General features: G+C 69.2%; 90 protein-coding genes, 1 tRNA gene and 2 pseudogenes (2 of these 93 only partly in view). 43 read left to right on the forward strand and 50 right to left on the reverse strand.

Features of this window, described 5'->3' with window-relative positions:
• Positions 1 to 94, forward strand: partial view of a cupin domain-containing protein gene (locus tag K8640_RS01130; protein ID WP_223745387.1) — the end only. Its footprint begins 275 nt before the window's first position; 94 of the gene's 369 nt are visible here — the last part of the coding sequence; its start codon lies off the left edge, out of view; it ends in the stop codon at positions 92 to 94.
• A gap of 14 nt (positions 95 to 108) precedes the next feature.
• Here K8640_RS01130 and K8640_RS01135 read toward each other — a convergent pair whose 3' ends face one another.
• Positions 109 to 537: a hypothetical protein gene (locus tag K8640_RS01135; RefSeq protein ID WP_223745388.1), complete on the reverse strand. Its 429-nt coding sequence runs from the start codon at positions 535 to 537 to the stop codon at positions 109 to 111.
• 166 nt (positions 538 to 703) lie between these two features.
• Here K8640_RS01135 and K8640_RS01140 point away from each other — a divergent pair, with 166 nt between their 5' ends.
• A complete protein-coding gene (locus K8640_RS01140) occupies positions 704 to 1,837 on the forward strand; it encodes a hypothetical protein (protein WP_223745389.1) in 1,134 nt (377 codons plus the stop codon).
• A gap of 21 nt (positions 1,838 to 1,858) precedes the next feature.
• Here K8640_RS01140 and K8640_RS01145 read toward each other — a convergent pair whose 3' ends face one another.
• Both K8640_RS01145 and K8640_RS01150 read right to left on the reverse strand, forming a co-directional pair.
• A complete protein-coding gene (locus K8640_RS01145; protein ID WP_223745390.1) occupies positions 1,859 to 4,093 on the reverse strand; it encodes a hypothetical protein in 2,235 nt (744 codons plus the stop codon).
• Complete coding sequence (locus K8640_RS01150; protein WP_223745391.1) at positions 4,090 to 4,830, reverse strand: hypothetical protein; 741 nt, start codon at positions 4,828 to 4,830, stop codon at positions 4,090 to 4,092. The genes K8640_RS01145 and K8640_RS01150 overlap by 4 nt, the downstream gene beginning before the upstream one ends.
• A 149-nt stretch (positions 4,831 to 4,979) precedes the next feature.
• Between K8640_RS01150 and K8640_RS01155 the strand changes: the two genes are divergently transcribed.
• Positions 4,980 to 5,888, forward strand: coding sequence for a hypothetical protein (locus K8640_RS01155; RefSeq protein ID WP_223745392.1), 909 nt, complete (start codon positions 4,980 to 4,982; stop codon positions 5,886 to 5,888).
• A 267-nt stretch (positions 5,889 to 6,155) separates the two neighbouring features.
• Positions 6,156 to 6,512, forward strand: a complete 357-nt coding sequence (locus tag K8640_RS43015; RefSeq protein ID WP_223745393.1) for a putative metal-binding motif-containing protein — start codon at positions 6,156 to 6,158, stop codon at positions 6,510 to 6,512.
• Positions 6,513 to 6,574: 62 nt separating this feature from the next.
• On the opposite strand, the gene K8640_RS01165 is transcribed toward K8640_RS43015, so the two are convergent.
• Together K8640_RS01165 and K8640_RS01170 are read right to left on the reverse strand one after the other, a co-directional pair.
• Entirely contained in the window at positions 6,575 to 11,680 is a 5,106-nt protein-coding gene (locus tag K8640_RS01165) for a CARDB domain-containing protein (protein ID WP_223745394.1), read from the reverse strand.
• A 127-nt stretch (positions 11,681 to 11,807) separates the two neighbouring features.
• Positions 11,808 to 13,349, reverse strand: a complete 1,542-nt coding sequence (locus K8640_RS01170) for a gliding motility protein (RefSeq protein ID WP_223745395.1) — start codon at positions 13,347 to 13,349, stop codon at positions 11,808 to 11,810.
• 183 nt (positions 13,350 to 13,532) lie between these two features.
• Here K8640_RS01170 and K8640_RS01175 point away from each other — a divergent pair, with 183 nt between their 5' ends.
• From K8640_RS01175 to K8640_RS01185, 3 genes are all read left to right on the forward strand, one after another.
• Positions 13,533 to 13,814, forward strand: coding sequence for a hypothetical protein (locus tag K8640_RS01175; protein ID WP_223745396.1), 282 nt, complete (start codon positions 13,533 to 13,535; stop codon positions 13,812 to 13,814).
• Between the two features lie 211 nt (positions 13,815 to 14,025).
• A complete protein-coding gene (locus K8640_RS01180) occupies positions 14,026 to 14,373 on the forward strand; it encodes a hypothetical protein (protein WP_223745397.1) in 348 nt (115 codons plus the stop codon).
• A gap of 129 nt (positions 14,374 to 14,502) precedes the next feature.
• On the forward strand, positions 14,503 to 14,835 hold the full coding sequence (locus K8640_RS01185) for a hypothetical protein (protein WP_223745398.1): 333 nt from the start codon (positions 14,503 to 14,505) through the stop codon (positions 14,833 to 14,835).
• A gap of 17 nt (positions 14,836 to 14,852) precedes the next feature.
• On the opposite strand, the gene K8640_RS01190 is transcribed toward K8640_RS01185, so the two are convergent.
• A complete protein-coding gene (locus K8640_RS01190) occupies positions 14,853 to 15,650 on the reverse strand; it encodes a LuxR C-terminal-related transcriptional regulator (protein WP_223745399.1) in 798 nt (265 codons plus the stop codon).
• A gap of 235 nt (positions 15,651 to 15,885) precedes the next feature.
• Between K8640_RS01190 and K8640_RS01195 the strand changes: the two genes are divergently transcribed.
• The 6 genes from K8640_RS01195 (at position 15,886) to K8640_RS01220 (ending at position 23,668) form a co-directional block, all read left to right on the forward strand.
• Positions 15,886 to 16,602 carry a hypothetical protein gene (locus K8640_RS01195; RefSeq protein WP_223745400.1) on the forward strand — a complete coding sequence of 239 codons (717 nt, stop codon included), beginning with the start codon at positions 15,886 to 15,888 and terminating at the stop codon, positions 16,600 to 16,602.
• Between the two features lie 156 nt (positions 16,603 to 16,758).
• Positions 16,759 to 17,250 carry a hypothetical protein gene (locus K8640_RS01200; RefSeq protein WP_223745401.1) on the forward strand — a complete coding sequence of 164 codons (492 nt, stop codon included), beginning with the start codon at positions 16,759 to 16,761 and terminating at the stop codon, positions 17,248 to 17,250.
• Between the two features lie 87 nt (positions 17,251 to 17,337).
• On the forward strand, positions 17,338 to 18,969 hold the full coding sequence (locus tag K8640_RS01205; RefSeq protein ID WP_223745402.1) for an LVIVD repeat-containing protein: 1,632 nt from the start codon (positions 17,338 to 17,340) through the stop codon (positions 18,967 to 18,969).
• Positions 18,970 to 19,196: 227 nt separating this feature from the next.
• Entirely contained in the window at positions 19,197 to 21,035 is a 1,839-nt protein-coding gene (locus K8640_RS01210; protein WP_223745403.1) for a DUF1549 domain-containing protein, read from the forward strand.
• A complete protein-coding gene (locus tag K8640_RS01215) occupies positions 21,035 to 22,078 on the forward strand; it encodes a hypothetical protein (protein ID WP_223745404.1) in 1,044 nt (347 codons plus the stop codon). Before K8640_RS01210 ends, K8640_RS01215 begins: the two co-directional genes overlap by 1 nt.
• Before the next feature lie 12 nt (positions 22,079 to 22,090).
• Complete coding sequence (locus tag K8640_RS01220) at positions 22,091 to 23,668, forward strand: DUF1501 domain-containing protein (protein WP_223745405.1); 1,578 nt, start codon at positions 22,091 to 22,093, stop codon at positions 23,666 to 23,668.
• Between the two features lie 252 nt (positions 23,669 to 23,920).
• On the opposite strand, the gene K8640_RS01225 is transcribed toward K8640_RS01220, so the two are convergent.
• The 4 genes from K8640_RS01225 to K8640_RS01240 form a co-directional block, all read right to left on the reverse strand.
• Positions 23,921 to 25,045 (reverse strand): hypothetical protein, encoded by a 1,125-nt coding sequence (locus K8640_RS01225; protein WP_223745406.1) that lies wholly within the window; start codon positions 25,043 to 25,045, stop codon positions 23,921 to 23,923.
• A 100-nt stretch (positions 25,046 to 25,145) separates the two neighbouring features.
• Positions 25,146 to 26,969 (reverse strand): bifunctional UDP-sugar hydrolase/5'-nucleotidase, encoded by a 1,824-nt coding sequence (locus K8640_RS01230; protein ID WP_223745407.1) that lies wholly within the window; start codon positions 26,967 to 26,969, stop codon positions 25,146 to 25,148.
• An 88-nt stretch (positions 26,970 to 27,057) separates the two neighbouring features.
• Positions 27,058 to 29,862 (reverse strand): TonB-dependent receptor, encoded by a 2,805-nt coding sequence (locus tag K8640_RS01235; RefSeq protein WP_223745408.1) that lies wholly within the window; start codon positions 29,860 to 29,862, stop codon positions 27,058 to 27,060.
• Positions 29,863 to 29,891: 29 nt separating this feature from the next.
• On the reverse strand, positions 29,892 to 30,833 hold the full coding sequence (locus K8640_RS01240; RefSeq protein WP_223745409.1) for a hypothetical protein: 942 nt from the start codon (positions 30,831 to 30,833) through the stop codon (positions 29,892 to 29,894).
• A gap of 199 nt (positions 30,834 to 31,032) precedes the next feature.
• On the opposite strand from K8640_RS01240, the gene K8640_RS01245 reads away from it, so the two are divergent.
• Entirely contained in the window at positions 31,033 to 31,767 is a 735-nt protein-coding gene (locus K8640_RS01245) for a PaxA (protein WP_223745410.1), read from the forward strand.
• A gap of 25 nt (positions 31,768 to 31,792) precedes the next feature.
• Here K8640_RS01245 and K8640_RS01250 read toward each other — a convergent pair whose 3' ends face one another.
• A complete protein-coding gene (locus K8640_RS01250) occupies positions 31,793 to 33,544 on the reverse strand; it encodes an NBR1-Ig-like domain-containing protein (protein WP_223745411.1) in 1,752 nt (583 codons plus the stop codon).
• 212 nt (positions 33,545 to 33,756) lie between these two features.
• On the opposite strand from K8640_RS01250, the gene K8640_RS01255 reads away from it, so the two are divergent.
• Complete coding sequence (locus K8640_RS01255; RefSeq protein ID WP_223745852.1) at positions 33,757 to 34,803, forward strand: type IV pilus twitching motility protein PilT; 1,047 nt, start codon at positions 33,757 to 33,759, stop codon at positions 34,801 to 34,803.
• 54 nt (positions 34,804 to 34,857) lie between these two features.
• On the opposite strand, the gene K8640_RS01260 is transcribed toward K8640_RS01255, so the two are convergent.
• On the reverse strand, positions 34,858 to 35,361 hold the full coding sequence (locus tag K8640_RS01260; RefSeq protein WP_223745412.1) for a hypothetical protein: 504 nt from the start codon (positions 35,359 to 35,361) through the stop codon (positions 34,858 to 34,860).
• A 394-nt stretch (positions 35,362 to 35,755) separates the two neighbouring features.
• On the opposite strand from K8640_RS01260, the gene K8640_RS42790 reads away from it, so the two are divergent.
• Positions 35,756 to 37,858, forward strand: a complete 2,103-nt coding sequence (locus K8640_RS42790; RefSeq protein WP_370640296.1) for a S8 family serine peptidase — start codon at positions 35,756 to 35,758, stop codon at positions 37,856 to 37,858.
• Between the two features lie 58 nt (positions 37,859 to 37,916).
• On the opposite strand, the gene K8640_RS01270 is transcribed toward K8640_RS42790, so the two are convergent.
• The 7 genes from K8640_RS01270 to K8640_RS01310 all read right to left on the reverse strand — a co-directional run bounded on the left by K8640_RS01270 (position 37,917) and on the right by K8640_RS01310 (position 50,045).
• Complete coding sequence (locus tag K8640_RS01270; RefSeq protein ID WP_223745413.1) at positions 37,917 to 39,500, reverse strand: hypothetical protein; 1,584 nt, start codon at positions 39,498 to 39,500, stop codon at positions 37,917 to 37,919.
• A 100-nt stretch (positions 39,501 to 39,600) separates the two neighbouring features.
• Complete coding sequence (locus K8640_RS01275) at positions 39,601 to 40,731, reverse strand: cysteine desulfurase family protein (RefSeq protein WP_223745414.1); 1,131 nt, start codon at positions 40,729 to 40,731, stop codon at positions 39,601 to 39,603.
• Between the two features lie 28 nt (positions 40,732 to 40,759).
• Positions 40,760 to 42,655, reverse strand: a complete 1,896-nt coding sequence (locus tag K8640_RS01280) for a hypothetical protein (protein ID WP_223745415.1) — start codon at positions 42,653 to 42,655, stop codon at positions 40,760 to 40,762.
• A gap of 64 nt (positions 42,656 to 42,719) precedes the next feature.
• Positions 42,720 to 43,961, reverse strand: a complete 1,242-nt coding sequence (locus K8640_RS42795; RefSeq protein WP_305070633.1) for an RHS repeat domain-containing protein — start codon at positions 43,959 to 43,961, stop codon at positions 42,720 to 42,722.
• A gap of 876 nt (positions 43,962 to 44,837) precedes the next feature.
• Positions 44,838 to 46,061: a DUF6531 domain-containing protein gene (locus K8640_RS01300; protein WP_255652570.1), complete on the reverse strand. Its 1,224-nt coding sequence runs from the start codon at positions 46,059 to 46,061 to the stop codon at positions 44,838 to 44,840.
• Positions 46,062 to 46,231: 170 nt separating this feature from the next.
• The gene (locus K8640_RS01305; RefSeq protein ID WP_223745416.1) at positions 46,232 to 47,689 is read right to left on the reverse strand and encodes a VCBS repeat-containing protein; all 1,458 of its coding nucleotides are present in this window, start codon (positions 47,687 to 47,689) and stop codon (positions 46,232 to 46,234) included.
• A 232-nt stretch (positions 47,690 to 47,921) separates the two neighbouring features.
• A complete protein-coding gene (locus K8640_RS01310; protein WP_223745417.1) occupies positions 47,922 to 50,045 on the reverse strand; it encodes a VCBS repeat-containing protein in 2,124 nt (707 codons plus the stop codon).
• Between the two features lie 507 nt (positions 50,046 to 50,552).
• Between K8640_RS01310 and K8640_RS01315 the strand changes: the two genes are divergently transcribed.
• Positions 50,553 to 51,671, forward strand: a complete 1,119-nt coding sequence (locus tag K8640_RS01315; protein ID WP_223745418.1) for a serine hydrolase — start codon at positions 50,553 to 50,555, stop codon at positions 51,669 to 51,671.
• Between the two features lie 4 nt (positions 51,672 to 51,675).
• Here the strand turns inward: K8640_RS01315 and K8640_RS01320 are convergent, their stop codons facing one another.
• The 4 genes from K8640_RS01320 to K8640_RS01335 form a co-directional block, all read right to left on the reverse strand.
• Positions 51,676 to 52,335 (reverse strand): pentapeptide repeat-containing protein, encoded by a 660-nt coding sequence (locus K8640_RS01320; protein WP_223745419.1) that lies wholly within the window; start codon positions 52,333 to 52,335, stop codon positions 51,676 to 51,678.
• A 386-nt stretch (positions 52,336 to 52,721) separates the two neighbouring features.
• Positions 52,722 to 56,594 carry a G8 domain-containing protein gene (locus K8640_RS01325; protein WP_223745420.1) on the reverse strand — a complete coding sequence of 1,291 codons (3,873 nt, stop codon included), beginning with the start codon at positions 56,592 to 56,594 and terminating at the stop codon, positions 52,722 to 52,724.
• Positions 56,595 to 56,698: 104 nt separating this feature from the next.
• Positions 56,699 to 58,210 carry an ankyrin repeat domain-containing protein gene (locus K8640_RS01330; protein WP_223745421.1) on the reverse strand — a complete coding sequence of 504 codons (1,512 nt, stop codon included), beginning with the start codon at positions 58,208 to 58,210 and terminating at the stop codon, positions 56,699 to 56,701.
• The gene (locus K8640_RS01335; protein ID WP_223745422.1) at positions 58,207 to 58,821 is read right to left on the reverse strand and encodes a hypothetical protein; all 615 of its coding nucleotides are present in this window, start codon (positions 58,819 to 58,821) and stop codon (positions 58,207 to 58,209) included. Before K8640_RS01335 ends, K8640_RS01330 begins: the two co-directional genes overlap by 4 nt.
• A 139-nt stretch (positions 58,822 to 58,960) precedes the next feature.
• Here K8640_RS01335 and K8640_RS01340 point away from each other — a divergent pair, with 139 nt between their 5' ends.
• Entirely contained in the window at positions 58,961 to 59,512 is a 552-nt protein-coding gene (locus K8640_RS01340; RefSeq protein WP_223745423.1) for a hypothetical protein, read from the forward strand.
• A gap of 215 nt (positions 59,513 to 59,727) precedes the next feature.
• On the opposite strand, the gene K8640_RS01345 is transcribed toward K8640_RS01340, so the two are convergent.
• Positions 59,728 to 61,602 carry a bacterial transcriptional activator domain-containing protein gene (locus K8640_RS01345; RefSeq protein ID WP_223745424.1) on the reverse strand — a complete coding sequence of 625 codons (1,875 nt, stop codon included), beginning with the start codon at positions 61,600 to 61,602 and terminating at the stop codon, positions 59,728 to 59,730.
• A 244-nt stretch (positions 61,603 to 61,846) separates the two neighbouring features.
• Between K8640_RS01345 and K8640_RS01350 the strand changes: the two genes are divergently transcribed.
• Positions 61,847 to 62,809: a class I SAM-dependent methyltransferase gene (locus tag K8640_RS01350; RefSeq protein WP_223745425.1), complete on the forward strand. Its 963-nt coding sequence runs from the start codon at positions 61,847 to 61,849 to the stop codon at positions 62,807 to 62,809.
• Positions 62,810 to 62,817: 8 nt separating this feature from the next.
• Here the strand turns inward: K8640_RS01350 and K8640_RS01355 are convergent, their stop codons facing one another.
• Together K8640_RS01355 and K8640_RS01360 are read right to left on the reverse strand one after the other, a co-directional pair.
• Positions 62,818 to 65,466: a glycosyltransferase gene (locus K8640_RS01355; RefSeq protein ID WP_223745426.1), complete on the reverse strand. Its 2,649-nt coding sequence runs from the start codon at positions 65,464 to 65,466 to the stop codon at positions 62,818 to 62,820.
• A 374-nt stretch (positions 65,467 to 65,840) separates the two neighbouring features.
• Positions 65,841 to 66,113 carry an SDR family NAD(P)-dependent oxidoreductase gene (locus K8640_RS01360; RefSeq protein ID WP_223745427.1) on the reverse strand — a complete coding sequence of 91 codons (273 nt, stop codon included), beginning with the start codon at positions 66,111 to 66,113 and terminating at the stop codon, positions 65,841 to 65,843.
• A 288-nt stretch (positions 66,114 to 66,401) separates the two neighbouring features.
• On the opposite strand from K8640_RS01360, the pseudogene K8640_RS43025 reads away from it, so the two are divergent.
• The 4 genes and pseudogenes from K8640_RS43025 to K8640_RS01370 all read left to right on the forward strand — a co-directional run.
• Positions 66,402 to 66,446: pseudogene (locus K8640_RS43025) on the forward strand (hypothetical protein); the annotation flags it as partial.
• Positions 66,447 to 66,541: 95 nt separating this feature from the next.
• Positions 66,542 to 66,727: pseudogene (locus K8640_RS43030) on the forward strand (cupin domain-containing protein); the annotation flags it as partial.
• Positions 66,728 to 66,801: 74 nt separating this feature from the next.
• A complete protein-coding gene (locus K8640_RS42800) occupies positions 66,802 to 67,134 on the forward strand; it encodes a helix-turn-helix domain-containing protein (RefSeq protein ID WP_305070634.1) in 333 nt (110 codons plus the stop codon).
• Between the two features lie 248 nt (positions 67,135 to 67,382).
• Positions 67,383 to 68,585 (forward strand): M57 family metalloprotease, encoded by a 1,203-nt coding sequence (locus tag K8640_RS01370; RefSeq protein WP_223745428.1) that lies wholly within the window; start codon positions 67,383 to 67,385, stop codon positions 68,583 to 68,585.
• A gap of 35 nt (positions 68,586 to 68,620) precedes the next feature.
• Here the strand turns inward: K8640_RS01370 and K8640_RS01375 are convergent, their stop codons facing one another.
• Together K8640_RS01375 and K8640_RS01380 are read right to left on the reverse strand one after the other, a co-directional pair.
• A complete protein-coding gene (locus K8640_RS01375) occupies positions 68,621 to 68,923 on the reverse strand; it encodes a hypothetical protein (protein ID WP_223745429.1) in 303 nt (100 codons plus the stop codon).
• 58 nt (positions 68,924 to 68,981) lie between these two features.
• Positions 68,982 to 69,914, reverse strand: coding sequence for an AraC family transcriptional regulator (locus K8640_RS01380; protein WP_223745430.1), 933 nt, complete (start codon positions 69,912 to 69,914; stop codon positions 68,982 to 68,984).
• Between the two features lie 145 nt (positions 69,915 to 70,059).
• Here K8640_RS01380 and K8640_RS01385 point away from each other — a divergent pair, with 145 nt between their 5' ends.
• Positions 70,060 to 70,476: a DUF4267 domain-containing protein gene (locus K8640_RS01385; RefSeq protein ID WP_223745431.1), complete on the forward strand. Its 417-nt coding sequence runs from the start codon at positions 70,060 to 70,062 to the stop codon at positions 70,474 to 70,476.
• A 25-nt stretch (positions 70,477 to 70,501) separates the two neighbouring features.
• Here the strand turns inward: K8640_RS01385 and K8640_RS01390 are convergent, their stop codons facing one another.
• Complete coding sequence (locus tag K8640_RS01390; protein WP_223745432.1) at positions 70,502 to 73,408, reverse strand: PQQ-dependent sugar dehydrogenase; 2,907 nt, start codon at positions 73,406 to 73,408, stop codon at positions 70,502 to 70,504.
• Between the two features lie 396 nt (positions 73,409 to 73,804).
• On the opposite strand from K8640_RS01390, the gene K8640_RS01395 reads away from it, so the two are divergent.
• Entirely contained in the window at positions 73,805 to 74,584 is a 780-nt protein-coding gene (locus K8640_RS01395) for a DNA/RNA non-specific endonuclease (RefSeq protein ID WP_223745433.1), read from the forward strand.
• Positions 74,585 to 74,611: 27 nt separating this feature from the next.
• Here K8640_RS01395 and K8640_RS01400 read toward each other — a convergent pair whose 3' ends face one another.
• Positions 74,612 to 75,202: a hypothetical protein gene (locus tag K8640_RS01400; RefSeq protein ID WP_223745434.1), complete on the reverse strand. Its 591-nt coding sequence runs from the start codon at positions 75,200 to 75,202 to the stop codon at positions 74,612 to 74,614.
• 125 nt (positions 75,203 to 75,327) lie between these two features.
• Complete coding sequence (locus K8640_RS01405) at positions 75,328 to 77,019, reverse strand: hypothetical protein (protein WP_223745435.1); 1,692 nt, start codon at positions 77,017 to 77,019, stop codon at positions 75,328 to 75,330.
• A 574-nt stretch (positions 77,020 to 77,593) separates the two neighbouring features.
• On the opposite strand from K8640_RS01405, the gene K8640_RS01410 reads away from it, so the two are divergent.
• From K8640_RS01410 to K8640_RS01435, 6 genes are all read left to right on the forward strand, one after another.
• On the forward strand, positions 77,594 to 79,354 hold the full coding sequence (locus K8640_RS01410; protein ID WP_370640297.1) for a chemotaxis protein CheA: 1,761 nt from the start codon (positions 77,594 to 77,596) through the stop codon (positions 79,352 to 79,354).
• 2 nt (positions 79,355 to 79,356) lie between these two features.
• The gene (locus tag K8640_RS01415) at positions 79,357 to 81,018 is read left to right on the forward strand and encodes a methyl-accepting chemotaxis protein (RefSeq protein ID WP_223745436.1); all 1,662 of its coding nucleotides are present in this window, start codon (positions 79,357 to 79,359) and stop codon (positions 81,016 to 81,018) included.
• Positions 81,019 to 81,033: 15 nt separating this feature from the next.
• On the forward strand, positions 81,034 to 81,609 hold the full coding sequence (locus tag K8640_RS01420; protein ID WP_223745437.1) for a chemotaxis protein CheW: 576 nt from the start codon (positions 81,034 to 81,036) through the stop codon (positions 81,607 to 81,609).
• A gap of 4 nt (positions 81,610 to 81,613) precedes the next feature.
• On the forward strand, positions 81,614 to 82,498 hold the full coding sequence (locus K8640_RS01425; protein ID WP_223745438.1) for a protein-glutamate O-methyltransferase CheR: 885 nt from the start codon (positions 81,614 to 81,616) through the stop codon (positions 82,496 to 82,498).
• Positions 82,499 to 82,589: 91 nt separating this feature from the next.
• Positions 82,590 to 83,711 (forward strand): hypothetical protein, encoded by a 1,122-nt coding sequence (locus K8640_RS01430; protein ID WP_223745439.1) that lies wholly within the window; start codon positions 82,590 to 82,592, stop codon positions 83,709 to 83,711.
• 44 nt (positions 83,712 to 83,755) lie between these two features.
• Entirely contained in the window at positions 83,756 to 84,430 is a 675-nt protein-coding gene (locus K8640_RS01435; protein ID WP_223745440.1) for a DUF2306 domain-containing protein, read from the forward strand.
• Positions 84,431 to 84,457: 27 nt separating this feature from the next.
• On the opposite strand, the gene K8640_RS01440 is transcribed toward K8640_RS01435, so the two are convergent.
• Positions 84,458 to 84,661, reverse strand: coding sequence for a YjzC family protein (locus K8640_RS01440; RefSeq protein WP_223745441.1), 204 nt, complete (start codon positions 84,659 to 84,661; stop codon positions 84,458 to 84,460).
• A 162-nt stretch (positions 84,662 to 84,823) separates the two neighbouring features.
• Positions 84,824 to 86,131, reverse strand: a complete 1,308-nt coding sequence (locus K8640_RS01445; RefSeq protein ID WP_223745442.1) for a hypothetical protein — start codon at positions 86,129 to 86,131, stop codon at positions 84,824 to 84,826.
• Between the two features lie 189 nt (positions 86,132 to 86,320).
• Between K8640_RS01445 and K8640_RS01450 the strand changes: the two genes are divergently transcribed.
• Positions 86,321 to 86,806 carry a carboxymuconolactone decarboxylase family protein gene (locus tag K8640_RS01450; protein ID WP_223745443.1) on the forward strand — a complete coding sequence of 162 codons (486 nt, stop codon included), beginning with the start codon at positions 86,321 to 86,323 and terminating at the stop codon, positions 86,804 to 86,806.
• On the opposite strand, the gene sigJ is transcribed toward K8640_RS01450, so the two are convergent.
• Together sigJ and K8640_RS01460 are read right to left on the reverse strand one after the other, a co-directional pair.
• Complete coding sequence (gene sigJ, locus K8640_RS01455; RefSeq protein ID WP_223745444.1) at positions 86,794 to 87,684, reverse strand: RNA polymerase sigma factor SigJ; 891 nt, start codon at positions 87,682 to 87,684, stop codon at positions 86,794 to 86,796. The two genes, K8640_RS01450 and sigJ, sit on opposite strands and share 13 nt — an antisense overlap.
• Before the next feature lie 110 nt (positions 87,685 to 87,794).
• On the reverse strand, positions 87,795 to 88,787 hold the full coding sequence (locus tag K8640_RS01460; RefSeq protein WP_223745445.1) for a hypothetical protein: 993 nt from the start codon (positions 88,785 to 88,787) through the stop codon (positions 87,795 to 87,797).
• 264 nt (positions 88,788 to 89,051) lie between these two features.
• On the opposite strand from K8640_RS01460, the gene K8640_RS01465 reads away from it, so the two are divergent.
• Entirely contained in the window at positions 89,052 to 89,189 is a 138-nt protein-coding gene (locus tag K8640_RS01465; protein ID WP_223745446.1) for a hypothetical protein, read from the forward strand.
• A 47-nt stretch (positions 89,190 to 89,236) separates the two neighbouring features.
• Here the strand turns inward: K8640_RS01465 and K8640_RS01470 are convergent, their stop codons facing one another.
• Positions 89,237 to 91,342: a M3 family metallopeptidase gene (locus K8640_RS01470; RefSeq protein WP_223745447.1), complete on the reverse strand. Its 2,106-nt coding sequence runs from the start codon at positions 91,340 to 91,342 to the stop codon at positions 89,237 to 89,239.
• Between the two features lie 64 nt (positions 91,343 to 91,406).
• Here K8640_RS01470 and K8640_RS01475 point away from each other — a divergent pair, with 64 nt between their 5' ends.
• Together K8640_RS01475 and K8640_RS43035 are read left to right on the forward strand one after the other, a co-directional pair.
• Positions 91,407 to 91,895, forward strand: a complete 489-nt coding sequence (locus tag K8640_RS01475; RefSeq protein ID WP_223745448.1) for an Lrp/AsnC family transcriptional regulator — start codon at positions 91,407 to 91,409, stop codon at positions 91,893 to 91,895.
• An 82-nt stretch (positions 91,896 to 91,977) separates the two neighbouring features.
• The gene (locus tag K8640_RS43035; RefSeq protein WP_223745855.1) at positions 91,978 to 92,097 is read left to right on the forward strand and encodes a transposase; all 120 of its coding nucleotides are present in this window, start codon (positions 91,978 to 91,980) and stop codon (positions 92,095 to 92,097) included.
• A 133-nt stretch (positions 92,098 to 92,230) separates the two neighbouring features.
• On the opposite strand, the gene K8640_RS01485 is transcribed toward K8640_RS43035, so the two are convergent.
• The 8 genes from K8640_RS01485 to rpsU form a co-directional block, all read right to left on the reverse strand.
• Positions 92,231 to 93,715: a hypothetical protein gene (locus tag K8640_RS01485; protein ID WP_223745449.1), complete on the reverse strand. Its 1,485-nt coding sequence runs from the start codon at positions 93,713 to 93,715 to the stop codon at positions 92,231 to 92,233.
• A gap of 911 nt (positions 93,716 to 94,626) precedes the next feature.
• A complete protein-coding gene (locus K8640_RS01490) occupies positions 94,627 to 95,046 on the reverse strand; it encodes a hypothetical protein (protein WP_223745450.1) in 420 nt (139 codons plus the stop codon).
• A gap of 360 nt (positions 95,047 to 95,406) precedes the next feature.
• A tRNA-Ile gene (locus K8640_RS01495) sits at positions 95,407 to 95,479 on the reverse strand.
• 71 nt (positions 95,480 to 95,550) lie between these two features.
• Entirely contained in the window at positions 95,551 to 95,976 is a 426-nt protein-coding gene (locus K8640_RS01500) for an MGMT family protein (protein WP_223745451.1), read from the reverse strand.
• Between the two features lie 91 nt (positions 95,977 to 96,067).
• Positions 96,068 to 98,194 carry an RNA polymerase sigma factor RpoD gene (gene rpoD / locus K8640_RS01505; protein ID WP_141325686.1) on the reverse strand — a complete coding sequence of 709 codons (2,127 nt, stop codon included), beginning with the start codon at positions 98,192 to 98,194 and terminating at the stop codon, positions 96,068 to 96,070.
• Between the two features lie 92 nt (positions 98,195 to 98,286).
• The gene (gene dnaG, locus K8640_RS01510; RefSeq protein ID WP_223745452.1) at positions 98,287 to 100,098 is read right to left on the reverse strand and encodes a DNA primase; all 1,812 of its coding nucleotides are present in this window, start codon (positions 100,096 to 100,098) and stop codon (positions 98,287 to 98,289) included.
• A gap of 333 nt (positions 100,099 to 100,431) precedes the next feature.
• Positions 100,432 to 100,890 (reverse strand): GatB/YqeY domain-containing protein, encoded by a 459-nt coding sequence (locus tag K8640_RS01515; protein ID WP_223745453.1) that lies wholly within the window; start codon positions 100,888 to 100,890, stop codon positions 100,432 to 100,434.
• Between the two features lie 97 nt (positions 100,891 to 100,987).
• Positions 100,988 to 101,182: a 30S ribosomal protein S21 gene (gene rpsU / locus K8640_RS01520; protein ID WP_002614080.1), complete on the reverse strand. Its 195-nt coding sequence runs from the start codon at positions 101,180 to 101,182 to the stop codon at positions 100,988 to 100,990.
• Positions 101,183 to 101,313: 131 nt separating this feature from the next.
• On the opposite strand from rpsU, the gene K8640_RS01525 reads away from it, so the two are divergent.
• Positions 101,314 to 102,903 carry a HEAT repeat domain-containing protein gene (locus K8640_RS01525; protein ID WP_223745454.1) on the forward strand — a complete coding sequence of 530 codons (1,590 nt, stop codon included), beginning with the start codon at positions 101,314 to 101,316 and terminating at the stop codon, positions 102,901 to 102,903.
• A gap of 134 nt (positions 102,904 to 103,037) precedes the next feature.
• Here the strand turns inward: K8640_RS01525 and K8640_RS01530 are convergent, their stop codons facing one another.
• Positions 103,038 to 103,949: a GGDEF domain-containing protein gene (locus tag K8640_RS01530; RefSeq protein ID WP_046715247.1), complete on the reverse strand. Its 912-nt coding sequence runs from the start codon at positions 103,947 to 103,949 to the stop codon at positions 103,038 to 103,040.
• A gap of 72 nt (positions 103,950 to 104,021) precedes the next feature.
• Positions 104,022 to 105,083 (reverse strand): asparaginase, encoded by a 1,062-nt coding sequence (locus K8640_RS01535; protein WP_223745455.1) that lies wholly within the window; start codon positions 105,081 to 105,083, stop codon positions 104,022 to 104,024.
• A 53-nt stretch (positions 105,084 to 105,136) separates the two neighbouring features.
• On the opposite strand from K8640_RS01535, the gene K8640_RS42805 reads away from it, so the two are divergent.
• Genes K8640_RS42805 through truD form a run of 3 tightly spaced genes read left to right on the forward strand, consistent with a single transcriptional unit; the run spans position 105,137 to position 108,518 of the window.
• On the forward strand, positions 105,137 to 106,144 hold the full coding sequence (locus K8640_RS42805; RefSeq protein WP_370640298.1) for a DsbA family protein: 1,008 nt from the start codon (positions 105,137 to 105,139) through the stop codon (positions 106,142 to 106,144).
• A gap of 8 nt (positions 106,145 to 106,152) precedes the next feature.
• Complete coding sequence (locus K8640_RS01545; RefSeq protein WP_223745456.1) at positions 106,153 to 107,496, forward strand: DUF4388 domain-containing protein; 1,344 nt, start codon at positions 106,153 to 106,155, stop codon at positions 107,494 to 107,496.
• On the forward strand, positions 107,493 to 108,518 hold the full coding sequence (gene truD / locus K8640_RS01550; RefSeq protein WP_141333014.1) for a tRNA pseudouridine(13) synthase TruD: 1,026 nt from the start codon (positions 107,493 to 107,495) through the stop codon (positions 108,516 to 108,518). The genes K8640_RS01545 and truD overlap by 4 nt, the downstream gene beginning before the upstream one ends.
• Before the next feature lie 436 nt (positions 108,519 to 108,954).
• Here truD and K8640_RS01555 read toward each other — a convergent pair whose 3' ends face one another.
• Together K8640_RS01555 and K8640_RS01560 are read right to left on the reverse strand one after the other, a co-directional pair.
• A complete protein-coding gene (locus K8640_RS01555; RefSeq protein ID WP_223745457.1) occupies positions 108,955 to 110,370 on the reverse strand; it encodes an OmpA family protein in 1,416 nt (471 codons plus the stop codon).
• Positions 110,371 to 110,387: 17 nt separating this feature from the next.
• Entirely contained in the window at positions 110,388 to 110,705 is a 318-nt protein-coding gene (locus K8640_RS01560) for a DUF4398 domain-containing protein (RefSeq protein ID WP_223745458.1), read from the reverse strand.
• 126 nt (positions 110,706 to 110,831) lie between these two features.
• Between K8640_RS01560 and K8640_RS01565 the strand changes: the two genes are divergently transcribed.
• Positions 110,832 to 111,848, forward strand: coding sequence for a HEAT repeat domain-containing protein (locus tag K8640_RS01565; protein WP_223745459.1), 1,017 nt, complete (start codon positions 110,832 to 110,834; stop codon positions 111,846 to 111,848).
• Positions 111,845 to 112,798 (forward strand): N-acetylmuramoyl-L-alanine amidase-like domain-containing protein, encoded by a 954-nt coding sequence (locus K8640_RS01570; protein WP_223745460.1) that lies wholly within the window; start codon positions 111,845 to 111,847, stop codon positions 112,796 to 112,798. The genes K8640_RS01565 and K8640_RS01570 overlap by 4 nt, the downstream gene beginning before the upstream one ends.
• A gap of 6 nt (positions 112,799 to 112,804) precedes the next feature.
• Here K8640_RS01570 and K8640_RS01575 read toward each other — a convergent pair whose 3' ends face one another.
• Both K8640_RS01575 and K8640_RS01580 read right to left on the reverse strand, forming a co-directional pair.
• Entirely contained in the window at positions 112,805 to 113,251 is a 447-nt protein-coding gene (locus K8640_RS01575; RefSeq protein ID WP_223745461.1) for a DUF2007 domain-containing protein, read from the reverse strand.
• A gap of 84 nt (positions 113,252 to 113,335) precedes the next feature.
• Positions 113,336 to 113,722, reverse strand: a complete 387-nt coding sequence (locus K8640_RS01580) for a response regulator (RefSeq protein WP_223745462.1) — start codon at positions 113,720 to 113,722, stop codon at positions 113,336 to 113,338.
• Between the two features lie 165 nt (positions 113,723 to 113,887).
• On the opposite strand from K8640_RS01580, the gene hpf reads away from it, so the two are divergent.
• Positions 113,888 to 114,247 (forward strand): ribosome hibernation-promoting factor, HPF/YfiA family, encoded by a 360-nt coding sequence (gene hpf, locus K8640_RS01585; RefSeq protein ID WP_223745463.1) that lies wholly within the window; start codon positions 113,888 to 113,890, stop codon positions 114,245 to 114,247.
• Between the two features lie 145 nt (positions 114,248 to 114,392).
• Positions 114,393 to 115,343: the beginning of an MXAN_5187 family protein gene (locus tag K8640_RS01590; protein ID WP_223745464.1), read on the forward strand. The gene runs 1,128 nt beyond the window's last position; the window shows 951 of its 2,079 coding nt (coding positions 1–951); it begins with the start codon at positions 114,393 to 114,395; its stop codon lies beyond the right edge, outside the window.

The raw sequence follows: 115,343 nt of genomic DNA on the forward strand, positions 1-115,343 counted from the left end.
GGAGACCTTCTCCGCGGTGGAGGCCACCAGCCCTCCGGCCGCCGTGCACGGCCGCGACGAGGGCGCGCGCGAGCAGAAGCCCGCGAAGGCGTGACGGAGCGGCGGGGCTCAGGGCTTGGGCGGGGCCTCCTCGAGAGGCACCGCCGCCTCCAGCGCGACGTCCGAGCTCGCCCGCGCGGCGTCGCGGCACTGGATGGTGCCCTTCACCCAGTGCCGCCGGTTCACGGGAGAATCCGTGACGATGATGGACGTACTGGAGCTCTTCCCGACGAAAAGGAGCGGCCCGCCCTGGCTCCCCGTGTCGAAGGACCAGTCGTACTCGCGCCCCCCACAGAGCTCCGCGGCCCGCCGGTGGAAGTAGCCTTGCAGCGTGCCCAGGTGTGTCTGCGGATTGCCGCGCACCTCAATCTGGATGACGCCCGGGGCCACCTCCATGTCGTGATAGCCGCCCGAGCCCGTCATCGGCTGGTAGGGTGTGACGCAGCCCGCGCAGAGCAGCGGCACGCAGGCGGTGAGGACTCGGCGCGAGAGGGTCATCCCCTGTCTATTCGGAAGCAGCCTCGCTTCCTGGTCGTGCACCGCTTCTTCGGAGGTGCTGCTCCAGGAGGGAGAGGATGCGCGTGAAGGTCCTCGCGCCGTAGCGGTTCCAAGGATTGTATCCTCGCGCCGAGGCGGGGTCCCCCAACCGCCACCTGGAGACCCCATGCATCCGAAGAGGCGTCATCGATGGTCTGCTCGCTGCGCGGTGCTCGGCTTGGGCGTCGCGCTCATCGTCGCGCCGGGCTGCTCGAGCGACGACTCGCCCGGCGTGGATGTCCCAAACCCGCTGACCAATCCCAAGGACGGTCCGCCGGCCGGCAACCCGAACGCGGAGGCCACCTGCGGCGTGCCCGCGGAGGCGGGGCTCGCGGATGTCTCCAGGCCCACCACCGTCGTCGGCACGGGCACGCCCGCGAGCTGCACGAGCGCCGCGTTCATCGACGCCGTGGCCAAGGGCGGCGTCATCACCTTCGACTGTGGGCCGGAGCCGGTGACGCTCACGCTCGACCGGACGGCGAAGGTCTTCAACGACAAGGGGCCGGACATCGTCATCGACGGAAAGGGATTGGTGACGCTCAGCGGCGCGGGCCGGCACCGCATCCTGTACATGAACACCTGTGACAGGAATCAGGTCTGGACCACCGCGCACTGCGACAACCAGGACCACCCCCGGCTGACGCTCCAGAACCTCACCTTCATCGACGCCAGCTCCAAGAGCGAGACGGAGTTCGACGGCGGCGGCGCGGTCTGGGTTCGCGGTGGCCGCGTGAAGGTCATCAACTCCCGCTTCTTCAACAACGCATGCGCGGATGTCGGCCCCGACGTGGGCGGCGCCGCGCTGCGGGTGTTCGACCAGTACAATGACTTGCCCGTGTACGTGGTGAACACGACCTTCGGAGGCAAGGCGGGCTATGGCGGGGCCTGCTCGAACGGCGGCGGCATCAGCAGCATCGGCGTGTCATGGACCGTCATCAACAGCCTGTTCTCCCACAACCGGGCCATCGGCAACGGCGCCAATCCCTCGCGTCCGGGGACGCCGGGTGGCGGCAGCGGCGGCGCCATCTACAACGACGGCAACAGGATGACGCTGTCCCTGTGCGGCACGCGAATCGAGCACAACGAGGTCAACGCGCACGGCAGCGCCATCTTCTTCGTCAGCAATGACCACTCGGGGGACATCCGCATCGACCGCTCGGTCATCCAGAACAACCTGGGCGGCTCCTGGTACGTGACGCACCCCCAGATTTCGAATCACTCGGACACGCCCATCACCGTCACCAACTCCACGATTCAGTGACGGACCGGCCGTGACGGGGCGCTAATAGACATAGGGCACCTGCTGGGCCCAGGTGCTCTTGCCGTAGTGCCGGTGCAGATGGCGGAAGGCGGCCATGGCCTCGGGGGTGTTCTGGTTGCAGACCCGCTTGCTGGCGCGCACGGCGCGGTACAGGGCGATGGGCGAGCGAGGGTCCTTCGGATGCTCCTTGGCCCAGGCGAGCGCGACCTTCGAGAAGTACACCACGGCGCTCCCCGCCTCGACAATCCGTTGCCATTCCGAGACCGCCGTCACGCGCTCCTCCTCACTCACGAAGGAGAACGGTGTCGCCTGCACCGGGTACAGTGTGCACCACCAGTTGTCCTTCCCGGAGGTGAAGGTGGTGAGGCCGGGGTGCCAGATGCGCCTCGGGTCGGTCACCTGGGTGACCGAGAGCACGGGCAGCCCCATCACGAGCAGCCGCGCCTCGAACATCCGCTCCTCGACGGTCGTCCTGCCGAGCATCGCGCGCAGCTCGCTCCGGGCGGCGGCCTCCGACTCGGCCAGCATTGTCGCCAGGGCCTGGAGGGTCTCATCATCGCCCAGGATGGCGGCGCGCACGAAGGCGGTCCATCGCAGTTGCTGGCGATGGGCCGGGGGGACCTGCTCGTCGCCGCTCAGCGCGACCAGGCGACGCGCGGTGATGGGCGTGTTGAGGAGGGAGAGCGCCGCGTAGCTGAAGGCCGCGGGCTGCTCCATGCGACCGTCGGCCAGGGTGGGGCGGGTCCACGGTGCTTCCTCGGCGACGCGCTCCAGGGCGATGCCCAGGAAGGCCTCCCAGCTCGTGGCGAGCAGGAGCCGCTCAGCGTGGACGAACTTGTTGCTCGTGGGGCGTGCCCGCACCTGCTCGAGTGGCACGGCGGCCAGGCGCTCGCGTGCCGCGTCCAGCAATCGCTGCTCCCGCAGCAGCCTCACGGTGTGCAGCGCGAGGGTCAGCCCTTGGGGGGCGGAGAGGGGCACCCGGGCCGCCGCGACGAGCAGCGCGCCCACCTCCGGAGAGTCTCCCCGCGCCTTGAGCATCGCGGCGACGAGCCAGGGGGCGAGGTGGGTCTGCTTCCATCTCGCGAGCGCCACGACATAGGCCTCCCGCTTCTGCTGCTCCTGCTCCGGGGTCCAGGTCTCGGCGGCCTGCTGCATGACGTGAATCCACTGGAGCAGCTCCTGGGTGGGCGCGGGGCTCGACGGACACTTGCGACCCGGCTCGAACGACAGGTCGAAGTCGCCCAGCTCCGCCGCGAGCGCGGACCCCGTGCCGGGCTGGAGCACGAGCGTCGGCAGCGTGCAGGCCCACGCCTCGCGTTGCGTGCGGGAGCGGACGAGGCTGCGCAGGCGCCGGGTCTGCGCATGGACGGCGCGCAGTCGAGGCCTCGCGAGGATGCGGGTGATGGTCGCATCCGCCTCGTCGAGGCGAGCCATGAAGCGGGCTTGCTCCTCGGGCCGTCCGCTGCCCCAGGGGCTGTGCTCCTTGAGGGCCCGGCGCACCTGCGTGCGGGCCACGAGATACGCGGCGCGGGTCCGGTAGGGGGTGTCGCGGTGTCCCTCGATGGCCTGGAACGCGGCGAGGGCCTCGTCGAAGCGGCTGCAATACAGGTGCGAGGCGGCGACCTGGTAGTCGCGCTCGGCCTGCCGGCGGGCCTGCACCGACGCGGAGGGTTTAACGGGGCGCCCGACGTCATCGAGGTCCCCGGCGCTCAGCGCGGGCAAGGGCTGGCAGGAGCCCGCGAAGATTGCGTTCTGGGCGTCGACCCACTCGAGCAGCAGCGCCGGGTGCTTTCGCCACAGCCGGGACAAGGTCCCCACGGTCTCCGCGGCGCGCTCGAACGCGTCGCCGTGGATGTGACGTTCCTCCTCCGGGATGTCGGAGCGGGGGGATGTGAGTCTCGCGGAGTCCAGGCCGAGGGAGTGCAGGGCCAGCGACCTGGCCTCGTTCCAGACACCCTGCTCCTTCGAGGTGTCACCGCGCTCCAGCTCGCCTTCCATGCGCTTCCAGGTGTCCACCACCGCGCGCTGTTCCTCGGGTGTGGTGGGCACCCCCATCATCCAACGCCACGCATAGGCGAGGTGCATGGGGTGGTGTGTGCCCGCGAGCATCTCCAGGTGCCCCGCGGCGAAGCGCTCGAAGGGGGCGTCGGGATGCGAGTACATGCTGGCCTGATCACCCCCGGGACCACATGCCTCGGCCGGAGCGGCGGGCCACGACAGGAGGAGCCACAGGCAGAGCGCGAGGAGGGGCTTCATGGCGTCAGGTCCTTCAGGGCCTGGGCGAGCGACTCCGACGTCCAGGGGCGGGGGTTGAAGAGGTAGAGCGTGTCCACGCCGGAGGGCGCGCGGTGTCGCTCGTCGAGCGCGAGGCCCACGCTTCGGCCACACGGCGCCGCGCCGCCGCGCGCGAACCGGGCGCGCCACGTGGGCCCCTCCGGGCCCATGCGGAACAGCTGGGGGACGACCTCGTCCACGGGGGCCTGCTCCAACCAGCTCCCCTGCGTGCACCACGAGGCGAGCCCGGTGATGGACAAGGGACGCGAGGCGCCCAGCAGCTCGCGCGTCTGGCGCAGCAACGCCAGATACGCCGCCTGCTCCGACTCGCGGGCGTCGAAGTCGATCTGGAGCATGGACACGTCCCGGTCGCGGGCCAGGTCGACCAGGCGCTGGGCCACCCCGCGCAGCTGGGCGGGCGAGTAGTGCGCCAGTGAGGCGCCGTCGCGCATCTCCAGGCGGATGGTGCCGCGAGGGCGCTTTCCGGCCGGAAGCCGGATGGGCTGTTGGCGCGAGTGGGTGCGCCATCGCGACGCGCGCAGCTCCAGCGTCGCCAGGAGGACGGACACCTCGACGGAGGGATTCTCGAGGAAGCTCAAGTCCTCGGGGCGCTCCCACGCCCACAGGACGACGCGGGGGGCGAGTGGGGGCGCCGGCTGGAGCGGACACGACACGGCCAGGCCCAGGAGCAGGGTGGCGAGACTGCCACGGCGTGGCATTGCGGCCTCATGCGGGTTGGGGGAATGACGGGCGAGCGTGGCCACGGGACCGCGCCCCTCACGATAGAGCAATGCCAGTGCCAGACGGCGGCGAGGCTCGTGGCGGGCGGGGCTATCGAAAACACCCGCGCACGCTTGATGATGGTGTCATGCCCAGGTCTCTGGAATGCCGCGTCACGTTGCTGGTCGCCCTGTCCATGCTGGTGCCAGGGTGGGCCGTCGCGGCGTCCCCGACCGTGGGGAGCGCGCCGGTGACGCTCCGCTGGAAGGTGCCGCCGTCCTCGCTCGGCTATTCGTACACGATGGACACGATGTCCCCGAAGTCGAGCACCATGAAGGTGGACATCTCCGGCGTCCGGCTGCGGGGCGAGCCCGCCGGCAAGCGCAAGAAGCTGTTCGAGATGGCGCAGCCGACCCAGTCCGCCATGGCGCTCGTGCTGTCCCCGAAGCCCTCGGGTGACGTGGCCGCGCGGGTGGTGGTGACGAAGATGGAGATTCCCAAGACGAAGCGCGCGTCGAAGGAGGCCAAGGAGCTGGCCCGGCAGCTGAAGGCCATGGAGGGCGGCGTGCAGATTCGGGCCACCCTCACGCCCTCGGGGCTGGTCACCAGCGACTTGAAGCGCGAGCACCGCAACCTGGTGGCCTTCATGGTGGAGCTGCCGTCGCGCCCGGTGTCCGTGGGCGACGTGTGGACCCACAGCGCCGACCTGGTCGACATGGGGAAGAACTGGAACGGCGAGAGCGACGCCATCAACCGCGTGGAGCTGGTGTCCCTGGAGCGCGAGGCCGAGGGCACCACGGTGGCCGTCATCGACTTCACCGTCGCGGAGCGCCACGCCGGCCGCTACGAGAACCCCGCGCTGGCCAAACCCATCCCCGCCACCATGGAGATGTCCTATGTGGGGCGCGGCGAGTTCCTCGTCGAGGAGGGCCGCTGGCGCCGCGTCGCGGGGGAGATGGCCACCCTTGCCAAGGGCGTGGTCTCCGTGGACTCCGCGCAGCGCTTCGTCATGGTGCCGCTGGAGCCCATCCCTCCGGAAGTCCTCTCGGCCCAGTAGCGCGCCTCGGCGCTCCTTCCACACCGGGTCATTCGGAACTGGGGGACTGACACCTGGCTCGGGTGTCACGGCTCACCCGTGTTTCATTGTCGATGCTTGGGTTACGGTCACCGGCCCTCCCATGTCTTGATTCCCCCACGGATACCCCGGTCTCGGGAGGAAGGCCGAGGTGTGTCAGGAGTGGCGCTCTTGAAAGGCAGACAGTGGCAGCAGGACCCCCAGGGTTCCGCTGGTGTCGGGCGGCCTTGTTGGCATTGGGGATGGGTTGTGGCGAGACGCTGCCCATCGACGCGTCGGAGTCGGAGTCGCGGACCCAGCGCGGTTCGCTCGCGGGCGGGCAGTCGGTGGCGCGGGTCGCGGCGGGGGCGTACCACTCGCTACCAGGACGGGGACGGCTACGGGCACGGCGGCCATTGGCAGTACGCGTGCAACCGTCCGAGGGGCTACACGAACAACGGCATCGACTGCCACGACAGCAATGCGTCCATCAACCCGGGACAGGCGGAGTCCTGCTGGGACACCATCGACAACAACTGCGATGGGTACATCGCCCCGTACTGCGGCGGGCCGACGAACCCCAATCCCAACCCGTGCAATGGCGACCCCTTGTGCCATGAGCCCTGAGTGAGACCCTCCGCCGGGCATCCCGTGTCGTGGGATGCCCGGCGGTGCTTCAGTGTCGCGCGCTACGGGGTGACGATGAGCCCGGTGACGCGGGTGTTGTTGTCCTCACGCAGCTCGTGCAGTGACTCGGTGGCATCCACGAATGCGCCCAGGTGGTAGGCGCCGGCCAGTCCCATCGCGCCGGGCGGGAGGTTGGCCGACACGGTCAGCGGCTGGGTGCTGCAGCTGTTCGGGTTCAGCGAGTTGAGGCTCGCGACCCCGAGGAGGGCCTGGTCCGGCGCGGGCTGCACCGAGTCCGGGGTGAGCACCGTGCCGAGCGAGGTGTAGAGGTGCACGCTGCTCGGGTCGCTGGGCTGGGTGCCCTGGTTGCAGACCGTCACCGTGGCGGTGAAGGAGTTCCCCATCCGGACGAAGGAGGGACCCGTCAGCGCGGTGACCACCAGGTCCGCCTTGTTGCCGACGCCCACGAGCCCCTTGATGAAGATGTTGTTGTCCTCGCGCAGCTCCTGGACGTTCGCGTCCTCGTCGACGATGGCGCCCACGTAGTAGGCGCCCTCGGTGTTGTAGGCGTCCGGAGGCAGATGGGGCGTGAGCTGGGTGGACACCGTGGTGCAGTTCCCAGGGAGGAGCGAGGGCACGGGGACGTAGCCCAGCGGCGACTGGTCCATCGGCGGATAGGGCGGCGAGTTGGCGCCCATCGCCGTCAGCGCGTCGTCCATGGACAGGTACAGCTGCACGTGGCTCGGCGTGCTGCCCTCCGTGCCCTGGTTGCACACCGTCACGGTGCCCGTCACGGTCTGCGAAGGGAACCCGTCCAACTGGAAGCTCGGCGGCACGCTCATGCCGGTGATGACGAGGTCCGCCTTGCTGCCGATGCCGACGAGGCCATGGATGAACGTGTTGTTGTCCTCGCGCAGCTCCTGGACGTTCTCGTACTCGTCGACGATGGCGCCGATGAAGTACGCGCCGTCATGGCCCTGCGCGTCCGGAGGCCGGTTGGGCCAGATGTCCGTGGTGATGGTGGTGCAGTGGCCGGAGGCCAGGTTCGGCACCCAGGCGCTGCCCGCGTACATCTGGTCGGTGACGGGGTAGGGCGGCATGCTGGGGCCCATGGAGGTCAGCTGGTCGTCCATGGAGATGTAGAACCGGACCTCCGTGGAGTCGCTCAGGGAGGTACCCTGGTTGCAGACCGTCACCGAGGCCGTCGGGGTCGGCGAGGAGGGGCCGCTGGTGCGCAGGCTGGGCGGCACCACCATGCCGGTGATGACCAGGTCGGCCCTGTGGCCGACACCGACGAGGCCGTGGATGAACGCGTTGTTGTCCTCGCGCAGCTCCTGCTCGTCGTCCTGCTCATCGACGATGCCGCCGACGTAGTACGCGCCCTCGAGGCCCTGCGCCGCCGGAGGCATCACGGAGGAGAGCGGGACGCTCACGGTGGCGCAGCGTCCGGCGAAGAGCGAAGGCACCGGGGCCATTCCGAGCGGCGCCTGGTCCATGACGGGGTAGGGCGGCGTGTTGGGTCCCATGGCGGTCAGCGTGTCATCCATGGAGAGGTAGAGCCGGACCTGCGTCGACCCGCTGTCCTGCGTGCCCTGGTTGCACACCGTCACCGAGGCCGACACGGAAGAAGCAGGACCGTTCCGGAGGCTCGGCGGCACCACCATGCCGGTGATGACCAGGTCGGACCCGTTGCCGACGCCGACGAGGCCATGGATGAACGCGTTGTTGTCCTCGCGCAGCTCCTGGACGTTCGCGTCCTCGTCGACGATGGCGCCCACGTAGTACGCGCCGTTGTTGCCCTGCGCGTCCGGAGGCGGCTGGGGCGTGAGCTGGGTGGACACCGTGGCGCAGTGTCCGGGGAAGAGCGAGGGCACGGGGACGAAGCCCAGCGGTGACTGGTCCATGGGCGGATAGGGCGGCGCGTTGGGACCCATCGCCGTCAGCACGTCATCCATGGACAGGTACAGCCGCACCTGCGTCGACGTGCTGTCCTGCGTGCCCTGGTTGCAGACCGTCACCGTGCCCGTCACGGGCTGCGACGAAGGAGACCAGCCGGTGCGGAGGCTGGGCGGCACCTTCATGGCGGTGACGACGAGGTCCGCCTTGTCGCCGATGCCGACGAGGCCGTGGATGAACGCGTTGTTGTCCTCGCGCAGCTCCTGGACGTTCTCGTACTCGTCGACGATGGCGCCGATGAAGAACGCGCCGTCACGGCCCTGCGCATCCGGGGGGCGGTTGGGCCAGATGTCGGCGGAGGCGGTGACGCACTGGGTGGGGTAGAGGTTCGGCACCCAGGCGCTGCCCGCGTACACCTGGTCGGTGACGGGGTAGGGCGGCATGCCGGGGCCCATGGAGGTCAGCTGGTCATCCATGGAGATGTAGAGCCGGACCTCCGTGGAGTCGCTGTGGGAGGTGCCCTGGTTGCAGACGGTGACCTTTGCCTTCGGGGGCTGCGAGGAGGGGTAGCCGCTGGTGTTCAGGCTGGGCGGCACCACCATGCCGGTGATGACCAGGTCGGACTTGTTCCCGAAGCCGACGAGGCCGTGGATGAACGCGTTGTTGTCCTCGCGCAGCTCCTGCTCGTCGTCCTGCTCATCGACGATGCCGCCGACGTAGTACGCGCCCTCGAGGCCCTGCGCCGCCGGAGGCAGCGAGGCCGCGAGCGGGGTGGACAGGGTGGCGCAGCGTCCGGGGTAGAGCGAGGGCACGGTGGCGAAGCCCAGCGTGGACTGGTCCATCGGCGGATAGGGCGGCGGATTGGGCCCCATGGCCGTCAGCGTGTCATCGACGGACAGGTACAGCCGCACCTGCGTCGACCCGCTGTCCTGCGTGCCCTGGTTGCACACCGTCACCGAGCCTGTCTGGGGTTGCGAGGACGGGTAGCTCTGGGAGCGGAGGCTCGGCGGCACCACCATGCCGGTGATGACCAGGTCGGACCCGTTGCCGACGCCGACGAGGCCATGGATGAACGCGTTGTTGTCCTCGCGCAGCTCCTGGACGTTCGCGTCCTCGTCGACGATGGCGCCCACGTAGAAGGTGCTGTCCGTGTAGGAGGCATCCGGAGGCAGATGGGGCGTGAGCTGGGTGGACACCGTGGCGCAGCGCCCGGGGAAGAGCGAGGGCACGGGGACGAAGCCCAGCGGCGACTGGTCCATCGGCGGGTAGGGCGGCATGTTGGCGCCCATCGCCGTCAGCGCGTCGTCCATGGACAGGTACAGCCGCACCTGCGTCGACGTGCTGTCCTGCGTGCCCTGGTTGCAGACCGTCACCGTGCCCGTCACGGGCTGCGACGAAGGAGACCAGCCGGTGCGGAGGCTGGGCGGCACCTTCATGGCGGTGACGACGAGGTCCGCCTTGTCGCCGATGCCGACGAGGCCGTGGATGAACGCGTTGTTGTCCTCGCGCAGCTCCTGGACGTTCTCGTACTCGTCGACGATGGCGCCGATGAAGAACGCGCCGTCACGGCCCTGCGCATCCGGGGGGCGGTTGGGCCAGATGTCGGCGGAGGCGGTGACGCACTGGGTGGGGTAGAGGTTCGGCACCCAGGCGCTGCCCGCGTACACCTGGTCGGTGACGGGATAGGGCGGCATGCCGGAGCCCATGGAGGTCAGCTGGTCGTCCATGGAGATGTAGAGCCGGACCTCCGTGGAGTCGCTGTGGGAGGTGCCCTGGTTGCAGACGGTGACCTTCGCCTTCGGGGCCGGCGAGGAGGGGTAGCTGCTGCCGCGCAGGCTGGGCGGCACCTCCATGCGGGTGATGACCAGGTCCGCCTGGACTCCGAAGCCGACGAGGCCGTGGATGAACGCGTTGTTGTCCTCGCGCAGCTCCTGCTCGTCGTCCTGCTCATCGACGATGCCGCCGACGTAGTACGCGCCCTCGAGGCCCTGGGCCGCCGGAGGCAGCGCGGGCGAGAGGTTCGTGGAGACGGTGGTGCACTGTGAAGAGAAGAGCGAGGGCACCGGAGCATGTCCGAGCGGCGCCTGGTCCGTGACGGGCTGCGGCGGCGCGTTGGGGCCCATGGCGGTCAGCACGTCGTCCATGGAGAGATAGAGCCGGACCTGCGTCGGCCCGCTGGGCTGCGTGCCCTGGTTGCACACCGTCACGGAGCCCTTGGGCTGCTGCGACGAAGGGTATCCGCTGTTGTGCAGACTGGGCGGCACCACCATGGCGGTGATGACCAGGTCGGACCCGTTGCCGGCGCCGACGAGGCCGTGGATGAACGTGTTGTTGTCCTCGCGCAGCTCCTGGACGTTCGCGTCCTCATCGACGATGGCGCCCACGTAGTACGCGCCGTTGTTGCCCTGCGCGTCCGGAGGCAGCTGGGGCGTGAGCTGGGTGGACACCGTGGCGCAGCGCCCGGCGAACAGCGAGGGCACGGGGACGAAGCCCAGCAGCGACTGGTCCATGGGCGGATTGGGCGGCGCGTTGGGGCCCATCGCCGTCAGCACGTCATCCATGGACAGGTACAGCCGCACCTGCGTCGACCCGCTGTCCTGCGTGCCCTGGTTGCAGACCGTCACCGTGCCCGTCACGGGCTGCGACGAAGGATGCCAGCCGATGTGGAGGCTGGGCGGCACCTTCATGGCGGTGATGACGAGGTCCGCCTTGTCGCCGAAGCCGACCAGGCCGTGGATGAACGCGTTGTTGTCCTCGCGCGTCTCCGCCACGTTCTCGAACTCATCGACGAGGGCGCCGAAGTAGTAGGCCCCCTGGAGGCCATTGGCGTCCGGCGGCAGGTGGGGCCAGAGGTCCGCGGTGAGCGTGGCGCACTGACTGGGATACAGGTCCGGCACCCAGGCGTTGCCCACCTGCGCCTGGTCCGTGACGGGGACAGGCGGCGCGCTGGGCCCCCGGGACGTCAGCACGTCGTCCATGGAGATGTAGAAGCCCACCTCCGTGGAGTCGCTGTGGGAGGTGCCCTGGTTGCAGACGGTGACCTTCGCCTTCGGCGCCTGCGAGTAGGGATAGTTGCTGGCGCGGAAGCTCGGCGGCACCACCATGTCGGTGATGACCAGGTCCGGTCCATTCACCAGGGAACCCGTGCTGGCGCCCAGGTGGGTCGCTGGTGACGCCCCATCACCGCCGGAACAGCCGGTGCTCCCTGTGACCATCAAACCCAGCATCAGCAGACCGCTGCTGGCGGTCGTTCTCCATGCTGCCCTCTTCATGTCGTCTCCCTTTGCCGCGACGGATGGGGTGCCCCGAGGCCTTCCAGGGCGTGTCTCCCATTACGTGCGCGGCGTCTAAGGTGAAAAGACAGAAAACCATGGAGAACAGGGCGGGTGCCAGGACCCGCTAGAAGTCGCGAACCGAGTCCATCACCGCCACGAGCGCGTCGCGGTCCAGGGGGACGACGGACGCGTCACCGGCGGCCCTCAGCTTCCCATCCACGGCGTCGAGGATGCCCATCAGCGCGTCGTGGATGTGCTCTCGCTCCACGGTGAAGATGAAGGCGTGGCGCGCATCCAGCTTGTTGAAGCCCTCGGTGTAGTCCTTGACGATGGGGGTGAGCGCGGAGACGAGCGCGGACGGTGAGCCGCCGTGCTGGGGCGTGGCCGCGAGCGCGGCCGAGCGCGCCTGGCGATACAGCGCCGCCGCCTTCTTCGCCTTGGCCGGGGGGATGTTGTCCTCGCCGTCCCAGTGGCGGAAGGGATTGTCCAGGTTCTCCGCCAGCCACTCGGGCTTGCGCGGCTGTCGCACCGACACATCCACGCCCCGCTGCGCGGCGGCCTTGTAGGCCTTCTTCACGCTGGCGGCGACGTCGGCGGGGAGGCTGGTGAGCCACAGCCGCCCCAGGTCGGGGAAGTGCTCCGGCCCGGGGAACTCCTCGGGGGACATCCCGAACACCTCGTTGAACATGAGCACGCGAAGCCCGGTGAGCGCGCCCAGCTCCGCCGTGTCGCGCAGGTTTCCCGGCGCGCCCGTGGCCCGCAGCTCCGTGAGCTTGGGGAAGCGGCGGACGATGCTCCCGGCATCCAGCTCCCGGAAGGAATGCACGTGCAGCTCGTCCAGGGCATCCAGCCCGGACCAGACCCAGGAGGTGTCCTTCGTGTGCAGGTGCAGCCAGCGCCCGTCCGCCTCGGCGTGGATCCTCAGCCCGGGCGAGGCCTCTCCGAGCAGCGACAGCGTCTCCAGCTCGTCGTTGAGATACACCTCCTGGACCCCCGTGACGTCCAGCACGAATCGGCTCAGCCGCGCCCCGCGCACGTCCACCACGCGCTGGCCGTGGTTCGTCACCTGGGACTCGTAGACGAAGGGCCTGCGCCGGATGAAGTCGAACAATCCTGTGACAGGTGCATCCGCGTTGACCGACGTCAGGATGGGCAGCGCCTCGAACACCGCCAGGTCGGAGACGGCGCGGAGCCGGTCCGTGTCGAGCCGCTGCGTCGTGCGGCGCAGCTCCAGGCCGCCCAGCGTCACCAGCTCGCTGCGGTCCTCCTTGGCGATGGTCTGCTTGAAGAGGTCCCGGGTGGCCTGGGGAATGGTCTCCCAACGATGCTGGCTGAAGATGTGGCGGCCCGTGGGCCAGTGGCTGTAGCTGACGCTCTTCTCCGTGAGCAGCGGCGGCCGGTTGCCCACGTGGACGAAGCCATGCGGCACGTCGATGGGCGCCCAGACGTGGACGTGGTGCTCCTTCCAGAAGAAGAAGTTGACGACGATGGGCTTCATCGCCGCCACCGCCGCCGCGTCCGGGAGCTCGGGCCCCACCCAATCCAGGGACAGCACACAGGCCAGCTCGTCCTTCCCCTCCTGCTTCAAAGCCGTGACCTGCACCGCGGTGTAGGCCGCGAGCCGAGGGGTGTAGACGACGAAGATGTCACCGACGGTGGGCTTCATGTGCGAGCGAATCCGAGGGCAGGGTGGAGTGGCCCCAGTGTAGGTCGCGCCCTCGCTTGAAACAGTCCGCTCGGCCACGGTTCACCCGTGTTTCACGGCCCTCTCCGGGTAGACGGGGCGGACCCGGACTCGATATCGTTGTTACTGCAACTTCGACACAGTTCTCACGACAAGGGGCCCCGGATGACGCTGTCTCGTTGGGTGATTGGATTCTCCGCGTTGCTGCTCGGCGCTTGTGGTGGACCGGCCGAGATGGAGGAGGGTGTTGCTCCGGAGACCACGGCCTCGGTGGCGCAGCGCTCCGAGCCGCCGGGAGGGGGGCGCCAGGGCTTCCACCGGACGTACTACCACGACGCCGCGAAGACGCGGTGGGCGGGGGCGTTGCATGGGGACTGCTTGGGTTACATCACCCAGTCCGGCGTGGTGACGTCGTACTACGACGAGTACGCCTTCCTCTGTGAATGAGCGGTCGCGGCTGCGCCCTCGGGGCCGCAGGGCTCCGGGGGCGGGTCCTCGACGTCGTGGTGCCTCGGAAAACTGAGAGGGGCGGGCGGGGGCCGTGGATTTCCACGTGGCCGGACGCGAGGCCACGTGACGTTCGTGGTGCGCTCCGGACGAGGGCAGCGGCCTCCGGCCGGAGTTCGTTGCTGGCGTCTGTCTTGCTTTCGCGACGCGCATGACGTCGAGCAAGGGTCTCTCGAGGGTGCCGGGCAGGTCTGTTCCGGGATGGACGTGGCTCGTGGCGGTGGTGTTCCTGGCCGGCTGTCGTGGCCCCGAAGGCGAGCCGCCCCCGTCCTCCCACTCCCCCTTGTCGTTGAAGGGTGACCAGGTCCTGGGGCCGGAGTGCGAGGGCGTCGAGCTCACCTGTCCGGAGGGCTATGCCTGTGCCTGGTTCGACCTGGGGGCGGGCCGTGACATCCGCTGCGTCCAGTCCCCGGCCATCTGCGACCTGTTCACGTGCAGCTCCGGCGAGTGCATGGTGCTGGAGAGCCATCCGCTCCAGATCCGCTGCAGCGGCTCCTGACGGCGCGTCCCCGGCTCCAGGTGGGTCGAGCGCAGCTTCCTCGAAGTCCCGTCCGTCGCCAGCCCTCCGGTGCTCGACACCACGCGTCCACCAGCCCCGGTCTACAGTGCGCGGGTGACAGGAGCGGACATGCTGGAGCTGCAGGAGCGGTTCATCGAAGCACTGTTGGAGTCCGTCCCCGAGCCCTGGGAGCGCGTCGAGGTGCACTACGAGCGCTACGCGTGGGGCGGGGACACCTCTGAAATCTACGTGGCCAATGGCTTCCTTCACGAACAGCGCTCCGACGTGGACCTGACGCTGGAGGCGTTGGAGGCGCTGCGCACCTTGCAGGAGCACACCCCCGCGCGGCAGCGCGAGGCGTGGACCTGGCTGCTCTTCCGCCTCGACGCGGAGGGCAGGTACCACTTCGACTATCGCTATGGCGTGCCGCCCCTGGTGGCCCAGGAGATGGCGGCGCAGTGAGGAAGGCCCGCCCTCGCTCATCGCGGGGCGGGAAGGTCCTCCTCCTGGAGCAACAGGCGGGGCGCTCGGGGCAGGGCGCGGGCCTTCGCGAGCAGCTCGGTGCGGCTGCGCGCATCCAGCCGCTTGTGGAGGGCCTTGCTGTAGTCATGCACCGTCGCGGGGCTGAGCCCCAGCCGCTCGGCCACCTCCTTCTCGCCGAGGCCCGCCTGGAACAGCGCCAGGACCTGTTGGAGCCGCCGGGGGAGTCGCAGGGCCTGGGCGCTGCGCCACAGGAGCCCCAGCTCGCCGTGGAGCAGGTGGATGAGCTGGCGCTCCCGCGCGTCGAACGGACCCGAGGAGGACTCCCTGAAGAGGAAGACGAAGTGCATGGCCCGGTGCTCGGGGACGTGGAGCGCCGACAGCAGATAGTGATTGAGCCGGGCGGGGCGGTAGTGCTCGTTGAAGATGGTGGACGCATACCAGCTCCGGTCGCTCGCGAGCTCCTGCCTCGGCGCCGTGAAGGTGTCCTCGCCGAGCTGCGCGATTCTGGCGTCGGAAGGGTCCAGCGCGGCCTCGTGACGCTCGCAGACCTGCATCCAGACGCGGCGGTCGGACGCCGTGGCCCACCCCAGGTCCACGCTGCCCTGGTGTCGTGACGCATCCAGGAGCGCTGCCTCCGGAGTCTCCGCCGCCATGCCGACCTGGGCGCCCACGAGCGTGCTCGTCCCGGCGACCAGGTGACGCCTCCACGCCAGCGTGTCGTGACTCAGCTGCCCCAGCTCATCGAGCAGGCGGAAGGCGTTGCGTGCGTCGCGCCACGTGACGAGGTCCGACATGCTCCCGAGGCTATCCCCTGTTCAGGGGAATGGTCATCTCCTCGGCAGCCCCTATCCTGTGTGAACCGAGGCGCTGGATTCCCGAAGGACGGGGCCTGTCTCTTGGTTTCTCGACATTCGTCAAAGCCCTCGCGGGATGGACCCTTGCGCCGACGCATCGTCTCGCGGGTCTCCATCCTTGGTTGTGTCCACCCAGGAGAGACTCATGCATCTGGTTCGTTGGTGTCTTTGTGTTGTGTCTGTGTTTGTCGCGGCCTGTGGGAGCGTCGAGGGCGCCTCCGAGGCCGTGGGGCCGCCGGAGGTCGTGGAGGCGCAGTCGGCGGAGCTGCGCGCCTGTTCGACGTCGCTCGACTGCCGCGCGAACTGTGTCTGCACCAACGGCGTCTGCTCCGGAGGGGGCTTCGGTCCGCCTCCTCCCGCGGGTTACTGCGACGTGCCGCCGGTGCGCGCCTGCACGACGGGGGCGGACTGCGCGTCGGGCTGCTCCTGCTCGAACAACGTCTGCGTCGACAACGGCAAGTTCAGCCCGCCCGCCAATTGCCTGGTCGCGCCGCCGGATGCGTACGAGAGCGATAACTCCCACACCACGGCCTCGTCCTACGTGGGGACGCCGCAGCTCGGGCACACCTTCCACAAGGCGCAGGACGCGGACTGGGTGCTCGGGGCAACGAGCCTCCACCAGCTCTTGACGGTGGAGGTCTACAACCTGCGCAACACCGGAGAGCTTCGGGTGGATGTCCATGCCTATGACTTCGCCACCCGCACCCTGGGGGCCCTGCTGGCCAGCACGCAGACCCTGGTCTGCTCCGACCTCACGCCCAGCTGCAGGATGTTCCGGACGTCGGTCAACGTGGCGCCGGGCGTCTACGCCGTGAAGGTCACCGACACGCGCACCGTCCCCGCTGGCTCCGACTGGCGGCCCACCCCGACGTATGACTTGAAGATGTACTGAGCAGCGCCATCGAGGGCGGAATCCTCCCAGGAACGTGGGATTGTTCCGCCCTCGTGCGCGCGTGCAGACTCCGCGTGCCTTCGACGCTCATCGGTACGCGTGGGAGCGTCGGTGTGTGTGTCATTGACCATTCGATGAGGATGGGAGGGTGCCTGCATGCGGATGCGATTCGATGTGCCCCTGGCGGGGGTGGTCTTCCTGGTGGCGACGTTGACGGCGTGTGGCGGCGACGCCCCGACCGGGGACGAGCTCGTGCTGGAGAGCAGCGAGGCGGCGGTGTCCTGTCAGGTGACGCAGCAGTGCACGAACACCGCGGTGTCGTGCAGCTCCGCGAGCGGCATCTGTGCCTCGGGGGCGGACAATGGGGGCTGGGTGCAGTGCGATGGCGTGCGGACCTGGTGTCCCGCCGTCACCGCCTGCACCTGTCAGCCCGAGAGGCACTCGGTCGCGGGGGGCGGCACCCACCCCAGGTGTGCCGGGGCCTATCTCAGGGCCAGCGACGACGCCCGGGCGGCCGCGGCGGCGCAGTGTCCCCGGGGTGTCTGCAACGCGGTGGAGGAGCGAGGCGAGTGCTTCGCGACACGAGAGTCCGCCTCGGCGGAGGTGTTCTTGACCTTCTCGTGCATGGGACCGCCGAACTGTCAGTAATAAATTCCCTGAGGGGGGATGAGGGGCCGTGACGTTCCTCCCGGAAGGCCGCCGCTGTCACGTGGCGGCCTTCCGGGAGGCCCTCACATGACGCCGTCACTCCGCGCCCTTCTGTCCACCTGTCTCCTGCTGTCGTCGCCGGGCCTCTCCAGCTGCGACGACGACTCCGACCCGAGGCCGCCCGCGGACGCCGGCACCCCCGACGCCGGCTCCGACGCCTGGGACGGCACCTACACCGAGCTCGAGGAGCACGGAGACTTCAAGGACCCGGGCCCCTATGCCCCGTGCACCGTCGATACCCGGGATGCGGGGGGCCTGGCCTGCACGGAGCTGTCGCGCTTCGACCTCTCCGGCTGCGACCTGGGCACGCTCACCGACGTCGAGCCCGGGGCCATCTACCTCGCGCCGATGCGGGACGGGCGGCACGTGCCGGACGGAGGCTACCGACTGACCGACATCGGGGGCATCCGGTTCACCGAGGATGGCGGCACCATGTTCGCCCAGCCCCTGGCCGTGAAGGACACGGGCCCCGGGCGCTTCCACGTCCGCGGCGCTTCGGCCAACGGGCTCGCCACCGTCACCTATCTGGGCTGTGAGCAGAAGTCGCCCGACCTCATCACCGGCTGCTTCGCCTACTGCTACCGCAACCGGTTCGCCCGCGCGGGTACCTTCGAGGCCCACCGGGTCTCCCACTGGGGCGGTGAGCCCGAGTCCTCCGGCGGCCTCGCGCTGCACGGCGAGGGGTACACCCCCCTGGGCCACCCCCTGGACCTCTACGTCACCAAGGGGCACGCCTATGTCGTCTCCATCCCCAAGCAGGTCCGGCTGGGCGGCCTCTCGGTCTTCGACGTCAGCAACCCCGCGGCCCCCGTCCTCAAGACCACCCTCTCCCTGCCCCACGACAACTACTGGAACGCCGTCTGGGCCAAGGGCGATGCCCTGTACGTGGCCAGCAACGACTCGGGGACGCTCGTCTATGACATCTCCGAGCCCGCCAACCCCCGCTTCGTCCGGAGCTTCACGACGGGCGCCACGGGCACGCACACGGTGCTCGTCGACGGCGACCGGCTCTACTCCATGGCCCCCAGCCTCGGCACGTTCGTGCACGACATCTCCGACCCGCTGGCGCCCGAGCTGCGGACCGTCATCGCCTCGCCGGAGGTGGCCACGCTGGGCGGTCCCCATGACGCCTTCGTGTACGAGAACCGCCTCTACGTCAGCGAGTCGTATCGCGGCTACTTCGTGATGGACGTCACGAACCTGGACGACGTCCGCGAGCTGGGCGGGTACGTCCGTCCGGACTTCAGCTTCGCGCACCACAGCGCGGTGGGCACCTTCGCCGGCCGCACCCTCGCGTTCGAGGGCGGTGAGTTCCAGCACTCCCACCTGCGCGTGCTCGACGTCACCGACCCGGCGCGCATCGTGAAGATCGGCGAGTTCCGCACCCACCGGCCCTTCACCTCCATCCACAACATCATCCTGCGCGGCAACCTGCTCTACATCGCCTGGTACCACGACGGCGTGCGCGTGCTGGACGTGTCCAACCCCACCAGGCCCCGGCAGGTGGCGCACTACAACTCCTTCCGAGACTCGGACCCGGACCGCACCGACAGCCCCTTCGAGGGACTGCTCGGCATCCGCGTCCCCGGCGACGGGTATGTGTACGCGGCGGACTCCTCGCGAGGCCTGCTCGTCTTCCGCGAGCTCCCCCAGCCGTAGCGACTTCGTCCCCTCGGAGTGCGCGAGACACACCTCCACGCACTCCGGGGAGCGCGGGCCCGGAGCCCCAGGTGTGGTGGGGAGTCCACCTCAGCGGGGGCCCGGCTCACGTCCGGGGGGCCGGAAAGACAATCAGGTGTGGAGGGCAGTCCACCCCTCATTCTCGCTGAATGACAGACAGGGTTCTGCTGTGTGTCGTTGCGACAATCGATGCTACCGTCGCACGCATGCACTGGCACCTGCACCTGAAGAGCGCGGCCCTCGCGGGCGTGCTGTTCGCGATGTCCGGGCTCATCGTGTCCGACGCGCATGCGCAGCAATGTGAGCCCGAGCCGACGGCCCCGGAGGACCCTCCCGAAGACCCGATGAGCGACACGCGCGTGCTGCGGCGCATCGTGCTCGGTCTCACCGGGACCACCCCGACCCTGGAGCAGTACGAGGCCATGGAGGCGGCGGCGACGCCCGCGGCTCGCGCGACGCTCCTGCGCTCCACGCTCGACGAGGTGCTCGCCTCCCCGAAGTTCTACGAGCGCATGGTCCGCTTCGGGCACGAGTGGATTACCGTGGGCGCCTACACCACCGGCGCCCAGGGGGACGCGTACCAGGGCGACATGTCCGGGCACCTGCACCGCTGTGACGACAACAGCCTGCACCCGGGCGCGTACTACGCGGTCAACGAGTTCGAGAGCGGCAACCCGAACCAGCAGTGCCAGGACAAGGATGGCGCCGGCAATCCCGCCGTCCCGGAGGTGCACACCGTCGAGCCCTGGTGGGCTCCGGGCACCACCGTCCAGGTGCTGGGCAAGGCGGGCGGTGACACCAAGACCGTCACCGACACCCGCACCGGCAAGGTGCTGGACTGCGGCGTCGCCTCCGGCGGCTATTACGACCCGGCGCTGAACCGGGGCTGTGGCTGCGGACCGAACCTCATCTGGTGCTCGCCGCTCGCGGGCCTCGGGTCCGGGGGCACCGGCAGCCTCAACGGTCAGCGTCGCCACCCCTACGAGGAGCCCGCGCGCCTGTTCGCGCACCTGGCGTGGCATGACCGCCCGCTGTCGGACCTGGTCGTCGGCAACTACACCGTCGGCACCAACTGGCTCCGGGCGCTGTACGTCCGCTTTGGCCGGCAGATGGGCAACGCCGTGGTGGACCAGAACACCACCTGGTGGCGCCCGGACGTGGGCAACGAGCCGCGCGACCCGATGCACCCCACGCCGAACGACCCGCAGGCGTGGCGGGAGTTCGTCGTCGAGCAGCTCGAGCCCTTCCACCTGGCGCTCACGCCCGACAAGTCGCGCTCCGGCGGCATGGAGCGCACCTACCGCTTCGACCCGCGCACGACGACGGAGGCGCCCCTGGGGCTGCCCGCCGCGGGCGTGCTCACGATGATGGGCTCCATGTCCTCGTTCCCGCGCGAGCGGGTCCGGGCGGCGCGCTTCCTGGAAATCTTCGCCTGCCAGAACTTCTCGCCGCCCCCCGCGGACGTGCACTTCCCGCCGCTGGAGATCGACCCGGCCACGGGCGGCACGTGCCTGCACTGCCACAAGACGCTGGACCCCGCGGCCATCGCCTTCAAGCGCTGGGACTTCACACCGTTCCCCAGCTACTACGTCCCCTGGCCCTTCATCGGCGGCATGGGCAACCAGCGCGTCACCGCGGAGTGGCTGTCCGGCAAGTACCCGCACACCGGCAACGCGCCGGGCCTGCGGTGGAAAAACGCCTTCCTGCCGAACACGGTGCTCACGCCCGTCACGCCCGAAGAGCTCAAGGCGAACCCGGAGGCGGTGCTGCTGGACACGATGCCGGAGTCGTACACGCTGCTGGGCCAGCACGGCGACGGCACCATGGGCCCCCTGGGCTTCGGCAAGCTGCTGGTGCGCTCGGGTGAGTTCGACCGCTGCGCGGCGCGCAAGCTCTACGCGATGTTCATCGGCCGGGAGCTGAACCCGGCCACGGAGAAGGGCTTCATCGACAAGCTCGCGCGCGAGTTCGTCGCGGGGGAGCGCAAGCTGCGCCCCTTCATCCGCTACCTGTTCGAGCAGTCCGAGCTGCGGAGGGGCCTGTGATGCGCACGCCGACTTCTTTCGTGTGCGCCGCCGCGCTGGCGGTGCTCGCGCTCAACCTGGGCGCCTGCTTCGGTGACAGCTCGTACCGACAGGGCAGCTCGGATGAGCCGGACTCGGGGACCTGCGCCGCGGCGAGCGACAACGACGCGGTCCGCCTCGCGCTCGCGCCCGCGTGCGAGGGCTGCCACATCAACGGCAACAAGCCCTTCTTCGCCTCGCTCGCCGCGTTCGAGAGCGGGCTGGTCTACGACGAGCGCTTCGTGAAGCGCGGCGACCCGGAGGGCAGCCTGCTCATCAAGATGCTCAAGGGCAACGCCCCGGGCAGCTACGCGCAGATGCCGCCGGGCCAGCCCTACGAGCAGCTGGTCGCCAATGGCCGCGTCACCATGACCATCGCCCAGGTGGAGGACTGGATTCGGGACCTGAAGGCGCCGCCCGAGCCGATGGACACGCCGTCCCCCAAGGAGTTCCAGGTCCGCCGGCTGGCCGCGGACGAGATGGTGGTGAGCCTGATGGACCAGCTGGGCCTGACGCTCGAGGACTTCGTGAGCACGAGCAACCCCGACTGGCGCAACCGGGCCTACGTGGTGAACTGGAACAAGTTCTTCGTGTGGCCCGGGGACTGGGCCCCCGGCATCTCCGGCGAGTACGTCTCCGACTCGCGCGCGCCGGAGCGCTACGAGGCCCTGGGCGGCGGCAACTCCCTGGAGTACCGCAAGAAGAACCCGATGTTCGGCCCCTCCGCCGGTCAGGCGCTGGTGCAGATGTCCCAGGCCTGGTGCGGGCGCGCGGTGGACAAGCAGAACAACAAGGCGGTGCTGCGCTACGTGACGCTCGCGGACACGTCCACCCAGAACCCGGACGCGGTGCGGAAGAACCTGCGCAACCTCTACCTCCGCATGCTCGGGCAGCCGCCCACGGACGCGGAGCTGAAGGAGCTGTACGAGCAGGTCTACCTCCCGCTGGAGGCGCAGAACACGCGCCTGGCCTGGGTGGGCACCTGCGCGGCGCTCATCCGTCACCCGCTGTGGATTACGTACTGAGCCGAGGACCCCATGCTGAACACCTCTCGACGCACGTTGCTCAAGTGGGCCCTGGGCGCAAGCCAGCTGGCGCTCCTGGAGAAGGCGGGGCTCTTGGGCTCCGGCACCGCGCACGCCGCGGACGCGGATGTCCCCTCGCGGCTCGTGGTGCTCTATGTCCCGGGCGGCTTCCGTCCGGCGTACTACTTCACGCCGATGGAGGACGCGGAGATTCCGCTCTGCGTCCCGGCGCCCGCGGGCTTCAGCAGCGAGCCCGTCTTCTTCGATGCCAGCAAGGTGGTGGACCTGGCGGCCCCCAACGGCCCGTACAAGCCCTTGCGGACCTGGCAGTCGTGGGACCCGGCGAACCCCGCCGCCCGCGGCTCGTTCAGCCCGCTGATGTATGGCTATCAGCACTATGCGCTGCACGAGCAGCTGAGCGTGCTGCACGGCATCGACCAGGGCACCAATGACCACGCGAGCGCCTTCATCTCCGCGATGTGCGGCGTGGCGGGCGCGGACTACCGGGCGCCGGCGGTGCACTCGGTCATCGCCAACCACCTGTACGAGCGGCACCGGGAGAGCCGGCCGCTGCCGTTCGTGGTGGTGGCGGGCGAGCGCGGCATGCCGTCCGGCATGGGCCTGCCGTCGCACGCGGGGCCCGTGGGGGTGCCGTCCATCGACGCGCTCAAGCCGATGCTCTCCGGCAAGGCGGCGGACAACGCCTGGTGGAACGGGCTGGAGGCGCGCACCGAGGGGCCGGAGCTGAACGCGAAGGGCGAGCCCACCGGGGCCCAGCTGAAGACGACCACGGTGGAGCGCTACTCGCTGGGGCAGGCCAGGCGCCGGCTGGGCCGCTCGACGGCGAAGGTGGACAACTACCTGGAGGGGCTGCACGGCTCGCTGAACAGCGTCTCGCGCGTGCTGGCGACGGACGTGGTGTCGGTGCTGGAGAAGACCAAGGGCATCGACGCGCTGAAGACGAACCGGCCCTCGTACCTGTCGAGCTATCTGAGCGAGTCCTTCACGTACACGTTCGGCAACGCGAACTTCCACCTGGTGGGGTTGGACCCGCGGATGGACATGGCGCTGCGCCTGCTCAAGTCGGACCTGGCCACGTCGGTGCACGTGTCGCTCAGGCTCGACTTCGACACGCACAACGGCGGCGGGCATGCCTACAGCTGCGCGCATGGCCGCGGGTTGATGGACTGCGTGGCGCGCTTCCTGGGCGAGATGAAGGCCACGCCCGCGCCGGGCAAGCCGGGCAAGACGCTGCTCGACGACACGCTGGTGCTGGTGATGAGCGAGTTCGGGCGGAGCTGGGCGTCACGCGGCAGTGACGGCAGCTACAGCCTGCCGGACGACCACCACCCGTACACCTCGGTGGTCTTCGCCGGTGGCAACGTGGCCCACAACCGGCAGGTGGGCACGTACACGACGCGCGGGCTCGGCACCCCGGTGGACATCATCGAGGAGACGGGACAGACGCAGAAGCGCGTGCCCCGCTCCGCGGACGTCGTCACCACGGCCCTGCGCATCATGGGCATGCAGACGCACCAGTTCTTCATCCCCGGCGGCTACGGCGAGGTGGTGGGGCTGCGCAAGGGATAGGCCGCCGCGGCCTCCACGTGGCCCAGGAGCGCCTGGGCGAGCGCGGGGACGAACCCGGTGGTGTCGGGCCAGGGCGTCCATCAGCGCGTCGGGCCAGACGAGGCCTGACGCGGTGGAGCCCATGATGAGCAGGATGGCGGGCGCGTCTTCTGGCCCGCGTGACTCGACCCACAGCGAGACTCCCTCGGCGACCTGGACGAAGCGTTCCATGGCGGGAGCATCGCAGGTCGCCGGGGAGCAGGCCCAGACAGCTCACCCGCCGCAGCGGTTGAAGTTCTGGTCGACGTAGTAGAGGCAGCAGCCGGCGTAGGCGCCCAGGCACGTCTGGGTGCCGAGGGCCTGGGTGGCCCACTGCGAGGCGGTGGCGTACGTGCCCGCGCAGGCGTCACCGCACAGGGTGTTGGAGATGGAGGAGATGGTGCCGTCCAGGTTGTAGCAGGTGGTGGCGTGGGCGCGGGCGTAGACGGTGCACGGCTCCTGCGCGGGCGGCGGGGTGGAGGACGACGTGCTCCAAATGGTGCTGAGGTACACGCGGTCGGAGCTCTGGTCGATGCCGGCCCAGCGCGAGCGCGGGCCCGTGTCCCAGGTGACCATCATGTAGTGGCGGGCCTGGAGGGTGGTGCTGTAGTTCACCTTCCATTCACAGCCATCCCAGGGCCAGAAGCCGCAGGACTTGTACTGCGTATAGAAGTACGCGGTGGAGTCGAAGCCGGCCGCGAGGCCCACGGCGCGGAAGTAGACGGTGTTGTCCTTCGCGCCGCTGTACGAGCCGTACCAGTAGTCGGTGATACAGGTGCGGCCCTGGGTGGCGGTGGTCGCACAGAAGTTGCTCGTGAACCACTGCTTGTCGCCGACCCAATCCCAGGTGTCGTTGAGGCTCGCGGCAAAGGGGCCGCGCTCGGTGTTCAGGGCGGAGGGCCCCTCGGCGAGCGGGGCGTTCGCCGCGGCGCGGCCCTCGCTCCGGGCGGCCTCGCGCTCCTGGAGGTGGCGGGCCATGGCGACGCGGCCCTGGGCGGCGACGAGGGCGGCGGGGACGTCCTCACGGGTGGCTCCGGGCACGAGCGCGAGGTAGACGTCCGCCAGCTCCTGGCCCTGGGTGGAGTCTGTCTTCATCGCCTCGCGGAGGTGGGCGGCGTCGAGGTCCATGTGGCCCGACTCGGCGACGAAGACCTCGCCCGGGGCGGACTCGATGAAGCGCACGCTGCGGGTGTTGCTGAGCTTGAGCTCGTGCAGGACGGTGCCCTGCTCGGTGGCCTCGGGCGCGGGGGCCTCGGCGGGAGGCGCCTCGGTGCCCTGGGGACCACAGGCGGCGAGCAGCAGGGTGCACAGGGCGGAGGACAGCATGGCCCGCGAGCGCGGGGCGGGGTGGCTCGACATGTCGGGGGACTCCTCGTTCAGGGCTGCAGCCACCTGAACGGGGGGCGTGAAAAGCCTTCGGTGGGGCGCCGCCGACGTCGCGGCGCCCTGCCTCACGACCTCAGTCCCGACCCGAGGCCTTCACGGCGCAGCCCGTCGCCGCGCGCTGACGCAGGATGCGTCCGGGCGTCGGCGCCACCAGCGGCTTGCCCCGCTTCCTCCAGTGCTCCACGAGCGCGTCGCGCAGCGTCAGCGCCTGCTGCTCGCCCAGGTTGACGCTCCCGGGCGGCAGCGTCTTGAGCACCTCGTCCATCCCGCTGCCACCCCGCGCGAGGAAGTCCGGCATGGCCACCTGGAAGAGCTTGTTGGGCTCGAGGGGCTTCCCGTTCGCCTTCGTGACGGAGACCATCCGCGTCACGCCGTTGCACTGCTCCAGGTTCACCTTCAGCCCCGCCACCTGGAGCGTGCCTCCCTTGCGCGAGTAGGCCCCCTCCAGGAGCTTCGTCAGCTGGGCCCCGGTGAGGGTGACGACCGAGAGCGTGTTGTCGAACGGGAGCACCTCGAAGACGGCCCCGTACGTCAGCTCGCCCGCGGGCAGGTCCGCGCGCAGCCCGCCGCTGTTGATGACGGCGATGCCCGTCATGCCCAGCTGGTTCAGCGCGTCCGCCAGCACGTTGCCCAGCGGGCTCTCCGCGTCGTAGTCGCGCGTCAGCTTCGCCGGCACGTTGACGCCCAGCGGGCGCTTCTGCATCTCCTCCACCTTCGCGAGCGCCCCGGCCAACTGCGTCCCCAGCGCCGCGTCCGCCACCACCGGCTGCCCACGGAACGTCGCCGGCACCAGCTCCACCTTGTTGCGGTCCTTCAACTTGCGCTCGTCGCACGTCCCGAGCGTCGCCTCCACCCGCTCGCACACCGGCACGGAGCCCTGCAGCGTGGTGCGCTCGGTCAGCACCTTGCGCGTCGTCGGGTCCACGAACAGCTCCACCAGGCCGAACGCCCGGCCCCGGCCCGACGTCTCGATGACCGGCGTGCCCCGCACGAAGTGCCCCACCGGCTGATGGGTGTGCCCGGCCACCACCGCGTCCAGCGTGCCCTCGGGCAGGGCCTCCATCATCTCGATGATCTCGCTGTCGCCCCGGTCGCACGACGAGATGTCCCGAGGGTCGTCCTGCCGCTTGCACACCGCGCCCGCGTGCGCAATCGCGATGACCACCTCCGCCCCGCGCGCACGCAAATCGTTGGCCGCCGCGAGCGCTGAGGAGACCAGCGGCGCGAAGCGCAGGCTCGCCACATTCACGGGGTTGGTGACCTCCGGCGTGTGCGGCGTCGCCAGCCCCACGATGCCCACCTTCACCCCGCGCCGCTCCACCAGCAGCGTGCCCGTGTTCCCCAGCCACGCGGGGCTCACGCCCGTCTGCGCGTCGGTGACGTTCACCCCGAGAATCGGGAAGCGCGCCTGGGTGATGCGCGCCTTGAGCGCGCCGAACGGGTCATCCCCCTCCATCGCCACCGAGCGCGGCCCCACCGGGCCGTAGTCGAACTCGTGGTTGCCCAGCGCGGAGGCCACGTACCCGAGCGTGTTCATCGCGTCGATGACCACCGCGCCCTCGGTCAGGTTGGACGCGAGCGTGCCCTGGAACAGATCACCACCATCCAGCAGCAGCACCCCGTCCGGGTTCTCCGCGCGCAGGATGGACAGGTAGCCCGCGAACGTGGCGAGCCCTCCCTGCTCCACCGCCGTGCCATCCGCCAGGCTCCCGCGCGACGGCATGACCCAGCCGTGCAAGTCATTGGTGCCCACCACGCTCAGGCGCACCGGCTCGGGCGCGACCTTGACGGCGGCGGGGGCCGTGGGGGGAGCCTCCGGCGCGGGCGGATGCGAGGCGCAGGAGACGACGAGGGCCGACAGGAGCCCGAGGCGGAGCGGACGGAGGGCGGAAGTCACACGCCCCTCTAGAACGCGGCCCCGTCTGATTCAAGGGCCCTCGCCTCCCAGCATGGAAGCGAGGGCCCCGTGTGGTGCGGCGATGTGGCTAGTTGCGCACGCGCAAGAGCAGCTCGGCCTGCATCGGGCTGCGGCGGCCCGTGGCGGTGCCGAACCGGTTGTTGGTGGCGCGCCACTGTTCCTGCACGAAGGTCACGTCGCTGTTGTTGAGGACGTTGAAGAAGATGAGCGTGAGCTCCATCTTCGTCTCCTTCGTCTTGATGACGCGGTTCAGGTCGTAGCGGGCCTGGACGTCGAACAGGAACTGGCTCGGCTGACGCAGCTCGGAGATGGCCGCCGGGTCATTGAAGTCCGGGATGCCCGTGCTGGTGTTGTACGAGTGACCGGTGCCGCGGTCCGAGCGCACCACGCGCTGACGGTCCACGGAGCCTTCCTGGAACATCCACATGGGCGCGCCCGTGCGGTAGTTGAAGCGCACGCCGAAGTCGAGGCCGAACTGGGTGGTGTACCCGATGGCGCCCTTGAGCGTGTGGCGGATGTCCTCGGGGGACGGGCCCTCGAAGAAGTGCTTGAAGCGCGGGTTGGCGCCGTAGCCGTCGAAGTAGTCACCCACCGTGCCGTTGCTGAACGCCAGGGTGTAGCTGGCCAGCAGGTCCCACGGGCCCGTGCGGCCCTGCGCCCACAGGTCCATGCCGCGGTAGTCGCGCCACGCGTCGTCCGGGTTGTGGATCTTCACCACCGTGTGGTTGATGCCGTCCGCGTAGTCCACCACGCGCGTGCCGGACGGGTCCCAGATGCGGTTGACCTCCTCGTCCACCCACATGTTGGAGTACTTGCGGTAGGTGAGGTCCATGCCGATGACCGCGCCCTCGTTGATGGCGTGGTGCAGGCCGAGCGCCAGCTCGTCCACGTGCGGCGGCGTGTGGTTGGTCTTGTCGAAGAAGCGGCCCGACGCCCCGCCCGCCACGCTGCACTGCGGGTTGCCCACGGTGTCCGGCGTACAGTCCGCGAACGCGCCGTTGGCGAACGTGGAGCGCACCTGGAGCAGCTCCGGGTTGGCGTGCTGCGCGATGAACACGTCGCCCACTTCGTTGGAGCGGCCGTAGTGCGCCTTGATGAGCGTGGTGCGGTTGCCGAACGGGTCCACCGTCGCGGACAGACGCGGGCCGATGCCCACCAGGTTGGTGATGAACTGGTTGTTGTCACCGTACAGCCGGCCCACGTCCGCGCGCAGACCCGCCACCAGCGTCAGGTAGCGGTTGACGTTCCAGCGGTCCTGGACGAACGCGCCGGAGATGAGTGTCCCGGCCTCGGTGGTCAGCGGGCCGCGCACGCCCTCGCTGTTGTAGAAGTCGATGCGCTCGTTGCAGAAGGCGAACGTCTCCGGGTCGTCCGGGTTGCACTCGCCGTTGCGGTCGTTGAAGCGCTGGTTGCCAATCACCTGCGCCGTCTTGTCGCCGCTCAGGTAGCTCAACTGGAAGCCCGCCTTCATCTGGTGGTTCTTCACCTTGAAGAGCAGCGTCGGGTCGAACTGGTAGCGCATGCGCTTCTCGGTGACCAGGTTGCCCACCTCGTTGCGCAGCGCGCCGGCGTTGCGGTACGTGGTGCTGTTGTAGATGTGGGCGATGTCCTGCGAGTCCTCGTTCATCGGCCCGTTCCAGATGTCCTTGTAGGTGAGGCCCGTCTGGAGCTGGAAGAGGACGTTGTCGGAGATGTTGCGGTCGTAGTTGACGATGGCGAAGAAGCCGCCGCGGTCGACCTGCGTCTCCGCCTCCGGCGTCACGAACGTGGTGGAGACCTGGTTGGTGATGGTGTTGTTGTCGTAGTTGAACGCCAGGGACAGGCGGTCCTTCGTCGTGGGCTGCCAGGTGAGCTTCAGACGGGCCAGGCGCGTCTGGGTGTCGGACGTGCGGCTCTCCTCGCCCAGCGGCGTGTCACGCTTGGAGAAGTTCCACTGACCGGAGACGTAGAACCACAGCTTGTCCTTGATGATGGGGCCGCCCACGCCCACCAGCGGGCTGTAGAAGGCCGTCTCGGAGAGCGGCACCTCGTTCTGGGTGTAGTTGGCCACGTTGGGGTTCTGGTTGGCCGCGCCCCGGTACTTCGCGTTGGCCCACGCCGGCGACAGAATCATCGTCACGTCGTAGGTGAACTTGTTGGAGCCGCTCTTGCTGACGACGTTCTGGATGAGGCCCAGCGAGTTGTACTGTGCGTCCAGACCGCCGGTCATGACCTCGAAGTTCTCCACCGCGTAGAAGCTCATCGGGGAGCTGATGCTGCCGTCCACCACGTCGGACGTGTCCATGCCGTCGATGAAGAACTTGCCGTAGCGCGACAGGCCGGCGCGCAGGCTGGGCGCGTTGCCGTTGCCCACGCCGGCGACCAGCTGCGGCATGGCCTGCACCTGGGTGAAGACGGGCGAGGTGGCCGCCTTCTCCGCGGTCATCACCGCGCCCATCTGCGCGGAGTCCGGGTTGATGATGGGGTTGACCTTCTCCACGATTTCGTAGGTGGCCACCGCCGCCTGCTCGGTGAACACCTCCAGCTTCACGTCCACCTGCGTGGCCTGGCCCAAGAGGACGGTGATGCCCGCCTTCTTGATGGGGGCGAAGCCTGGGACGTTCACCTCGAGGACGTAGCCCTCGCCCGGGGGCAGGGTGTCGAACTCGAAGCGGCCGTCCTCGCCGCTGGTGCGCGACTGGGGCTGCTGCAGCGCGGGGCCCGTGACGGTGAGCGGCACCTCGGCGAGCGGCGCGCCCGTCGGGTCATACACATAGCCGGCCATGCGGCCGTAGTTCTGGCCGGCGGCGAGCGCGGGGGAAGGGAGGCTCGCGACCAGCGCGAGCAGCAGCAGCGCGAGCGCGCCACCGGCACGGCAAACAAGCGTCTTCATGGAGGGGCTCGGGACAGGGGAAGGGGCGCTCACAGGGAGCTCCCGACGGCGAAGAGCACGCCGGAGTACCGGGTGAGGGTGCTGATGTTCAGCTCCGTCTCAGCGCACACGTCCGTGCACAGGCCGGTGTAGCTGGAGGCGGGCTTCGCGGTGGTCGCGGTGAAGGTGCGCAGGCGCACCACCGGGGACCAGCCCTCCTCGCCCGGGAGCGCGGAGAACAGGTACACGGGCGTCTCCGACGTGGGCGCGCCCGTCGGCGGGCTCACCAGCACGCCGTCCATCACCTTCAGGTTGCCCTGGTCATCCACGGGGATTTCGCCGCCGTCCAGGTACGCCAGCTGCAGGCCGCGGTACCAGCCGCCCTGGGACGTGAAGGCGGAGTCGGCGCGCAGCGGGTTGAGGTTCGCGGACACGTCGATGATGGCGCGCAGCGCAATCGTCGTGTCGCCCGCGCCGCCGCCGAAGTTCCCCTTGGTGAGGGAGGCCGCGTCCTTGATGGCGTTGCACTGCTCGGAGGACGTGCCGTTCCAGCGCGTCACCTTCACCAGCGGGACCACCGGCGGCGTCGTGTTGCCCGTGACGGTCAGCGGCAGGTTCGTGAAGACGGGCCACTGCACCGTCTCCGGGTAGTTGTCGGTGCGGACGTCGAAGTCCGCCTTGCCGGTGACACAGCCCTCGGCGAACTCATAGGAGGTGTTCACCGCGCGCGCGGCGGGCACGTACGGCCGGCCGTCCGCGTCCACGGGGACGCCCGCGTTGGTGATGACGCCCCGGTCGTCCTTGCGCTCGGTGGCGACCTGTCCCAGGTTGTAGAAGGGCACGTTGGTGCCCCGCACCCGGGCCGTCGTGGGCCGGTAGTTGCCGCTGGTCGGCCGGAACTTGGTGTCGAGCGTCGAGGCATCGATGACGCCCTGGTAACGGTCGCCGACCTCATCGGTCGACTCACCACAGGACACACTCAGGGCTGCCACGAGCCCGAGCGCGCACTTCATTTTTGTCTGCACGGAAAATACCTCTGGGGATGGGGACGAGGTGGCGGCCCTCTAGCACGAGTGGCCGGTCCAGAGGTATCAGTTGCGTGCCGTCTCCATGACACTCACACGATTCTGCTGATGCAGCAGGATTACATCCCGACGACTCTTGTCGGGCTTGTGGTAAGGCGTGCCCGGCATGTTCGCGCAGCAGACCGACCCTCATTCCTCACGCATCCTCGGCTTCGCCGCCTTCTCCGTCGCGGTCCACGTCGGAGTCGTGGCCGCGCTGGTGTTGTTCGTGAAGCCCATGGTCCTCGAGACGGAGGAGCCCATCGACGTGGTGCTCAACCTCGTCAAGGCCCCGCCTCCGCCCCCTCCGCCTCCTCCACCCCCCGCGGCGCGCAAGACGACGCCCCGCACGGAGGTGAAGAAGCCCAAGACGGAGCTGCGTCAACCGGTTGAGGTCAAACCCGTTGTCGAGCAGAAGCCGGTCGAGGTGGAGCCGGAGCCCGAGCCGGAGCCCGCGGCGCCAGAGGAAGGCGGCGTGGAGGGTGGGGTGGAGGGCGGTGTCGCCGGAGGCGTGGTGGGTGGGGTGGTGGGCGGCGTCGTGGGCGGTGCCGTGGGTGGCACGGGGCCGGCCGAGCCGGTGAAGCCCAAGAACGTCCCGCCCTTCGTCATCCAGCGGGACGTGGTGCGGCAGACGGCGCCGCGCCTGTCGGAGGTCTTCAAGCAGGGCCACCGGGGGCAGACGCTGCAGGGCATCTACAAGGTCTGCGTGGCCACCAATGGCAGCGTCTATGAGGTCACGCCGGTGAAGTCCGTGCCCGGCGCGGATGAGGACATCATCAAGGGGCTCAAGTCGGGCTGGGAGTACAAGCCCCAGAAGGTCCCCGTGTGCTTCCTCTACAACATCCCCATCACCATCCAGTAGGCGCGGGGCCCCTGGCGCGCGGGCCTCAGGGGACGTCGACCGTGAAGGACAGCGGTGGGCCGAAGGCCTGGCCGTCGCGGTGCAGCCTCCACCGGTAGGTGGTGCGTCCCGGTGACGTCGGCGCGGTGTGAGTGAAGACGAACGTCTTCCGCTGCCCCAGGTGGATGGCTTCCCCCGGGGAGAGTCCCAGGTCCGCGGTCTGGTCGAGCGACGTGGCGCGCAGGCCGCCGCGGTCGCTCCAGGCCGTGGTGCCGGTGTTCTCCAGCGTCACCGTTCCCTGGAACGGCTGGCCGGCCTGGACCTCGAGCGCCCCTTCGGTGGTGACGACGCGTGCGTCCAGCGCGGGCGTGTCCAGGAAGGCGCCGAGCAATTGCTGGCGGAAGGGGAGGAAGGCCGTCGTCAGGGACGGGGACAGGGGGTAGTGCGAGTCCGGTCCGGGCGTCGGCAGTGGGGACAGGATGTCCTGCGTCTGGACGAAGCGCAGGAAGGCGAGAGGGAAGACGCCCGGGGCTCCCCCCAGCTCCGTGCCCCGGCTGAGGTCGTGGCAGCCGCCGCAGGACAGCGCCTGGGCGCGGGCCACCAGGTGACGGGGCGTCAGCGGGCTGCCGATGCGCAGCAGCTCGGCCTGGAGCGCGTCGGTGAAGGGGGTGGGCGCGGCGGTCTTGTCGAACTCGGCGAGGAAGTCGTCCACGCTGCCGAAGGACGGCATGGAGCTGCTCTGCGCGGCGTTGAAGACGTCCGGGACGGCGTAGTTGAAGCGGTTGAAGTCATCCACCGCGAGGGCCTCCACCTGGGTGACGAAGAAGTCCCGGAAGGCCACCGCGAGGGGGTGGGTATTCTGGAGGTTGAAGAAGTCTCCCCGGGGCGTCGACTTCACCGTGGTGGGGAGGAATCGCAAGGTGCAGCCCGTGGCGTCGCACTGCCGCTTCAGCTTGAACTCGCGCAGCATCCACGGGTTGGGCGCGCCGATGCCCGCCTGCATGAACATGTTGACGCGCACCTGCCCGAGGCCCGCGGGGTTGTCCCCATAGTGTTGGGGGTGGATGACGGGCGGGATTCCCGGGGCCAGGCCCTCGAAGAAGAGCGCGTCCAAGAGCGCCCGCCGCTCGGCGGCGTCCTCCAGGGTGGAGAGTGCTGCCCACGCCTGGGCTACCGGACGGCAACCCTCCAGCCCCAGCTCGGGTGAGGGATTGGGGAGCGCGCCCTCCAGGATGAAGCGGTTGCGGGAGCGCACCTGCGGGGCCGGGACGAACCGCGCGAAGGACATGCGGTACTCGCCGCAGTGGGCGCCGTCCACCGGGGCCAGGTCGAAGCGGTTGAAGAGGCCCACGAGCACATACCGGTCGAGCGCGGCCGTCGTGGTGCTCGCCTCGGTGCCCTCGAGGGTCCGGCAGGGATAGGGCGCGCCGTTGACGGTGTTCCCGTCGTCGGAGCAATGGGGACCTCCGGGAAGGTCCGGCTGGCCGGGCGCGGGGTTCTGCGTGTCCCAGAGCTGGCGGAAGAGCTGCTCCGCGGTGAAGCCCGTACCCCCGGCCTGCCGCACGAGCTGCTCGAACACGCGGCGCGCGGTGATGGGCGACACGGTGGCGTGGTCGGAGATGGCCAGCGAGCGCAGCGGGTCCAGCGTCGTCGCGGTGAGGGATGCGCGATGGGCGAGCGGACTGGTGTGGAGTCCTCCGCGCTCGGAGTGCAGGGATTGGGCGAGCACGGGCGTGGCTTTGAGCAGGAGGAGTCCCGCCACGAGGGCAGGTGAAGTGAGGCGTTGAAGGCTTCTCATGCGAGGGGCTCCAGGGGAGGGCGGGGTGTCTGGGCAATCATTCGGGAAGGGCGAGGCCTTGAAATCTTCCCCAACCCAGGCGGGTCAGCGCTGACAAGGGCGTCTGGCGCGCACCGATGCCCACCGTGGGCAGGGTTTGCGGGTTCGCCTAGAGTCAAAGCCTTCCACATCCGAGAGGTCTTCACCTGGACCTGGCAACACTGAACAAGCTCCTGACGGTTGGCGTACAGAACGGCGCTTCGGACATCCACTTCAGGCCCGGCGACCCGCCCATCTACCGGGTGAACGGCGTGCTGCGCCCGCTGAAGATGGAGAAGCTCCACGCGGACCACACCCGCCAGGTGGCCATCCACGTCATCTCCGACCCGGCCATCAAGCCGCAGATCGACCAGCTGCAGGAGTGCGACGCCTCGTACAGCCTCCCGGGGGTCGCGCGCTTCCGCGTCAACATCTACCGGCAGCGCGGCTCGCTGGCGTGCATCCTGCGCATCATCCCGGATGAGATTCCCACCATCGACGGGCTGGGCCTGCCGCAGGTGCTCAAGAAGATCGCAGGCAACGAGCGCGGGCTGGTGCTGGTGACGGGCGCGACGGGCTCGGGCAAGAGCTCCACGCTGGCGTCGATGATCGACCACATCAACCGCACGGAGAACCTGCACGTCCTCACCATCGAGGACCCCATCGAGTTCATCTACAAGAACATCAAGTCCTCCATCTCCCAGCGGGAGATCGGCCCGGACACCAAGGGCTTCGCCATCGCCCTGCGCGCGGCGCTGCGCCAGGACCCGGACGTCATCCTGGTGGGCGAGATGCGCGACACGGAGACCATCGACATCGCGCTGAAGGCCTCGGAGACGGGCCACCTGGTGCTCTCCACGGTGCACACCACGGACGCCTCGCGCACCATCAACCGCCTGGTGTCGGTGTTCCCCGCCGAGGAGCAGACCATGGTGCGCATGCGCCTGGCGGACTGCCTCAAGGGGACCATCTCCCAGCGCCTGTTGCCCCGCGCCAGCGGCAAGGGCCGCACGGTGGCGCTGGAGATCATGGTGCAGACCAAGACGGTGGAGCAGTACATCCGGGATGACCGCGCCAGCGAGCTCAAGGATGTCATCGAGAAGGGCCGCGACATGTTCGGCATGCAGTCCTTCGACCAGCACCTGACGCAGCTGTACCGCGAGGGCATCATCACCCTGGAGACGGCGCAGAGCGCGGCCTCCAACCCCGCCGACTTCCAGCGGGCGCTCGAGTTCGATTGACGGCCGTGCGCGGCAGCGCCCGGAGCGGGGTGGCTCCGGGCGCTGGAGTGGACCTCAGGGCGCGGTCCAGATGGCGGCGATGCCTTCGTTCTCGGAGGCGCCACCCGTCGTGTCGACGAAGAGGGACCGGATGGGCTTGCTCGACTGGAAGCCCACGAACTCGAAGGTGTGGGTGTTCGTGTCGAGGGCCGCGTCCTCGATGACCTCCTGGGTGGCGTCCGTGAAGGTCAACGTCACCTTGTGCACCGCCCGATGGTTGGTGAGCAACTCCAGTCCCACCGCCGAGACGGGCCTGAGGAAGGCCAGCTCGAAGTCGTCCTCGCCGTTGACGATGAGGGTGGGCTTCACGGGGAGGGGGTTGGTGTTGTTGTGGTTCCAGCCGGGCCCGACGAAGCAGAGCCAGTTGTTCGTGCTGGCGCGGGGCGCCAGGACGTTGACGGTGGGCGCGCTGGCGCCCCACGGCAGGTCGACCCCCGGCGGCGTCCGCACGCAACTGGAGGCGGCGCCCGACGGATGGTCGGGGTACGCGTCGAACGCATTCACGGGGAATGGCAGCAAGGTGGTCGCGGTGAAGTCCGCCTGCTGGGGTGTCTCGTGGATCGGACTGCGAGAGAATCGGTGCCGCGACAAGGTGCTGGATGCATGTTCTCCCGGGTTCCGAGGTGACAGTGTGTCTCCTCGCCGTTGCGAAGGTGGCGCTCCTGGCCGCGGTGGAACAGACCCCGGAGGCCTCACGCCGAAGCACGGCTTGACCGGGGCGCCGCCCCTCGGGGGGCGCGACGTGAGGGATGGGCGGATGGCTGTGATTGGACGCGACCTGGGACGTGCCATGCCCCGTTCGGGGTGAGGGGCCCTGCTCTGGATGATAAGGATTTCCACCCTGGCGCGGGGTTGACCCACGTCGTGTCCGTCTGGCTTGGTGTCTCTTCCATCCCCTCTCAGTGGAGGTCGAGTGACGAACCTGGCACGCGTGTGTCTTGTCCCGCTGATGCTGACATCCCTCTTGTGGAGCGCCTGTGGCGCCGAACCCGCCGCGCCCCCGGAGGCGCCGCCGGCCCCGAGCGCCGCGAAGCGACGCTTCGTCCCGGGGCAGGCCATCGTGAAGCTCAAGGACTCGGTCCGGGGCCTCTCCGGTGACGCGCTCCCCACCGTGCGAGGGTTCCGCTCCACGCACGTCCAGGCGCTCTCGAGTGGCGCGGTGGTGATGTCATTGGAGCCGGAGGCGGGGCGCCCGGCGGCGTCCATCGCGGAGGAGGAGGCGCGCACGCTGGAGGCCATCGCCGCGCTGCGCGAGGACCCGGGCGTGGAGTACGCGCACGAGAACCTGTACCTGGAGTTCTTCGCCACGCCGTCGGACCCGCTCTACCCGCTGCAGTGGAACGCCCCGGCCATCGGCCTGCCCTCGGCGTGGAACACCGTCACGGGCAACGTGAAGATCGCCGTGCTGGACACGGGCCGGCTGGACCACCCCGACCTGCAGGGCGCGTGGACCCCGGGCTACGACTTCGGCGAGGGGGACGCGGACCCCTACGACACGAACACCTACCACCACGGCGTCCACGTGGCGGGCATCCTCGCGGCGCGCGCGAACAACGGCGTGGGCGGGGCGGGCATCTGCTGGGGCTGTCAGCTCATGCCCGTCAAGGTCTCCAACACGGGCAACGGCGTCACCCTGGCCACCGTGGACGAGGCCATCCGGTACGCGGCGGACCACGGCGCGCGCGTCATCAACATGAGCTTCGGCACGGCGTATGACGCCGGCAATCCCTCCGCCATCTATCCCTGCTCGAACTATCCCGACATCCAGAGCGCGGTGAGCTACGCCGTCTCCAGGAACGTGGTGGTGGTGGCCGCCGCGGGCAATGACGGCGTGCAGGGCTTCCAGGCCGCGAACGTCACGCCGGCCTCCTGCAACGGCGTGCTCGCCGTGGGCGCCACCACGAAGACGAACACGCGGGCGGCGTGGAGCAACGGGGGCTCCCGGGTGGACCTGATGGCGCCGGGCGGCACCGCCAGCTCCGGCTTCTTCGGCGAGGGCATCGGCTGTCCCGCCAATGACCCCAACACGTGGGACCCGTACTCGGGCACGGACCAGATTGTCGCGCCCTGGGCCATCGGCAAGCCGCACGGCGCGCTGCTGACAGGGGATTACTGCCACCGCTACCTGAGCGGGACGTCCATGGCGGCGCCGCACGTGGCGGGCCTCGCGGCGCTCATCCTGTCGCAGAAGCCGTCCATGACCCCCGCGCAGGTCGCCGCGCGCCTCAGGAGCACGGCGACGCTGGTTCCGGGCTGTGGCTCCCACTGCGGCTCCGGCCTCATCAACGCGGCCGCGGCCGTCTACACGAACCTGCCGCCGCGCCCCCAGCAGGGCACCTGGTACAACGCCTCGCGCCCGGGCAACGGGCTGGACATCCAGCACACCGCGCCCGACGCGCTCTACGTCACCTGGTACACGTACACCGCCTCGGGCACCCCCATCTGGTACGTGAGCCACCTGCAGGCCGAGCCCGGCGAGTGGCGGGGAGCTTTGCTGCGCGCGTCGTGGAATGGCTCGAGCGCGACGCTGACGACGGTGGGCGGCATGCGCTTCACGCACAGCGCCGGAGCGTGGACCTTCCACTGGAGCCTGGGGGCGCTGTCGGGCAGTGAGCCGGTGCAGTTCTTCGCGTTCGCCAGCGGCACGCCGGTGATGAACCTGACGGGGGCCTGGTACCAGGCGACCGAGTCCGGCTGGGGCGCCACGGTCCACAGCATGGGCAACACCCACTTCGCCAACGTCACCGTCTATCAGGGCAGCACGCCCGTGTGGGTGCAGGGCGTGGCGACCAGCCCGTATACGACGCTGTCGTTCCCGCTGACATATGTCACCGGCACGAACCTCTGCCCGGGCTGCGGCGGCACGCCGTCCACGTCGTCCATCCCCGTGGGCACGCTCTCCGTCTCCGGCTCGGTGGGAGCGCCCGGCGCCGTGTCCTCGTCCCTGTCGCTGAGCTTCCCGGGTGGGACGTGGAACCGCCCGTCGTTCACCTTCAGCCGGCTGACGGGGCCGTAGTCCCTGTGACACCTCCGCTCCGGAGGGACGGTGCCTTCCGGAGCGGGGCGTGTGGGCGCTACGGCCTGCAGTGGGATTGCAGGTCCAGGCCCAGGTCGAGGTAGGCGCGCGCGCCGCTCTTCCAGAACTTGCGCATCACGTGCTCCGCCTGGGGCATGGTGCGCGTGGTGCCCGAGCCGCAGACCTCCGTCTTGATGATGGGCGCGTACGCCTCGAAGACGGCCTGGTCGAGGAACGCGCTGCCGTCCCCCGCGGACATGTGGCAGGTGCGGCAGTAGGGCTTCACGACGCCGTTGTAGAGCGCCAGTCCCTTCTGCTTCGTCTGCTTCCACTGAGGGGGCACGTAGGTGTCATTGGCCATCGCCGTCACGTCGCTCACCGCCTTGGGCGCGTACATGCCGGTGATGAAGTCGGTGATGGCCGCCGTGGGCGAGGTCCTGGTGATGAGGTCGTTGAGGGAGCGCAGCGCGTTGGCCTGCTCGGCGTAGGTGAAGCCCGGGGCGTTGGAGTACCGGAAGCTGAAGACGTCGAAGGGCAGGAACTTCGCCTGGCCGGACACGGAGTTGTTGACCGGGTTGTACGTCGCCCGGATGCCATGGCACGTCAGGCAGTTGCCGGGCACGAAGGTGTTGTCGGCCGCGTTGTCGAGCTGCGCCTTGGGGGCCAGCGCGCCCTGGGCGTCGTACACCATGAACTGGACGCTGTTGGCGGTGTTCGCGGGCGGGGTGAAGACCATGGCCACGGTGGCGAACTCGTTCGTCCGGCTCACCGCGTCCGCGAGCGCGATGGCGGAGCTGCCGCCGAAGACGGGCACGCCGTTGAGCTGCTCGGCGTAGTTGCTCACGTAGCAGGCGACGCCATTGGGCTGCGACGGCACGGGGAAGGAGCGGCAGTGCATCTCCCGGCCAATCCCCAGGTCGCCGTCGTTGTAGTAGGTCGCGGTGACCTCGCTGTTGGGGAAGCCGAACTTCGTGCGGAAGGCGGCGAGCGTCGCGGGCGCCTGGATCTGCGCGTAGTACTGCAGCGTCTCCGCCTCCTCCGCGGCCGCGCTCGGGAGGTTGCTCTGCTTCTTGCCCAGGAACACCGTGCGCGCGCCCGGGGCCGCGTCGACGGGGCTGTTGCGGGTGGAGACCAGCGCGGAGCGGTTGAGGCCCACGCCCTGGCACTCGGTGCCGAGCACGTTCCAGGGCTCGTTGACGTTGGCGGCGAAGCAGTCCGGGTAGGTGATGTCGTCGAAGGTGTAGAGCGTGGTGTCGCCGTCGGGGTCCTTGGCCACCGCGCGCACCTTCACCAGGCCGCCGGTGGACCAGCGCAGCGAGAAGCCGATGTGCGGCACCGGCGCGGCGGTGACGCTCCAGTGGAAGAGCGGGTCGGTGCTGTTGAACGAGGTGGGGGTGGTGACCGTCGTCGCCGTGGCGAACTGGGTCCAGTTGGAGTCCAGGGTCGGGTCCAGGCCTGGATTGTTCATGACCTGGAGCGAGATGGGGATGTTGGGTTCGGGGTAGTAGCCCTCGAACCGGAAGGTCTCGCCAATCACCGGGTCCCCGGTGGTGGTGCCGTTGTGCGGGCCGGTCATGCAGGCCGTGGCGGCCACCAACGAGAGACACACGAGCGCGAGACGCCGGGATGGAATCGGCGACATGGACGGAAGCTCCTTCTCGGGGAAGGTGCCCGGAATGGGCTCGTCCCTTGTCCCTGAACGGAGCTCGCCCGGAATTCCCCTCACCGGCGCGTGCGGGACTTCATGTGCTCCCGGTGGACGTCGCGGGGCGGAGCTCCGACAGGGCCGAGCTCCAGGCCTCCAGCGCGGCGTCGAGGTCCTCCTCGGAGGTCTGGAGTCCCAGGCTGAAGCGCAGGGCGGAGTCCGCGCGCCATGGCGCCCCGGGGAACGCGGCGGCCACCACGGGAGAGGCCACCACGCGCGCCTGCTGACACGCGGAGGTCCTCGCCACGCACAGGCCGCGCAGGTCGAGCGCGGTCTCCATCCTGCGTGCCTCCACGCCAGGCACCGAGACATCCAGGATGGGGCCCACCCAGTCGGGCCCCGTGTTGTGGACGAGGTCCGGGCAGCTTCGCTGGAGCCCCGCGAGCAGCCGCTCCGCCTGGGCCCTCGCTCGCGGCAGTCCTTCGCGCAGGGCAGGGGCGCGGACGCGGCAGGCCGCGCCCATGCCGATGGCGGCAATCCAGGGCGGTGTCCCGGGGGCTTCGGGGAAGCGCGGCTCGCGTCTGCCCGCGGGAGCGAAGGCCAGCTCGCGAGGCACGCGCAGCGCCGCGACACCCGGAGGTCCTCCGAGCTTCTGGGAGGCGCAGGCGAGGAAGACGCGAGGCGCGAGCAGGGGGCGGAGGTCTCTCCAGGCCGCCGCCTGCACCGCGTCCACCACCCACCAGGCGCTGGGAGCCAGCGCCAGCAGCGGCGCGAGGTCGGGGGCGGTGCCCAGCTCCTGGTTCATCGCGGACAGGGCCACCACGGCGGCGCCCTCGAGCAGCGGAGCGGCGACGGTGGGCGTCAGGCTTCCGCCCGGCTGGGACAGCCAGCGCACCTCACGGCCGGAGGACTCGGCTTGCTCGACGACGTTTCGTACGGCGGGGTGCTCCAGGCGACTGGAGACGAGGGGGCCCGAGCAGAGGGACAGGGCCGAGCGCAAGGCGCGTCCCAGCGCGGCCGAGCCGCTGGCTTCCCACCGCAGCTCGGCGTGGAGGCAGCCCAGGTAGCTGGACACCTCGATGCGGGCCTGGTCCAGCGCGGCGCGGGCCTTGCGTCCCGCCGCGTGCACGGAGGAGGGGTTGCTTGCGCCCTCGCGCATCGCGCTCAGCATGGCTTCCAGTGCGGCTTCATGCACGGGCGTGGAGGCCGCGTGGTCCAGGTACGTCATGCCGTGACTCTATCGCGCCGCCCCGCCGTCAACGCCAGCCGCGCTCCTTCACGAGGGTGGACAGGCGCTCATGGTCACGAGGCGAGGTCGCCAGTCGGACGGTGGCCCCCTTCGATTCGAGGAGGATGTTCATGTCTTCCCATGCGCCCGCGCGGTAGGACCGTCCCGGTTCCAGGCCGGGCAGGTGCTTCACCGTCGCGGGAAGCTCCCTGGCACCCGGGCTCGTGCGGAGCGGGATGCTGTCGCCAGGGAGTGGCTCGAATGAGAGGGATTGAAGCCCCTGGGCGTGGGTCATCCAATGGATGAGCGCGTCGAAGGTCCGGAAGACCAGTCGCTCCCCGGGACGCTGGGACCAGGCCTCGGAGGGGAGGGCACACACGTCCTCGGTGAGCTGGAGGGTGCCGGGAGACAGTCTGGGAAAAGGCTGGGTGGCCCCTGGCAACTGGTCCGGTGAAGGCTTGCTCCGCCAGGTCGTGTGAAGCCAGTCGGAGAAGGCCAGGGAGAGCAGCTGCGTGCCCGCCCAGCTCAGGTAGTCAGGGGTGCTGGGCTCCAGCGTGCCCCGGTCCGCCGAGATTCCGAGCATGGAGGGCCGCTCGGGATGGGTCGACTCGTCGGTGATGGCGAAGCCGACGCCCTGAGGGTCTTCGTAGGCGAGCCGGAACTGTCTGGGGAGGTCCTCGAGGTCGAGCCGGAACGTGTCGCTCCAGGAGCGGTACTCGGTCAGCAGCCGCTTCACTTCCTTGCGGCCCTTGGCGAGCTCCGGCTCACCGAGGAACCCGGCGAAGAGCGGAGACCAGCCCACCGGTTCCCAGAAGGCGCGGAGCGTGGCGGGCTCCTTGTCGCCCAGCTCCACGTCCCTGCGAGACGACGCGAAGTCCTTCAGCCGGGTGGCGAGCAGTTGGTGCAACCCGGTCGCCTCCTGACGGATGGTCAGGGCCTCCTCAGAGACGGCAGGGGCCTTCGCGGGGCGCTTGCTCCGAGGGGCCCGTGTGGAGGGCGCGGGTGCTTCAGGTGGGGGGCCCGCCCAGGGGTCCTTGTTCGGAGCAACCTTCTGCCGGACACGAGCCTTGTGGGCCTTGAGCCATTCCAGCATCTGGGGGCCGTGTTGCGCCTCCACGAGCAGGCTGAGCGTGGGGGAGGGGGGATGCCGGGATATCCAGACATGCATCCCGTCGATGAGACCGAAGGCATGATGGCGCGGCGCTTCCCGCGGGGACGACTGGGAGGTGAAGGCTCGCAGTCCTGGCAGGGTGGGGCGCTCGGGCTCCAGCTCCTTGCCTCCGTCTGTCATGAAGGTGAAGCCGGAGCCGGGAGGGCCCAGGGTGGGGAGCTGCTCCGTGGGCACCGAGAGGGCGAAGTCGACGTAGTGGGCGAACGAGCGGAAGACGAAGTTCGTCAAGGCCTGGGGAGGCGGCGGCTTGCCGTGGAGGTGGCGTGGGTCGTGGCCCAATCCCCAGACGCCATCGCCCAGTTCCCAGAGGCCGGTGAAGAGCGGTGCGAAGGGGGCGGGTCCTTTCAACGGGGGACCGGGCAGCACCAGGGCCCTGCGCAGCGACATCACCCTCAGGATGGTGGCATGGACCACGGCATCCACATAGCTGGGGCACGACATCACCGGCGTGGGTGACTCCGGTCGCACTTCGAAGACAGGAGGGTCTTCGGCGTCGGAGGTCTCGTCCGCATAGGCGAGGGCCGAGGTGAAGGCATAGACGATGCGAAGCTTGCGGGGCAGCCTGCTCCAGGGCGGCCCCTCGTCGGCCTTCAATCCCCAACTGGCGCGGGTCCGGGCGTTGTCGAACCAGCGCTCGAACACGGGCCGGGCCACGGCGAGGCCTGCTTCCCGCTCCGGCCGTATGGACACGGGCACGGTGCCGCCGCCTCCGGTGGCGGTGCTCCAACCCGTGGCCTCCCAGAGGGCCTTCACGCGCGCGGGCGCGTCTGCTTCCAGGACGCAGGGCGCGCGGGTGCTTTGGTGGAGCGGACAGACCTCATCCAGCCATCGTGAGAAGGCTTCGGCGCTGGCTTTCGGAATGCCTGTTTCCGGTCGCCGGATTGATGACATAGCGCTGCCCCTGGCCGAGCAGGTCCGGAGCGCCGGAGCCGGAGGTCGCGGCGGGACTCCATTGGAAGGGACCACCGGTCGTGTAGAGACCAAGGACATCCATCCACTCGACGGGACTGGGGACGTAGGCGTAGTCGTTGAATCCTCCCAGCACCCCGATGGGGTCCGGGCTGATGTATCGGCCGAGGACGGGGTCGTAATAGCGCGCGAAGTTGTAATAGAGACCGGATTCGGCGTCGTAGCTCTGCCCCGGGAAGCCGGGGGCTCCATCGAAGGTCTCCTCCAGGGGCTCGCCCCAGCTTCCGCGGCGGGCGCTCCAGGCGAGGCTGCCGTCCTCGGTCACCCACTCGCTCGTGCTGCCCAAGGCATCGTGCAGGGCGTAGAACGTGGCGGTGTCATCCGCCCTCAACAACGGGGTCGCCTGCTCGGGATGGGTGAGGAAGGTCACCCGCTGCTGGCTCGGGGTGACTTCGTGGAGCAGCCGGGCGTCATCCCAGACATAGCGGTGGGTTCCTCGGGGCCCATGCTTCGCGACCCGCCGTCCCATGGCGTCGTAGTCGTAGCTCCAGCGTTCACCATCGGGTCGGACGACGCCGCGCAACTGCCCCAGCGCGTTCCACTCATAGGTCCAGGTCGCGGTGCCTTCCGCTGAGTCCTGGTCGACGTGCTTGCGCGCGAGCCGGCCCTGCGCGTCGTATTCGTAGCGGAGGTGTTCTCCGGGCCTGCTCAAGTGGAGCGTGCGGTTGCCCTGGGCGGTGAGCCGCTCCTCCACCTGGGCGCCCTGGGCGTGCAGCTCCGCCAGGTCCAGGGTGTCCGGCCCCAGGGAGCCCCGCACCAGCATCGACTCGGGGTCCTTCAGCCGCGCCGAGGGGAGTCGCGCGGTGTGGCGTCGATTGCCGCCCGCGTCGTACTCGAAGAGCTCCGCGAGGCCCTGCGTGGGGATGGCGGCCTGCAGGCGGCCCAGCAGGTCGTGCACGAAGCGGGCGGAGCCCCGCATCGAGTCCTCGACGAAGTCCAGGTGGCCGCTGGGGCCATAGTGGTACTTGCGGTGCACGCTGGCAGGGGCGCTGGGGCTCGCGGTGGTCCTCCCGGGGCGACGGGCTCCGCTGTTCGGGGCGACGTACCATTGCTCCAGGACACGCCCCCCCGGCGTCGTGGCGCTGCTCATAGGCGCCTCCTCCGGGCAGCTCCCGTCGGACCTCCCGCCCTCGCGCGTCGTGATGGAACCGCAGGGTGTTGTGGGCCTGTTGGACGGAGGTGCAGCGTCCGCCAGGGCTCCAGTCGAACCTCGCCTGGGCCCCCAGGTCGGACTCCAGCCGGATGCGTCGACCCGTGGCGTCGAAGGTGCTGCGGACCGTTTGCCCCGCCTGAATCTCAGCGGTCACCCGGCCATGGAGGTCCCGCTCGAAGTGAAGCTCGGCTTCGTCGGTCCGGATGCAGATGGGCAGGCAGTTGGCGTCGTATGTGTAGACGGTCTCCGCCCCGTCCGGCATCCGGCGCTTCACGAGGTTGTGCCAGCTGTCATAGCCATACTCGACGCGGCTGCCCGTGGTGTCCTCCACCGCGACGAGGTTGCCCGCGGCATCGAACTCATACTTCATGGCGGTGCCGTCCCAGTGGCGGCGCTCGATGGGGCGGCCCAGCACGTCGTAGAACCACTGGAGCTGGTTTCCACGGGGGTCGGTGATGGAGAGAAGCCGACCCGGCTCCGTGTCCCATTCGAAGTGCAGCCGGGTCCCGTCCGCCTGGACCGCTTCGATGACCTGGCCGCAGGCGTTGTAGCGTCGTCGGGCGGTCCTGCCGGTGGCGTCTCGGCTGAGCGTCTGCCGTCCTCCCGCGTCGTACTCGAAGTGGACGACCTGGCCGTTCGGGTCCTCGAAGGACTCGACATTCCCGGCTCGGTCATAGGTGGTCCGCGAGGTGCCACCCGAAGGGTCCCTCAGGCGCGTGAGGCGCCCATACCCGTCATGCTCCGCGGACCAGGCGTGACCATCCGGGTCGAGGGTCTGCTGGAGATTGCCGTGGGAATCCCAGAGGTGCTGGGTCATCGCGCCGAGCGGGTTGATGATGCGCACCAGCTCGCACGAGGCGTTGTATTCGTAGTGCCATTCATGGCCCAGCGGGTTGATGGAGTGCACCAGGCACCCCACGCATCATGGGCATAGCGCCAGGACTTGCCTGAGTGGTCCGTGAACTTCACCGGGCGATGCCGGTCATCGTATTCGATACACAGCTCGCGCCCGTCCGGATAGGAGGCGGCGCAGGGATGCCCCGCTTCGTCATAACGCAGGGTGCTGCGGTTCCCATTGACGTCCGTGATGGCCACCAGTCGCCCGAGGTCATCGAAGGTATAGGCGGCGCGGGTGCCCAGCGGTGTGAGCAGGCTCGTCACCTGGCCGGCCTCGTTGTACTCGTAGCGGGTCCGCTCGCCGTGGCTGTCCGAGACGTCGGTGACTCTGCGGGCCGGGTCGTAACGCAGCAGCCGCTCCTCGAAGCGGTCCGTGCCGGAGGCCTGGATGCAGCGCCCCTGGGCGTCGTGGCGGAAGGTATAGACGGCGCCCGTGGCCTTGGCCTCCGAGAGCATCCGGTGGTGGGCGTCATAGCCGTAGTCCGCCACCACGCCGATGCGGTCGGTCACCTGGATGAGATTGCCGCGGGCGTCGTAGGTGTAGCGCGCGACGAGCTCCTTGGGCGGCCCCTCGAGCCAGACCGCCACGAGGCGGCCCTGCGGGGTGGATTCGAGGCGGAGCGCGCGACCCGAGCGTGCATGGATGACCCGCTTGAGCGGGCCCGTGGAGCTGTACTCGAAGCGCAATCGGGCCTGGGGACTGAGCCCCAGGGACTCCAATCGGTAGCGCGTGGACTTGGGGCGGCGCCTGAAGTGCAAGACCCACTGGGGATGCGGGCCGCCGTAGTGCTGGAGCTCCAGGTCGTCTCGGGTGCCCCGCAGCTCCATCTGATGCGCAGGGCTGAGCAGCTTGCCACAGGTGTCGAAGCTGCCTTTCGAGTCCTCGAGCGGGTGTTCGACCCCCTGCGGGTCGAGATAGGCGAACCCCTCCAATGTCTGACGGAGCTCGTGTTGGAAGCCATGGCGCCACCCGGGTCCCAGCGGCGCCTCGGCGGTCTGGGTGATGAGCGCGGTGCTATAGAACCGCTCGAAGACGAGCGGAAGCGTGCCTGGGATGGCGAAGTCGAGCCAGGTGTTGAAGAGAACCCCTGACGCGACGTCCACAGGGTGTCCGACCGAGACGCGTCCACTGGCGCTCATGGGGCCTCGCGCAGGTTCGACTGCCTTTGCGGGTGACTATTCTTCCTTTCCCTTGTCGTTGGCCAGGCGGGCCCCTGCCTGGGACTGTCGAGATGAGTCTTTCGCCGGAGGGGCAACAAGCCGAAGCCGGGGCCCGCATGGGCCCCGGCTCCAGGTGTCCCGCGTCTGGTTCAGTAGTTGGCCCAGGGGTTGGAAATCACGTACATGCGCATGTCGCGGTGGGCGCAGAACGTGCGGCGCGCGACCAGGTGCTTGGGCTGCCCGGCGACGGCGCGGACCAGCAGGTAGCTGGCGTTGCTGCCGCCGTTGTTCGCGAGCGGCCAGTCACCGATGAAGGGCGCGGCCGGGGTGAAGTTGTGGTTGGACCAGTTCCAGGAGAAGCCGCTGCCGGCCCAGTCCTCGGTGATGGCCCAGGAGGCCGTCGGCCCCCCCTGGATGAAGAACCACTCGTCCCGTCCATCCACGGAGTCGAGGTTGCCCGTCAGGAGCGCGTCCTGGGGGCCCTGCGGATAGCCCACGCCACCGATGTGGTTGGCGCCGTACGTGCTCCAGCCCCACGCGAATTCGCCGTTGACGTAGTGGAAGGTCGTCGCCCAGCTGGCGAGCCCCAGCAGCTCCTCCTTGCCGTCACCGTTGGTGTCGCCGCCGTTGCGCAGGTGGTGGCGGTAGCCGTACATGCCATGCGCCGTGTTGCCCTGGGTGCTCCAGAGCCAATCCCAGCCCGTGCCCGCCGCGTTGAGGCGGAAGAGGGTGATCCACCCGCTCGCGCTCACGCCGACAAGCTCATCCTTCTTGGCGGGAGCCGCCAGGTCGAAGTTGCCGGAGACCAGGTAGCCGCCCCCGTTGGAGTGGGCGAAGAGCTGGTCGGACGTGCTGCCGTAACTGCTCCAGCCCCAGTTCCAGGTGCCGTTGTCGAAGTGGAACAGCGTGACCCAGGAGGCGACCCCCAGGGCCTCGTCCTTGCCGTCCCCGTCGAAGTCACCGATGACCAGGTTGTTGCGATAGTCGTAGATGCCGCCGCCCGCGCTGGGGGAGCCGTTGTTGCTCCAGCCCCACTGCCAGTCGCCGTTGCGGTAGTGGAACATCGTCATCCATCCATTGGTGTCCACGCCGAGCAGGTCCTCGGTGCCGTCGCCATCGAAGTCACCGACATAGTGCTTCGCATAGGCGGCGACGCCGCCCTGGCTCGTCGCCGTCCAGACCTTGTTCCAGCCGGGGCTCTGGCCGTTGACGGCGACCGTGGTGGTGCTCTGGTCGATGAGCTGGCCCATGATGTTCTGGATGGAGAGCGTCACCGTGACGCTCTGGCCCGGCGCGAGTCCGGAGGGGATGATGCCGCTCAGGGACACGGTCGCCGAGCCGGAGATGGGCTGGAAGGCGCCCACGGCGATGCCATTCCAGGAGGCCTGGAGGTTCTGCACGGTGAAGGCGCCGGACTGTGACAGGGTCATCCGGTACATCCCCGTCGCGAGCCCGGACGAGGTGCCGCTGTAGTTCACGAAGTTCTGGCCGGAGTTCGCCAGCGTTCCCGCGCAGAACGTCACCACCGCGGCGTGGGAGACCGTGGGCAGCACGAGCGCGAGCACGAGCGTGCACAGCCTGAGCAGGGGAGGGGCGGACCTTTGCATGAAGAGCCTCGAGGGGAAGTCCCGCGCGGGGTTGCGCGGGGCTCGCGACACGAAGCACTCCATGTGCCATGGGAGGTGGGCTCGGATTGCGGAACGAGGGGCGCCCCGTGCTGTCACCTCCGGGGACACACGACCCTCGGCCGCTGTGGCGAGGCCCGCTACACGAAGGCGGATGACACACGCCGCCGCACGGCGGGGTGGACGTTCGAGTCCACCACGCCAGGCAGGAGGATTACTGCTGCCCGGCTCGGCCCATGGGCAGCTCGCCCGGACGCACGCCGGGTCGGCTCACCACGCTCGTGAGCCCGGTTCTCGAGGACGTGACGGTGTAGTCACCCCCCGCCGCGGGAGTGCTCGTGCGAGGCCGGTAGACCGCGAAGTCCGTCTTCCCATCGCCGTCGTAGTCGCCCGTGACGGGGACGTCACCGACCCCTCCGAGGAACTTCACATGGGATGTCCCCGTGGAGCTGTGGATGACGGTGAAGTAGCCCCCTCCGTCATTCGCCGGCCAGCGTGGGGTGTAGACCGCCAGGTCGCTGAACCCGTCGCCGTCGTAGTCGCCCACGACGGGGAGGTCCCCCACCTGTCCCAGGACGTCCCAGTCCCATACATTGGCCTGGCTCCTGCGCACGGTGAACCAGCCTCCCCAGCCCCAACTGGTCTTGGCCTTGTACATGGCGAAGTCATCCCGGCCGTCATGGTCGAAGTCACCGACGACGGGCGTGTCGTCGGGCTCACCGATGAGGAACGTCTGGTTCGAGACCCCTGTCTGGCTCGATCTCCAGACGAAATGGCCGTACATCAGCTGGGACGTTTCGGGGTCCGTCTGCGGGGTTGCGAGTCGTTCGTACACCGCGAAGTCCGTGATGCCATCCCCATCATAATCGGCGGCGACCGGGATGGCGCCGGGCTTTCCCAGATCGAACCAACTCCAGTGTTGGCCCTGGCTCATCCAGACCGTGAAGAACCCGTCCGTGGTGCCCACCCCCGGGGTGTAGACGGCGTAGTCCGTGATGCCATCCCCGTCGTAGTCACCCGTGAGGGAGACATCTCCAGGAATGCTCCCCGCGAAGCGCATGAGGCGTGGCAGCGAGCTGGCCTGGACTGTGAGCATTCCCACCTGGGGCGGGGCGGGGGACGGCCAGTGCCACGTGAAGTCAGACGTCCCGTCCCCGTCGAAGTCATCCTTGCGCTGCTTCTGAGGAAGGTCCGTATAGACATGGACCTCCCAGGGACCGAAGGTGTCCGTCCATCCGCCCAGGGTGGAGTTGAAGGGGATGGGACTGCGGTTCTCGAAAAGCGGACGGGCCGGCCTCGCGCTGGACCAGTTGACCGGGCGGATGTTGCCGGTGACGGTGGAGGGGGTGCGGTTGGTGACGATGAGGATGTTCCGCTGCCCGACCTTGCGCTGCATGCCCAACAGCCCGGAGGAGGAGAGCACCAGGTCCGGTCGGCTGTCGGAGATCAGTGCGGGCTCCAGGAAACGAAGCTGGGCGGCGACCTTCTTGATGTCCCACCAGAGTTGGGAGTCCTGCTCGATTGCGTCCGTGCCCCACCAGAAGATGCCGCGAGCCCCCTGGATGATGGAGGAGTAGGCCATATAACGGGTCTCCGTATAGTTAGGGCGCCGCCCCTTCATTCCTTCGGGCTCGGTCATCCAAGGGCAACACTCCGCGTACCCCTGGCCCTGGAGCACCATCAGGATGGGGCCCGTGGGGGTATAAGGCGCCGCGAAGTCGTCGTCATGGAGCGCTCGCATGGCCGCGGTGCTCTCCGCGGGATGGTTCAGGGGCGCCAGGGGAAATGGCAACGTTGTGTTGTCGGCGAGGAGGGTGATGGGATAGCGATCCTGCCCCCAGGCGTTCGCTGCGGCCCGCCATTGCCGGTACTGCGTGGGGGAAAAGCCTGGCACGTCATTCCAGGGAATGACGCCCGCGTCGGCGTTGTTGGCGGCGATCTCCGTGTAATACACAGGGTGGGCGGGGTCCCTGGCATTGACGAAGGCGCGAAAGCTCTCGGCCTCAACGAGAGTCGGAATCCGCGCACGATTCTCCGCGGTCTTAAGCCAGTCCACGCCTCCGTCAACCCGCTCGAACTGGCCTCCACCCTCCTTGTTCCACCCCATTTCATCCATGGAGTCGTAGCCAAGGAGCGCTGACTTGCTCTTCAGTTCCTGGATCTTGAGGTCCAGAGCGCTCCCGATGTGATGTTGGGCGACCTTCTCCCGCACCCAGTGCAATTCACCCTTCGGCGTCCCCCGGGCCTCCCAGTTCCACGCCTTGGCGAGCACGTGCATGCCGTGCTGCTCAAGCTTGTCCAGGTCCGTCGGCGTCAAGTCGTGGATTTCGTGAATCATGGTGTTGAATCCCACGCGCCCGAACTCTCCCTGTGCAAAATCTGACTTGTTGATGTTGGGAGGCTCTCCTGCGTCGGGGCCAGCGTCCGCGGCGGCCTTGCGTGGGTAGTCGAAGGCACCAATCACGAAGAAGCGTTTGCCTTCGTGGATCCAGAAAGGCCCTTCAGGAGGAGCTCCCGGCGGGTCATCTGGGTCGGTGGTGTCGCAGATGGGCCGAGGATCGACGGGGCCGCACATGGGATCCGCGGAGGAGAGCTGAGGGGCGACAATGCATATCGCGGCGACACAGCTCGCCAGCAGCAACCGGCGCGTGCGAGAGCGTTCGAGTGAGTTGGTGGGCATGATGAAGTTTTACGCCAGATGCTTCGCGGGCGGGACCGCACTTCAATGATTGGTCTTGCGCCCACGCCCGCTGTGACATTCTTTCCCTGGAGTGACACCGCCGGTACGGAACGGTGTTCCTTGGGCATGAACCTCCACTTCTGGAGTACGGCAGTCCCCCGCTCGATGCAGACGCTCCCTCTCCTCGCGATGCTCTCGCTGGCCGGCGCATTCACGGCGTGCAATGATGACGAGGAGCCCTCGACGCTGCACGCGGACCTCCAGGCCCTGATGGAGGACTCCGTCACCCATGGGCTGACTCCTGGCATTGCGTTGGCCGTCGCCTCCGACGAGGGGTCGACCTGGTCGGGCGCCGCCGGTGTCAGTGACGCCCCGGGCCAGCAGCCCATGTCCGCGCAGCACCGCTTTCGCGCGGGCAGCATCATGAAGACCTTCGTCGCCACCGCGGTGCTCCAGTCCGTCGAGCAGGGCAAGCTCACCCTGGAGGACACGCTGACGCAGCACCTGCCCGCGAGCGTGACGGCGCGCATCGCGAACGCCTCCTCCATCACCGTGGCCATGCTGCTCGCGCACCGCTCGGGCATCCCCGAGTGGGTCACCGAAGAGACGAACCTGGCCATCGTCATGGACCCGGAGCACGTCTGGTCGCTCGAGGAGATTCTCGGCATCTCCGGCGCGCAGTCCCCGGCGTTCCCTCCCGGCTCCCAATATGGCTACTCCAACACGAACTACGTGCTCCTCGGCGAAATCCTCTCCGCCGTGGAGGGCCGCGGCTGGCGCGAGGTCGTCCGCGAGCGGGTCATCGAGCGCGCGGGCCTTTCCCACACCCGTGCGCCCGAGCCCGCAGACCTGTCCTGCCCCGCGCCCTGCGCACGCGGCTACGTCCCCATGGATGAGGAGATGGCCGACCTCACCGTCGTCGACCCCTCCATGGCCGGGGCCTCGGGTGGCCACGCGCTGGAGACCACCGTCGCCGACCTGCTCACCTTCTGGAAGAAGCTGCGCGCGGGCGCCCTCTTCGAGCGCGAGCAGACGCTGGAGTCCATGCTCGCGTTCCAGTCCGCGCCCGAGCCCGAGTCACGTCTGGTGGGCTACGGGCTCGGCGTGATGCGGCTCGAGTCCCAGGGCGTCGTCGCCCTCGGCCACCTGGGCACCACCGCGGGCTACCAGAGCTTCATGCTCTACCTCCCCCAGACACGTCGCTACCTCACGGGGAGCATCAACGTGATGGGAGACCTGGCCGCGGTGCTCGAGCCCCTCCTGGAGCGCGCGGGCCGCCCCTGAGTCCCTACCGGGCCTTCCTCGGCGCGCGCTTGGGTGCCTCGTCGTGGAAGCCCGCCACCAACATGCCCAGGTTCCGCGCGAGCGCGACCGCCGTCTCCACCGGCACCCTCACGTCCTTGAGCTTGTTGTGCTGTGGGTCCAGGAACGTCCCCACCGTCTCCCGGAAGTCCACGCGCGCGAGCATGCAGCCCCGGAAGTTGCTGCCGCTCAGGTCGGTGCCGGTGAAGTCCGAGTCCGTCAGGTCCGAATCATAGAAGTTCGACTCCCGCGCGATGCAGCGCAGGAAGTCCGTCTTCCGCAGGCTCAGCCCGACGAACGAGCAATACGACAGGCCACACTCCACGAACCCCAACTCAGGGTTCGACGCGAGGTTGCTCCAGTCGATGCCCATCAGCTTCGAGCCCTCGAAGCGCACGTCCCGGAGCGCGGTGGAGGGCATCTGCGCCCGCGTGAGGTTGCTGCCGCGCACCGCGCAGTTCTCCAGCCGCGAGCCCTTCCACCGGCTCTCCTGGAGCTGACAGTTCTCGAACGTGCAGCGATAGAACTCCTTGTCGGTCAGCACCACGCCCTGCAGGTCGAGCCCCACGAAGGTCTCGTTCGCGAACGACTCCTCGCGCACGAGCCGCTCCACCACCTCCGTGTCCATCCCGCGCTCCGTCGTCATGTCCGCTGTCTCCTCGACCCGCCACCACACGCGAGCCTGGAGCGTGCCCCGCCCACACGCGGAGCACCTCCTCGACGAGCCGGGCGGGGCGCGCGTTCATCATGCACGCTCCCTCCAAGGGCGACGACGGGATTGATGACCCCCTTCCCACCGCGCGCGAGGTGACGCGCGACATGGCCAGACACCCCTCGGAAAACAGCCGGGGAGGGCCTCCTGGTGGCCGCGCTGTCGGTCCTCGCGAGCGCGGGGTGGCCGGCGGTGCATCCCGGGACTTCCCCTCGCACGGCGACGCCCCACCGTGCGCGACAAGGCCCTTCCCGGGGCACCCCCCACGTCCGATTTCGTGACGCGCAAGGCGAAGAAACCCGCGCGTCACCCGGTCCGGCTCAGTCCCGGGTGACGCCGGGCGCGGGCACGGCGCGAATCCAGTCGATGTCGAACGGGTTTCCCACGCTGCTCACCGGGTCCAGGCGCAGGTCGGTGATGGTGCCCGTCCAGTCGACATGTCCCGCCACCTCGAGGGTGAGCGTCTGGTACGCGCCATTGCCGGTGTAGACGGTGCTCGTCGCGCGCGTGCCGGAGAAGCCGGGCAGGGTGGCCGTGGCGAAGAAGAGCTCCAGCGTGGTGTTCTGCGTCGCGCGCATCCGCACCTGGACCTTCGCCACGCGGCTGGCGCGGAAGTGATAGGCGGTGTTCACCACCTGCGCGTCGCCGGTGCCCGAGCCCGTCCCGGTCAGCACGCCCCCCGTGACGGCGAGCCCGGAGACGTTCGCGGATGCGCTCCAGCCCTCGACGTCCCCCGCCGCGTTGAACTCGGCGCCCAGGTCTCCCGCGTCGAACGGGTGGCGACCCGCGACGATTTCGGCGGCGTCCGACATCTGGTCCCCGTCCGTGTCGAGCGGCGGCACCGCGAAGTCCGTGCTCCAGTGGATGACGAAGTTCTGCGCCCTCCCGGTGGCCACCGCCTTGATGTACAGGTCCCCGCCCTGCTGCACGAAGTACGCGGAGTTGGCCGAGGCCCGCAGGTTGGCCAGCGAGGTGCGCGAGCCGAAGCCCGCTTGCGACGACGCGACACCCAGGCCCCCCAGCTTCCCGAAGTCCTTGAACCGGGCGACGTAGGTGTCGCCCACGCTGGCGTCCTCCATGTTCATCGCCACCGTCCTCACGGAGGGCAGGGATGCATAGGCATACGTGTACTCGAAGCCCTCGTTCACCAGGAACGGGAGCTGGTGCCACTCCCGATAGCCGTGGATGTAATAGACGTGCGCGGTGGGCGTCCCCACCTTCTCCCGGGTGACGGCGACGTCGGGCGTCTGCTCGAAGGACACGCCATAGGTGAGTCGCGACAGCACGAAGCGGTGGTCGCTGCGGTACGCGTTCTCCCAGTTCGCGGGACGGAACTCGTCGCCCACGCGCATGAAGGGATGGCTGGAGACGATGGTGGTGTTCGGCTTGCCGCTGATGCCGCCCGTGAGGTCGCGCAGCGCGATGGACCAGAAGCGCGGGTGCTCGTTGTCGTTGGCGTCGGTGTTCGCCTTGGGCGGCAGGTCGTAGTTGCCCAGGCTGATGCGCGGCGTCCCCGCCGGCGACACCGTGTTCCCGGTGAACAGGTGGTTGGGGTGCTTGATGGCGGCGCCGGTGTTGATGAGGAGGTTGGCGTTGGCCGCGTTCCAGCCGACGAAGTGCGAGTCCCGGACCTGGCCCGCGCCGTCGTACACCCGGTAGGCATGCTGCGCTCCGGTGTAGAGCGACTCGCCGGAGTTCGCCACGAACAGGCTCTGGTCGATGACGCTGTAGCTGGCCATCATCGCCGCGGTGTGGTTGTCGACGAAGATGTTGTTGCGGAAGACCAGGTTGTCGGACGGGCCGCCCGCGCCGATGCCGGTGTAGATGGCCAGGTCATTCGCGTACCAGGTGCTGTCCTCGATGAGGTGGAGCGCCGGGTCATCCCAGCCGAGGTTGGGCTGGATGGCGTGGGTGGGGGACAGCCCGTCGAAGATGTCGAACCCGGAGCCGGTGCTGTGCGCGCTGTTGCCCTTGAACGAAATCATCGGCAGCCGCCAGGGCTCCAGGCTGCTGAAGCGCCCATCGGTCGCGGACTGCCCCATGGGTTTCTTGGGGAAGGCGAACCAGAACCCCGTGCCCTCGGTCCCCGCGGCGACGTTGTCCTCGAACGTGTTCTGTGGGTTGGTGATCCAATAGCTGGCGGGCGTGCGGTTCTGGAGCTGTACGAACTCGTTGTCGGAGGGCGTCAGCTGGTCGCCGGGCGCGGGGCGCCGGGTGAGCAGCGTCACGTTCTTCTTGATGACGTTGAAGCGCTCGCTGCCGTCCTCCAGGAACACGCCGTGCCCGACGTGGTCATGGAAGAAGTTGTTCTCCACCAGCGTGCTCTCCGTGCCGTGGATGGTGATGGCCCGGTTGTAGGACTGGTGGATGCTGGAGTTCTTGAAGTACTGGCCCGCCCCCGCTGCTCCGAGCATGTGCCAGTGGAACGGATAGCGGCCGAGCAGCTTCTTCTGGCCCATGTTGTACAGCTCGACGCCGCTGATGTACGCGGCCGCGTCGGTCATGACCATGACATGGCCCCCGTGGCGGGTGGCCGTGGAGGCGGCATCCCCCTGGACCTTGAGGTTGTGGGTGAGCAGGCCCACCTGCGCGCGCAGATCCGCCGTCCACGTGCGCGAGCCCTGGGTATAGGTCTTCACCACGCCGGTATGCGCGAAGGTGAGCGGGCTCGACAGCGCCACCCGGGTGTTCCCCTCCGACAGGCCGGTGATGGTCCGCTTCTCCGCCTCGTTCGGGTTCAGGTGGCTGGAGACCACGACCAGGGTGTCTCCCACGCGCCAGTCCACCGCTTGCTTGAGGAGGAGGGAGGTGCTCCCCGCGGCCGCGTTCGCGCCGAGCTGGGACCAGCTCACGCGCTCCTCGCCGTGGAGCCGGATGACGCCGGAGCTCATGGCGCCGAGGAACTTGTTGCCCATGCCCATGACGTCGGGGTCGGCCGGCGCGCCGACGAGCGTGAACACGCCCGCGTTCGGGAAGGGCGTCAGCTCCTGCCCCACCTCGAGCTTCGCGCCGCTGCCCATCACCATCACGTAGCGCGTGGTGACGTCGAAGCCCTGGTTCTGGACGCCGAGCAGCTCCCCTCCGACGGTGATGGACGTCGTGCTGACGGAGCCCCGGAGGCACACGGCGCTGCCGGCCCCCACGGTGGCGGTGTCGTTCGGTCCAGGCACCGCGCCGCCCCAGACCTGCGGGTCCCTCCAGTCGTGGACCAGCTCCATCCGCAGGTCATCCACCAGCGCCGTGTGGTCGCCGCCCGCCGTGTCCAGGCCCGCCAGGCTCACCACGGTGGCCCCCGCGGCGAGGTAGATGGGCATGGACACCTGCTCGACGTACTGCGTCGCCGTCAGGCGGAACGCGCCGACCTGGGTGCCGGCCACGCTGACGAGGAGGTTCTTCGCGGGAGGCATCGTGGGGCTGTTGGCGCGCGCCGCGGCCCTGACGCGCAGGCGGTAGTGGCCCGTGATGGGGATGTTGACCGACGTCGACGCGGAGGAGTCTCCCTGGAGGAAGAGCACCTGGCTCCCTTCGGGCGCGTTGGGATTGGAGACCGTGAAGGCGCTGCCGTTACGGGCCAGGCCCGCGCCCGGGTTGATGGACCACGGGCCTCCCGTGGGGGTGTAGGCGTAGCCGGGCGAGGCGGGCAGGGCGGGGGACTCGAAGCCGCTGATGACGATGTCCCGCACACGCGTCGCCGTGAGGTCGTCCACGAAGGCGGTGCTGTCGGTGCCCTGCGGATTGGTGCCGTGCACCGCCACCGTGTGCGCGCCCGAGCCCAGCAGCACCGGGCCCGTGGTGAAGCGCTGGTACGTGCTGCCCGCGGGCGTGACGCCCAGCACCGTGGCGCCGTTGACTCGCAGCTCCACCCGCTGCGTGCTCGGGATGTTGCCGCGCTGCGCGGCGGCGAAGCTGAAGACGTAGTAGCCGGCGGGGATGTTGACCGCCCGCGAGGCTGAGGCCACGCCCTGCAGCAGCAGCACCTGGGCGCCCTGCGGCGCGCTGGGGTTGCCCGACGTGAAGGCGGTGCCGTTGCGCGTGAGGCCCGCGCCATCGACGAACGTCCAGCCCGAGCCCGCCGGGGCGTACTGGTAGCCCGGCGAGGCCGCGAGCGCCGGGATTTCGAACGTCCCATTGGGGAAGGTGAAGACGGTGGAGGACGCGGAGCTCAGCGTCGCGGCGAACGCCTGCGCGGACATGCAGGTTACTGCCAGGATAAACAGTGATGTAAAGCTATTCAGTTTTGTCGGCATGGGCTGGTCTATGTCGCCCATTGCCAGGGAGCGTCAATCGCACACCGGTCTCACGTTCCCCAGAGCCAGGGGTTGTAGCGTTCCCACTCGATGAGAGGCGTTGTGGTCCGAACGGCCCTACCCAGGTCCTCCAGGTTTCGCAGGGGGCTGCCCTCCGGGTGACGGGGCTTCGGCTGCTTGCGCTCTGGCACCAGTCCTGCCGCGAAGAGCTCGGCGCCCAGGGCCGGGGACTGCCGCGCGCGCTCGTGGAAGTGCCCCGGGTCCAGGAGCTCCTGTGCGTGGATGAGGACGCCTGCGGCGCGGAGGGCCTGGACGACGCGGAGGGTGTCCTCCTCGGTGCAGGGGGCGCGAGGCCGCAGCGCGTCTTCGTAGAGCCCCGTGCCGCCGCGCGGAGGCCGGTTCCACCGGGCCCCGCGCTGGAGGAGCAGGGAGACGATGTCCGGCAGGCAGATGCCCGCCGCGTGCTGCAAGGGAGGCCGGGTGCTGTCGCTCTTGTCGATGTCCGCTCCCGCTTCCACCAGGCGCCGCACGAGCGTGGTGTCCACGGGCTCATTGCCTTGCATCGAGGTCAGCAGGGGCGTGGCCGCGCTGGCCCCCGCGAGATTGACGTCCGCGCCAGCCGCGAGCAGGGCCTCCGTGAGGTCCCCATCGCGGGCCTGCACGGCCTTGATGAGGGCGGTGTCCGACCAGGGCAGCGTGTCGTTGGGATTGGCGCCCGTCTTCAGCAGGTGCTTCACCACCGAGCGCATCCGCTTCTCGACGAGCTGGGAGAGCGGAGGCGGCGCGGCGCCCTTCTTCACCAGGGCGAGCAGGGCCTTCTCGTCGTCCTCTCGCAGGGCCACCTCCACGGCGGGCAGGGGCGTGATGGTGACGCGTGAGCGGGGGCGCATCGACACGTCGGCGCCGGCGGGCACGGCCATGTTGAGGTTGAGGCCTCCCCGGGGAGAGAGCCCGGACGCCTCGATGGCGCGGACCATGGGCACGCTCTTCTGGTCCATGGCGAGGCTCAGCGCGTCCGCGAGCACGCGCTGCTGGATGCGCCCCTTCGCGCGCTGGCCCAGCTGTTCGACCTTCCGCACCTGCTCCTTGGCCACGGCCGCCAGGAAGTCCGCTTCCACGAGGCACGCCTCGTCACCGCGCGAGCCCGCCTTCACCAGCAGCTTCTCCGCGCGAGCCGCACCCGTGGAGCGCGCGAAGCACCGCGCGGACCAGCCGAAGGGAGGCCAGGCGCTGTTGTCGTGTCGGGGGACTCGCAGCAGCGGGTCCGCGCCCGCCTTCAGCAGCATCCGGACGAGGGCGACGTCGTCCTTCTCCCCCGACACCATCAGCGGGGTCATGTGGGGGTAGCCATTCGTGACATGGCCCGTGATGTTGACCGCCGACTTGTTGTCGAGCAGGTCCTTCATCCGCGCCGCATCCCCGTCGAGCGCCGCCTGCATCACCGGCGTGTCCTCGATGAAGCGGGCCTGGGACAGGTACTTGGGACGCGCGTCGGCGAGGCCGCCGAGCAGGAGCACGACGAGCGTCACGGGCGTGAGCCGCTGGACATGGACGAGGCTCATCGGGCGCAGTCCTCCGGGCAGTTGCAGACCTGTTCGAACTTCCCGCACACGCCATCGCCGCAGCGCACGCAGACCGACTCCAGGGTGGTTCCCTCGATGGGGTCGCACCTGGGGCCGACGTGGTGCTCCAGGACGCCACAGCGCGGCACGAGGCCGGGGCAGCACGCCACGCTGGCGCCCAGGACGCCCTCCTCCGCGCACTCCGCCTTGTTCGGATACATCGGCTGGGTCCTGCAGAACCTCACGCCGTCGCAATACGCCGCGAGCTCGCAGTCCTTGGGGAAGTCGTCGCAGCGCTCCACGGACAGGCCTTCGCACCAGACGTCCTCGGTGGGCCGGCGCAGCTCGTCTCCTGGTGGCATCCGCTGGGGGATTCGAGGGTCGCGATAGGGGCCGGTGAGCGGCTTCGTGACGGGGGGCGGGTCCTTCGGCGCCTCGGCCTTCGGCACGGCCACCTCGGGGATGGGGAGGCCGTCCGGGGGCCTGTCCTGGTGCAGCACGACGAAGGCCGCCGAGCCACCCACGAGCAGACAGGCGATGACGAAGAGCAGGTTCTTCGCGACGCCCCGCCTCCGGGAGTCGGGCGGCGGCTGGGGTGCGGCTGGGGCCATCCGGCCATTCAACCCAAAGACAGAGGCTCTTGGATAGTCACGGGTGACTCATGTCTCCCGAGGGGTGTCATCCCCAGTGTCACGGTTTGCGTATAACCTCGTGCCCATTGCAGCCCGAGGGGGCGAGGAGTCGTGCGACGTGAACGGTCCGGACAGTGGGATGGCCTTGGGCGTGATGCTGGGCATGTTGTTCCTGGTGGTCGTGGGGGGCGCTGTCGGGATGGGGGTCGCCCTGCTCATCAAGAAGCTCTTCAACCTGTCGATGGCCGCGTCGGTCGGAATCGGGCTGGTGCTGGTGGTGGTGGGCGGCGTGGGGCTGTTCGCGGTGGTGTTCGATGACCTGACCGCGTCCTGGTGGGCCGCGCGCACCGCGAAGCCCGTGCACTTCATCGTCCCCAAGGGCTTCAGCGGCCCGCTGTATGTGTTCTTCGACGCGAACGGGCCCGCCGTCAACGAGGTGAAGGGCCGGCTCGAGGTGCCGCTCAGCGGCGCCAGGTCCCTGCGGGTGAAGGCGGGGGCGGGGCTGGAGAACCACTACGCCGACTTCGAGGCCCGTGACACCGACGGCAAGACGGTCCCCGTGTTCCTCGATTCGGGGGGTGTCCAGTACGGCCTCGAGTACCGCGGTTTCTGGTTGGGGGACCAGAGGGGGCGGACCTTCGGCGAGGCCCCCACCGAGATGCCGAAGTAGCGGGCGCCTTTTCGGGCGAAGCAAATCACGTGGGTGCGTTCAGGGAGTCACCCTGCACCCTCCTGGCTCCGTTCGTTCTCGTGTGTCCGGCCTGTTCTCGCTGTCCGCGCTGTTGATGTTGCTGGTGCTGAGCCGTCGTCGCCGGGACGGGCCGGCGCGCGGTTGAAGTCGGCCGTGTGTCCTGGTGTTCGCGGCTGGCCGGAGCCTGGGGCGTCTCAGCGCAGCTCCTGGGCGAACTGTTCGCGATAGCGGCCCTGGAGTGTCTTCAGCGCCTCCTGCATGCCGGCGGCGCGGTACTGCTCCGCGAGCAGTCGCCACGCCTCGGTGTGCAGGGGCTCCAGCGTGACCACGCGCTCCAGGTGGGTCCGCGCCTCCGCGCGGGCGCCGGACATGGAGGCCATCCAGCCCAGGATGAAGTGCGCCTGCACCGCCTCGTCATACGCGGCGACCGCCTTCCGGCACGATGTCTTCGCGGGCCCCGGCCTGCCTGCGCGCAGGTTCATCTCGCAGTCGAGCACGTGCCGCACGGCCGCGCGTGGAAACTCCCGCTTCAGCCAGGCAAGGCGCGTCGGTGCTTTCACCGCGGGCCCCTTGTCCAGGGCCGCCTCCACGTCCTTCGCCGCGCGGATGAGCTCACCCTCCCGCTCCACGGCGACGCCGCTCACGGAAGGGTCCACCGGCAAGGCCATCCACCGCCGGGTCTGGATGGTCCAGCTCCGTACGGCCCGGGTGCGTGACTCGTCGCCGGTCTTCGCGAGGGCCTGCTCGGTCCAGGTGAGCGAGGAGGTCTGCTTGAAGAGCGCCGCGAGGTCTCCCCAGACGTCCGGCGTGGTTCCAGGGTCCGCCTCCATCCGCTGCCGGGCTCGCACGAGGTGACCCTGCGCCTCCAGGTGGCGGCCCTGCTGGGCGTCCAGGACGGCGAGCTGGAACAGGGGAGAGGGGTTCTTGGAGAACTTCTCCGCGACGGAGGCGCACTTCTCCCGGGTCGCCGGCAGCGTGGGCGCGGCCCGTGTGCCCAGGTAGCAGGCCAGCGATTGGATGTGGGCGTCCTCCGGATGGAAGAGCGCCAGGGGCTCCATCTGCTGCGCCGCGACCTCGACGCGCCCCTCCTTGTCGAGCGCGAGGATGGAGTCGAGCAGGCGCCGGTCGTCCGCGGACAGGGTGCTCGCCTTGGGAGGCTGCTGGGTGAGGGGCGCGGCGCCCGCGCGGACCTTCGCGAGCCAGTCGACGATGGCGTCCTTCTGGGGCCCTTCCCACTCCGGCCAGGAGGTCGACGTCAGCAACTCCCACAGCTCGGTCGCCCAGGCGAGCGCGGCCGCCTCGTCGTGCTGGGCCTTGGAGGAATGCCTCAGGCTGGTGGCGAGCAAGGACAGGGTCTGCGGCGAGAAGGCGCCCTGGTTCGAGCCGTAGTTGGGGGACATCATCCAGTGCGAGTCGTGCACGTGGAACGCTCCCAGCGTGTGCGCCCACTCATGGAGGAAGACGGACGTCTCCTTGTGCTGCTTGCGCTGCTGGTAGAGCGTCTGCTGCTCGTCCTGGGGCAGGTGCACGAGCGCCTCCATGATGGCGCGGACCTCGTCGGGGTTGCCCATCTCCCGAATCACGAAGTGGCGTCCGAACAGCCGCGCCATGCCCAGCTCATGGTGCGAGGCGGTGTAGAACTTGAGCGTGGAGACGAGCCCCACGACCAGGTCCACGCCTTCTCCCGGGTCCGCCAGCTCCAGCGCGCTCAGCGAGCCCCCCAGTTCGCCCTCGACGCCGCGGTGCGCCCACTCACGCGTGGACTCGAGCTCGAACTCCACGCCGAGTGGGCCCCGCACCACCGCGCTCGCGCGCTGCAACTGGGACACGATGCTGCTGCGCCAGCGCACCACCTGCTCCCGGTAATCCGAATCCGCGTAGACACGGACCCGGAGCTTCCGGACGGCGCCCACCGTGGCCTTGGCCGTGGACTCCAGCTTCGCCGGCGCGAGCGTCTGCGCATGTTCGCGGGCGTAGTCCACCGGGCGCTTCACGCAGGACAGCCCCAGGAGGCAGAGCGCCACCAGGGCGCAACGCGCCGCGGTCCCCCCGACACGACGTGTGTTCATGAAATCAAAGCCAAGCATCGATGTTCGCCGTGACGCAACCCGCGCCCTGCCTCCCTGGAGTCGCATCCAGGTCAACGCCCTGATTCCACCGCGGGGTCGGGGTCATTTCGCGATGCGTGCAGCACTTCAGTGTTCTTGGAACGGAGGGTCACAGCTGTCAAGTGGTGAACAGCCCAGGCCGCTTGCTGCGCCGAGGCGGATTGTGTCTGCTGGGGCGTCCAACCTTTGGGAGAGAGCCACATCCATGTCGAAAGAGGGAGTCGCCGTACTGGCCAAGGAGGTTGGAGACGACTGGAAGGACCACGCGTACTACGACGAGGTCGAGGCGTTCATGCCGGAGGCCTGGAAGAACCTCATCTGGCCCGTCATCAGCGCGTGTGACTTCACCTCCACCATGGACCTGGCGGCGGGCCATGGCCGGAACACGGAGTTCCTGCTGCCGCTCTCCGAGCGCGTCCATGTGGTGGACATCAACCCGGAGAACATCGACTTCTGTCGTCGCCGCTTCGCGGGCCGGGACTCGAAGATATCCTTCGTCGTCAACGACGGTTCGAGCCTCGCGGCGCTGCGCAGCGGCTCCTTGACGCTGGCCTACTGCTTCGACGCGATGGTCCACTTCGACAGCGACGTGGTGCGGGCCTACCTGCGCGAGTTCTTCCGCGTCCTGGCGCCGGACGCGCACGCGTTCATCCACCACTCGAACTACACCGCGAACCCCTGTGGGCGGTGGATGGACAACCCCGGCATCCGCAACTTCATGAGCCAGGAACTCTTCGCGCACTACGCGCAGAAGGAGGGCCTGTCCGTCGTGTCGCAGCAGGTCATCGACTGGGGTGGGAATCCGAAGCTGGATTGCCTGTCCCTCTTACGCAAGCCGAACCCTCCCCAGGGCCTCGGTGGGAACTACACGAAGCGCGACGGCATGCTCTTCGTCCTTGCGGCCGCCCACGAGTCGGCGAAGTTCTCGCTCGCCCGACCCGGGACGCTCACGTTGGACGCGCACGCCCACGAGTGGTGTGGGCGGCTCGTCGTCCAGCAGGGCGAGCGGGTCCTCGGCACGTTCGACGTGCATGACGCGCAGGCGCAGCCGCGGCAGTTCGTCTTCGACGCCGAGGCCGGGGAGCTGGTGTTCCGCGCCGAGGACCGGGGTGACGGCCGGGGCGAGGCCTGGGTGAAGGGCATCGACATCCGGTGGCGCAAGCCCTGAGCGTGGGCTCAGTGGCCCGCCGGCACGCTCCTGCTTCCGAGCGGGAGCCTCGCGCGGCGCTGCTGCTGCCCCTGGCTGGACAGCACGGCCATGATGACCGTGGCCAGATGGGGCAATGACAGCACCAGGAGCTGGAGCTCCCAGAACCACAGGCCCCGGCTGGTCAGCCCGTGGACCGCGTAGACGCCGGCCGCCGCCCCCAACAGCAGGACGAGCAGCACCAGCTCCGCCTGCGCCTCGGAGAGGGCCATCCACAGCCCATGGCGGTCCGCGTTCTTCGGCGTGCGGATGAACGGCAGGGTGCTCGTGAAGAACCCATACACCACGGCCTTGGCGATGGTGTGCGAGAGCGCCATCCCGGCCAGCGCCGCGGCCAGCGCGTCCCGGAAGTCGACGCCGACCGCGCGCCGGTAGAGGAAGAAGGTCTTGCCGACCTTGAACAGGAACAGCGCCAGCGGCGGAATCGTGAAGATGAGCATGGGCGGCGCCACCCGGTGCGGCACCACCACCATCACCACCGACCAGACGAGCGCGCCGAGCGTGTAGAAGAGGTTCAGCCCGTCCGCGAGCCACGGCAGCCAGCCGGCGAGGAAGTGATAGCGCTGGCCCGCCGTCAGCTCGCTCCTGCCGCCCCACAGCAGCATGGCGGCGTGCCGCTTGATGATCTGCACGGCGCCATACGCCCAGCGGAAGCGCTGCTTCTTGTAGTCGACCAGCGTGTCGGGCATCAGTCCCTTGCCGTAGCTCTGATGCGCATAGGCGGCCGAGTAGCCCTTCTCGAACACGCGCAGGCCCAGCTCCGCGTCCTCGCAGATGCACCACTCGGCCCAGCCCAGCTCCTCCAGCACCGAGCGGCGCGTCATCGTCATCGTGCCGTGCTGGATGATGGCGTCGCGGTCATTCCGGGTGACCATCCCGATGTGGAAGAAGCCCCGGTACTCGCTGTAGCACAGCCGCTTGAAGGCGCTCTCGTCGTGGTCCCGGTAGTCCTGGGGTGACTGCACCACGGCGATTCGCGGGTCGGCGAAGTGGGGCACCATGTGCTTGAGCCAGTCGCGCTCGACGCGGTAGTCCGAGTCGATGACGGCGATGACCTCGGCGTCCGGGGCCGTGTGCCGAATCAGGTGGTTCAACGCGCCGCCCTTGAACCCGGCCAGCGGGGCGACATGGAAGAACCGGAAGCGCCTGCCGAGCCGCGCGCAGTGCGCCTCGATGGGCCTCCACACCGCCGGGTCCTTCGTGTTGTTGTCGATGACCAGGACCTCGTAGTCGGGGTAGTCCATGGCGGCGAGCGCGTCGAGCGTCTGGCGGACCATCTCCGGCGGCTCGTTGTAGCAGGGCACGTGCACCGACACCTTCGGCCGGTAGGCCCGGTCCGCCCTCACGGGGAGGAACTCCCTGCGGCGCTTGGGGACCCAGACGGTCTCCGCCAGCTCGTGGGCCTCGGTGAGCAGGACGAGGAGGACGCCGAACGTGCTCAGGAGCAGCAGCAGGCTGACGGCCTGGCCGACCCCGTGGAGGTAGCGCTGGCTGTAGTCATGGCCCATCCAGACCAGCGCCGTGCTGAAGCAGTAGGCCGTGACGGTCAGGAAGGTGCGGCCGCGCTGTCGCAGGGCCGAGCCGTCGATGAGCAGCAGCACCAGGGTGACGAGCGCGAGGATGGCCGAGGCGAGCGCCAGGGAGCGCCACTTCGGGATGGCCACCACGGGGCCCACGAAGTTGAACTTCTGCTGACGGAAGGCATCGAACACGCCCCAGTAGGGGCCGGCGGCTCCTTCGATGCTGTCCTTCCAGGGTTGGTCATAGGCCTCGATGACGAAGTAGTCGTAGCCGTGTCGATTGAGCAGGTCGACCATGGTGCGCAGGAAGACGGCCTGGTCGACGCCGGAGGGGACCGCGCTGCCGCGCACGCCGCCGTTGCTCGGCCAGCCGACCTCCCCCAGCAGCAGGGGCTTGTCCGGGAACATCTCCTGCAGCAGGCTCACGCGCTCGAGCACGTAGCCCGGGGCGGCCTGCATCGACACGTCCTCCCAGTAGGGCAGGACGTGGCTCGAGATGAGGTCGACATGCTCGGCCAGCTGCGGAATCCCCCGCCAGACATGCCACTGCTCGCTGGTCGTCACGGGGACGGTGACGGCCGCGCGCACCCGGTCGAGGTAGGCGACGAGCTCGTCGAAGGTGACGTCCAGGCGATAGATGGATTCGTTGCCCACCACCATGCGCACGATGTTCGGGTGGGCGCGGGTCAGCGAGATGGCCTTCTCAAGCTCCCGCTCGTTGCGCTCCAAATCGTCGGAGATCCAGACGCCCAGCGTCACCCGCAGGCCGAGCTCCTCGGCCAGCCTCGGGACCTCCGCCTGGGAGCCCTGGACGGTGTAGATGCGGATGTGGTCGGTCCACTGGCTCAGCTGCACCAGGTCCGCGCGCAGCTCGGCCTCGGTGGGGTACCGGCCCTTCCTCGGGTTCTCGCCGAGCCGGTAGGGCGAGTACGTGAAGCCGGAGATGCGCTCCGGCCAGTCCGGCGCGGATACGGGGCGGTTGTTCAACGCCCAGAAGCCGGTGAACAGCGCGGCGACGGCCACGAAGATGAGCACGTGGATGCCGAAGCCGCGCCATGACCTGGGGCGGGTCCCACTGAGCCATTCCGAGAGCCTCAAAGCGTCTCCTCTCTCCGTGAGTCCCCTGGCGCCCGCGGCGGAGCCGTGAGGCCCCTGTCGCATGGCCAGACAGGTGGAGTTCGAGTCCTGGAGGACTCATTGAGAGAGTTTGTGTCCTGCCTGCAACTCCAACCAGTTGACCTTGGTGCAATCCGTCCCGGTCATCCTGGGGCGATGCGGGGGATGTGGCGGGCCAGGTGTCTCAGCCGCCGGATGTCTGTTTCATGAAACACGGGCGGGGACCGGCCCGCAGCCCGGTTGCGCCGAGCGGGCCAGGGCCAGGGCCACCGCGTCGGGGCCTGCGGGTAAACGGAGCGCCCCTGAAGTGTCGTTCACGGCGCGCCAGACGGCCTCCGCCACGTCGGACTCGCGCGTCACGGCGGTCGGCTGCCCGAGCCGGCGTTGTTGACGAGCACGTCGATGGGGCCGGCCGTCTCCAGCGCTGCGGCGATGCTCCCGGGCTTCGTCACGTCGAGCGGCACCACCCGCAGCCGCTCCGAGGCCGGGAGGAGGTCCTGCCGCGGTGTCCGCATGGTGGCGACCACGTTCCAGCCCAGGCCGAGGAAGTGGCGCGCGGTCTCGAGCCCGTAGCCGGAGGACCACCCCGTGATGAGCACCGTCTTCTTGAGCGAGCCTCCTGATGGCATCCACCCGTGACTTCGTACATTGACGTCATGTCGACTCCCTGCCGCGGTTCGCGGCGTCGATGAACCCAAGGTACGCGCGGCCTCCCGGACGCTCCACCACACGGCGTCCGGATTTCTTTTGCTAGAGTCCAGTCCATGAGCGCCTCGCTGTCGGAAGTCATCGCGCTGCTCCAGCCCAGGGGCGTCTTCTCGAAGGGCATCAGCGGCGCCGGCGCTTGGGGCGTCCGCTAATCGGACTTCGGCCCGCCGAGCTTCCGCGCCGTGCTGGAAGGAAGCTGTCGGCTCGCCGTGGACGGACAGTCGCCCATCACGCTTCAGGAGGGCGACTTCGTCCTGCTGCCGGCGACGCCGGGCTTCACCATCTCCGGGTTCGAGCCGGTGATGGCCGAGCGTGTGGACCCCAAGGTCGCCGTGTCTCCCGGGGCGAGGTGCGCCATGGCAGACGGGGAGGGCGCCCGGACGTGCGTCTGCTCGGTGGTTGCTTCGTCTTCGATTCACCGGACGGGGCCCTGGTGGTGTCACTGCTCCCGGCCGTGGTGCACGTGCGCGGCGTGGAGCGGCTCTCCATGCTGGTGCGGCTCGTCGGGGATGAGACAGGCGAGCAGCGCTCGGGGCGAGAGCTCGTGCTGACGCGGCTGGTGGAGCTGCTGCTCATCGAAGCGCTGCGCGCGACGACACGCCTCCGGGGTTGCTCCGCGGACTGGCGGACGCGCGGCTCGCGCCCGCGATACGGCAGATGCACCGTCACCTGTCACGCCCTTGGACCGTGGCGCAGCTCGCGAAGAGCGCGGCGCTCTCCCGCTCGGCGTTCTTCGACCGCTTCTCGCACACCGTGGGGCTGGCGCCCATGGAGTACCTGCTCGGTTGGCGGATGGCCGTCGCGCGGGGGCTGCTGTGTGGCCGGGAGCTGAGCATCCACGAGGTGGCCGAGCGCGTGGGCTACAGCTCGGCGAGCACCTTCACCACGGCCTTCAGTCGCCATGTGGGCCAGTCTCCGGGGCGCTACGCGCGCGCGAGCTGACGTGGGGGCGTCCGCTCTCGGACCGCGATACCGATACATTGTGAAGTCGAGGAAGCTGGCTGCGTGGCGTCGTGACGCCGTGAGCGCCAGTCGACACGTGGACACCCGGCTCACGCGATTTCGTCGCGGCGGGCGTGGGGAGAGGGATAGGGCGATGGCGGCCTGCTCGCGAGAAGGCTCGAGCAGCCGCATGTTTCAGTCGCCCAGCCTTCACGAAGAGTTGCCCCGTGTCTCCAACCCCCAAGTCCTTGAAGTCTCTCGTTTTCGCAATCGCCGCGAGCAGTGTCCTGTCGTGGGGCTGTGGCGAGCAGCCCGCACCCACGCAGGAGATTGTCGACAACCTGATTCAGGCGGGCTTCCCCGCCAATGACATCCAGGTCGTCGGTGAGACAGTCTTTGTCGGCAGGGACGCGGAGGTCACCCTGGAGGCCTCGCGCGAGCTGTCGACGGCCTCCGACTCCTCCGAGGAGCAGTACCGCACGACGAACCTCGTCGGCGCGGCCGTGACGAGGATTTGCGTCAACGGTCCCGCCTTCACCGGGGTGTTCAGCACGGCGCTGGACCTGGCCATCCAGAACTACAACGAGCGCTCCCCACGCTTCACGATGGCGCGCGCGCCGAGCACCGGCTGCAGCTTCACCATCCAGGCCAACCTCGACCCGAACATGAACGGAGGCGTCGCGGGGTTCCCGGCCAATGGCCTGCCATTCGGTTCCATCACCATCGGTGGACGGCTCAGCCAGTACGGTGTCGACGTCATCGAGCACGTCATCACGCACGAGCTCGGGCACACCCTCGGCTTCCGCCACACGGACTTCTACAACCGGACCATCAGCTGCGGGACGGGAGGCAACGAGGGCGATGGCGGAGTCGGCGCCATCCACATCCCGGGCACGCCGACCACGGCGTCGGTGGGGGGCTCCATCATGAACTCGTGCTTCCGCTCGGCGGAGACGGGCGAGTTCACGGGCAGCGACGTCACGGCGCTGCTCGCGCTGTATCCGCAGGCCGCGGGCACGCGGCTGTCCTTCCGCACCGCCACGGGGAACTTCCTGGTCGCGGAGAATGGGGGCGGCACGTTCGTGGGCGCCGACCGGACGGCCATCGGTGACTGGGAGCGCTTCGGCTACGTCGACCTGAACGGCGGCGAGCTGCTCAACAACGACCTCATCAACCTGCGCGCGGCCAACGGCCAGTTCGTGGTGGCGGAGAACGGTGGTGGCGGCGTGGTCAACGCGAACCGCGCGGCGGCGCAGGGGTGGGAGACCTTCCGCTTCATCAACCTGGAGGGCAGGAGCCGCTTCCAGGCCGGGGACCGCGTGGCCCTCCAGGCCTCCAATGGCCAGTACGTGGTGGCGGAGAACGGCGGTGGCGGTAATGCCTCGGGCGCGGTCAACGCCAACCGCTCCGCCATCGGCGCGTGGGAGACGTTCGTCCTCTTCATCCAGTGACGACCGAGGGCTCCCGCGCGGCCCCGCGGGAGGCCTCACTCCTTCTCGACGTACAGCTCGCTGCTCATGCCGATGGCTCCGGGCTGGAGGGACCAGCCCGAGTGCTCGGGCATGAGGAAGAGCGTGCGTTTGCCCTCGGGCGTGCGCGCCGCGCCAATCAGGAGGTTGCGGCGTGGGCGCTGCGCCCCGGCGAGTGTGAGCACGTCGTGCTTCACGCTCCAGGTCCCCGTGTCCGACTCGGTGCCGAAGGTCATCGCCCCCGCGGGCCCCGAGCCCCCCACGTCCTTGAACTGGAAGGAGTGGTCGGGTTTGAGGACGTAGTCCGAGCGGGACGTCACCGCTCGCATCGTGGTGCCGCCGGCGAAGGTATTGACCCATCGGCGCCGAACTCGCGCGTCATCCCTGGGCCGTCCGCCGGTACTCGCCAGGGGGCACGCCCATGTGTCGGCGGAACGCGCGGTTGAAGGCGAACTCCGATTCATAGCCGACCCGGCTGGCGATGGCCGCGAGCCCCTCCTGGCCCTGTCGCAGCTGGCGCGACGCCTCCTGCATCCGCAGCTGGGTGAGGTACTCCAGGGGCGCCATTCCCACCGCGTGGGTGAAGCGACGCGCCAGCGTGGCCCGTGACGTGCCGGCGCGCTTCGCGAGCTCGTCCACCGTCCAGCTCCGTCCAGGTTCCGCGTGCATCCAGCCCAGCGTGCTCGCGAGCGTCCTGTCCCCGAGCGCGCCCAGCCAGCCCGCGCCGCCGGGAGGCTGTGTCTCGGCCCAGGCGCGCAGCACCTGGACCAGCAGGATGTCGAGCAGCCGGGACACCACGAGCGACGAGCCGCGCTCGCCCCGCGAGGCCTCGCTGTCGAGCAGGGCCACGGTGGGCAGCAGCGCCCGTGCCTCCTCGGACGCGCCCCGCAGATGCACCCGCTCGGGGAGCAGGCGGAGCACGGGGTGCGCGCCCGGGTCGTCGAACGCGAAGGAGCCGCAGAGCAGGCGGGACTCCACGCCGGAGCCTCCCAGCACATAGGCGGAGGCGTCCTCGCTCCGGGTCGCGAGCCAGGTCTCCAGCGCCATCTTCGGACTGCGCGGCGAGTCCGCGAGCGCGTGTCCGTCTCCGCGCGGCAGCAGCACGACATCTCCGGGGCCCAGGGGGAGCGTCTCGCCTCCCTGGACGAGGACGGAGGTGCCCGCGACGACCAGGTGCAGGGTGGCCGTCCGCGTGGGCGCCATGCGCAGCCCCCAGGGGGCCCGCGCGACGGTGCGGCAGTAGAGCCGTCCCCTCAGCCGCGTGTGTTCCAGGATCTGCCCGAGCAGGTCGGAGCCAGGGGTGGGGTCCATGCCTCCAGTATAGCCGTGGGCTGCCCGAGGCGCTCAGGTGATGAGCGTTCCAGACAAAGAATCGAGACGGCCGGAGATGGCGACCTCGGGCCCCGGGCGGCAGATTGTCCGCATGAACACACGGCTCGAAGCACGAGGAGATGCCATGGATACGACGTCAGCGCCTTTGTCCTGGAGGCTCGGTTCCCCCACGGCCCTGTTCACGCTGCTCCTGGGGGGCTTCATGCTCTACCTCAGCGTGGGCGGCCTGCTGAACCCGGTGGAGGCCGCTCGTGGCTTCGGGTTGCCCCTGACGGGCACGGTGGCGATTGCGTGGATGAGCGTCAAGGCCGGGCGGGACTTCGGCATCGCGCTGGCGCTCTTCGGCCTGGTGGCCGCGCGTCAGCGCAAGGCGGCGGGCATCTTCGTGGTCGCCTCCATCGTGATGCCCGTCACGGATGCCTTGACGGTGATGGGGCAGGGCGTGTCGTTCGCCTACGCGTTCGCCGTCCACGGCTCCGCCGCCCTCTACGGCATCTGCCTGGGCTGGGCGCTGCTGCGCCCCGGGAAGGCTCGCGGTTGAGCGGGCCTCCCCGGGACGTGGGCCTTCAGCCTCCCGTCACCGGGCAGGTCGCGGGCTCGACATAGAAGCCCTCCCACGAGCCGCCGTCGGTGGGGTTGCAGATGCCACCGTTGCCGCCGTTGCCGCTCTGGATGGGCGCGGCGAGCGTGTTCTCCTTCCAGTTGCGCGCGGTGCCCGTCGAGGACTCGAAGCCGTAGCGATTGCGGCCGCCGAAGGTGCCGCACGCGTGGCGGGTGAACGCCTCCGCGGTGCCGAGCGTGGCGTTCACGGTGAGCTGGTCCGCCACCACCGCCACGTAGGCGCCGCTCGCCCCCTTGAGCTTGTACTTCGTGCCGCTGGTGACGAGCTCGAAGACCTCGCCCCCGGCCTGCGTCGTGCTGATGGCGGCCACCTTGCCCGCCCCATCCACGGTGAGCCACTTGTCGCTGCGCTCGCTCTGGATGCGCACGCAGCCCGCGCTGCCGCTCTCGAGGGTGCACGTCGCGCTGCAGCCATCACCCGACTGGGTGTTGCCGTCGTCGCACTGCTCGCCGCTCTCGAGGACGCCGTTGCCGCACACCGGGCCCGTGGTGCCACCCGAGCAGGCCACCGGCTCCAGATAGAACCCCTCCCACGTGCCCCCATCCGCCGGGTTGCAGGCGCCGCCGTTGCCACCGTCACCGCTCTGGATGGGCCCATCCGGCGTCGTCTCCTTCCAGTGGGGCGCCGTCCCCACCGAGGCCTGGAAGCCGACGCGCGTGCGCCCGCCATAGCCACAGGGGTGCTGCGTGAACGACTCCCCGCTGGTGAAGTTGCCGCTCATCGACAGCTGGTTGTCCACCACCGTCATGAACGTGTCACCCGTCCCCTTGAGCTTGAACCGTGAGCCCACCGGGACCAGCTGGAAGATCTGCCCGCCCGTCTGCGCCGTGCTGCTGGCCACGACCTTCCCAGCGCCGTCCACCGCGAGCCACTTGTCGCTGCGCTCGCTCTGGATGCGGTAGCAGCTGCCGCTCGCGGTCTCCGTGAACGTGGCCGTGAAGCTGACCGCGCTGGCCGGTGTGGTGAAGGCGTGGGACTGCGCGCCGCCGTCCGACCACGACGAGAACGCCCAGAGCTTCCCGTTCGCGAACTGCGGGGACTCGACGCCCACCGAGCGGAGCACGCCGACCACGCCCGTCGTGGCGTGGGGCGAGGGGACGGGACGGCCGTCCATCAACACCTGCAGTCCGCCAGGCACGCTGCTCACCGTGATGGGGACGGTGACGGGGTGCACGTCGCGATACGTCGTGTGGGTGAGGCCAATCGAATCCCGCGCCGTGAGCCACACCCGGTACCAGACGTTCGCCGAGCTCTCGCCGATGTTCGGGATGGGCCAGTCGCCGCTCGCGATGCCGGTGGTGTCGGGCATGGCGGGATGCGTGTGGGTGTCGTGGTGGAACACGATGCTCCACGTCATGGCGCTCGGCGGCAGCGCGCCATCCTCCTCGTCGCTGGCCGAGCCGGAGAACACCAGGTTCGTGGCGGCGGTGTAGGTCGTCCCCACGGCCGGCGTGACAATCGTGGCCACCGGCGGCTTGTTGGACGTCACCGTCAGCACCGCCTCCGTGCTGGTGGCCGTCCCAATCCCGTTGGTGATGACCACGCGGAAGCGCGCGTTGTTGTCGGTGAGCTGTGCGGCGCTCAGCGTATAGGTCGCCGACGTGGCGCCGGAGATGGCCACGCCGTTGCGCTGCCACTGGTAGGTGAGGGGCTGCTCGCCGCTCGCCGACACCGCGAAGCTCGCCGGGGTGCCCACGGAGACCAGGAGGTCCGCCGGCTGCTGCGCGATGGTCGGCGGCAGCGCGGCCGTGTACGCGATGCGGCCCACCTGCCCCGTGCCCCGCGCCAGATAGTAGAGCGCGCCGTCGGGACCCACATCGAGGTCCACCGGGCCCGAGACGCCCGTCGCGAACAGGGAGACGGCGCCGGTGGTCGGGTGGATGCGCGAAATCCAGTCGTTGGTGTAGTCCGCGAAGAAGTACTGCCCCAGGTATGCACCGGGGAACGCGGAGACGCGCGGGTTGTAGAAGGCTCCCCCGGCGATGCAGTTGCCGGCGGCCGTGCCGGGGCCATGCGGGTACGCGTAGAACGGCTGCGTGAGCCCCGGGCGGTTCGTGAAGTAGCCCTCCGTCATCGGCCAGCCGTAGTTGGCCCCGGCCTGGCCGCGGTTGATCTCCTCCCAGCCGCCTTCACCCACGTCGTTGATGAACAAAAGCCCCGTGCCGGGCTGGAAGTCGAAGGTGAACGGATTGCGCAGCCCCATGGCCCAGGTCGCCTTCGCGAGCCCGGTGGCCGTCGCGTGGAACGGGTTGTCCGTGGGGATGGTGCCGTCCGAGTTGAAGCGCAGCATCTTCCCCAGCGGCGTGTTCAGGCTCTGCGAGTTGGAGGAGACCGCGTTCTCGCCCACGGAGACGTAGAGCTTGTCGTCAGGCCCGAAGCGCACCGCGCCGCCGTTGTGGTTGGCGGCGTCGAGCGTCGGGAGGTCGGCGAGCACCAGCTCGCTGCCGGGCACCACCACGTTGCCGTTGGCGGTGAAGCGGCTGACCCGGTTGTGGATGGTGCCGTCCACCGACGTGTAATAGACATACAGATAGTTGTTGCTCTCGAAGTTGGGGTCGAACGCGACGCCCATCAGGCCCCGCTCGTTGCCGGTGTCCACGGCGAGCGTCATGAACGGCGTCGCCAGCAGCTGGCCGTTCTGGACCACGCGCAGCGCTCCGCTCTTCTCCGAGATGAACAGGCGCCCGTCGGGCGCGAAGGTCATCGTGGTCGGACCCCTCAGGCCGGTGACGAAGACCGAGTCGGCGAAGTTGGCATCCTGGATGACGGCGCCCGCCCTCGAGCCCGCGAGCTCCGAGGGCTCCGTCGGCGGCGTCGAACAACCCGTGATGAGCAGAAGCGCCACGCTCACGAGCGTGAGCGGCCTGGGCCACCTTGGGCCTGTGCACTTGCTTGCCTGTGTTTGCATTGTTGTCTCTCCCGGTCGAACAGGTTCACGCCGCTGGGGGCTGCGTGGAGGGGGAATGATGCTTTCTCGTTTTACATTGAAAGCATGTTCGCAAGCGCGATGACGTGACATGCACGTGAGCGGTGCGTGGGCCCGCACACCTCGGCCTACCGCGCTGTCGCGTGCTGTTGGAGCCTTGAACCTGCGGCGGAAGCCGTGAGCGTCGGGTGCCAACGAGCGCTGGAGGAGGGGCGGCGCGGTTCTTCTCAGTTTTTTGGAAGTTCACGCATTTCGGTTCTATGTCTCCTGGTCAACACGCTGCCCGATGTCACGCAGGTCGGCCCAGAGGGAGCCAAGAGGATGCGCATCCTGAGCAAGCTTTCCGTTGCGGTGGTGTCTGTCTTGTGGCTCGGCGGCTGTGGAGACCCCGGCCTGGAGCTGGGCGGGGATGACGTCGTCGGCCAGCTGGAGCAGGACTTCGGTGGGCCTGGTGGCCTGATGGCCTTCTTCGACAGCCACACCGAGGAGCAGATACGTGGGGCGCTGGCGCCGTACGGCGTCGGCTACGTGCGCCACGGGGACGTCACCGGGGCGGCCATCCGGGACTGTCCGAAGTACTTCCCGTCGAGTGACCGGAACCTCTGGCACGACTTCGATGGCGAGTATTACTTCCTGGACACCGCGGGCCGTCCGAGCCGGGCGTACAAGAACCTGCCGGCCATCGTCGCGGCGCCGCGCATCGACGCCTGTCAGACGAGCGTGGGGCAGTGGGGCGATGCGGAGAACCCCAGCAATGACTACGACGGGGGGCACCTCATCGGCTCGCAGCTGGGGGGCTGGGGTGGCCGGGCGAACCTGGTGCCGCAGGATGCCAACTTCAATCGCGGCAACTGGCTGCAGCTCGAGAACAAGATGGCCAAGTGCGGGAGCCTGCCGAGCGGCCGGCTGCGCTACACCATCGGCGCGAGCTATCCGAACACCACGGCGCTGATTCCCAACACCCTGACGATGGAGATCAGGAACCAGACGTCGGGCGCGAGCGTGGCGCTGTCCTTCTCCAACACGGATGGAGGGGGCTCGGGCGGCACGGCCTCGCGGACCCGGGGCGTGGACTGGCTGACCGGCCAGGGCTGCAACTGAGACAGGTCCGACAGCGCGCGCCCCGGCTCAGTCCGCGCCGTAGTTCCTGCGGAACGCATCCGCGAGCCACTGGGCGACGAGCGCCCGGTGGGGCGCGAGCTCCAGCTCCAGGGACTTCTCGCGCGCCTGCTCGTGCACCCGCGCCATCACTCCGTCGCAGTCCCGCTCCTCCACCAGTCGGCCTCCCTCGAAGAGGAGCTCCTGGGCGCGCTTGCGCCCCCAGGCGGGGTGGAGCCCTTCGTGGAAGGGCGCGCGTCGGTTGAAGCCGTCCACCAGCAACAGGCCCCCGGTGAAGGCCACGGGGGCGCGCAGGCGCGTGTAGACGACCCGCTCGTGCGTCTCGCTGGAATAGGTGGCGAGCTGCCCGGACAGCGCCGGGCCGTGGCCCTCCCGGACGGCCTGTTCCTCCTGGGCGGACAAGCCGATGCGCAGCTCCTCCAGCAGCAGCCGCTTGTCCGCGACGCGGTAGCGGCAGAGGAAGCCCCGCTGACAGGCCGTCGACATGGCCCAGGGCCTCAGCCCGTGGGCGGAGGGCTCGAACAGGTCCGTGCCCTGGATGCCCGCGAGCTCGAAGACGTGCTTGCGGTACTCGACGGTGTCGTGGAGCTGCGCGGTCATGGCGGTACCTTCGCTGACGGAGTCGGGCCGCAGCGTACCCCACCCGTCCGTCGCGGCCGCCGATGTCTGGGATATCGGCGCGCCTCGCCTCCGGCCCCCGGGCTCACCCCGGGGGCCAGCAAGGCTCACAGCTCGTTGAAGATCATCAGCCCGCGCGAGGACTCGGCGGTGTAGACGTAGCCGTCGCCCGGCAGGCGCACGCCGAAGAGTCCCTCGAAGATGCTGTCGGCCCGGCGCGGGTCCGCCTCCCGGAAGACATGGTGGTGCGCCACCTCGCGCATCTGGGTGGGATTGGAGACGTCCACCACGCGCAGGCCCTCGTGGTACCAGGCGATGTACAGCAGGTTGCCGCGCAGGATGAGGTTGTGCATGGAGGTCACCCGCCGCAGCTTGTAGGTGCCGATCTTCGCGATGTTCGCGGGGTCGCTGACGTCGAGCGCGCGCACGTGGGAGGCGTTGAACTCGCCGCCCTCGAAGGCGATGGTCTTCCCGCCGAAGGTGCCCACCGCGTTGTGGTGCGAGAAGCCGTCCGGACGGGTGAAGCGGCCCAGCTCGCGGATGTCCTCCAGGTTGGAGAGGTCGTGGATGGCGTAGCCGTCGAAGGAGTCGCTCAGGTAGAGCCGCCCCTCGTAGACGAACGCGTCATGGGGGCCTCCCGGGATGACGGCGCGCAGCACCGGGTCGAAGGGGTCGGTCAGCTCGTAGATGAAGGTCCCGGAGATGGGGTCCATGGCGTAGAGGAAGTTGCCCTCGACCAGCACCGTGTGCGCGCCTCCTGAGCCACCGGTGGCCACGCTGCGCACGAAGAGCGGCTCGGCGGGCCGGGAGATGTCGTAGACGATGAAGCCCGAGGCGCTGCTCGCGATGTAGAGCGCGTCGCCCTTGGCCCACACGCTGTTCCAGAAGTTGTCCCCGGGCAGGCTGATGGCGGCGGTCTGCACGGGGCTTCGCGGGTTGCTCACGTCGAACACGGCGAGTCCTCCCTGCTCCTGCCGGAAGGAGGTGGAGACGACGTAGGCGTGGCCCTTGGCGACGTGGACGTCCACGGCGTGGCCCGTGGGGACCGCGCGCTCGGACAACAGCTCGAGCCCGCCCGAGGACTCGGGCTCGGCGTCCTGCAGCGCCACGCGGTGGGCCTCGAAGGTGCCGCCGAAGGAGAACCTGCCGCGGGAGCAATACGCGAAGCAGCCGGTGAGGATGTTGGGCGCCTTCGTCTCGCAGCCCGTCAGGTTGATGACGGTCTGGGTCCGGGCCTGCTGGCCCTGCAGGACGAAGCGGTCTCCCTCCATGTCGAGCTTGAGCAGGGGGTTGTCATACAGGGTGCTCGTCCCGCCATCGTCCTTCAGGTGGAAGCCGGTCCCGGCCGGGACGATGCGGGTGCCGCCGTCCGCCAGCAGTCGCTCACCCCGCAGCTCGGCCTGGTAGATGCCCGCCTGGGGGAGCGCGCCCAGCGTCGTCAGGTCACATGGCGACAAGTCGAAGAGGTCGGCGCGGTCCAACTCGTTGCAGATGGTGGCGGGGACGGTCCTCGGGTCGTACTTGCAGGTGGCCAGCAGGCCCTTGTCTTCGATGTCGCCCGTCTCCTCGAGCGGGACGTAGGTGCCATCCCAGACATAGGGGCCCGCGTCGCCGCCCGCGTCCGGCCCCGCGTCGGGGTCCTCGGAGGGACCCGCGTCGTGTCCCGAGTCGGAGCCCGAATCGAGGCCCGCGTCCTGGCCCGCGTCGGGCGGGGAGGGTGTGTCCTCGTCGCAACCCGCCAGCGATGCGAGACACAACGTCGAGAGAAGGAGCCCTAGGGTGCGATAGGTGCGTGTCACGGAAGGACCTCGGGATGGGGAGAACCGAGGAGTGTGCCCGTCCACGGGGTGGCTCAGGGCGCCGTTGTCCCAGGGCTCGGGAGTGTTTGCGCCACGAAGGGGACTCCGGCCGCAGGGCGCGCCAAGCCCGGGTTCGAGGCCACCCTGGCCGGCGACTTGCACAGCGGGCATTTTCCGCGCGGACCCTCGCGGGTGCATATCGGCCACTGATTCCAGCCGGGCCGTGATTCTCGCGAGCCCTTGGAGGCTGTCGCGCCTGGAGTGGAGTGAATCCAGGCGTGCCGTAGGTCTCGTGTCGACATGGCGTGTCTGGGATTGGCGGGTCCGATACACCCCGGTCAAGGTCGTAAACACCCCTCAATGACTCATCATTGTTCGTGCTCGTCGGGGTTGGCATGAATTGATTCGAGACATTGAAACTTTTATCAACGCGCGATAGCGTCGTGTCCGATTCGTGACACTGGCGTTCGACGTCCATCCGCATGACCTCCGACATGATGTGTTGCTTCGAGGCGCTCCCCGGCCCGGGGGCCCGGTTGATGGGGACGCACGTCCACCTGGAGAGGTGTGAGACGTGAGCACCGAGATGAAGGGTCCCCCTCCAGGCCTGGGTGCGGAGTGGCAGCAGGTGTTGGCCATCTTCTCCGAGGAAGCGGAGGAGCTGCTCTCCTCGATGGAGGAGACCCTCATCGCGCTGGAGGCCCGCCCGGACGACGAGCACCTGCGAGCGCTCTTCCGACTGGCCCACAACCTCAAGGGGAGCGGCAGCTCGCTCGGCTTCCAGTCGCTGACGGACTACGTGCACGGGGCCGAGGACCTCATCCAGGCCCTGCTCGACCAACGCCTCACGGTGGGCGAGCCCTGGGTCTCCTTGTTGTTGAGCTCGGTGGACCACCTGCGGGAGCTGACGCGGGCCGCGCTGGCGGGCGTGGACCAGCTGGGGCCCGTGCACCGGGCGCAGCTGGCGCGGCTGCTCGAGGGCGGGGCCACCGGCAAGTCGAGCGACACGAGCCCTCCTCCCACGGTGGTCGTCCCGTTCGAGAACGTCCCGCTCCGGAGTGAGGCCCGCGTGGCGGCGCGGGGCCGTTCGCTGCGCATGGACGTGGAGCGGCTGGACCGCATCGTCACCCTCGCGGCGGAGCTGTCCATCGCGCGGGGGCGCATGACGCAGTTCCTCATGGAGGCGGAGGCCTCCGGCGCGAGCTGGGACGAGGCGCTCACCCAGCAGCGGGAGATGGACCCGCTCTTCCAGGAGCTGCAGGAAGAGGTGATGCGCGTGCGCATGGTCCCCGTCGGCCCGCTGTTCCGGCAGCACCTGCGCACCGTCCGCGACCTGGCCCGGGCGCAGGGGAAGCTGGCGCTGCTGGAGCTGGAGGGTGAGGACGTCACGTTGGACACGGCGGTGCTGGAGGCCTTGCGCGACCCGTTGCTCCACCTGCTGCGCAACGCCCTGGACCACGGCATCGAGACCCCGGCGGAGCGGCAGGCGGCGGGCAAGGAGGCGTGTGGGCTGCTGCGCCTGCGGGCCGTCCACGAGGCGGGGGGCGTCGTCGTGGAGCTGTCGGATGATGGCCGGGGCATCCAGCGCGAGCGCGTGCGCGAGCGCGCCCGGGAGCGGGGCCTGGTGGCCAGCCCGGAGCGGCTGCGCGACGAGGAGGTGGACCGGCTCATCTTCGAGCCCGGGTTCTCCACCGCGAGGACGGTGACGGAGCTGTCGGGGCGCGGGGTGGGGATGGACGTGGTCCGCCGCGACGTGGAGGCCATGCGCGGCACGGTGGCCGTGCGGACCCAGGAGGGCCACGGCACCACGATGACGCTGCGCCTGCCCCTCACGCTCGCCGTCATCCAGGGGTTCGCCATGGGCGTGGGCGACCAGGTCTACGTGGTCCCCATCGAGCTGGTGCAGGAGTGCCTGGAGCTGCCCGCCTCCCAACGCACGGGCGAGGAGGCCGGCATGCTGGCCCTGCGGGGGCAGCCCTTGCCCTACCTGCGCCTGCGCAGCGTCTTCGGCCTGGGCGGCGCGGCGCCGGGCCGGGAGAACGTCGTCGTGCTCCGCCACCCGGACGGCATCGTCGGGCTGGCGGTGGACCACCTGCAGGGGGAGGGTCAGCGCGTCATCCGGCCCCTGGGGCGGCTGTTCCAGGACGCCCCCGGCATCTCCGGGTCCACCATCCTGGGGGATGGCCGGGTGGGCCTCATCCTGGACACCTCCACGCTGGTGCGCCGGGCCATCCGCCGCGCCGCCGAGACCCCCGAGTCCCCCTTCACCGAGGCCGCGCTCATCCCGGGCGCCGACGCTCGCGCGCCTTCCGCCTCCCGCGCTTCGGAGCCCTGAACGTGTTCGACAACCTGAGCATCACCCGCAAATTGTTGCTGGCCTTCACGTCGATGGTGGTCATCCTCATCGGCATCGTGATGGCCACGTACTCGACGCTCAACCGCACCGCGGTCGCGGACGTGGAGAGCAAGCAGAGCACCGAGGTGCTCATGGCCGTGCGGACCCTGGAGGGCGACCTCGCGGACCTGGAGACGGGCCAGCGCGGCTTCCTCATCACCGGCGACGAGCGCTTCCTGGAGCCCTACACCGCGGCGCGCGTCAGCTTCGCGCAGAACCTCAACCACATCCGGGAGCTGACCACGGACAACTCCCGGCAGCAGGAGCGGCTCCAGGAGGTCCGGGACCTGGTCCAGCAGTGGCAGGGCCAGCACCTGGAGTCCACCATCGCCCGGCGGCGCGAGGTCCTCGCGGGCAAGTCGGACCTGAACGCCCTCTTCGAGGAGGTGAAGGGCGCGCGCGGCAAGGAGATGGCGGACCGGATGCGCACGCTGCTCACCGAGGTGGCCACCGAGGAGGGCTCGCTGCAGGCGAAGCGCTCGGAGGATGTCGCCCGGCTGGTGGAGCTCTTGTACGACACCCTCGTCTTCGGCGGCGCGCTGGGCGTGGTGCTCGCGGGGCTGCTGTCCTTCATCCTCACGCGGAGCATCGTCCGCCCGCTGACCGAGGCCGTGCAGGTGACCGACCAGGTCACCGGCGGCGACTTGACGGCGACCATCTCCGTGCGTGGCAGGGACGAGACGGGGCAGATGATGACGGGCATGCGGGAGATGATCCACCGGCTGTCGGGGGTCATCAGCGAGGTGCGCGGCGCGGCGGGCTCGCTGTCCTCCGCGTCCACCCAGGTGGCCGCCGCCTCGCAGGGGCTGTCCCAGGGGACGAGCACGCAGGCGGCCTCGGTGGAGGAGACCACCGCGAGCCTGGAGCAGCTCAACCTCACCATCAGCCAGAACGCGGAGAACAGCCGGCAGATGGAGCAGATGGCGGTCAAGGGCGCGCGGGACGCGGAGGAGAGCGGGCGCGCGGTGAAGGAGACGGTGGAGGCGATGAACGCCATCGCCGAGCGCATCTCCATCGTCGAGGAGATTGCCTACCAGACGAACCTGCTCGCGCTGAACGCCGCGGTGGAGGCCGCGCGCGCCGGGGAGCATGGCCGGGGCTTCTCGGTGGTGGCCACGGAGGTGCGCAAGCTGGCCGAGCGCAGCCAGAAGTCCGCGAAGGAGATTGGCGCGCTGGCCAGCTCCAGCGTCCGGGTCGCCGAGCGCAGCGGACAGCTGCTGGCGGAGCTGGTGCCGGCCATCCGCCGCACGGCGGAGCTGGTGCAGCAGGTGACGACGGTGTCGAAGGAGCAGGCCATCGGCGTGTCGCAGATGAACCGGGCGATGGTGCAGGTGGACCAGGTCACCCAGCGCAACGCGTCCGCGGCGGAGGAGCTGTCCTCCACGGCCGAGGAGATGGCGACGCAGGCCGAGTCGCTGCTGCAGATGATGACCTTCTTCCGGCTCGCGGATGGCTCGGGGTACTTGGGGCGTGGGATGTCGATGCCGAAGCCGCCCGCGCAGCGTCCGCCCGCGTCGCCGGCCAGGTCGCTGTTCGCGGCGACGCAGGGGACCCTGCCCGCGTCACCGGCGCCGGGTTCGAACCAGGACTTCCAGCGGTTCTAGGGGAGCGCCCGAGCCATGAGCGACTCCATCGAGAAGTCCGTCCGGTCCAACTACCTGAGCTTCATGCTCGCGGGAGAGGAGTACGGCGTCGGCATCCTGCGGGTGCGGGAGATCATCGAGCACCGCCCCATCACCCGGGTGCCGGGCATGCCCGCGGCGGTGCAGGGGGTCATCAACCTGCGAGGCAGCGTGGTGCCGGTGGTGGACCTGGCGGTGAAGTTCGGCCTGCCGCCGAGGCCCATCACCCGGTGGACGTGCTTCGTCATCGTCGAGGTGTCGCTCGACGGGCGGCAGGGCGCCATGGGGCTCCTGGCGGACTCGGTGAGCGAGGTCCTGGAGCTGGGGCCGGAGGACATCGAGCAGCCGCCCGCGTTCGGCACGCGCGTGCGGCTGGACTTCCTCGTGGGCCTGGGGCGGCACGAGGACACGTTCATCATGCTGCTGGACCTGGACCGGCTGTTGTCCGTGGCGGAGCTGCTCAGCCTGGAGACCGCCTCCGCCGAGCAGGCCGCCGGGGGCGAGCCGTTGAGCACGCCGGTCTCCGTTGTCGCGGTAGAGCCTGTCCCGGACGAGGCCCCCGGCAACGGCTGACGCGATGAGCGACTTCACGCGTCCACCCGCCGCGCCCCCGGTGTTGACGTCGCGGGAGCTCGCCCTGTTCCAGGCGCTGGTGGAGCGTGAGGCGGGCATCCACCTGTCGCAGGCCAAGGATGCGCTGGTGGCGAACCGGCTCTCGCGGCGGCTCCGGGAGCTGGGGCTGACGTCGTTCGGCGCGTATTACACGTACGTCACCGAGCGGGGGCACGAGGCCGAGAAGGTGCGGATGCTGGACAGCCTCTGCACCCATGAGACGGCGTTCTTCCGTGAGCCCCAGCACTTCGAGCTCTTGCGCGAGCGCATCTTCCCGGACTGGATTGCGCAGGCCCAGGCGGGTCGTCGGGCGCGGAGCCTGCGGGTCTGGAGCGCGGCGTGCTCCACGGGAGAGGAGCCCTATTCGCTCGCGATGTGCTTGCTGGACGCCTTTCCGCGAGGCTCGGGGTGGAGCCTGGAGGTCCTGGCGACGGACCTGTCCACGTGGGCGTTGGAGCGGACGCAGGAGGGGCTGTGGGGGCTGGAGCGGGCGGCCACGATTCCGCAGCCGCTGCTCCGGGCGTACATGCTCAAGGGGGTGCGGACGCAGGAGGGAATGATGAAGGCGGGGCCGGAGCTGCGGGCGCTGATGCGCTACGCGCGCGTCAACCTGAACGCGCCCGGCGAGTGGCCTCCGGGGCCGTTCGACCTCATCTTCTGTCGCAACGTGCTCATCTACTTCGGCGCGGAGGCGCGAAGCCGGGTGATTGGCGGAATGGTCCAGCGGCTCGCGCCCACGGGGTACTTCTTCCTGGGGCACGCGGAGAGCCTGATTGGCGTCGACGTGGATGTCCGCTCCGTGAGCGCGAACGTGTACACGCCTCGGGGCGGGGTGACAGCGCGGTATTGAAGCGCGCTGCTCGGGATGTGCTCCGGCGGGCCTTGAGGCAGGATGTCGGCGTGGTCGTCCTGTCCGAGGTCTTCCGATGAAGCGTCTTCCCATGCGTCTCGTGCTGCTCCCGCTCCTGGCCATTCTGCTCACTGGGAGGGCAGGGGCGGAGGGGTTGGAGGTGCGCACGCTCACGGTCCTCCCCAAGCCGGAGGCGGAGAGCGTCTTCCCGGTGGGGGATCTCCAGATGGCGTTCGTCACGCACGAGAAGCCGGAGGTGGCCGCCAACATCAACGACGCTTTGTTCATCGGTCGGTTCAAGGCGTTGACGCCCACGAAGGTGGAGGCGCGGCTGCCGGCCGACGGACTGGACCTGTCGGGGCTCTCCGAGCAGGGCTTCACTGTGACGCGGAACGATGGGCGCCTGCTCACGATTCGCTTCGATGTCGAGGGCTGCGGGGCCTACTGCGAGACTTACGGCGTGGCGTACAGCTTCGACGTGCGCACGGGACGTCAGCTGAATCCACGGGAGTTGTTCACCCCCGCGGGCGTGCGGGCCCTGGTCCTGCGCATGAACAAGGAGAAGCTGCGGCTCTACCGGGAGCAGGTTGCGAAGTATGAGCGGGAGCTGAAGGCGTCGAGCAAGAAGAAGGCCGCGAGCGACACGGTGGCGGACCTGGAGGAGCGCCTCGCGTTCAATCGCGAGTGCCTGGAGGGCGTCGAGGCGAACGCGGAGGAGGAGCGCACGAGGAACACGTTCCACGAGCGCTGGGAGTTCACCGGTGCGGAAGCGCGGATGACCGCGGAGCGGTGCAGCAACCACGCGTCACGTGCGCTCGATGACGTCGACAGCGTGAGCCTGGCCCTGCCGTATGCCACCCTGCGTCCGCATCTGACGGCCTACGGCAAGCACGTGCTGCTGGGCGAAGGGCAAGGGGTGTCCGGTGAAGTCTTCGGGCAGGTGCTGCGGGGGCGAATCGGCAAGCTGCCCATCGTCATGATGTTGGAGCGGCAGAGGGACGACTCGGTCTCCGGCGTGTACTTCTACGAGAAGCACCGCAAGCCCATCGAGCTGGACGGCCGGGTGGAGGGCGGGAAGCTCGAACTGCAGGAAAGGGATGCGGAGGGTAACCCGGCGGCGAGCCTGCGGCTGGAGGTGGGGAAGAACCTGCTGCGAGGCGAGTGGGTGGGCAAGCAGACGCTGCGGCTGGAGCTGCGAGCGCCCTCTCTTTAGGGGGAGATGCAATCGGGAGGGGGCGTGGTCCGTAGCCGTGGGCGATGGATTCTCGCGCGACGCCGCTCCATGTCGAACCCCGGGGCTCCACGATGACACGCAAGGCCCGTTGGTTCCTCTTCGGCTTCCTCTGCGTGGCCGTGGGCCTGTATCCCATCAGCTACTTCCTCGCGGGTTCGAGCTTCGGGATTCGCGGCTCGAAGGACGAGGCGTTGCTGATGGACGTCGTCTGGAACGCGGCCTTCTACATCCACGTCGGGATGGGTGGGCTCGCTCTGGCGGTCGGTTGGACGCAGTTCGTCGCGAGGTTGCGGGGCAAGTACCCGGGTGTGCACCGGCTCCTCGGGAAGGTCTATGTCGGGGCGGTCATGTTGAGCGGGCTCGCGGCCGTGTACATCGGCTTCTTCGCCACGGGAGGCATTGTCGCCGCGTCGGGCTTCGTCAGCCTGGGCGTCATCTGGCTGGCGACGACGGCCAGTGCCTGGTGGTTCATCAGGAACCGGCGGGTCGAGGAGCACCGGCTCATGATGACGTACAGCTTCGCGGCCTGTTTCGCGGCGGTCACGCTGAGGTTGTGGATGCCCGTGCTGGTCCACTCGCTGGGCGATTTCGTCACGGCCTACCGAATCGTCGCGTGGCTCTGCTGGGTCCCCAACCTCGGCGTGGCCTGCCTCATGTCACGCAGGCAGCTTCCGACGCGTGAACTCGTGGCGTCGTGACGCTGGCTACGTGGAAGTCACGTGAGGTTACAGGATTCGCGCGAGCTTCCAGTACGCCCCCTTGTTGGAGGACCTGATGGGCGGGAACGTCGCGTTCACGTTGAGCTGGATGACGCGCTCCTCGCTGGTCGGTGCTGGCGTGGTCGTGTTGTCCGTATATCCATCGAAGATGTAGCTGCCCCTGGTCGGGCACGTCTCGCCTGTCTTGAATCGCTGTCCCACGGTCGCCATGTTGGTCTCCCCGTCCGTCCTCGGTAGACGGCTTGTCGTGCCGATTGGCACCGCGTGAGACTTTGAGTCCATGGACGGGCGCGAGCCATACCTCCCAAGTGGTAGGTAAAACAGCCCCGTTGCCGTGAGCTTCTCACGGCACGGGTGGACGTCTGTGGCGCGCTACTCCCGCAGCACGGTCAGCCCCAGGTCGGTCAGCACATAGAGCATGGCCGGTGCCACGGTGGGGTCGTAGACGAGTTGGATCACCTGTCGCCCGGTCACGGTCTCCACGCGCGTGAGCGTCGCCCCGTCCTCCTCGATGCGCCACAGGCCCTGGTCCTGCGTGCCCACGTAGACGATGCCGCCGTCCGTGGCCGCGAGCGCCGTCACGTTGGAGGAGGGCAGGGTGGTGATGCGCGTGTAGTTCGCGCTGGAGCGGTCCGTCTGCTCCATGCGCCACAGGCCGAAGTCACGGCTGCCCACCCAGGTCGTCCCCGCCTTCGTGCGAGCGATGGCGCGCCAGTGGTCGAAGGACTCCAGGCTGTTGAGTTGCGCGTTGTGCCCCTTGTAGCTCCAGGGCACCGGCCCTTCCCAGGTGAGCTCCCGGTCGAAGTCCGCGAGCACACCGTTCGGCTGGAGGATGCCCACCAGCCAGTCATTGGCCACCAGCACTTCACCGTCAGGTCCGATTCCGAGCCCCCAGTTGAACCCCGCCTGGAGTGACTGGGACACGCTGCCGTCCGCGCGCGGCGTCTCGAGATACCAGGCCGCGTGGCGGTGGCTGTTGTACGTGAGGTCTCGAATCAACGTCACGCCGTGGTTGGTGCCGATGTAGACATCACCCCGGTCCCTGCCGCGCATCACCCGCTGGCAGGCGAGCACCGAGCGGTCCTCGTCGTAGTGGAAGTCGTTGGTGTTGCGGATGCCGAGCTGCTGCTGTCCGCCCGAGACACCCGCGCTGCGCCACAGGTGCTCCTCCAGCACCACCGTGCCGTCGGACTCCACGCGCACCGCGTCCAGGTCGCCCTTCTGGTACTCCGCGAAGCGCTCCTCGGTGTAGTGCGGCTCCCCAGGTCCGGGGATGTAGGCGTGAGGTTTGTCCGGTACCTCCGGCTGTAATTCGTACGTGTGGTAACCCACGTAGGCGCGCCCCGCCTCACCCCCGCAGATGACGGTGGAGCCGAGCGCCTTCTTGTCCCGCCCGAAGCCCCCGGCGGCCTGTCCCACGCCACGCGTCCATGTGGGCGCCGTGTCGCCAGGACGCAGCACGCCAATCTCGTCGCCCTTCAAGAGCCAGATGTTGTGGCCCTCGTCGACGCCGATGCTCCGCACCCCCGCGCCGACACCGAACGCCGTCGCGTAGTCCTTCACCGCGTCCGTGGGCCAGGGGCCCGGACCCGAGGGGGCGTCCTTGTCCGAGGACTCGCCACATGCGCCGAGGAACACCGCCATGCCCACCGCCGTTGCCCATCGCCATCCACCGTGCATCCGCCCTCCCTGACTCTCGCCGTCACGGGAATCCCAGCAATGCGTGTGCCCGGCGGGGATGGGAAAACTTCTTCTCAGCGTGGCGACTCCAGGTTCATCACATCCGGGTGGGACAGGGCCCGCGGACTCCGGCTGTCACAGGCGAAACAGCCGCACGTCTTTTGCGCGCACCCATCAGGAGACCCCTCGATGCAGACCCCCCGAAACGACACGTCACACCCGCGTCCCCGTTTGGACATCGCCCGGCTCGCCCCCGCGCCCTACCGCGCCTTCCTCGCCGTGGATGCGGCGCTGCGCGAGAGCCCGTTGGCTCCGAACCTCCGTGAGCTGGTGAAGATTCGCGCCTCGCAGCACAACGGCTGCGTCCTGTGCGTGGACATGCACGTGCGTGAAGCGCGCCACCTGGGAGAATCCGACGAGCGCCTCCACCAGGTCGTAGTCTGGCGCGAGTCCCTGCTCTTCAGTGACGCGGAGCGCGCCGCGCTCGCCTACACCGAGGCCGCGACCCAGCTGGGGCCCGAGGGTGTACCGGACGCGGTGTGGGACGCGGCGCGGGCGGCGTTCGACGACGCGTCACTCGCGGCGCTGGTCGCGCAGGTGGCGCTCATCAACGCGCTCAATCGCATCGGCGTCCCCCTGCGCACGCCGCCTGGGGCCGTGACTCACGCGAGGTGAATTGCGTCGCGCTCGAGCCGCTGGAGCTTGTCGGGGTTGAGCACCCGGTAGATGGCGCGGATGTGCTCGCCGTCCACCTCGAGCATCGTCGCATGGAAGAGCACCCCGTCGCGGAAGGTGAGCGCGGCGGGCTGCCCGTTGAGCGACACGATGCGGTGCTCCATCGTGCCGCGCAGCTTCTGTCTCAGCCCGAGCAACATCCGGATGATGCGTTCGGCGCCTTCGATGCGCTTGCGCGCCGCGTAGGCCTTGCCGCCTCCGTCACTGGTGAACGTCACGCCCGGGGCGAGCATCGAGACCAGCGCCGCCTGGTCTCCAGTGCCGAGCGCGGAGAGGAAGCGCTGCAGAAGCTGCTCCTTCATCCCGGGTGGGGAAGGGAAGCGCGGACGTCCTTCCCGCACCCGCTCTCGCGCCCGGTGCACCAACTGCCGCACCGCCGGCTCATTGCGCCCCAGCACCCGCGCCAGCGTCTCGTACTCCTCCCCGAAGACCTCGCGCAACAGGAAGGCCACGCGCTCCTCGGGCTTCAGCGACTCGAGCAGCACCAGCAGCGCGACCGACAGGTCCGAGGCGCGCTCCGCGGCCTGTTCCGGCGTGGGCGCCTCGGTCAGCACGGGTTCTGGAAGCCAGGGGCCATCGTAGGCGGCGCGCTCGGTGGCGGCGCGGCGCAGCCGGTCTATCGCGAGCCGGCTCACCACGGTGACCAACCACGCCTCCGCGCTCTGGATGTCCGGCGAACCCTCCTGGTGCCAGCGCAGGTAGGCGTCCTGCACCACATCCTCGGCGGGAGCCAGCTCACCGAGCATCCGGTAGGCGAGCCCCAGCAGCCGCGGGCGGTGGCGCTGCAGGTCTTCGACAGGCGGTGGGGGCGTGGTCATGGTCATCCTGGAGCGTAGGACGCACGAGCCTCCTACCCCGTGACAGGCCGCGCCGCACCGTCTGGGTGCCCGCCTCGCGCATGCGCCGCGAGGCGGGACGAAGCGGGTCGTTACTCCCGCGGGGAGTAGTACTTCACCGGGCCTGCGAGCCACACGGTGGTGCCCTCCGTGCGCTCCAGCAGCTCTTCCGCCAGCTGGTTCCAGTCCTCGTAGGGGCCCACGGGCTCCAGGCTGGAGGGCATGAAGCCGAGGAACTTCTGGTGCCCCACGGCGAGGACGGTGGCGGTCGGCACGCGATACGGTCCCTCATCGGGGATGCCGAACAGGCCCCACGCCTTCCAGGTGCGGCTCAGCGCGTCGTAGCGCAGCGGCGCGCAGCTCGTCTCGGCGATGGCCTTGGCGTCGTCCTCGCTCTCCCCCGAGCAGACCTGGAGGCTGTCACCGAGCTTCATGCTCTCGAGCGGGCAGGAGACCTGGAGGGCGTGCTTGCAGTGGCCGATGGGATGGGGCGCGCCGCGCTCGCTCCAGTAGGCCTGGACGAAGGCCGCCGAGCCGTGCGGGTCCTCCCACGGGATGGACTCGCCCATGCCATCGAGGAACACCCATGGCACGCGCGTGGCCTCCGCGACCGCGTCGGCCAGCTGCTCCTTCTTCGTGCCGAAGAGAGGCTCCGTGCGGAAGGGGATGAACGCGACGAAGCCCTCCGCCCCCAGGGCCGCCACGGTGCCCGCGCCGTCAATCGAGATGCCGCCCCTCGTCGAGCTCCCCGGACGTCCCAGGACGCCGCCGTTGACGCCGCCGCCGGCGCCCGGAGAATCCTTGGCGGCCTTCGCGCAGAGGCTGATGCAGGAGTTCAAGGCGTCCCGATTGGCCCACTCCTGGCTCTCATTGGAGCAGCCCTGCGCCGTATCGAAGTTGGCGACGGTGGGAGGTGGGCAGTGACATGGGGCGTAGACCGCCGTGTACTTGCAGGCCAGCTGGACCCACTTCGGAGGGCCGATGTGGCCTTGATACCCGACGCCGATGAGTCCACCGGGGATCCGTGCCTGCTGAGCCGACGCGCTCCAGGGGACGACGCTCAGGGCGACGAGGAGCGCGAGCAAGGGGAGCCTTGACGCGAAACGAATCAGGCCAGTCTGCGAGGGGAACATGTGTAACCTCCGTCAAAGAGTTGCACATGCAGACTGACTGTCTTGAATGGTGTTCACAATGGGTGTTGATTGACTTCTCGGTGAGTGGCGGTCTGTGTCACGGGCTGAGTAGCGTTTCATGTCACACGTGCTGAGACGGGGACCTCGGCCCGATGACCGGCCGCTGGAATACCCCTTGCCTCGTCCACGGGCGAACCCAGCGAACGCCTGCGAGGTGTGCCTGCCCGCGACGTCGACGGCGCGGTGGTCGGCGCGCTTGCGCACCGCTACTGGCTGCCGGGGCGCTACAAGGTGACCCTCTCCCTGGGCTACGGCGCCAGTCGCTCCAGCACGACGGTCCACGTGGTGCCGTGAGCGGCACCCCGTGGAGCGACGTGTGACCTCCGTCTCACGAGACGGAGTCAGTGGATGCCGCGCTCGCGCAGCAGGGCCTCGCTGGTGGCGTCCCGGCCGCGGAACGCGCGGTAGCCCTCGAACGGGTCCACGGTGTTGCCCACGGAGAACACGTGTTGTCGCAGCCGCGCCGCCACCTTGGGGTCGTGCAGACGCCGCGCCTGTCTGAAGGCCGCGAACGCGTCGGCGGCCAACACGTCCGCCCAGAGGTACATGTAGTAGCCAGCGGCGTACGAGTCGCCCTCGAAGACATGGGTGAAGTGCGGCATCCGGAAGCGCATGCCGACCTCCGCAGGGGCCCCGAGCTGCTGGAGCGTGTCGCGCTCGAACGCGTCCGGGTCCAGGGGCTGTTCCTTCGCCAGGTGCAACTTCATCTCGACCAGCGCGGAGGTGAGGTAGTCGACCAGGTAGAAGCCCTGGTTGAACGTCGCGGCCTTCTGGATTTTCGCCAGCAGCGCCGGCGGCATCGGCTTGCCCGTCTTGTGGTGCATCGCGAAGCGTCCCAGCACCTCGGGCGTCGCCACCCAGCGCTCCAGCAGCTTGCCCGAGAACTCCCCGTAGTCGCGCACCACGCGTCCGCCGCTCAGCGAGGGATGGGACACGTTGGAGTTCAGCACGTGCAACGCGTGGCCGAACTCGTGGAAGAGCGTCAGCGCGTCGCGCCAGCCGACCAGGGCCGCCTCGCCGGGCCCTGGCTTCACGAAGGGCAGGTTGTTCGTCACGATGGGGGTGGCTTCCCCCCGGAACCGCTCCTGGACACGGTACGGGTCCGTCTGGCCGCCGTTGTACTTGCCCTGGCGCGCATAGGGGTCGAAGTACAGGAGCCCCACGTGACGCCCGCTGGCGCGCTCCTTCACCTCGAAGACGCGCACGTCGGGGTGGTAGACGGGCACGCGGGCCGCGGGCGCGAAGGTGTAGTCGAACAGCTCGCCGGCCACCCAGAACATGCCCTCCCTCAGCTTCTCCAACTGGAGGTAGGGCTTCACCTCGGTGTCGTCGAAGTCGTACTTCGCCTTGCGCACCTTCTCCGCGAAGTAGCGGTAGTCCCACGGCGCGAGGTCCCCCGTGAGCCCGGAGCGCCGCGCGAGCGCTCGCATCGCGGTGACGTCCGCGCGCACCTGCGCGACGGAGGGGGCCCAGGTGTCCATCAGCAGCTTCATGGCGCGCTCGGGGGTGGCCATCATGGTCCCCTCGAGCTGCCGGTGCGCGTAGGTCGGGAATCCCAGCAGCCGGGCCTGCTCGGCGCGCAGGGTGAGGATTTCGCGGACGATGGCGTTGTTGTCGTGCGCGTCGCCGTGGTCACCCCGGCTGTCGTAGTTGCGCCACACCTTCTCCCGCAGCGCCCTGTCGTCCAGGTACGTGAGGAAGTCCGCCACGGCCGAGCGGGTATTGGACACCACCCACCGGCCCTTCAGGCCGCGTGCCTCGGCTTCGGTGGCCCCGGCCTTGCGCAGGGCCTCCGGCAGTCCCGCGAGGTCCGCCTCGTCGTCGATGACCACCGCGTTCGCCTCGTCGGCGAGCACGTTCTGCCGGAAGGAGGTGTAGAGGGCGGCGAAGCGCTGGTTGAGCTCGGCGATGCGCTTGCGGCCCGGGGCGTCGAGCTTCGCGCCGGAGCGGGCGAAGTCCCGGTAGTAGTACTGGACGAGGCGCCGCTGCTCGGGCGTCAGCCGCGCCATCTCGGGCGAGTCATGGACGGCCTGGACTCGCTGGAAGAGGGCGAGGTCTTGCGACTGCTCGTCCCAGAAGGCCGCCAGTCTGGGCGACATCGTGCGCTCGACCTGCTGGAAGTCGGGCGTGTTCATCACCTTGGACCAGACGCTGTAGACCTCGTAGACGCGGGTGAACGTCCGCCCCGCGTCTTCCAATGCGGCGATGGTGTTCTCGAATGTCGGGGCCTCCTTCGTGTGGAGGATGGCGGCGAGCTCGCGCCGGTTCTCCTCCATCGCGACCTCGAACGCCGGCTCGAACTGCTCGACCTTCACCCGGTCGAAGGGCGGCACTCCGCCATGGGGGCCCGTCCATGGCTCCAGCAACGGGTTGGCGGGCGTGGCCGGGGCGGCGGAGGCCAGGCCCGCCACGAGGAAGACGAGCACGCCGATTCTGTTCTTTGGCATGGAGACAGAATATGAGTGCGGATTATCGTCCATCCATCGAATGGAATTCGTCCGGGAGACCTCGATGCCCCAGCTCGACCGAATCGATCGCGCGATTCTGACCGCCCTCCAGAACAATGCTCGGCTGTCCAACAAGGAGCTGGCCGCGCAGGTGGGGCTCGCGCCCTCGTCGTGCCTCACGCGGGTGCGGAAGCTGGAGGAGGAAGGCGTCATCAAGGGGTATCAGGCGGACCTGGACGCGAACTCATTGGGGCTCGGCCTGCAGGCGCTCATCGCCGTCCAGCTCCGCCTCCATGTCGGCGAGGCCTTCGGCAACATCGGAGACCACCTGCGCTCGCTGCCGGAGACGGTGGCCGTCTACTGCCTGGGCGGCACCACGGACTTCCTCGTCCACGTGGTGTGCCGGGACACCGACCACCTGCGGCGGCTGACCATCCTGTCCTTCACCAGCCGGCCGGAGGTGAGCCGCATCGAGACGTCGCTGGTGTTCTCATACACGCGCCTGGGATTGCCGGTGGACCACGCGCATGGCGACGGCATTCCACCGCGCTGACGTCGGCGCCGCGCGGAAGGTGAGGGGAGTGGGCCCTCCTGGATTCGAACCAGGGACCAATCGGTCATGAGCAAAGGCAGTCATCGAGACGCGGCGACAGCACTACAGCCAGGCCCGTCCTCACTCGGGCTTTGGCTATCTCACCCCTCCAGGTCGGTTCCGCTCTGGTCAGTGGCGATGCTGCTGGTGTACTGGCTGGTAAGCACCGTCCAGGGCAGTATTGGAGGACTGACCATAGTCTCCAAGTCTCCCCCTTGTTTCCTGAAACACGTACATGCCAACGACCATGGATGATTCGCTTCCGCTGGCGCCTACTGAAGCGCGTGGCAAGGGGCTCACCACTCGCGACCGGGGAGCTGGGACGAGACGGGGACGTGGCTCCTGGCCTCCTGGAAACACCGCTCGGTGAGTAGCACCAGCGCCCCTGCGAATACCCGGGGTACATCGCCAGGCGTCCATGCTGCAGATCGGGCGCTGGAGCGGCAGGCTTCCAGGGCGTCCCAGAAGGGACCATCCAGAGATGCCAGCGCCATCAATCGATAGGTGCGCTCTGGCTCGATTCGGGAGGGCACCGATTTCCGGGCGGAGGCCCGTGTGTACCATGTCGTCATGAAGGCCAGGTGACGGTCGGTCGTGATGACCAGTGCTTCTGGGGGAATGGCACCTTCCAGTTCCCTCGCGGCACCTGCGCGGTCTTCCATGACGGTGACGGTCCCCTCCCTTGGCTGTGAGGGGCGTAGCAGGAGCAGGGCGGCAATGCTCGCGGCACAGGCCATGGTACGCGTCATTTCACGAGCGCGTTCCAGCATCTGTGCGAAAAGGAGTCCCGTGAAGACCGCGAGCGGAAGAAACGCCGTTAGTCGCAAGCGCATCGCGAGCCCCTGCCGATCTTCGATATTCAGCCACGGCAGGGCTGTCAATACGCAGAGCAGAATGAGGCCGAGGACCACGGGGGATGGCTCCTTGCCCTCATCCCGTCGCGCGGAGAGGGACTTTCGGCTCCAGACCCATCGGCCCATAATGAAGACGGCCAAGAGCGCGGCCCAGCGTACCTCGTGCTGGAAGAAGAGCCGGGCACCATTGCCGCGCACGAGCGTGGCGAAGGAGAAGTCCACTTCCTCCCGGAAGGTGTGAGCCAGGAACTGGAGTGTCTCGCTCCCTAGTGCTCCTCCCTTCAGGTACACAAGCACCATCACGACCAGTCCAGCGGCGACGAGCACTCTCCCACGAGCCCCCTTGCGCCATCTCCATACGGTCACTGCAAGTGCTGGTAGGGCCACGAGAAGTGCCACGGCGAACGCCAGCTTGTGTGCAAGCAATGTCAACCCGAGCAGTCCCAGTGCGAGCAGCACTCGCAAGAGGGAGGGACGTGCCATGGCTTCTGTGAGCGCCGCGAGGAATCCCAGGGTGAGTGTGAGCCCGACTCCCTGCTTGACGAACTCCGTCGAGAGGTAGAAGGACTGCGCACTGGTGGCGACGACTGCCGCCCCCACCACTCCCGCCGAGCGCTCATTTGAAAGACGCTGGATGAGCAGATACGTGGGGAAGACGATGGCCGCGGTTCCTAGGGCAGCGCCGAGCTTCACGCCCACGATGGGGTCCGTCAGGGCTGCGAACGGCACCAACCACCAGAAGACCAGCGGAGACGCGGGATAGAACAGCTGGCCGCTCTCCAGTAACGAGCGCACCTGGATGGCGTAGTAGTACCCATCAACCCCCAGTGGATGGGGAGTTGCGCTCAAGAATAGAAACCGGACAGCGAAGGCCCACGTGAAACACCCCAGCACGACCGACCCAGAAACTGCGGGGGAGGTCGACATGGCCTGATTCTGCAAAGCACAGGGAAGATGCATTACCAGAAAGCCCCTCGCAGGGAGCGCAACTGAAGCCGTACCGGCTGCATCTCCGGTACGGCTTCGGACACGGGTCCTTCAGCCTGGCTTCCGAGGACTAGAATGTCATCGAGCAGCTCTGGCAGTTCGTGGCATCACACCAATACACGTCTCCCTTGAATGGGATCCATTGTGACTTCCTGGGGCAGGAGGCGCCCTGGGTGCAAGAGCACGTGACACTCTCGCCCCCATAGTCATACGCTGAGACTTCGGCGTTGATGCTGGTTCCGGAGCCCGACTTGGGAAGCAAGCCCACGGGAATTGGGACCAATGCCGAGGCGCCCATATGGCGGACAAGTACCCGTTCCATCCTTTCGGCACTTGAGCCCTCCTGGCCCAAATCGGAGGTGAAGCGTGCCAGCAGTGCGGCAAATCCGGCGGGTGGCGCCACGCAGTTGATAGTGGACGGGCCCTCGATTCGGCCAACAGTGACCGTAGGGGACTGCACGAGGTCCGCGTCACTTACATCCGCGGCTTTCGTGTTGAGCTTGAAGTAGATGTGAGCCTGGGACATCCGCGATGCACCGCATGTGATGCGTCCGTGGGAGAGGACAGGCGTCGCGCTCTCACAGGAGATCTCCTTCCCAAAGGCGTACTCGCGCTCGGCATTGGAGGAGATGACGAGAACTCTCTGATTCCTGCCGTCTGCAACGAGCCTGGCACCCTCGGGTACGACAAGGGCCTCTTCGCCAGGCGCCGCACTTCCAAGGCGCGAGCCAGCATCGCAGCCCGTGAGCGCACCAGCCCCCACGAGCAAGAGCGCGCACAACGTGGCCTTCGTCATTCGTTGATTCTGGAGTGGCTTCATGGAGATGCTCCTCTTGAATGAGAGCGGAGACCTAGCTCTTGGTGCAACTGGTGCACGTGGTCATCACACAGGAGACGGTGTCTCCTAGCTTCGAAGGGGAGCACCCGCCCTTTCCGCTGGTGCAGGTGCAGGTCACGCCCTCTGTGCCCTCTCCGCCATAGTCGTAGGCATCATGGAAGGCGCCGACTGGGGCGTCTTCTCGCACGAAGCGGAAGGAGTTCCGGGCCGGGTCCGCCACCGCGATGAATCCCTTGGGAATGCGCGTCGCGGTATCCCAGCAGACCTTGCTGGGATCAATACTCACCCGCTCGCCATGGACATTGATGCCGTCGAGCGTCGGCGACTGCCGAAGGTCGGCGAACGTATCGTCAGCCAGTTCGTCGCCACCGAGACAACCCACCATGCATGCCGCAACCACTGGAAAGGCCAAGGCAATCCACGTGCGAAGCATCGTTGTTCTCCCATCCTGGGTTCGGGAACCAGGGCTCAAGGACGGCCCCGGGCGCTCAAGGACTTCTCTCGGACGCAGAGTGAACCGTGCTCGAAAGCCCTGCGCGATGTCAAACCTATGTCAGACAAATTCGAGCTCGCTCATCGGCAGGGAGCTGAATGACATACAGGTGAAATGAGAATTTCGGCCCTGACCATTCAAGACAGACGGGTCGCCGTTCACCCCTCCCCATCTGTTCGTGGCGGACGACAACACGTCACTGAAGAAGTCCCCCTTGGCCAATAAGAGCGTTCGGCAGAGCCGGCTCGACGCACAGCTACCGCGGCGTGTCGTCCGAGGTGCTGCGAGGCTTTGAGGGAGTGGGCCCTCCTGGATTCGAACCAGGGACCAATCGGTTATGAGCCGACAGCTCTAACCGCTGAGCTAAGGGCCCTCATGCGTGTGCAGCCCGCGTGGACCTGGGCATAACTCCGCCCACGCGGGTCTGGCAAGCACCTCTCGGCGTCAGCGTTTGCCCTTCTTCACCACCGCACGCGGGGGCTCGGCCGACGCCCGGGACTTCTTCACGGGGCCGTCCGCGTCCTCCTGCCGTTTGACGCGGAACGTCTGCCCTCGCTGCTCCACCACGACGCCCTCGGCGCGCAGGCGCTTCGCCTGCTCCTGGGCCACCATGGGCGCGAGCACCCCTCCGGCGCGCGTCACCCGCCACCAGGGCACTTCCTTCCCCGTGGGCAGCATCGCCATCTCCCGCCCCACGCCGCGCGCCGCGCCCGGCCGCCCCGCATAGAGCGCCACCTGGGAGTAGGTGCGGACCTCTCCGCGCGGAATCGAGCGCACCGTGCGCCACACCGCCTCCGTGAAGGGCGCACGCTTCGGCGTTGTCTCCGCCTGCTTCACCCGCGTCTTCGTCCTTGGTCTCAAGAGCGCCATGCCGCGCGGGACTCTAGAAACACGAAGGCCCCCGGTCCACGAATGGGAGCGGGGGCCTTCTTGCTTCAGGCCTTGGGGCCTGTCGTCCGCGTCAGCTCTCCACGAAGGAGCGCAGGCGCTTGGAGCGGCTCGGGTGGCGCAGCTTGCGCAGCGCCTTGGCTTCAATCTGACGGATGCGCTCGCGCGTCACCTCGAAGTCCTGGCCGACCTCCTCGAGCGTGTGGTCGCTCTTCTCGCCGATACCGAAGCGCATGCGCAGCACCTTCTCCTCGCGCGGCGTCAGCGTGGCGAGCACCTTGCGGGTCTGCTCCGCCAGGTTCATGTTGATGACCGCGTCCGCGGGCGACACCAGGCTCTTGTCCTCGATGAAGTCGCCCAGGTGGCTGTCCTCCTCCTCGCCGATCGGCGTCTCCAGGGAGATGGGCTCCTTGGCGATCTTGAGGACCTTGCGGACCTTGTCGAGCGGCAGCTCCATCTTCTCCGCGATCTCCTCCGGCGTCGGCTCGCGGCCAATCTCCTGCACCAGGTAGCGGCTGGTGCGGATGAGCTTGTTGATGGTCTCGATCATGTGCACCGGGATGCGGATGGTGCGGGCCTGGTCCGCGATGGCGCGGGTGATGGCCTGACGAATCCACCAGGTGGCGTAGGTCGAGAACTTGTAGCCGCGCTTGTACTCGAACTTGTCCACGGCCTTCATCAGGCCGATGTTGCCCTCCTGGATGAGGTCCAGGAACTGCAGGCCGCGGTTCGTGTACTTCTTCGCGATGGAGACGACGAGGCGCAGGTTGGCCTCCACCAGCTCGCTCTTGGCGCGCTCGGCGCGCTTCTCGCCCAGGCGGATGGCGTCGTAGTTGCGGCGCAGCGCATCCACGGGGAGGTTGGCCTCCTCCTCGACCTTCTTGATCTTCCGCACCGCGGTGCGCACGTCGCGGTCCAGCACCTCGAGCTGCTCGGGCGTGAGGTTGAGCTGCTTCTGCAGCTTCTTGCCGATGTTGGGGTTCTCCCGCGACTCCTTCAGCTGCGGGCGAAGCTCCTTCATGGAGATGCCGTAGCGGCGCTCCAGGTCGCGCAGCTCGTCCTCGGCCTTCTCGACGCGCTCGATGAGCGACTTGAGATTCAGGACGATGCGGTCGACCTGCTTCTTGTTCAGCCGCATCTCCTCCAGGACCTCCATCATCTTGGTCCGGAGGTCCTTCATCTCCTGCTTGAGCTCCTTCTTGCGCACCTCGGTCAGCTTCTTCTTCGAGGCGAGCTCCTCCTCGAGGACGTCGCAGTCCTTGGCGAACTTGCGGAAGCGCTCGATCTGCTTGCAGATCTGCTCGATCTTGTTGAGCTCGCTCTGCGCCAGCTGCGCCGGGGCGTCACCCTCGCCGACCTCCTCGGGAGCCTCCTCGGCGCCCTCGGACTGGGCCTCCTCGGGCGCGTCCTTGATGACGTCGCGCACGCGCAGCTTGGCCGTCTTCAGCTTGTTGCCGATGTCGAGGATCTCCTCGACGGCGACCTTGCAGGCGAGCAGGGCGCGCAGGACCTCCTTCTCGCCCTCCTCGATGCGCTTGGCGATCTCCACCTCGCCCTCGCGCGTGAGCAGGCTGACGCTGCCCATCTTGCGCAGGTACAGGCGCACCGGGTCGTTCGACTTGCCGCCCGGCTCGTCGTCCTCGTCCTTCTCGTCCTCGTCGACGTCTTCCTTCTCCTCCTCGACGGTGACGGTGGGCTTGATCTCGTTGTTCTGCGCGGCCTTCTGCGCGTCGACGATCTCGATGTCGTTGTCGCCGAACATGCTCATCACGTCGTCGATCTGATCGGACGACACGATGTCGGCGGGCAGCGCGTCATTCACCTCGTCGTAGGTGAGGAAGCCCTTCTCGCGGCCCTGGGCGAGCAGGTCCTTGACCTCCTTGCGCTCGGCGACGGGGTCCTCCTCGACGTCGTCCTCGACGGCGTCCGGGTCCACCTCGACGGCGGCGGCGGCCTCCTCGGCGGCCTCCTCGGGGTCCACGTCCTCCGAGACGGCGGCGACGCCCTTCTTCTTCTTCTTCTCGACGACGGCCTCGGCGGGGGCCTCCTTCGCCTCGAGGACTTCCTTCTCCTCCTCGCCCGCCTTCACCCCAGCGCCCTTCGCCGCGGGACTGTCCGGAGCCTTCTTCTTGCGGATCACCGGATCCACCTTCTTCTTGGTGGGCTTCACGGACGCCTTCGAGGGCTTCTGCGTCGGCATTCGGGTACTTCTCCTTAAGAAATTCAGGGGCTTGAGGCCTGGGGCGAGCCGGCCGATCTACCGCAAAGTCAGGGTTTCTTACAAACGCGAACTCAAACCGGTTGCATGGGCGCCTTTGTTCCCGCGGAGGCCGGCTTGAGCTCCTCCAGGACACGCTTCTTGAGCGCCAGCAGTTCCACCCGCTCCGCCTGGAGCTGGCGCGTCTCCTCCGTGAGGTCGAACGCGCCCAGCGTCTGCTCCGTCGCACGGGTTATATAAGCAAGACGCTCGTTGATGCGCCGCACCATGATCTCCTGGCAGATGGTGGAGAACGCCTGCTCCAGCTCCTGTCCTTCCGAGGGGAGCTGGCGCCAGGAGGTCTCGATGGCCCGCTTCACGCCCTCGGAGGCCTCATAGAGGGCGTCGTTGGAGCCCCGCCCGGAGGTGGCGTGCATGAGCGTCATTCGAAGGCCGGTGTGCGACAGCTCGTCACACACGCGGAAGAGGTCGCGGCCGAGCAGCCGGGGCTCCCTCAGCACGGCCGCCACGTAGAGCGCCTCCATGGGCGGAGGCGGCTTCTCGGGGAGCGGGCGGGCAGGCGCGGCGTCGGGGGCACCCGGGTGGGAGGAGGCGGGCTTGGGCGTGGGGACCTTGCTGCGCAGGGCGGCCTCCACGTCCGGGGCGCGCCAGCCGAAGTGCTCGGCCAGGGCGGCGAAGAGCGAGGAGCGCACCAGCCCCACCGGCACCTGCGCCGCCACGGGCTTGAGTCGCTCCAGAGCCGCCATCTTCTCCTCGAACGTCGCCGCCTTTCCCTGGGGGAGCAGGGTGGCGAACAGGTACGTGGTGAGGGATTGCGCCCCGTCGATGAGCGACTCCACACCGTCCTGCCCCACACGACGCGCGAAGGTGTCTGGATCATCCCCTTGCGGAAGCAGCGCCACACGAGCGGTCGCTCCCGCGGCGAGCAGGGGGCCCGCGAGCCGCTCCACGGCCGCGAGCCCCGCGGAGTCTCCGTCGAGCAGCAGCACCAGCTCCCGCGCCTCGGCCCGCTTGAGCAGCTGCATGTGGCCGGCGGTGAGGTTGGTGGAGCACAGCGCCACGGCGTGGCGTACCCCCACCTGGTGCAGGCCGATGCAGTCGAAGTAGCCCTCGACGAGGATGGCGGCCTTGCGCTTGCGCAGCTCGTCGCGCGCCAGGTCCATGCCGAACAGCGTCTCGCTCTTGTTGTAGAGCCGCGACTCGCGCGAGTTGAGGTACTTGGGGCCCTCGTCGGCGCCCACCAGCCGGCCACCGAAGGCGATGGGCCTGCCCTCCGGCGCGCGGATGGGCACCATCAGCCGGCTGCGGAAGAAGTCGAAGCAGCCATCCCCCGTGTTGCGCTTGAGCACGAGCCCGGCCTTCATGGCCCACTCCAGCATGCCCGACTTCTGGCAGCGCTCCGCGAGCAGGCTCCACGCGTGGGGCGCCCAGCCCAGCCCGAAGGCCTGCGCGGTTTCATCCGACACCCCGCGGCTGGCGATGTAGGCCCGCGCGGAGCGGCCTTCCTCCTGGTGCCACAACAGCGAGCGGAAGTGCTCGGCGGCCAGGTCCGTGGCCTCCTTGATCTGCTGCCGCTCCCGCAGCCCGGGGTCCTGCTGCGCCTCCAGGTCGATGCCCAGCTCGCGCGCCAGGTCCCGCACGGCGTCCAGGAACGTCTTGCCCAGGTAGCGCTGGACGAAGGAGACCGCGTCGCCGCTGGCCCGGCAGCCATGGCAGAAATAGAAGCGCTTCTCCGGCACCACGTAGAACGAAGGTGTCTTCTCCTGGTGGAAGGGACAGCGCCCCTTCCACTCCCGGCCCGCCTTCTTCAGCTCCACGTGCCGGGAGATGAGGCCCACCAGGTCCACCCGCTCGAGGATTTCCTGGATCTTGTGCTCCGGGATCATGTCGCCCACCCCTGGGCCCGCGTCAGGGCGGGCGCACCGCCGGCATCCTGCCAGCCGGGCCTGACGTCGCCCGTCCGGCCGCCAACCCGGTGGCTCTCCCCGCCCACGAGGGCGGAGGACCGGAGGCGCGAGGCGTCGTGAGGGTGTGGGGACACGTTGGGGCTCCTACGGCCCGCTGGGTACCTCCCTTGGACAGGGGCGGTACGCCATGGGCTGGCCCAGGCACTTAATGACGGGGGGCCGGGGGAGCAAGTTTCCGCTCACCCCGGGCCTTCCACCCCAGGGGGCCACCGCCTGCGCCGGGTGGCCTCCAGAGGGGTGGGACAGGGGACTTCAGGCGAGCTTCGCGAGCTCCACCTTGACGGCCTCGGAGATGGCGCGACCCTCGGCCTTGCCCTGGAGCTTGGGGGAGAGGTTCTTCATCACCGCGCCCATGTCCTTGGCGCTCTTGGCGCCCACCTCGGCGATGGCGGCCTGGACGGCGGCGACCAGCTCGTCGGGGGTGAGCTGCTGCGGCAGGTAGCTCTGGAGGACGGCGATCTCGGCCTCCTCCTTCTCCGCCAGCTCCGGCCGGCCCGCGGCCTTGAACTGGTCCGCGGAGTCGCGGCCCTTCTTGATGAGGCCGGTGATGACGCTCATCACGCCCGCGTCGTCGAGGGCGGAGGCACCGGGCTCCACTTCCTTGTACTTCACGGCGCTCTTGATCGCCCGAATGACGGTGGTGCGCAGCTCGTTCTTGGACCGCATCGCGTCCTTGAGGTCCGCGTCGATCCGCTCCTTGAGGGTGGCCATATTCGCAACTCCGCTGGCTGGGATTCGGGGGATTTCAGACGACGGGAGCCAGGGCACCTGACTGGGGGGCGCCCCGGCTCACACGCCGGCCTCGCAACTAGAACGACTTGCGGGCCTTCTTCACCGCGCGCTTCTTGGCGGCGAGGGCCTTCTTCTTCCGCTTCACGGAAGGCTTCTCGTAGTGCTCGCGCTTGCGGATCTCGGAAAGGATTCCGGCCTTTTCAGTGGCCTTCTTGAAGCGCTTGAGGGCGCTCTCAATGGACTCTCCCTCCTTCACTCGGATACCGGGCATGCGTTCACCTCCTTCCGCCATGCGTCAATGTGTGCGTACTTCGAAGGGGGAGCGGTATGTCCCAGTGGCCGGTAAAACGCAAGGACGCTGGCGGGAAAAGCCGCGCGCGGTTGGACTAGAGTGTCGCCTGCGTGAGCCCTGCCCTCCTCCTGATGGTGCTGCTGGCGACCGGTCAGCGTGGTGGCACCGGGACGACCGACTGCTGGAACTCCTGCCAGCGCCATGTGGCGGACCGCGCCCTGCGTGCCCGGGTGTGCGGCTCGTGCCTGTCCGGCGGGCGGGTGGACTCCTGGGTGGCGCCTTTGGGCAACATCCGGCCCGTCCCACGTGAGGCGCTGGCCTCCTCCCGCAAGGATGGCGACTGGCGCGTGCGCTGGGCCTCCGTGCGCGCCGACGCGAAGGCGCGGCAACTGACGGAGAAGCGCGTGCTGGCCGAGTGGGTGGCGGGGTCTCCCGCGTCCTCGGACCTGGCGGCCTGCCTCACCGCGGCGCGCGCGGCGGCGGAGGCGGGGCAGTCCACGGCCACCTTCCTGCGGGACGCGGGGGCCCGGGGGCCGGAGGCGGCGGCGCGGGTGTGGGCGCGGCGGGAGGCCATCCGGCAGGCGCTGGAGGTGGAGCTGTACTCGGAGGACCCTCGCGAGCGGGGCACCGCGCTCGCCCACCTGGGGGCCTTCCTGGGGCGGAGGCCCGCCCGGGTGCTGCTCGACGCGACGGCGTCGCGGCCCGAGGAGACGGATGGGATTGGCGCCTCGGCGCTCAAGGCGGTGGCGCTGCGCCTGGACTCCTCGGTGGGGCGGCTGCTCCTGGAGGAGGCGCGGCCCGCGGACGAGGTGCTGGTGAACCGGCTGTTCGCCGTGTACTCGCGCGAGCTGGAGTCGCTCCAGCCGGAGCTCACGGCGCCCGAGCCCCAGCGGCGGGACGCGGCGGTGCTGGCCCTGGGCGTCTATGGGCCGCTGGCGCGCAAGGAGCTGGAGCGCGCGCTCACGGACGTGGACCGCAAGGTGCGGGGTTCGGCGGCGCGGCGGATGGCCCAGTCGGAGGGCACGTCCTTGCGCGTGGCCGCCGAGCGCCGGCTCGAGGGCAAGGACCTGGAGGTGGCCCGGCCGTGGCTGGAGGCCATGGAGCGGGAGAAGGGCTGCGGGAGCTTCTTCCTGGAGGCTGCCCGGGACTCGCGCATGCCCGCGCCGCTCAGGGGCCAGGCGCTGACGTCGCTCTCCGACTGCCGCGAGGGTGAGAGCCTGCGGCTGGACGCGCTGACGCCTTTCCTGAAGGACTCGCAGCCGGTGGTGCGGGCGGGCGCGGTGCGGGTGCTCGGCGCGCTGTCGGTGCGAAAGCCCGAGGTGATGGACGCCACCGAGCGCGCGCTGGATGACGGCTCGCCGGAGGTGGTCGCCGCCGCGCTGGACGTGGTGGCGGGGCAGCGCCAGTCGGCGCGGGGGGACATGGCCGCGGAGCTGCTCGGCTCGGAGCACCCGGTGGTGCGCGCCGCGGCGGCCCGGGCGCTGGAGGCCATCGGCCGCGCGGCCCACGTCAAGGTGCTGGCCACGTGCCTGCGCGAGGACCCGGTGTCGGACGTGCGCGTGGCGGCGGCGCTCGCGCTGGGGAGGCTGGGCGGGCCCCATGCCGCGGCGGCGCTCTCCGACGCGGCGGCGCGCGACGCGGACACCCACGTCAAGCACGTGTCCCGCGCGGGCCTGCGCAAGCTGGGCTTCGGGAACTGACGTCAGAAGCGCGGCCAGACGTCCGGGCGAGAGCGCGAACCCCGCGCCTGATGGCGATGGCAAGCCAGGCTTCGGGCACCGACGTCAGTGGTGCCCGGGCGCGAGGGGGCGTCCCCGCGCCCGACGGTGACGACTCACGGGCCGCTGATGGCCTTGGCGTCGGCGCGGTTCCGGCCCGCGCGCTTGGCGCGGTAGAGGTACTTGTCCGCGGCGGCGATGAGGTCCTCGGGCTGGGAGAAGTCCGAGTCCAGGAGCGTCGCCACGCCCAGGCTGATGGTCACCTTGATGGGCGTGCCGCCAAAGACGAAGTCGGCCTTGTCCACCGCGTGGCGGCAGCGCTCGGCGCACGCCAGGGCCTGGTCCTCGGCGGACTCGCGCAGCATCAGCGCGAACTCCTCGCCGCCGTAGCGCGCGAGCAGATCCTCGGTGCGCACCGTGTCGGTCACCCGCTGGGCGATGCGCGTCAGGACGTAGTCCCCGGCCGGGTGGCCGTACGCATCGTTGATCTTCTTGAAGTGGTCCACGTCGAAGAGCACCAGCGACAGCGGCACCCGGTGGCGCAGGCAGTAGCTGAACTCCTTGCGCACCGTCTCCAGGAAGTACTTCTTGTTGTAGACGCGGGTGAGGCCGTCGCGGGTGGCGGACTCGTAGATGCTGCGCTGGTACTGCTCCTCCAGCTCGTCCTGGATGGAGAACTTGAGGACGGTGTTGGAGCCGATCTGGATCTTGTCGCCGTCGTACAGCGGGGCGGCGTTGACCTTCAGGCCGTTGAGGTAGGTGCCGTTGGTGCTCGCCAGGTCCATCAGCTGGAAGCGCCCGTCGCCGAGCGCCACCACCTTGGCGTGCTTGCGGGAGATGCCGTCGTCCTCCACCTGGAACTGCGCCTCTGAGCTGCGCCCCAGCACCACCTCGGAGCGGTCCAGCTTGAACATCCGGCCGATGCCCGCCGCGGACTTGGCGCTGATGACAATCAAATAAGCGCTCTGCCGCTGGGCGTTGCCCAGCAGGTCCGAAATGGAATGGACGGAAGTTTTCTCCTCGGACATCGCAACACCCATCTTATGGGCCGTTTTTTCATGGCGGCAAGCATGCTGCCGGCTTCCACGCGGCCCAATCGCTCATCCCGCGTGGATCCGCCGCGTCGTCCGGGGCCGGCTGGGCACCTCCGGCTCGACTGTCCTCCGTCCGACGCTCAGCTCCCCCGCCACCGGCGTCTGGATGAACCGCGCCAGCGCCTCCGGGGAGCGGGGGTGGTAGGCGAGCGCCTGCATCAGCTTCACCAGCGCCGCGGAGGGGGTCATGTCCGCGCCACCGATGGCCCCCTGCGCCAGGGACGCCGCCCCGGACTCGTACAGGCTCAGGTCCACGCCGTTGCGGTGGGCCTGGCTCACCACCACCACCGGCACGCCGCGCTCCTTCGCCTGGACGAACAGCGGCATGAGCGAGCGTCCGAGCTCGGGCGCGATGGGGAAGTTGCCCGCCCCGTACGCCTCCAGCACCAGCCCCCGGACGTGCGGCAACAGCTGCAGGGGCAGGGCCGGGTCCAGCCCGGGATAGACCTTGAGCATGAAGACGCGCGGGTCCAGCTTCTCGTAGAGCTTGAAGGGGCCCCGGGCGCGCAGCCCCGGCTCGAAGGTCGCGTCCACGCCCAGCGTCCCCAGCACCGGGCAGTTGGGGCTCTCGAAGGCGTCGTACTCGGACACCTTCACCTTGCGCGTGCGGTTGCCCCGGTACAGGTGCGAGTCGAAGCAGATGGTGACCTCGCGCGGCCCCTTCACCGCGGAGAGCACCGCGTCGATGAGGTTGAGCCGCGCATCCGAGCGCACCTCGCCCAGCGGCCGCTGCGAGCCCGTCAGCACGATGGGGCAGGGGGGATTGCGCAGCATGAAGGACAGCGCGCTGGCGGTGTAGGCCAGCGTGTCCGTGCCATGGGTCACCACGGCCCCGTCGAAGTCCTGGAGCTGGTGGTGCAGGTGGGTGGCCATGCGTTGCCACAGCTCGGGCTGCATCTCGGAGCTGTCCAGGTTGCTGAAGAGCTGCAGCTCGATGTCGGCGAGCTGGAACAGCTCCGGGACGCGGGCCTTGAGCGTCTTGAAGAAGGCGGCGGGGCGCAGGGCGGAGGGCCGACCTCCGGCCATCCCCAACGTGCCTCCGGTGTGCAGCAGCAGGACTCTGGGCATGGGCAAGGGGCCCTCCTTGGCAAGGCTTGCGTTGCTTTACAAGCCCCTCGCGCGTGGCTAAGACCCGCCGCGTGCTCCTCTCCTGCTGGAAGCCTGTCGTTCCCCTGCTGGTCGCCGTGGCGCTGACCGGCTCGGGTTGCAAGAACCCGGAGGGCTCCGCGCCCGCCTCCACCCAGGCGCCCGCCGCTCCGGCCGCCCAGGCCCGGCCCCCCGCGCCTCCCCCGGAGCCCGCGGCCCCGCCGGCGGACCCCTCCCAGGCGCTCTTGGGCATCCCCGGCATGGACTTCTCCTCGCTGTCGGCGGCCTCCAAGCGGGAGCTGGCCACGGTCCTCAGCGATGAGTTCTGCTACTGCGGCTGCCCCCACACGCTGGGGGCCTGCCTGAAGTCGCACACCGGCTGCCGCCACGCCAAGCGCATGGCGCGGGTGGCCGCGCGCATGGTGTCCGAGGGCAGCCCGGCCACGGAGGTCATCGTCCAGCTGTCCCAGTACTACGGCGCCTTCCGCGAGCAGCGCGCGAAGTTCAAGGTGGACGAGCGCATGTGCATGGGCTCCGCGTCCGCTCCGGTGACGGTGGTGGAGTTCTCCGACTTCGAGTGCCCGTACTGCGCCAAGGCGCGGCCGGTGCTGGAGGCCTTCGCGAAGAAGAACGCCTCCCAGGTGCGCTTCTGCTACCTGCCCTTCCCGCTGTCCAACCACGTCAACGCCGTGCCGGCGGCCCAGGCGGCGCTGTGGGCGCGAGATCAGGGCAAGTTCTGGCAGATGCACGACGCGCTCTTCGAGAACCAGGACAACCTCAAGCCGGAGGCCCTGGTGGCGCTGGCGAAGAAGCTGGGGTTGGAGGAGGACCGGCTGGCGGCGGTGCTCAAGTCGGACTCGTACAAGCAGGAGCTGGAGGGCTTCCGCAACCAGGGCCGCGCGGCCGGGCTGTCGGGCACTCCGACGGTGTACTTCAACGGCCGGGCGCTGGATTTGAGCTTCATCCAGGAGGAGCTGCTCACCCACAGCATGGAGGATGAGCTGGAGTGGGTGACGAACAAGAACGCCTGGGCGGCTGACTGACGCGGCAGATGACGCAACGGTTCCGCATCGACGCGGGGCAGCTCGTCCCCGAGGATCGCCAGAGCCCCTCTCCGTTGGCGGGGCGCTCGGGGACGTACGCGCTGATGCCCACGGCGCCGGACCTGCTCATCTTCTCCCGGGGGCCCAGCGAGGGCGGCAGCATCCCCGCGCCCCGGGTGGTGCTCTCCGGCGACGCGGGCGGCTTCCCGCTGTCGGACCTGATGGCCTTCCTCAGCCAGTCGCGCTGGAGCGGCATCATCCGGGTGCACTCGCCCGGCGGCGAGCGCTCGGTGACGTTCCGCGACGGCGAGGTGCGGGGCGCGTCGTCGGATGACCCGGCGGACCGGCTGGGCGAGGTGCTGGTGCGCCTGGGCTACGTGGAGCGTCCCCAGGTGGAGGCCGCGCTGAAGGGCCAGCCTCCGTCCAAGGTGGGCCGCGCGCTGGTGGAGAAGGGTCTGTTGCAGGCGCATGACCTCTTCAAGTGCGTCACGCACCAGGTCAGTGAGATCTTCCACGCCATCGTGCTGTGCCGGGAGGGGAGCTTCTTCCTCATCGACCAGCCGGTGGATGAGAAGGCGAATCACTCCATCCAGCTCTCCACCCAGAGCCTGCTGATGGACAGCATCCGGAAGATCGACGAGATGGCGCACTTCCGGAAGCGCATCCCCCACGGCCGGCTGTACGTGGCCAAGAAGCGCGGCTCCGACGGCAAGCTGGAGGAGGACGAGGACCGGGTGCTGGGGCTGGTCGACGGGCGCCGCACCATCCTGGAGCTGGGGCACGCGGCGCGGCTGTCGGAGTTCGACATCACCAAGGTCGTCTTCCGCCTGCTCGAGGGCGGCTTCGCGTCGGTGACGGACAAGCCGCTGCTGGTGCCCGTGGCCGTCGCGACGGGGAGCGCTCCGACGCCGGGGCAGTCGGTGGGGCAGGGTGGCACCGCGCAGGGCAAGCCCGCGGCGAGCGCTGCGCCCGCGGTGGACCCGCGTCCGGCGGCGCGCGTGTTCAACTTCATCTTCCGGGAGATTCGCGACGAGGTGGCCAAGCAGGGCATGGACCGCGAGTTCATCGCCGCCGCCAACGCCGCGCTGTCCGGGCAGGCGCTGTCGTCCTCGCCGGTGTTGGAGGGGCTGTCCTTCCAGGCGGACGGCAGCCTGGCCGAGGCGAAGCTGATGGAGTCCTTCGAGCGGCACCACGCGCAGCTGGGCTCCGAGCCGCTGGCCTCCTTCAAGCAGGCGCTCAGCGACGTGATGTTCTTCTTGTTGTTCCAGGCCGGTGAGCTGTTGGAGTCGCGCGCGGACGAGGACCTCGCCCGTCGTGTGAAGAAGCTGCTGGCGACGCTCGAGGGCTCGTGACGACGGATTCGGATTGGCCGCGGTTGACGGCGGATGTCCCCGGCTGTGGTGGTGGTTTCAAGCTGGTCCCCGAGGACTTCGAGGTCGAGGAGCTCCCCGCCTATCAGCCCTCGGGCGAGGGCGAGCACCTCTACCTGTGGCTGGAGAAGCGGGGCCGGGACACGCGCGAGGTGGTGCGCGCGCTGTCCCAGGTGCTGGGCGTGTCCGAGGACGACGTGGGCGTCGCGGGCATGAAGGACCGGCAGGCCGTCACGCGGCAGCTCATCTCGGTGCCCGCGCGCGCGGAGCCCAAGCTGGGCGACTTCGCGCTGGAGGGCGTGCAGGTGCTGTGGTCGCGACGGCACGGCAACAAGCTGCGGACCGGGCACCTCAAGGGCAATCGCTTCCGCCTGCGCCTGCGCGGCGTGCGCGACGTGGGCGCGGCGCGGGAGTCCTTCACGCGGCTGTCCGCGGGCGGCGTGCCCAACTACTTCGGCGAGCAGCGCTTCGGCCGCGCGGGTGACAACGCGGACCTGGGGCGCCTGCTGGTGCTGGGGCAGCGGCTGCCGAAGCGGCCGGAGCGCTTCCAGCGCAAGCTCTACCTCTCCGCCTTCCAGTCGCGCATCTTCAACCGGGCGCTCGCGGACCGCGTGCGCGCGGGCACCTTGTCCACGGCCCTGCTGGGAGACGTGCTGCGCAAGGAGGAGACCGGTGGCCTCTTCGTGTGTGAGGCGCCGGAGGTGGACGGGCCTCGCGTCGCCGCGTTCGAGGTGAGCCCGGCGGGGCCGCTGTTCGGCCCGAAGATGACGGCCTCCGCGGGCGAGGTGGCGGAGGTGGAGGCGAGGCTGCTCGCGGGCGAGGGCGTCACGCTGGACGACTTCAAGCGCGGCGGCGGCGAGACGGAGGGCGGGCGCAGGCCGTACCGCGTCCGCCTGGGCTCGCCCGAGCTGACGCCCGAGGGTGAAGACCTGTGGCTCACCTTCGAGCTGCCCCGGGGCGCGTACGCCACCGAGGTCCTCCACGAGCTGCTCAAGGACGACTGAGCTGGAGGCGTCGAGGCGGCGCTGTCCGCCCTGTTCCGATATCGCCGCCGGCGCGAGAGCTGGCTTGCACCAGGCTTGACTCCCGGGCCATCGGGCCCTGTGGACAGGGGGCCCGCCCCGCGGCCACCGCGCTCATCCGATGACGGCCCCGATGTCGGGTTTGAGGCCCTTCTCATGCTCGGGCGCTCCAGCCAGCCGCTCGCCCGGGATGACGGCGCGGGCCCTGCCGTGGGCGCCGCGCCTGGAAGGCCCCGCGTCATCACCAGGGATGCCCGCCCCGCGCGGTGACGGGCCCCAGGACGCAGGCGCGGCGGCAGGCGCCTTGGGTCCTCGCGAGGGGCGGTCCGTCCCGCGCGGTGACACACCCCTGAAAGCCAAGCGCCTCCGCGGGACGAAGCCCGGGAGGCGCTGTGCCTGCTTCCGCGTGGAGCGGAAGTTACTGCGTGATGATGTTGAACTCCGTGCGGCGGTTCTGCGCGCGGCCCGCCTTGGTGGTGTTCGGGCCGATGGGCCGCGTCTCACCGAAGCCCACCGCCTCCATCCGACCCGGGTCGATGTTGCGCCGCAACAGCTGCGCCATCACCGCGTCGGCGCGCTTCTGGGACAGCTTCAGGTTCGCCTCGTCCTTGCCCAGCGAGTCGGTGTGGCCCTCGATGCGGACCTTGGCGATCCACGGAGCGTCACGCAGCGCCTGCGCCACGTCGTCGAGGATGCCGTTGTTCTGCTTGTTGCCGAGGATCCTCGCGGAGCCCGAGGAGAAGAGGATCTGCTTCTTGATCTCGATGCGGTCCTTCTTGATGACCACGTTCTTGTACTGCTTCGGGCAGCCGCGCTGCTCCTTGGTGCCGGGCTCGTCCACGCACGCATCCAGGCGGTCCACCACGCCGTCGTTGTCCGTGTCCTTGTCCGGGCAGCCCGAGTTCTCCGGCGGGCCCGCCTCGTTGGGGCACTTGTCCTGGGCGTCCGCCAGACCGTCGGCGTCGTTGTCCAGGTCGGGGCAGCCGTCCTCGTCCTGGAAGCCGTCCTTGTCCTCGGGCTCGTCCGGGCACTTGTCCTGGCCGTCGTTGACGCCGTCGTTGTCCCGGTCCGGGCAGCCCAGGTTCTGGATGGGGCCGAACTCGTTGGGGCACTTGTCCTGGATGTCCACGACCCCGTCATTGTCGTTGTCCAGGTCGGGGCAGCCGTCCTCGTCCTGGAAGCCGTCCTTGTCCTCGGGCTGGTCCGGGCACTTGTCCAGGTTGTCGTTGATGCCGTCGCCGTCGCGGTCCGTCGGCGCGAGCGCGGGGCAGCCCTGGTTCTCCAGCACGCCGGGCTCCAGCGGGCACTTGTCGTTGGCGTCGAGCACGCCGTCGTTGTCGTTGTCCGGGTCCGGGCAGCCGTCCTCGTCCTGGAAGCCGTCCTTGTCCTCGGCCTGGTCGGGGCAGGGGTCGTCCTTGTCCAGCACGCCGTCGCCGTCGCTGTCCGTCTCCTCGATGCGGACCACGACCTGGGGCGGCTTCTGGGGCTCGGGCGTCGTCGGCGTCGTCGCCTGCGGGGCCTCGGGGCGCTCGCGCACCAGCACCTGCCGGGGGCCGCAGCTCTTCGACAGCTCCAGCGCCCGGTCCACCGCCGTGTCGGCCAGCCGCACGTGCGAGGCGGCACGGCCGCTGTTGCCCTGGCTCAACTCGCCCTTGGCGAAGTCGAGGTGGGCCTCCGCGGTGGCCAGCTCCACCGGCGCGCAGCGCAAGGCGCCGCTGCGGCGGGCGCGCTCGACGTCCGCGGCGAGCACCTGGGTGTCCGCGCGAATCTTGCTGCCGCTCACGCAGCTGGCGAGCAGGAGGGACAGGAGCGCTACAAGACAGGGACGCGTCATCGGGAGCACTCGGAGCGTCACGGGTTCGGGGTCCTCTCGCCGGTGTCGCTGCTGCCCGACACGGACATGGCCTTCTCGCGCGCCTCGTTGGCGAAGCGCGACGCCTTCACCGCGAAGTCCACGCCGGCTTGGTAGTCGGAGTAGCCAACCTCCTCACGCGCCTTGTCGAGGTACAGGTTCGCGGCGGTCCACTCGTACGGAGCCAGCTTGTCGGCTCCGGCCGTGCGCGCGGCCTGAATCTGGACTTCGGCGTCGAGGATGTTCGCGGTGGACTTCACGGGGCCGCATGCGGCGAGCGCCCCGGCCACCGACACCAGCACCGTCAGCTTCTTCATAGCGTGGCGCCTCTAGAGGAGGGACAGAGGCATCGGTCGTATCAATCGCCTCTTGGGGGGTCAAGAATCGGGCAGACCCTGTTGGTGGGGGGGCGGCCCGGCGCCAGGGACTTTGACGGCCGGCGCATGGCTTGCCATCGTCCCCCTCCCGTGCGCCCGCCCGTCCTCCCCGCCCGCCTCCTGCTGCTCTTGACGCTGCTCGTGTCCCCCCTGGCCCTGTCCGCCCAGGCATCCGCCGCGAAGCGCGCCGAGCGCCAGGCCGAGACGGAGAAGGTGGTCCAGACCGTCCTGCAGGGCGGCGCCGTGCCCGCCGCCGTCTCCCGCCTGCGCTACCTGCGCGAGGAGCCCTTCGCCGCGGACCTCATCACCGAGGCCCTGCGCCGCGCCCTGGACGAGCGGGTCCGCCGCAACCTCGTCGCGGTGCTCGCGGGGCTGGACACGCGCTCGGCGGAGCCCGCGCTGGTGAAGCTCGCCGGCGACGGGGACAGCACGGTGCGCATGTACGCCGCGCAGGGCCTGGCCCGCCTCAAGAGCCGCAACGTGCAGGTGCTGCTGCCGCTGCTGAACGACAAGAGCAGCGGCGTGCGCCGGGACGCGGCCCGCGCGCTGGGCGCCTCGCGCAACCCCAAGGTGGGCAAGGCGCTGATGGCGGCCGCCAAGGAGGAGCAGGAGCTGGAGGTGCGCGCCGCGATGCTGGCCGCCGCCGGCGAGGCCGGGGACGCGAAGCAGGCAAAGTCCCTCAAGGAGTTCCTGGAGAACGACTCGGAGAGCACCCGCTTCGCGGCGGCGCGCGGCCTGTGCCGGCTGGGCGCCCCGGAGGGCTTCGCCTTCGCCAACAAGCTGCTCGGCGACTCGGACCGCTTCAAGCGGCGCCAGGGGCTGGAGCTGTTCGAGGGCGTGGTGGCGAAGAAGGCGAGCCCCGCGCTCAAGCCGCTCCTGGAGGACAAGGACCGCACGCTGGCCGCGGGCGCCGCGCGCATCCTCTACCAGGGCGGCGACCCGTCCATGCTGGACTGGCTGGTGCTGGCGTCGTGGAACGCCAAGAACGACGAGAAGCTGGCGTACGAGAAGGAGCTGGAGACGCTCCAGCTCCCGGATGATCGCCGCAAGGTGATCCTGCGAAGGGCGGGCGTGGCGCCATGACGTGGGCGGTGGTGCTGGCCTCGGCGCTGTTCACCCAGGCGCCGGGGGCCTCCTCGAAGCAGGACGTCGCGCCCGGAGCCGCGCGGCTGGTGGAATCCGGTTCGGCCGCGGCCCAGGCGGCCACGGCCACGCCCGCGCGCGCCAACGGTTGGACGGGCCTGGACGCGAGCGGCTTCGCGGCCCTGGTGGCCCAGGCGACGGAGGCGCCCCTCTCCGAGCGGCTCCTGTCGATGAGCGCGCGCTTCATCAACACGCCCTACGTGCTGTCCCCGCTGGGCGAGGGCTCGGGCGTGGACCCCGACCCGACCTTCCGCCTGGACGCGGTGGACTGCCTCACCTTCGTCGAGCAGTCGATGGCGCTGGGGCTGGCGCGCTCCGAGCCGGAGGTGGGCGCGCTGCTCGAGCACATCCGCTACGCCCGGACGCCCTCGTACGAGGACCGCAACCACCTGATGGAGGCGCAGTGGCTGCCCAACAACATCCGCAAGGGCTTCCTGCGCGACGTGACGCGCGCGCTCGGCGGTGAGGACACCGTCAGCGTGACGAAGACGCTGACGAAGACCACCTGGCAGTCGCGCTCGTCGCAGTCGCTCCAGCTGCCCCGGGAGCGTCAGCCGACGGGCACGTTCGCGCTGGACATGATTCCGCTGGAGAAGGTGATGGCGCACGCGCGCGACATCCCCTCCGGCACCATCCTCGTGGTGATGCGCGAGGACCTGCCCCTCAAGGCCACGCGCATCACCCACCTGGGCTTCGTGGTGCAGCGCAAGCACCGCACCTACCTGCGTCACGCCTCGCGCGGCGGCTACAACCGCGTGGTGGACGAGGACCTGGAGACCTTCCTCACGCGCAACTCGCGCTACGCGAAGTGGAAGGTCACCGGCGTGAGCCTCTTCGAGGCGCGAAGGCCGGACAGCGCTCCGGCGAGCGCGGTGGTGCGCTCGCCCTGACGGACGTCAGAAGGCGGGCGGCGGGGGCGAGGAGCGCTCGGTCTCCCGCTCCTCCTCCTCGGCGGCCCGCGCGGCCTCGTCATTGGTGGCGGCCTCCTGGGCTCGCTCCCGCTCGATGAGCAGCGCCGCGCGCTCCCGCATCTCCTCGGGCACGAGAATCTCCCACCAGGGGAGCAGGTTCCCGGTGGTCAGCTTGTCCACCACGCCCGAGCGTCCCGCGCGCACGAGCACCGGGATGTCCCGCTCCTCGAGCATCCCGGTGAAGACCTCCACCATGAGCGGGTTGTCCGTCGTGCCCGCGCGCGCGAAGACGCGCTGGTCCAGCTCGTGGGGCAGCGGCAGGCCTCGCCGGCTCATCTCGCTGGCCTCGACCAACCGGGGGCTGCCCGGGCAGTCCGAGCATTGCTCGATGTCATCCCGGTACTCCGAGCCGCAGCTGGTGCAGTATCTCATGTCCGTCCCTCCTGCCCGTGGATGTCCTGGAGGGACATGGTAGGGCCGCTGTCCCGTCGCGGCACCTGGGGCCCATCCTTCCGTTCACTGCCGGGCGTCGTCGCCCGACCAGTGGCGGGCCTCCGCCCCCAACCTGCCCACGGCGCTGCTCAGCCGCTCCACGTCGATGGGCTTGCGCAGCATCAAGTCGCAGTGCTCGGCGCCATCCACCTGCGTGTAGCCCGATACCAGGATGACGCGCGTGCGCGCGGAGCGGGCCTTCACCCGCCGGGCCAGCTCCGTGCCCGTCAGTCCCGGCAGGGACTCGTCCGTCACCACCACGTCCGGATGCGTGCTCTCGAAGGCCCTCCAGCCCGACAGGCCGTCACTCGCCGTGACGACGTCGAAGTCGAACTCGAGCAGCTCCGCGAGGAGCTCCCGGCTGTCTGCGTCGTCCTCGACGAGGAGGACCTTGATTTGCTCGGCACCCATGCGTCTGGGTAACCCTGGCACCTGTCGGAAACGTCCGCCGCGAAGGCCGCGCCACCCGCGCCGCGCCGCTCGGAGGGCAGGCGGCCGGAAGAGCGCCCCTCACCGCGGGGCAATGGGCTGTCCATCCGCCGGGGACTGTCCATCTTTGGCCCCGGAGGTGATGCCATGAAGGTGTTGATGCGGGGCGTGCATCTGACCCTGACGGATTCCCTGAGGGACTATCTGCAGGAACATCTGGTGAGCCACATCGAGCGGTACGCGGACGACGAGGCGGCGGAGATCGACATCTCGCTGGTGGACATCAACGGCCCGAAGGGCGGGGTGGACAAGGAGTGTCGGGCGACGGTGCGCATGCCGAACTTCGCGGCCATCCACGTCACGGAGACGGCGGAGACGCTGTTCCAGGCCATCGACGCGGCGCGTGACCGGCTGGAGCGCAGCGTGCGCAAGGCCGTGGAGCGGCGCCGCGAGGTGCGCACGGACGGGCTGCCCGATGACGTGGCGGCGAACGTGCCCACCTATTAGCGCAACACGTATCAGGGTGTAGGGCCCGGTCTTCCTGGCTGTGGGCCAGGCGGCCGGGCCCCAGTTGTCCGCTGTCCGAATCTTGCTGGGTCCGAATGGTGAACGCTATAAGCGGAACCCTTCACCCATGGGCTAAAGGACGGCGATGGTCCGCCTCAAGTTCCTCCTCTTCGCGTTCCTGGTCATCGGACTGGGGCTTGCTCATCTCCCGATGTTGTCGGGACCGCTTCGCGCGCGCGCGGTGGAAGGAGCCACGGCTCAGTCCGCCTCGGGCGTGACGGAGGTGGCGCGCCGCGTGGATGCGCGTCGCGCGGAGGTCCAGGCGCTGGCGCTGAAGCTGGCCGCCACGCCGGACGTGGCGAGCGCGGTGCACGCGCTGCAGCCGCCCAAGCCCGCCACGCCCGCGCGTCCCCAGTACGGCGCCTCTTCTCGCGACAAGGACAAGGAGGACGACAAGGCCGGCTTGCAGCCGCTGACCGCCGAGCGCTTCTCCGCCGTCCGCACCGCCGCCGAGGCCGTGCTGCCCAAGGATCTCAAGGGCGCGGTGGTGGCGCTGGCCGCTCCGGACGCGGCGTTCCACGCCGTTGTCGGCGGGGAGCCCTCCTCCGACAGCGCGAAGCTGGATGTCGCGGCGCTGGTGAAGGCGGGCACCACGGTGGTGGACGCGCTGGGGACGACCCACGTGTTCGCCGCGGTGCCGGTGTTGTGGGGCGGGGACTTCGGCGTGCAGCCGGCGGTGACGCTGGTGGTGGGCGCGCCGCTGTTCGACGAGGGCGCGCTGGAGGCCGCGGTGCAGGCCTCGGGCGTCACGGCGCTCGGTCTGGTGAAGGGTGATTCGGTGACGGCTTTCGGGCCGGACAAGCTCCTGGCGGAGGGCTCGCTCGCGCAGGTGGCCGCGAACACGAACGGCGTGGTGGTGCGCCGTGGGGCCGTGAAGAGCCTGGGGCCCGTCGCGCTGCCGATGCTCACGGACGGCGACGTCATGGGCGGTCAGGCGCCGCTGGCGGTGGCCTCTCGCCGCACGCTGGAGGGGACCTCGGTGGAGGTGTTCTCCGTGGCCGGGACGCAGGCGGTGCTGGGCGCGCTGGCGGACTAT

The organism is Myxococcus sp. XM-1-1-1 (assembly GCF_020037095.1).
Lineage (GTDB): Bacteria > Myxococcota > Myxococcia > Myxococcales > Myxococcaceae > Myxococcus > Myxococcus fulvus.

Excerpts from the sequence above, each read along its gene's own strand:
- K8640_RS01180 (WP_223745397.1), top strand. The coding sequence starts at position 14,026 with ATGACGTCGAGCAAGGGTCTCTCGAGGGTGCCGGGCAGGTCTGTTCCG.
- K8640_RS01400 (WP_223745434.1), bottom strand. The coding sequence starts at position 75,202 with ATGACCGCGCAGCTCCACGACACCGTCGAGTACCGCAAGCACGTCTTC.
- K8640_RS01320 (WP_223745419.1), bottom strand. The coding sequence starts at position 52,335 with ATGACGACGGAGCGCGGGATGGACACGGAGGTGGTGGAGCGGCTCGTG.
- K8640_RS01485 (WP_223745449.1), bottom strand. The coding sequence starts at position 93,715 with ATGTCGACCTCCCCCGCAGTTTCTGGGTCGGTCGTGCTGGGGTGTTTC.
- K8640_RS01435 (WP_223745440.1), top strand. The coding sequence starts at position 83,756 with ATGGATTCTCGCGCGACGCCGCTCCATGTCGAACCCCGGGGCTCCACG.
- K8640_RS01200 (WP_223745401.1), top strand. The coding sequence starts at position 16,759 with ATGCGGATGCGATTCGATGTGCCCCTGGCGGGGGTGGTCTTCCTGGTG.
- K8640_RS01140 (WP_223745389.1), top strand. The coding sequence starts at position 704 with ATGCATCCGAAGAGGCGTCATCGATGGTCTGCTCGCTGCGCGGTGCTC.
- K8640_RS01530 (WP_046715247.1), bottom strand. The coding sequence starts at position 103,949 with ATGTCCGAGGAGAAAACTTCCGTCCATTCCATTTCGGACCTGCTGGGC.
- K8640_RS01135 (WP_223745388.1), bottom strand. The coding sequence starts at position 537 with ATGACCCTCTCGCGCCGAGTCCTCACCGCCTGCGTGCCGCTGCTCTGC.
- K8640_RS01535 (WP_223745455.1), bottom strand. The coding sequence starts at position 105,083 with ATGCCCAGAGTCCTGCTGCTGCACACCGGAGGCACGTTGGGGATGGCC.
- K8640_RS01395 (WP_223745433.1), top strand. The coding sequence starts at position 73,805 with ATGCGCATCCTGAGCAAGCTTTCCGTTGCGGTGGTGTCTGTCTTGTGG.
- K8640_RS01170 (WP_223745395.1), bottom strand. The coding sequence starts at position 13,349 with ATGAAGCCCACCGTCGGTGACATCTTCGTCGTCTACACCCCTCGGCTC.
- K8640_RS01300 (WP_255652570.1), bottom strand. The coding sequence starts at position 46,061 with ATGAGCGCCAGTGGACGCGTCTCGGTCGGACACCCTGTGGACGTCGCG.
- K8640_RS01360 (WP_223745427.1), bottom strand. The coding sequence starts at position 66,113 with ATGCCATCAGGAGGCTCGCTCAAGAAGACGGTGCTCATCACGGGGTGG.
- K8640_RS42795 (WP_305070633.1), bottom strand. The coding sequence starts at position 43,961 with ATGAGCAGCGCCACGACGCCGGGGGGGCGTGTCCTGGAGCAATGGTAC.
- K8640_RS01545 (WP_223745456.1), top strand. The coding sequence starts at position 106,153 with ATGACGCAACGGTTCCGCATCGACGCGGGGCAGCTCGTCCCCGAGGAT.
- K8640_RS01185 (WP_223745398.1), top strand. The coding sequence starts at position 14,503 with ATGCTGGAGCTGCAGGAGCGGTTCATCGAAGCACTGTTGGAGTCCGTC.
- K8640_RS01165 (WP_223745394.1), bottom strand. The coding sequence starts at position 11,680 with ATGAAGAGGGCAGCATGGAGAACGACCGCCAGCAGCGGTCTGCTGATG.
- K8640_RS01580 (WP_223745462.1), bottom strand. The coding sequence starts at position 113,722 with ATGGGTGCCGAGCAAATCAAGGTCCTCCTCGTCGAGGACGACGCAGAC.
- K8640_RS01515 (WP_223745453.1), bottom strand. The coding sequence starts at position 100,890 with ATGGCCACCCTCAAGGAGCGGATCGACGCGGACCTCAAGGACGCGATG.
- K8640_RS01175 (WP_223745396.1), top strand. The coding sequence starts at position 13,533 with ATGACGCTGTCTCGTTGGGTGATTGGATTCTCCGCGTTGCTGCTCGGC.
- K8640_RS01345 (WP_223745424.1), bottom strand. The coding sequence starts at position 61,602 with ATGAACACACGTCGTGTCGGGGGGACCGCGGCGCGTTGCGCCCTGGTG.
- K8640_RS01475 (WP_223745448.1), top strand. The coding sequence starts at position 91,407 with ATGCCCCAGCTCGACCGAATCGATCGCGCGATTCTGACCGCCCTCCAG.
- K8640_RS01470 (WP_223745447.1), bottom strand. The coding sequence starts at position 91,342 with ATGCCAAAGAACAGAATCGGCGTGCTCGTCTTCCTCGTGGCGGGCCTG.
- dnaG (WP_223745452.1), bottom strand. The coding sequence starts at position 100,098 with ATGATCCCGGAGCACAAGATCCAGGAAATCCTCGAGCGGGTGGACCTG.
- K8640_RS01380 (WP_223745430.1), bottom strand. The coding sequence starts at position 69,914 with ATGGACCCCACCCCTGGCTCCGACCTGCTCGGGCAGATCCTGGAACAC.
- K8640_RS01150 (WP_223745391.1), bottom strand. The coding sequence starts at position 4,830 with ATGCCACGCCGTGGCAGTCTCGCCACCCTGCTCCTGGGCCTGGCCGTG.
- K8640_RS01215 (WP_223745404.1), top strand. The coding sequence starts at position 21,035 with ATGCGCACGCCGACTTCTTTCGTGTGCGCCGCCGCGCTGGCGGTGCTC.
- K8640_RS01570 (WP_223745460.1), top strand. The coding sequence starts at position 111,845 with ATGACGTGGGCGGTGGTGCTGGCCTCGGCGCTGTTCACCCAGGCGCCG.
- K8640_RS01220 (WP_223745405.1), top strand. The coding sequence starts at position 22,091 with ATGCTGAACACCTCTCGACGCACGTTGCTCAAGTGGGCCCTGGGCGCA.
- K8640_RS01500 (WP_223745451.1), bottom strand. The coding sequence starts at position 95,976 with ATGGCGCTCTTGAGACCAAGGACGAAGACGCGGGTGAAGCAGGCGGAG.
- K8640_RS01205 (WP_223745402.1), top strand. The coding sequence starts at position 17,338 with ATGACGCCGTCACTCCGCGCCCTTCTGTCCACCTGTCTCCTGCTGTCG.
- K8640_RS01245 (WP_223745410.1), top strand. The coding sequence starts at position 31,033 with ATGTTCGCGCAGCAGACCGACCCTCATTCCTCACGCATCCTCGGCTTC.
- K8640_RS01330 (WP_223745421.1), bottom strand. The coding sequence starts at position 58,210 with ATGAGCCTCGTCCATGTCCAGCGGCTCACGCCCGTGACGCTCGTCGTG.
- K8640_RS01275 (WP_223745414.1), bottom strand. The coding sequence starts at position 40,731 with ATGACGTACCTGGACCACGCGGCCTCCACGCCCGTGCATGAAGCCGCA.
- K8640_RS01445 (WP_223745442.1), bottom strand. The coding sequence starts at position 86,131 with ATGCACGGTGGATGGCGATGGGCAACGGCGGTGGGCATGGCGGTGTTC.
- K8640_RS01310 (WP_223745417.1), bottom strand. The coding sequence starts at position 50,045 with ATGATTCACGAAATCCACGACTTGACGCCGACGGACCTGGACAAGCTT.
- K8640_RS01250 (WP_223745411.1), bottom strand. The coding sequence starts at position 33,544 with ATGAGAAGCCTTCAACGCCTCACTTCACCTGCCCTCGTGGCGGGACTC.
- K8640_RS01450 (WP_223745443.1), top strand. The coding sequence starts at position 86,321 with ATGCAGACCCCCCGAAACGACACGTCACACCCGCGTCCCCGTTTGGAC.
- K8640_RS01575 (WP_223745461.1), bottom strand. The coding sequence starts at position 113,251 with ATGAGATACTGCACCAGCTGCGGCTCGGAGTACCGGGATGACATCGAG.
- K8640_RS01225 (WP_223745406.1), bottom strand. The coding sequence starts at position 25,045 with ATGTCGAGCCACCCCGCCCCGCGCTCGCGGGCCATGCTGTCCTCCGCC.
- K8640_RS01145 (WP_223745390.1), bottom strand. The coding sequence starts at position 4,093 with ATGAAGCCCCTCCTCGCGCTCTGCCTGTGGCTCCTCCTGTCGTGGCCC.
- K8640_RS01235 (WP_223745408.1), bottom strand. The coding sequence starts at position 29,862 with ATGAAGACGCTTGTTTGCCGTGCCGGTGGCGCGCTCGCGCTGCTGCTG.
- K8640_RS01315 (WP_223745418.1), top strand. The coding sequence starts at position 50,553 with ATGCAGACGCTCCCTCTCCTCGCGATGCTCTCGCTGGCCGGCGCATTC.
- K8640_RS01305 (WP_223745416.1), bottom strand. The coding sequence starts at position 47,689 with ATGCAAAGGTCCGCCCCTCCCCTGCTCAGGCTGTGCACGCTCGTGCTC.
- K8640_RS01325 (WP_223745420.1), bottom strand. The coding sequence starts at position 56,594 with ATGTCCGCGCAGGCGTTCGCCGCGACGCTGAGCTCCGCGTCCTCCACC.
- K8640_RS01490 (WP_223745450.1), bottom strand. The coding sequence starts at position 95,046 with ATGCTTCGCACGTGGATTGCCTTGGCCTTTCCAGTGGTTGCGGCATGC.
- K8640_RS01335 (WP_223745422.1), bottom strand. The coding sequence starts at position 58,821 with ATGGCCCCAGCCGCACCCCAGCCGCCGCCCGACTCCCGGAGGCGGGGC.
- K8640_RS01555 (WP_223745457.1), bottom strand. The coding sequence starts at position 110,370 with ATGACGCGTCCCTGTCTTGTAGCGCTCCTGTCCCTCCTGCTCGCCAGC.
- K8640_RS01270 (WP_223745413.1), bottom strand. The coding sequence starts at position 39,500 with ATGTCGCCGATTCCATCCCGGCGTCTCGCGCTCGTGTGTCTCTCGTTG.
- K8640_RS01155 (WP_223745392.1), top strand. The coding sequence starts at position 4,980 with ATGCCCAGGTCTCTGGAATGCCGCGTCACGTTGCTGGTCGCCCTGTCC.
- K8640_RS01440 (WP_223745441.1), bottom strand. The coding sequence starts at position 84,661 with ATGGCGACCGTGGGACAGCGATTCAAGACAGGCGAGACGTGCCCGACC.
- hpf (WP_223745463.1), top strand. The coding sequence starts at position 113,888 with ATGAAGGTGTTGATGCGGGGCGTGCATCTGACCCTGACGGATTCCCTG.
- K8640_RS01565 (WP_223745459.1), top strand. The coding sequence starts at position 110,832 with ATGGCTTGCCATCGTCCCCCTCCCGTGCGCCCGCCCGTCCTCCCCGCC.
- K8640_RS01210 (WP_223745403.1), top strand. The coding sequence starts at position 19,197 with ATGCACTGGCACCTGCACCTGAAGAGCGCGGCCCTCGCGGGCGTGCTG.
- K8640_RS01560 (WP_223745458.1), bottom strand. The coding sequence starts at position 110,705 with ATGAAGAAGCTGACGGTGCTGGTGTCGGTGGCCGGGGCGCTCGCCGCA.
- sigJ (WP_223745444.1), bottom strand. The coding sequence starts at position 87,684 with ATGACCACGCCCCCACCGCCTGTCGAAGACCTGCAGCGCCACCGCCCG.
- K8640_RS01425 (WP_223745438.1), top strand. The coding sequence starts at position 81,614 with ATGAGCGACTTCACGCGTCCACCCGCCGCGCCCCCGGTGTTGACGTCG.
- K8640_RS01190 (WP_223745399.1), bottom strand. The coding sequence starts at position 15,650 with ATGTCGGACCTCGTCACGTGGCGCGACGCACGCAACGCCTTCCGCCTG.
- rpsU (WP_002614080.1), bottom strand. The coding sequence starts at position 101,182 with ATGCCCGGTATCCGAGTGAAGGAGGGAGAGTCCATTGAGAGCGCCCTC.
- K8640_RS01350 (WP_223745425.1), top strand. The coding sequence starts at position 61,847 with ATGTCGAAAGAGGGAGTCGCCGTACTGGCCAAGGAGGTTGGAGACGAC.
- K8640_RS01385 (WP_223745431.1), top strand. The coding sequence starts at position 70,060 with ATGGATACGACGTCAGCGCCTTTGTCCTGGAGGCTCGGTTCCCCCACG.
- K8640_RS01420 (WP_223745437.1), top strand. The coding sequence starts at position 81,034 with ATGAGCGACTCCATCGAGAAGTCCGTCCGGTCCAACTACCTGAGCTTC.
- K8640_RS01430 (WP_223745439.1), top strand. The coding sequence starts at position 82,590 with ATGCGTCTCGTGCTGCTCCCGCTCCTGGCCATTCTGCTCACTGGGAGG.
- rpoD (WP_141325686.1), bottom strand. The coding sequence starts at position 98,194 with ATGCCGACGCAGAAGCCCTCGAAGGCGTCCGTGAAGCCCACCAAGAAG.